At 33.3% G+C, this 115343-nt stretch carries 89 protein-coding genes, 1 tRNA gene and 2 pseudogenes (2 of these 92 cut by a window edge); 51 read left to right on the top strand and 41 right to left on the bottom strand.

Translation table 11 applies throughout. From position 1 onward, the window contains the following. On the bottom strand, positions 1 to 319 hold the 5' portion of the coding sequence (locus tag AC57AW_RS16755; RefSeq protein WP_318845320.1) for a Crp/Fnr family transcriptional regulator. 254 nt of this gene lie to the left of the window's left edge; the window shows 319 of its 573 coding nt (coding positions 1-319); the start codon lies at positions 317 to 319; the stop codon falls past the left edge of the window. Between the two features lie 194 nt (positions 320 to 513). Here AC57AW_RS16755 and AC57AW_RS16750 point away from each other — a divergent pair, with 194 nt between their 5' ends. Beyond that, entirely contained in the window at positions 514 to 1452 is a 939-nt protein-coding gene (locus AC57AW_RS16750) for an SPFH domain-containing protein (protein WP_318845321.1), read from the top strand. A 63-nt stretch (positions 1453 to 1515) separates the two neighbouring features. On the opposite strand, the gene AC57AW_RS16745 is transcribed toward AC57AW_RS16750, so the two are convergent. Then, positions 1516 to 2130, bottom strand: a complete 615-nt coding sequence (locus AC57AW_RS16745; protein ID WP_496352785.1) for a DUF4377 domain-containing protein — start codon at positions 2128 to 2130, stop codon at positions 1516 to 1518. A 149-nt stretch (positions 2131 to 2279) separates the two neighbouring features. Between AC57AW_RS16745 and AC57AW_RS16740 the strand changes: the two genes are divergently transcribed. From AC57AW_RS16740 to AC57AW_RS16730, 3 genes are all read left to right on the top strand, one after another. Then, complete coding sequence (locus AC57AW_RS16740) at positions 2280 to 4301, top strand: hypothetical protein (RefSeq protein ID WP_496352784.1); 2022 nt, start codon at positions 2280 to 2282, stop codon at positions 4299 to 4301. 132 nt (positions 4302 to 4433) lie between these two features. Further along, positions 4434 to 4892: a lipocalin-like domain-containing protein gene (locus AC57AW_RS16735; protein ID WP_496352783.1), complete on the top strand. Its 459-nt coding sequence runs from the start codon at positions 4434 to 4436 to the stop codon at positions 4890 to 4892. Positions 4893 to 4915: 23 nt separating this feature from the next. Beyond that, on the top strand, positions 4916 to 5380 hold the full coding sequence (locus AC57AW_RS16730) for a hypothetical protein (protein WP_496352782.1): 465 nt from the start codon (positions 4916 to 4918) through the stop codon (positions 5378 to 5380). 208 nt (positions 5381 to 5588) lie between these two features. Here the strand turns inward: AC57AW_RS16730 and AC57AW_RS16725 are convergent, their stop codons facing one another. The 3 genes from AC57AW_RS16725 to AC57AW_RS16715 form a co-directional block, all read right to left on the bottom strand. After that, positions 5589 to 5927 carry an Mpo1-like protein gene (locus tag AC57AW_RS16725; RefSeq protein WP_496352781.1) on the bottom strand — a complete coding sequence of 113 codons (339 nt, stop codon included), beginning with the start codon at positions 5925 to 5927 and terminating at the stop codon, positions 5589 to 5591. 154 nt (positions 5928 to 6081) lie between these two features. Next, on the bottom strand, positions 6082 to 7764 hold the full coding sequence (locus tag AC57AW_RS16720) for an APC family permease (protein WP_496352780.1): 1683 nt from the start codon (positions 7762 to 7764) through the stop codon (positions 6082 to 6084). Between the two features lie 105 nt (positions 7765 to 7869). Next, complete coding sequence (locus tag AC57AW_RS16715; protein WP_496352779.1) at positions 7870 to 10110, bottom strand: CocE/NonD family hydrolase; 2241 nt, start codon at positions 10108 to 10110, stop codon at positions 7870 to 7872. 257 nt (positions 10111 to 10367) lie between these two features. Here AC57AW_RS16715 and AC57AW_RS16710 point away from each other — a divergent pair, with 257 nt between their 5' ends. From AC57AW_RS16710 to AC57AW_RS16695, 4 genes are all read left to right on the top strand, one after another. Next, a complete protein-coding gene (locus tag AC57AW_RS16710; protein WP_496352778.1) occupies positions 10368 to 13331 on the top strand; it encodes a tetratricopeptide repeat protein in 2964 nt (987 codons plus the stop codon). Positions 13332 to 13334: 3 nt separating this feature from the next. Then, positions 13335 to 13826: a hypothetical protein gene (locus tag AC57AW_RS16705; RefSeq protein ID WP_496352777.1), complete on the top strand. Its 492-nt coding sequence runs from the start codon at positions 13335 to 13337 to the stop codon at positions 13824 to 13826. Between the two features lie 34 nt (positions 13827 to 13860). Then, positions 13861 to 15624, top strand: a complete 1764-nt coding sequence (locus AC57AW_RS16700) for a TonB-dependent receptor (RefSeq protein WP_496352776.1) — start codon at positions 13861 to 13863, stop codon at positions 15622 to 15624. A 75-nt stretch (positions 15625 to 15699) separates the two neighbouring features. Beyond that, a tRNA-Arg gene (locus tag AC57AW_RS16695) sits at positions 15700 to 15773 on the top strand. A gap of 541 nt (positions 15774 to 16314) precedes the next feature. On the opposite strand, the pseudogene AC57AW_RS16690 reads toward AC57AW_RS16695, so the two are convergent. Next, positions 16315 to 17301 (bottom strand): annotated as a pseudogene (locus tag AC57AW_RS16690) (recombinase family protein); the annotation flags it as partial. Positions 17302 to 17350: 49 nt separating this feature from the next. Beyond that, positions 17351 to 17575 carry a hypothetical protein gene (locus tag AC57AW_RS16685; protein ID WP_490464914.1) on the bottom strand — a complete coding sequence of 75 codons (225 nt, stop codon included), beginning with the start codon at positions 17573 to 17575 and terminating at the stop codon, positions 17351 to 17353. A gap of 553 nt (positions 17576 to 18128) precedes the next feature. Here AC57AW_RS16685 and AC57AW_RS16680 point away from each other — a divergent pair. The 3 genes from AC57AW_RS16680 to AC57AW_RS16670 all read left to right on the top strand — a co-directional run bounded on the left by AC57AW_RS16680 (position 18129) and on the right by AC57AW_RS16670 (position 20160). Continuing rightward, the gene (locus tag AC57AW_RS16680; RefSeq protein ID WP_123277929.1) at positions 18129 to 18539 is read left to right on the top strand and encodes a single-stranded DNA-binding protein; all 411 of its coding nucleotides are present in this window, start codon (positions 18129 to 18131) and stop codon (positions 18537 to 18539) included. A 40-nt stretch (positions 18540 to 18579) separates the two neighbouring features. Continuing rightward, a complete protein-coding gene (locus AC57AW_RS16675; RefSeq protein ID WP_490464913.1) occupies positions 18580 to 19653 on the top strand; it encodes a DUF932 domain-containing protein in 1074 nt (357 codons plus the stop codon). Positions 19654 to 19839: 186 nt separating this feature from the next. Next, on the top strand, positions 19840 to 20160 hold the full coding sequence (locus AC57AW_RS16670) for a JAB domain-containing protein (RefSeq protein ID WP_496353888.1): 321 nt from the start codon (positions 19840 to 19842) through the stop codon (positions 20158 to 20160). A gap of 317 nt (positions 20161 to 20477) precedes the next feature. Here the strand turns inward: AC57AW_RS16670 and AC57AW_RS16665 are convergent, their stop codons facing one another. The 10 genes from AC57AW_RS16665 to AC57AW_RS16620 form a co-directional block, all read right to left on the bottom strand. Next, a complete protein-coding gene (locus tag AC57AW_RS16665) occupies positions 20478 to 20864 on the bottom strand; it encodes a TraQ conjugal transfer family protein (RefSeq protein ID WP_496352775.1) in 387 nt (128 codons plus the stop codon). A 13-nt stretch (positions 20865 to 20877) separates the two neighbouring features. Beyond that, positions 20878 to 21369 (bottom strand): conjugal transfer protein TraO, encoded by a 492-nt coding sequence (locus tag AC57AW_RS16660; RefSeq protein WP_496352774.1) that lies wholly within the window; start codon positions 21367 to 21369, stop codon positions 20878 to 20880. Between the two features lie 64 nt (positions 21370 to 21433). Further along, positions 21434 to 22333, bottom strand: a complete 900-nt coding sequence (gene traN / locus AC57AW_RS16655) for a conjugative transposon protein TraN (RefSeq protein WP_496352773.1) — start codon at positions 22331 to 22333, stop codon at positions 21434 to 21436. A gap of 21 nt (positions 22334 to 22354) precedes the next feature. Continuing rightward, the gene (gene traM / locus AC57AW_RS16650) at positions 22355 to 23647 is read right to left on the bottom strand and encodes a conjugative transposon protein TraM (protein ID WP_496352772.1); all 1293 of its coding nucleotides are present in this window, start codon (positions 23645 to 23647) and stop codon (positions 22355 to 22357) included. A 284-nt stretch (positions 23648 to 23931) separates the two neighbouring features. Next, positions 23932 to 24555, bottom strand: a complete 624-nt coding sequence (gene traK, locus AC57AW_RS16645; RefSeq protein ID WP_115929551.1) for a conjugative transposon protein TraK — start codon at positions 24553 to 24555, stop codon at positions 23932 to 23934. Between the two features lie 15 nt (positions 24556 to 24570). Further along, complete coding sequence (gene traJ / locus AC57AW_RS16640; RefSeq protein ID WP_072960872.1) at positions 24571 to 25563, bottom strand: conjugative transposon protein TraJ; 993 nt, start codon at positions 25561 to 25563, stop codon at positions 24571 to 24573. Between the two features lies 1 nt (position 25564). Continuing rightward, the gene (locus AC57AW_RS16635) at positions 25565 to 26197 is read right to left on the bottom strand and encodes a DUF4141 domain-containing protein (RefSeq protein ID WP_159478898.1); all 633 of its coding nucleotides are present in this window, start codon (positions 26195 to 26197) and stop codon (positions 25565 to 25567) included. 20 nt (positions 26198 to 26217) lie between these two features. Beyond that, entirely contained in the window at positions 26218 to 28728 is a 2511-nt protein-coding gene (locus tag AC57AW_RS16630) for a TraG family conjugative transposon ATPase (protein ID WP_496352771.1), read from the bottom strand. Further along, a complete protein-coding gene (locus tag AC57AW_RS16625; protein ID WP_496352770.1) occupies positions 28725 to 29057 on the bottom strand; it encodes a DUF4133 domain-containing protein in 333 nt (110 codons plus the stop codon). The genes AC57AW_RS16630 and AC57AW_RS16625 overlap by 4 nt, the downstream gene beginning before the upstream one ends. A gap of 11 nt (positions 29058 to 29068) precedes the next feature. Beyond that, on the bottom strand, positions 29069 to 29374 hold the full coding sequence (locus tag AC57AW_RS16620) for a DUF4134 domain-containing protein (protein WP_089696771.1): 306 nt from the start codon (positions 29372 to 29374) through the stop codon (positions 29069 to 29071). A 198-nt stretch (positions 29375 to 29572) separates the two neighbouring features. Between AC57AW_RS16620 and AC57AW_RS16615 the strand changes: the two genes are divergently transcribed. After that, positions 29573 to 31699, top strand: coding sequence for an ATP-dependent nuclease (locus tag AC57AW_RS16615; RefSeq protein WP_496352769.1), 2127 nt, complete (start codon positions 29573 to 29575; stop codon positions 31697 to 31699). Further along, positions 31692 to 33434, top strand: a complete 1743-nt coding sequence (locus AC57AW_RS16610) for a UvrD-helicase domain-containing protein (RefSeq protein WP_496352768.1) — start codon at positions 31692 to 31694, stop codon at positions 33432 to 33434. Before AC57AW_RS16615 ends, AC57AW_RS16610 begins: the two co-directional genes overlap by 8 nt. Here the strand turns inward: AC57AW_RS16610 and AC57AW_RS16605 are convergent. The 3 genes from AC57AW_RS16605 to AC57AW_RS16595 are packed head-to-tail and all read right to left on the bottom strand — an operon-like array spanning position 33431 to position 35240. Beyond that, positions 33431 to 34057 carry a conjugal transfer protein TraD gene (locus tag AC57AW_RS16605; RefSeq protein WP_496352767.1) on the bottom strand — a complete coding sequence of 209 codons (627 nt, stop codon included), beginning with the start codon at positions 34055 to 34057 and terminating at the stop codon, positions 33431 to 33433. The two genes, AC57AW_RS16610 and AC57AW_RS16605, sit on opposite strands and share 4 nt — an antisense overlap. Positions 34058 to 34060: 3 nt before the next feature. Continuing rightward, positions 34061 to 34462 (bottom strand): DUF3408 domain-containing protein, encoded by a 402-nt coding sequence (locus AC57AW_RS16600; RefSeq protein ID WP_496352766.1) that lies wholly within the window; start codon positions 34460 to 34462, stop codon positions 34061 to 34063. Between the two features lie 10 nt (positions 34463 to 34472). Beyond that, positions 34473 to 35240 carry a ParA family protein gene (locus tag AC57AW_RS16595; RefSeq protein WP_496352765.1) on the bottom strand — a complete coding sequence of 256 codons (768 nt, stop codon included), beginning with the start codon at positions 35238 to 35240 and terminating at the stop codon, positions 34473 to 34475. A 592-nt stretch (positions 35241 to 35832) separates the two neighbouring features. Between AC57AW_RS16595 and mobA the strand changes: the two genes are divergently transcribed. Together mobA and mobB are read left to right on the top strand one after the other, a co-directional pair. Then, entirely contained in the window at positions 35833 to 36282 is a 450-nt protein-coding gene (gene mobA / locus AC57AW_RS16590) for a conjugal transfer protein MobA (RefSeq protein WP_496352764.1), read from the top strand. Further along, entirely contained in the window at positions 36272 to 37555 is a 1284-nt protein-coding gene (mobB, locus tag AC57AW_RS16585; RefSeq protein WP_496352763.1) for a conjugal transfer protein MobB, read from the top strand. Before mobA ends, mobB begins: the two co-directional genes overlap by 11 nt. A 14-nt stretch (positions 37556 to 37569) precedes the next feature. Here mobB and AC57AW_RS16580 read toward each other — a convergent pair whose 3' ends face one another. Continuing rightward, positions 37570 to 38577 carry a PDDEXK nuclease domain-containing protein gene (locus AC57AW_RS16580; protein WP_496352762.1) on the bottom strand — a complete coding sequence of 336 codons (1008 nt, stop codon included), beginning with the start codon at positions 38575 to 38577 and terminating at the stop codon, positions 37570 to 37572. A gap of 175 nt (positions 38578 to 38752) precedes the next feature. Here AC57AW_RS16580 and mobC point away from each other — a divergent pair, with 175 nt between their 5' ends. The 3 genes from mobC to AC57AW_RS16565 all read left to right on the top strand — a co-directional run bounded on the left by mobC (position 38753) and on the right by AC57AW_RS16565 (position 44274). Next, complete coding sequence (gene mobC / locus AC57AW_RS16575; protein WP_209784074.1) at positions 38753 to 40747, top strand: conjugal transfer protein MobC; 1995 nt, start codon at positions 38753 to 38755, stop codon at positions 40745 to 40747. 103 nt (positions 40748 to 40850) lie between these two features. Beyond that, positions 40851 to 43055, top strand: coding sequence for a hypothetical protein (locus AC57AW_RS16570; RefSeq protein WP_496352761.1), 2205 nt, complete (start codon positions 40851 to 40853; stop codon positions 43053 to 43055). Beyond that, on the top strand, positions 43033 to 44274 hold the full coding sequence (locus tag AC57AW_RS16565; RefSeq protein WP_496352760.1) for a hypothetical protein: 1242 nt from the start codon (positions 43033 to 43035) through the stop codon (positions 44272 to 44274). Before AC57AW_RS16570 ends, AC57AW_RS16565 begins: the two co-directional genes overlap by 23 nt. A 35-nt stretch (positions 44275 to 44309) precedes the next feature. On the opposite strand, the gene AC57AW_RS16560 is transcribed toward AC57AW_RS16565, so the two are convergent. The 3 genes from AC57AW_RS16560 to AC57AW_RS16550 all read right to left on the bottom strand — a co-directional run bounded on the left by AC57AW_RS16560 (position 44310) and on the right by AC57AW_RS16550 (position 49102). Then, positions 44310 to 46376 carry a type IA DNA topoisomerase gene (locus AC57AW_RS16560; RefSeq protein ID WP_496352759.1) on the bottom strand — a complete coding sequence of 689 codons (2067 nt, stop codon included), beginning with the start codon at positions 46374 to 46376 and terminating at the stop codon, positions 44310 to 44312. A 26-nt stretch (positions 46377 to 46402) separates the two neighbouring features. Beyond that, positions 46403 to 47806 carry a DUF3945 domain-containing protein gene (locus AC57AW_RS16555; RefSeq protein WP_496352758.1) on the bottom strand — a complete coding sequence of 468 codons (1404 nt, stop codon included), beginning with the start codon at positions 47804 to 47806 and terminating at the stop codon, positions 46403 to 46405. A 519-nt stretch (positions 47807 to 48325) separates the two neighbouring features. Next, positions 48326 to 49102 carry a helix-turn-helix domain-containing protein gene (locus tag AC57AW_RS16550; protein ID WP_490465418.1) on the bottom strand — a complete coding sequence of 259 codons (777 nt, stop codon included), beginning with the start codon at positions 49100 to 49102 and terminating at the stop codon, positions 48326 to 48328. Between the two features lie 61 nt (positions 49103 to 49163). Here AC57AW_RS16550 and dinB point away from each other — a divergent pair, with 61 nt between their 5' ends. From dinB to AC57AW_RS16530, 4 genes are all read left to right on the top strand, one after another. After that, positions 49164 to 50312, top strand: coding sequence for a DNA polymerase IV (dinB, locus tag AC57AW_RS16545; protein ID WP_490465417.1), 1149 nt, complete (start codon positions 49164 to 49166; stop codon positions 50310 to 50312). A 23-nt stretch (positions 50313 to 50335) separates the two neighbouring features. Further along, complete coding sequence (locus AC57AW_RS16540) at positions 50336 to 53389, top strand: DNA polymerase III subunit alpha (protein ID WP_496352757.1); 3054 nt, start codon at positions 50336 to 50338, stop codon at positions 53387 to 53389. Positions 53390 to 53412: 23 nt separating this feature from the next. Beyond that, positions 53413 to 54024: an alpha-ketoglutarate-dependent dioxygenase AlkB family protein gene (locus tag AC57AW_RS16535; RefSeq protein ID WP_209784082.1), complete on the top strand. Its 612-nt coding sequence runs from the start codon at positions 53413 to 53415 to the stop codon at positions 54022 to 54024. 143 nt (positions 54025 to 54167) lie between these two features. Further along, positions 54168 to 55307 (top strand): hypothetical protein, encoded by a 1140-nt coding sequence (locus AC57AW_RS16530; RefSeq protein WP_496352756.1) that lies wholly within the window; start codon positions 54168 to 54170, stop codon positions 55305 to 55307. A 459-nt stretch (positions 55308 to 55766) separates the two neighbouring features. On the opposite strand, the gene AC57AW_RS16525 is transcribed toward AC57AW_RS16530, so the two are convergent. Continuing rightward, on the bottom strand, positions 55767 to 56726 hold the full coding sequence (locus AC57AW_RS16525) for a restriction endonuclease (protein WP_209784084.1): 960 nt from the start codon (positions 56724 to 56726) through the stop codon (positions 55767 to 55769). A gap of 515 nt (positions 56727 to 57241) precedes the next feature. On the opposite strand from AC57AW_RS16525, the gene AC57AW_RS16520 reads away from it, so the two are divergent. Genes AC57AW_RS16520 through AC57AW_RS16500 form a run of 5 tightly spaced genes read left to right on the top strand, consistent with a single transcriptional unit; the run spans position 57242 to position 62140 of the window. Next, on the top strand, positions 57242 to 58441 hold the full coding sequence (locus AC57AW_RS16520) for a reverse transcriptase domain-containing protein (RefSeq protein WP_490465414.1): 1200 nt from the start codon (positions 57242 to 57244) through the stop codon (positions 58439 to 58441). Positions 58442 to 58459: 18 nt separating this feature from the next. Next, positions 58460 to 59722 carry a hypothetical protein gene (locus AC57AW_RS16515; protein ID WP_496352755.1) on the top strand — a complete coding sequence of 421 codons (1263 nt, stop codon included), beginning with the start codon at positions 58460 to 58462 and terminating at the stop codon, positions 59720 to 59722. Further along, positions 59719 to 60306: a hypothetical protein gene (locus AC57AW_RS16510; RefSeq protein ID WP_209784088.1), complete on the top strand. Its 588-nt coding sequence runs from the start codon at positions 59719 to 59721 to the stop codon at positions 60304 to 60306. Before AC57AW_RS16515 ends, AC57AW_RS16510 begins: the two co-directional genes overlap by 4 nt. Then, a complete protein-coding gene (locus AC57AW_RS16505; RefSeq protein WP_209784089.1) occupies positions 60303 to 61028 on the top strand; it encodes a hypothetical protein in 726 nt (241 codons plus the stop codon). The genes AC57AW_RS16510 and AC57AW_RS16505 overlap by 4 nt, the downstream gene beginning before the upstream one ends. Beyond that, positions 61025 to 62140 (top strand): response regulator, encoded by a 1116-nt coding sequence (locus AC57AW_RS16500; RefSeq protein WP_209784090.1) that lies wholly within the window; start codon positions 61025 to 61027, stop codon positions 62138 to 62140. The genes AC57AW_RS16505 and AC57AW_RS16500 overlap by 4 nt, the downstream gene beginning before the upstream one ends. A gap of 101 nt (positions 62141 to 62241) precedes the next feature. Here AC57AW_RS16500 and AC57AW_RS16495 read toward each other — a convergent pair whose 3' ends face one another. Further along, entirely contained in the window at positions 62242 to 62538 is a 297-nt protein-coding gene (locus tag AC57AW_RS16495) for a hypothetical protein (RefSeq protein WP_209784092.1), read from the bottom strand. A 651-nt stretch (positions 62539 to 63189) separates the two neighbouring features. On the opposite strand from AC57AW_RS16495, the gene AC57AW_RS16490 reads away from it, so the two are divergent. From AC57AW_RS16490 to AC57AW_RS16480, 3 genes are read left to right on the top strand one after another with little or no spacing between them, the layout of a single operon-like run. Continuing rightward, the gene (locus tag AC57AW_RS16490) at positions 63190 to 66204 is read left to right on the top strand and encodes a SusC/RagA family TonB-linked outer membrane protein (RefSeq protein WP_496352754.1); all 3015 of its coding nucleotides are present in this window, start codon (positions 63190 to 63192) and stop codon (positions 66202 to 66204) included. Between the two features lie 10 nt (positions 66205 to 66214). Then, the gene (locus AC57AW_RS16485) at positions 66215 to 67603 is read left to right on the top strand and encodes a RagB/SusD family nutrient uptake outer membrane protein (RefSeq protein WP_209784094.1); all 1389 of its coding nucleotides are present in this window, start codon (positions 66215 to 66217) and stop codon (positions 67601 to 67603) included. Next, positions 67603 to 70041 (top strand): alpha/beta hydrolase family protein, encoded by a 2439-nt coding sequence (locus AC57AW_RS16480; protein ID WP_496352753.1) that lies wholly within the window; start codon positions 67603 to 67605, stop codon positions 70039 to 70041. The genes AC57AW_RS16485 and AC57AW_RS16480 overlap by 1 nt, the downstream gene beginning before the upstream one ends. A gap of 29 nt (positions 70042 to 70070) precedes the next feature. On the opposite strand, the gene AC57AW_RS16475 is transcribed toward AC57AW_RS16480, so the two are convergent. From AC57AW_RS16475 to AC57AW_RS16465, 3 genes are all read right to left on the bottom strand, one after another. Further along, positions 70071 to 70349 carry a DUF6520 family protein gene (locus AC57AW_RS16475; protein ID WP_496352752.1) on the bottom strand — a complete coding sequence of 93 codons (279 nt, stop codon included), beginning with the start codon at positions 70347 to 70349 and terminating at the stop codon, positions 70071 to 70073. Positions 70350 to 70397: 48 nt separating this feature from the next. Further along, a complete protein-coding gene (locus AC57AW_RS16470; RefSeq protein ID WP_496352751.1) occupies positions 70398 to 71879 on the bottom strand; it encodes a MauE/DoxX family redox-associated membrane protein in 1482 nt (493 codons plus the stop codon). Between the two features lie 179 nt (positions 71880 to 72058). After that, positions 72059 to 72286 carry a hypothetical protein gene (locus AC57AW_RS16465; RefSeq protein WP_496352750.1) on the bottom strand — a complete coding sequence of 76 codons (228 nt, stop codon included), beginning with the start codon at positions 72284 to 72286 and terminating at the stop codon, positions 72059 to 72061. A 295-nt stretch (positions 72287 to 72581) separates the two neighbouring features. On the opposite strand from AC57AW_RS16465, the gene AC57AW_RS16460 reads away from it, so the two are divergent. The 3 genes from AC57AW_RS16460 to AC57AW_RS16450 all read left to right on the top strand — a co-directional run bounded on the left by AC57AW_RS16460 (position 72582) and on the right by AC57AW_RS16450 (position 75604). Next, on the top strand, positions 72582 to 74252 hold the full coding sequence (locus tag AC57AW_RS16460; RefSeq protein WP_496352749.1) for a helix-turn-helix domain-containing protein: 1671 nt from the start codon (positions 72582 to 72584) through the stop codon (positions 74250 to 74252). 38 nt (positions 74253 to 74290) lie between these two features. After that, positions 74291 to 75139, top strand: a complete 849-nt coding sequence (locus AC57AW_RS16455; RefSeq protein WP_496352748.1) for an RteC domain-containing protein — start codon at positions 74291 to 74293, stop codon at positions 75137 to 75139. 162 nt (positions 75140 to 75301) lie between these two features. After that, on the top strand, positions 75302 to 75604 hold the full coding sequence (locus AC57AW_RS16450) for a helix-turn-helix domain-containing protein (RefSeq protein WP_496352747.1): 303 nt from the start codon (positions 75302 to 75304) through the stop codon (positions 75602 to 75604). Between the two features lie 64 nt (positions 75605 to 75668). Here AC57AW_RS16450 and AC57AW_RS16445 read toward each other — a convergent pair. The 3 genes and pseudogenes from AC57AW_RS16445 to AC57AW_RS16435 form a co-directional block, all read right to left on the bottom strand. Beyond that, positions 75669 to 75770 (bottom strand): annotated as a pseudogene (locus AC57AW_RS16445) (hypothetical protein); the annotation flags it as partial. 519 nt (positions 75771 to 76289) lie between these two features. Beyond that, positions 76290 to 76769, bottom strand: a complete 480-nt coding sequence (locus AC57AW_RS16440; RefSeq protein WP_496352746.1) for a hypothetical protein — start codon at positions 76767 to 76769, stop codon at positions 76290 to 76292. A gap of 38 nt (positions 76770 to 76807) precedes the next feature. Further along, on the bottom strand, positions 76808 to 80539 hold the full coding sequence (locus AC57AW_RS16435; protein WP_496352745.1) for an nSTAND3 domain-containing NTPase: 3732 nt from the start codon (positions 80537 to 80539) through the stop codon (positions 76808 to 76810). Positions 80540 to 80880: 341 nt separating this feature from the next. Here AC57AW_RS16435 and AC57AW_RS16430 point away from each other — a divergent pair, with 341 nt between their 5' ends. The 10 genes from AC57AW_RS16430 (at position 80881) to AC57AW_RS16385 (ending at position 97573) form a co-directional block, all read left to right on the top strand. Continuing rightward, positions 80881 to 81699: a hypothetical protein gene (locus AC57AW_RS16430; RefSeq protein ID WP_496352744.1), complete on the top strand. Its 819-nt coding sequence runs from the start codon at positions 80881 to 80883 to the stop codon at positions 81697 to 81699. Positions 81700 to 81729: 30 nt separating this feature from the next. After that, complete coding sequence (locus tag AC57AW_RS16425; protein WP_496352743.1) at positions 81730 to 82434, top strand: hypothetical protein; 705 nt, start codon at positions 81730 to 81732, stop codon at positions 82432 to 82434. 179 nt (positions 82435 to 82613) lie between these two features. Then, the gene (locus tag AC57AW_RS16420; RefSeq protein ID WP_496352742.1) at positions 82614 to 83852 is read left to right on the top strand and encodes an ABC-three component system protein; all 1239 of its coding nucleotides are present in this window, start codon (positions 82614 to 82616) and stop codon (positions 83850 to 83852) included. After that, positions 83845 to 84315, top strand: coding sequence for a three component ABC system middle component (locus AC57AW_RS16415; protein WP_496352741.1), 471 nt, complete (start codon positions 83845 to 83847; stop codon positions 84313 to 84315). The genes AC57AW_RS16420 and AC57AW_RS16415 overlap by 8 nt, the downstream gene beginning before the upstream one ends. After that, positions 84312 to 86237: a DUF3732 domain-containing protein gene (locus tag AC57AW_RS16410; protein WP_496352740.1), complete on the top strand. Its 1926-nt coding sequence runs from the start codon at positions 84312 to 84314 to the stop codon at positions 86235 to 86237. The genes AC57AW_RS16415 and AC57AW_RS16410 overlap by 4 nt, the downstream gene beginning before the upstream one ends. A gap of 483 nt (positions 86238 to 86720) precedes the next feature. Next, positions 86721 to 91055 carry an NACHT domain-containing protein gene (locus AC57AW_RS16405; protein WP_496352739.1) on the top strand — a complete coding sequence of 1445 codons (4335 nt, stop codon included), beginning with the start codon at positions 86721 to 86723 and terminating at the stop codon, positions 91053 to 91055. A gap of 450 nt (positions 91056 to 91505) precedes the next feature. Beyond that, on the top strand, positions 91506 to 94307 hold the full coding sequence (locus AC57AW_RS16400; protein WP_496352738.1) for a PIN domain-containing protein: 2802 nt from the start codon (positions 91506 to 91508) through the stop codon (positions 94305 to 94307). A 149-nt stretch (positions 94308 to 94456) separates the two neighbouring features. Further along, positions 94457 to 95533, top strand: a complete 1077-nt coding sequence (locus tag AC57AW_RS16395) for a DUF262 domain-containing protein (protein WP_496352737.1) — start codon at positions 94457 to 94459, stop codon at positions 95531 to 95533. Further along, complete coding sequence (locus tag AC57AW_RS16390) at positions 95523 to 96623, top strand: AAA family ATPase (RefSeq protein ID WP_496352736.1); 1101 nt, start codon at positions 95523 to 95525, stop codon at positions 96621 to 96623. The genes AC57AW_RS16395 and AC57AW_RS16390 overlap by 11 nt, the downstream gene beginning before the upstream one ends. Before the next feature lie 2 nt (positions 96624 to 96625). After that, a complete protein-coding gene (locus AC57AW_RS16385; protein WP_490465541.1) occupies positions 96626 to 97573 on the top strand; it encodes a hypothetical protein in 948 nt (315 codons plus the stop codon). A 1173-nt stretch (positions 97574 to 98746) separates the two neighbouring features. Here AC57AW_RS16385 and AC57AW_RS16380 read toward each other — a convergent pair. Next, entirely contained in the window at positions 98747 to 99301 is a 555-nt protein-coding gene (locus AC57AW_RS16380; protein WP_490463672.1) for a hypothetical protein, read from the bottom strand. Between the two features lie 124 nt (positions 99302 to 99425). Here AC57AW_RS16380 and AC57AW_RS16375 point away from each other — a divergent pair, with 124 nt between their 5' ends. Continuing rightward, positions 99426 to 100601 carry a HEPN-associated N-terminal domain-containing protein gene (locus tag AC57AW_RS16375; protein ID WP_490463673.1) on the top strand — a complete coding sequence of 392 codons (1176 nt, stop codon included), beginning with the start codon at positions 99426 to 99428 and terminating at the stop codon, positions 100599 to 100601. A gap of 24 nt (positions 100602 to 100625) precedes the next feature. Here the strand turns inward: AC57AW_RS16375 and AC57AW_RS16370 are convergent, their stop codons facing one another. From AC57AW_RS16370 to AC57AW_RS16355, 4 genes are all read right to left on the bottom strand, one after another. Beyond that, entirely contained in the window at positions 100626 to 101057 is a 432-nt protein-coding gene (locus AC57AW_RS16370; RefSeq protein WP_496352735.1) for a hypothetical protein, read from the bottom strand. Then, the gene (locus AC57AW_RS16365; protein WP_336702929.1) at positions 101005 to 101580 is read right to left on the bottom strand and encodes a competence protein CoiA; all 576 of its coding nucleotides are present in this window, start codon (positions 101578 to 101580) and stop codon (positions 101005 to 101007) included. The genes AC57AW_RS16370 and AC57AW_RS16365 overlap by 53 nt, the downstream gene beginning before the upstream one ends. Before the next feature lie 499 nt (positions 101581 to 102079). Then, on the bottom strand, positions 102080 to 102439 hold the full coding sequence (locus tag AC57AW_RS16360) for a hypothetical protein (protein WP_496352734.1): 360 nt from the start codon (positions 102437 to 102439) through the stop codon (positions 102080 to 102082). Between the two features lie 63 nt (positions 102440 to 102502). Then, a complete protein-coding gene (locus AC57AW_RS16355) occupies positions 102503 to 102868 on the bottom strand; it encodes a hypothetical protein (RefSeq protein WP_496352733.1) in 366 nt (121 codons plus the stop codon). Positions 102869 to 103180: 312 nt separating this feature from the next. Between AC57AW_RS16355 and AC57AW_RS16350 the strand changes: the two genes are divergently transcribed. The 3 genes from AC57AW_RS16350 to AC57AW_RS16340 all read left to right on the top strand — a co-directional run bounded on the left by AC57AW_RS16350 (position 103181) and on the right by AC57AW_RS16340 (position 106148). Further along, positions 103181 to 103750, top strand: a complete 570-nt coding sequence (locus tag AC57AW_RS16350; protein ID WP_496352732.1) for a 3'-5' exonuclease — start codon at positions 103181 to 103183, stop codon at positions 103748 to 103750. Positions 103751 to 103891: 141 nt separating this feature from the next. After that, the gene (locus tag AC57AW_RS16345) at positions 103892 to 104920 is read left to right on the top strand and encodes a helix-turn-helix domain-containing protein (RefSeq protein WP_496352731.1); all 1029 of its coding nucleotides are present in this window, start codon (positions 103892 to 103894) and stop codon (positions 104918 to 104920) included. A 112-nt stretch (positions 104921 to 105032) separates the two neighbouring features. Further along, positions 105033 to 106148 carry a nuclear transport factor 2 family protein gene (locus AC57AW_RS16340; protein ID WP_496352730.1) on the top strand — a complete coding sequence of 372 codons (1116 nt, stop codon included), beginning with the start codon at positions 105033 to 105035 and terminating at the stop codon, positions 106146 to 106148. A 225-nt stretch (positions 106149 to 106373) separates the two neighbouring features. Here the strand turns inward: AC57AW_RS16340 and AC57AW_RS16335 are convergent, their stop codons facing one another. Then, positions 106374 to 106550, bottom strand: a complete 177-nt coding sequence (locus AC57AW_RS16335; protein ID WP_413228570.1) for a bacteriocin-like protein — start codon at positions 106548 to 106550, stop codon at positions 106374 to 106376. 312 nt (positions 106551 to 106862) lie between these two features. Here AC57AW_RS16335 and AC57AW_RS16330 point away from each other — a divergent pair, with 312 nt between their 5' ends. Next, positions 106863 to 107339: a DUF5675 family protein gene (locus AC57AW_RS16330; RefSeq protein ID WP_318845337.1), complete on the top strand. Its 477-nt coding sequence runs from the start codon at positions 106863 to 106865 to the stop codon at positions 107337 to 107339. A gap of 7 nt (positions 107340 to 107346) precedes the next feature. After that, positions 107347 to 109056: a hypothetical protein gene (locus AC57AW_RS16325; protein ID WP_496352729.1), complete on the top strand. Its 1710-nt coding sequence runs from the start codon at positions 107347 to 107349 to the stop codon at positions 109054 to 109056. 191 nt (positions 109057 to 109247) lie between these two features. Here the strand turns inward: AC57AW_RS16325 and AC57AW_RS16320 are convergent, their stop codons facing one another. Beyond that, on the bottom strand, positions 109248 to 109733 hold the full coding sequence (locus AC57AW_RS16320) for a hypothetical protein (protein ID WP_496352728.1): 486 nt from the start codon (positions 109731 to 109733) through the stop codon (positions 109248 to 109250). Between the two features lie 425 nt (positions 109734 to 110158). Between AC57AW_RS16320 and AC57AW_RS16315 the strand changes: the two genes are divergently transcribed. Next, on the top strand, positions 110159 to 111397 hold the full coding sequence (locus AC57AW_RS16315; protein ID WP_496352727.1) for a zinc-dependent metalloprotease family protein: 1239 nt from the start codon (positions 110159 to 110161) through the stop codon (positions 111395 to 111397). Positions 111398 to 112194: 797 nt separating this feature from the next. Continuing rightward, positions 112195 to 113994, top strand: a complete 1800-nt coding sequence (locus AC57AW_RS16310; protein ID WP_496352726.1) for a hypothetical protein — start codon at positions 112195 to 112197, stop codon at positions 113992 to 113994. 12 nt (positions 113995 to 114006) lie between these two features. On the opposite strand, the gene AC57AW_RS16305 is transcribed toward AC57AW_RS16310, so the two are convergent. Further along, positions 114007 to 114825, bottom strand: coding sequence for an anti-sigma factor (locus AC57AW_RS16305; RefSeq protein ID WP_496352725.1), 819 nt, complete (start codon positions 114823 to 114825; stop codon positions 114007 to 114009). A gap of 1 nt (position 114826) precedes the next feature. Further along, a protein-coding gene (locus tag AC57AW_RS16300; protein ID WP_496352724.1) for an RNA polymerase sigma factor crosses the window boundary here: on the bottom strand, positions 114827 to 115343 show its 3' portion. It continues 95 nt past the right edge of the window; the window shows 517 of its 612 coding nt (coding positions 96-612); the start codon falls outside the window, past its right edge; its stop codon occupies positions 114827 to 114829.

Here is a 115343-nt window from a genome sequence, read left to right as displayed (position 1 = left end):
GAATAGTAGCATTTGTAATGCAGTCTACATTAATGGTAGCTCTTGTTTTACTGTAAAGTGCATCAAAATCTGTGACCCACCAGGTAGGCATGGCAAACTGGAGAATAAACATTTTCATACTGTCATTCAGATAAAAGGCTTTCAGGCAGCCGTCCAGGACGAAATATTCATGATTTACGAAATCACCTTCCGAAATCAGACTTTGTCCTTTCTTTAAAGTAATGAGGTTAAAATGTCCAAAAACATAATCAAACTGCTCTTCTGTAAGAGTAGTAAATTTTGAGATATGATCCTTTAATATTTCTTTGGAATCAGCCATGGTGTATAATGAATATTCAAAAATAAGTTTTTTTCGGAATAATTTTAATTTAAAAATGATCAATCATTCGTAAGCTTCATTATTAGAAGATGATGTGTCAAATCTTACATTTATTTTTCATATATTTAAACAAATACCAATGAATATGTTTAACAAAACAGAATTTATTACGACCTATTAAAAAATTAAAAACTATGGGAATATATTTAGCGCCCGTTATTTTCTTCGGGCTAATCATTTTATTCGCTTCGTTCTTTGTGGTTAAGCAGGAAACCGCGGCGATCATTGAACGTTTTGGAAAATTCCGTGCTGTAAAACATTCCGGTCTTCATCTTAAGTTGCCTATTATAGATCAGATTGCTAAAAGGCTGAATCTGAGAATTCAGCAGCTGGATGTCATGATTGATACGAAAACATTAGATAATGTTTTCATCAAAATGAAAATTTCCGTTCAGTATCAGGTTATCAGAAATCAGGTGGGAGATGCGTTTTACCGTTTGGAAAATCCTGAGAATCAAATCACTTCATTTGTTTTTGATGTGGTGCGTGCTGAAGTTCCAAAGTTGAAACTGGATGATGTTTTTGTAAGGAAAGATGATGTAGCGATTGCTGTGAAAAGTGAGCTTCAGGAAGCGATGAACAGCTACGGGTATGATATTATCAAAGCTTTGGTCACAGATATTGATCCGGATGAGCAGGTAAAACATGCGATGAACAGAATCAACGCGGCGGAAAGAGAAAAAACAGCTGCAGAATATGAATCTGAAGCACAGAGAATCAGAATTGTAGCGGTTGCTAAAGCTGAAGCAGAATCTAAAAAACTGCAGGGACAGGGGATTGCCGATCAGAGAAGAGAAATTGCAAAAGGACTTGAAGAATCTGTAAGAATGCTGAATAATGTAGAAATCAATTCTCACGAAGCATCAGCACTTATTGTTGTTACACAGCATTATGATACATTACATTCCATAGGAGCGAGTAACAGAAGTAATCTGGTTCTTCTTCCCAATTCACCTACGGCAGCCAGCAGCATGCTGAATGATCTTGTGGTGGCTATGACTACTGCAAATACGGTAGGAGAGGCCAGTAAAGGCAAATATCCGGATCCTCCTCAAAAAGAAGCAGGATTTTAAAAATTAAAGATTAGAACTCATTTCAAAATAAAAAGGCTCCTGAAATTTCGGGAGCCTTTTTTATTATTTTTTCGTTTTAGAAACCTGTTCTATCAAGGTGTATTTGATGGAAGAAGCATCCGCCGGAGGATTCTCTATTTTTTCTGTTTTTACTTTCAAAACATATTCATATCCAGGTTCATAAGTAAATCCTTCAATATTGCTGTAGAAATTCGTCCAGTCTCCGGAAGCATTTTCTTTTACCTGCATACACTTCATACGTCCTGCCCCTGCAGAACAGTCAACGGTCTGCGCTCCTACAATAAGTGTTTTTTCATTGGCAGCCATTTCTTTCTTTTTGGTTTTAGAAACCTGCTTTACCAGGGTGTATTTTATGGATGATCCATCAGCTGGTGGATTGGCAATTTTTTCTGTTTTTACTTTTAAAACATATTCATATCCCGGTTCATAAGTAAATCCTTCAATATTGCTGTAGAAATTGGTCCAGTCTCCGGAAGCGTTTTCTTTTACCTGCAGACATTTCATAGGAGCTACGCCTGTACAGTCTGCGGTTTGTGGTCCTACGATGAAGGTTGTTTCATCTCCTGCCGATGCACTTGCTGCTGTTGTACACTGCGTCATTGCGAATAATGCTAATGCGGGTGCTGCCCCTTTTAGAATTGTTGCGATACTTTTCATAAACTTGATTTTTTCCCCATACCTCGCAATTACCATGCCGAACTGGCTTTCCTGAATTTGTAGTACTTCTGCTATTGCTTTTTACTTTTTTAATCATTTAATTTGAAGTTCTTAAACACTAACCACAAAACATAATTCTTACAATAAATATGGAAAATCAGATGCAAGTTGAAAATTACAGGATTCAAAAACCTGAAATGTGGGCAGGAAATATCGGGGATGAGGAAATAAAAAACAGAATCAAAGACTCCGAATTTGCCAAAAAACAAATTGATGAAGGCCGGGATTATTGCTACTTTTTAGACAAAAAATACTATACCAGCAATACGGAAAACAGTGAATATGTCTGTATGGCTTATACCCTGAACGAGCCGGGGAATCTGGAGAGAGCTTCCGTATCTGATGTCATTGTGGAAGAAAATGAAGTCTATCAGATTCACAGAATCAGTGTTTTAAGAGACGGAGTATTGATAGATAAAATTCCGGATACCAATATTAAAGTTCTTGACAGTGAGAACCAGAGCAGTGGAGGTGTTTTGAGCAGTAATAAAAAGATTAATATTACTATCAAAGATCTCAGGCTGTATGATGTACTGATTTTAGAAGATTCAAGGATTAAAGAATTTACCGACCGTGATTTCCTAAGAAAGGAATTCTCAAAATATGTATGGGTAAGTCCGGATAATTACTGGGCTTATGGCAATTTTAAATTCACTTTTATCAACGAACGTGAACAGACCATAGCCTATAAAAAGACATTCTTCAGAGATGAGCAGGGAAATGTTCTTGAACCGGAAACGAACCATTTGAAAAAAGGAGATCAGTTTGTGATTGAAGAACAGGATTATATCAACCCTGTAGATTCCGGACGGGAGATTTTTCCTTATGTGGATTTTGCTACAGAAAGCAGCTGGAAAGATCTTTCCAATTATATTGTGCCTCTTTATGAGGAGATTTTCAATGCCTCTTCCTTACAGGATTTTGCTCCGAACCTGATTGAAAAACTGGATGCTATTACCGATCAAGGGGAAAAACTTCAGTTTGCGATAGAATATGTTCAGAATCACATCTATTATATCTTCAATGCGGATGAGATGAATGGGCATAAACCACAGGCTCCATCTGTAACCTATGAAAATAAGCAGGGAGATTGTAAAGCAAAATCAGTTTTATTAAAAGTGATCCTTGATTATATCGGTGTAGATGCTTCCGTTGTGTTGGTGAATTTTAATACAGATTATTATATCAAATATTACCTTCCGTCACTGTTAAGCTTCAATCATGTTGTCGTAAAAGTGGATTATAAAGGTCAGGAATACTTTATTGATGCTACAATCCGTGATGAATTCGGATTGATAGAAAACAGAGGATTCATGTATTTTATGCATTATCTGGAGGTGAAGAAAGATCAGGAGCTTCAGGTAAGACAGCCTTATAAATTTCCTTATTTCTGTATTGATGAAAAAGTAGATTTCAATGTGCAGGGAACTGTCGGAAAGTTTACTCTGTCAACTACCTATAAAGGAAGCAGGGCCAATGCGATGAGAAGATATTTCAAAAGTACCAACAAAAGAGAAATTATAGACAGCTGGAATGGTTTCCTTTTCTATGGCTTGAATTATTCGAGTGACAGGAATGGTACAGATGTCCGAAATGTATTCAAAGATGCAGCTATTGACGTGGTAAGCGATGATAAAAGGCTGAATGAAGTGAAAATTCAATATACCGCTGTTGTTGAAAATCCTTATTATGTAGATCCGCAGAACAACCGTTTCCTTATGTATTTTGATAGAAATGTTATAAAGGCAAGTGCAAGAGATTTTATGCATAAAGATTTATCGTTCTGGCATAATTTCGATACCGAGAAGTATGAAATCAACCTTTATACAGATCAGAAAATTGATACGGGAGAAAAATATACAGTTCAGGAATGCACCATTGCCAATCCGTATTTTGACTATAAAAGCCGTAAAAAAGTGAACAAAAACGGAGCAAGTGTATACATCGAATATAATCCTCTGATCAACCTTGAAATTCCTCAAAGTGAGTTTGAAAAGTTCAGAACAGACCATCATACCGTTGCAGACAGCAATTTCGGAATTGGAATTGACATCATAGAACCGGGGCTGATGAACAGGCTTAAATTCAGTTTTAAGAAGAAATTTAAATAGTAGCTGAGTTCAAAATTCAAAGTTTCGAGTTTAGGGTTCATAGTTTCGGCGGGCGGCGAAGCCGCCCGCCGAAACTATTTATTCTAATTATTGTATATTCGTTTAAAATCATATAAAAACACAGATTCATCTATGCAGAAGGTATTGTCTCTTGCTTTTCTTATGGCAGTTTTTTCTTGTATTAATGCACAAAAATTAACGAAAGAAAACGTTACGGGATTCTGGAAACTGAAAGAGTCCGGATTTTATGAAAATAAAAAGAAAGTAGTCAAAGAATTTGATAACTGCCGTCTGATGAGAAATTATGCGATCAGGGAGGACGGATATGCTATTTATAATTATGTAGAAGGGAAAACAGGGGACTGCAGCCCATCTGAACCAAGACTTTCCTTCTGGAGAATCATAGAAAACAGACTTCAGTTCTATGTAGATGACCAGAATATTCTCGAAGAAGTGGAAGTAACCCTGAATAAAGATAACACGATGACTTTTTCAAGCTACATTCCCAACCCAATTAAAGTAAAAGGAGATGCTCTCGCTGAAAAAATGGTAAACACCATCCACTACGATATTCTTGAAAAAAAATACTAACGGTAAATATTAAATTTTGAAGTATGAATTATGTAACGATAATCTATCTCCTGAATATGGTATTGTATGTGATCTATTTCTTTGGAAGGTCTGGAAGTGAGCTTGCTATGTCCGGTTTAGATTATACCGTTTCAGGGATTTTATGCCTTCTTCTGATTTTTGCTGGCTATCTGAATGCAAACAAAGGAATGATTTACAGAACAGTTCTGTGGGTATTTTTTGTAAATGTTTTGCTGTTCCTGATGTCAGGTTTGTTTAATCAGTTTGGAAACGACTTCAATATTCTTTCCACTAACAACAGCGATAGTTTTCTTTTTACACTGGCGCTCATTGTTTATAACGGATATCTATTTCCTTTAACGATTATTCTTGAGGGTTCCGGGCTGTCATTAATATTCCCGGTGGTATTGTCTTTTATTCTGCCTTCACTGGGATATTGGATAGGAAAAAAGCTTCAGCCAAACAAACAAAATTCCACTGATGTATAGTCATTGCGAACCAAAGATGAAGCAATCTCATAGCGAGTAGAATTTTTTTTTGAAAACACAAAGTCGCTAAGATTTTTACAACCATATGTATATAAGACGCATGGATTTTATCTTCGATAAAATTTCAACGGTGCTTTTGTCATTCCGAGCAAAGCAAGGAATCTCAAGTATTCAAATTAAGGGTTTTAAGTCGAAAATAAATTAATTCTTAATCCTGATTCTGAGGCTGATTATTCGATCTAAAGAATTTCTGTTTACCAATCAACAACTCAAAAAACAGTCTGAAATCTGAAATTAAAGACCATAACGGATACTTAAAAGTAGCTGGTTTATTTCTTTCAATCACTGCATGGCTGAACCACGCAAATCCATATCCGAAAATCGGAATATACCAGAGAAACCTTTCCTTTCCGGAACTTATGACATACCATATAACAAGAAAGACGAGCAGTGTTCCGATAAAATGAAAAATCCGGGTTCCTGTTTTACTGTGTTCGGTAAGGTAAAACTGATAAAATTCTCTGTAGGTTTTGATTCTTTCAGTCATGGCGGGTTAGTTTATTGATTCTATTGAAGTTAAAGCAATAATTCGGCCGATTTTTTAGAGGGTAAAAAACAAAAAAGGCAAAATCGCAAATCAGTCTGTTCAATCGTTCGACCTTTTTGCCATTTTGCCTTTTCGCAGTTTTGCTAATTATTCTTTAGCTATTTCTTAATTCTTTTCCAAGTTTACTGTTTTTGTAACCATAGCAGAAGTAGATAACCATACCAATCAGGAACCACATTCCGAACCAGAACCAGTTTTCATGGCTCATTCCTGTAAGAAGATACAGACATGAACTTAAACCAACCAGTGGAATTAATGATAAATTCTTGATAAAAGCTATTCCACATAAGATCAGATTGATGATGATAAAGAAGAAAATAGAAGCTCTGAATTCTCCCTCTTTAGGATCTGACCAGTTCATCAGATTGTCAAAAAACTCCGGCTGCCATTTGTAGAAAACTAATAAGCTGCCAATGAAAACAACAGGGAAAATGATTTTACCATTCACATAAGGAAGGTGAAATCTACCTTTGATCTTCTCTTTAGCCGGAAGCATAAGTACTCCTGCACATACCAATACAAACGCAAAAATAGTTCCGATACTCGTAAAATCAAGGATAAATGTTTTATCTGTGAATAGGATAGGAATCCCTACTACAATTCCGGTAACAATAGTTGCATAAGAAGGCGTTTTATATTTTGGATGCACCTTCTGGAATCTCTGAGGCATCAGTCCGTCACGGCTCATCGCGTACCAGATTCTCGGCTGCCCCATCTGGAAAACCAATAATACGGTGGTAATGGCAACAATAGCAACGAAGGAAACAACAAGTTCCATCCAGGCTACATTAGCATTTGTTTTTTCAAAGATGAATGAAAGCGGATCTCCTACGCCATCAAATTTTTTATAATCAACCATTCCTGTTAGTACAAGCGTTAATGCAATATAAATCACTGTACACAATACAAGGGAGATGATCATTCCTTTGGGTAAGGTTTTCTGTGGATCTTTAGTTTCTTCAGAAAGTACACTTAAAGCATCAAATCCAATATAGGCGAAGAATACTCCGGATACCGCACTCATTACTCCGGCAAAACCGTTTGGCATAAATGACGGTGTTCCGGTAGTTGGGCTTATTGGAGTCCAGTTTTCCGTGTTTACATAAGCGCAGCCTACAAGAATTACCAATATGATGACTGCCAGTTTTAAGATAACCAGAGAGTTGTTGAAGTTTTTACTTTCTTTTACTCCTACATAACAAAGCCATGTAATTAAACCGTTGATTACCAATGCCGGAACGTCTACAATGAATTTCAAGCTTCCAATTAATGGTGCTGTTTTCCAGGCGTTTAACAGTTCTTGGTTTTCTGAACCATATTGAAACGCTTTTCTCGCTTCTGTATAGCTGCAGGTAAGATAATCAGGAATATGCATTCCGATACGTCCCAGAAAGCTTGTGAAGTAATCTGACCAGGAAAAAGCTACATAAATATTTCCGAAAGAATATTCCATGATCAGGGCCCAGCCGATTATCCAGGCAATCAGCTCACCAAAACTGGCGTAGGCATAGGTGTAGGCAGAACCTGCAGTAGGTATTCTGCTGGCAAATTCAGCATAGCATAAAGCGGTAAAGCCACAGGCAAAACCACAAATCAAATATAAAAGAATAACACCGGGACCACCTCTGAAAACGGCTTCTCCCAAACTGCTGAAACTTCCAGCTCCGATAATGGCCGCAATACCAAAAAATACAATGTCCCATACACCTAAGACTCTTAAAAGTCCCGTTGAAGTATCTGTATCTGAATAGATTTTTCTTCTAAAAAGTTGACTCATTCAATAACTTATATTTGATTTGAAAAAAAGCAAATGTAATGATTTTTTATTTTGATGTTAACAGTTGTTAAGAACATTTAGGTAAAAATGCTCAAACAAAAGGCTTTAGTCTTTATAAACAGGTATTTCCACATAGCTGTCGTTATACCATTTTACCTCCAGAGGCTCTCCGGAATCCTTTATCGTTTCATCACTTACATCCTTACCTGTCCCATAATTGATCTGCCAGTTAGGATTTTTATTTACTCCCACCAATAATAACAGTTTACTTCCTTTTTCTATCTTTCTGCTCATGACATAAGAATTGTTAATCGGGATTTGTTCCATTTTATTGGGCTCAAGAAGCTGTCTTACTTCATTGTTTTTTGCATAGCTGGCTCTTACAATATGGGTTGATAATAAAGAAGATTTTCCGTCCGGCTGAATCTGGTACAGATAAGTATCTGTATCAAAATCTTTTTTGTTGATGGAGACATTGAAGAATCCTGAAAGATTTCCGCTGATGATCATATCCTTATCCAGTACTTCACTTTCAAAAGCAATTGAATTGGTCATTTTTATACTGTCTTTTTTGCTGACTTTGTAGTAAGTGTCCTTTTGGTCTCGGTTTTTAAAATCAACCGTTTGCTTCGTGAAGCTTTGAGTTTCAGGTTTATTGAATACTGAAGAGGTGTTTTTCCTGTCCTGAAGGTAGAATTTAACGGTGGAAGTATGCATTTTATCAAGATCAGGAACATGTTTCCATGTATTGGTATTCATCACCTGAAAATTGATTCTGTCTTTTAAAATTTCCGGTTTTTTGCCTCCTTTAAGAATATAATCAAACCAGGAAAAGGCAAGATCGTCAATACTTATTCTGGCCACCGGATCAACAGGACTTCCGTTTACGTAAGTAAAACCGAAACTTTGTGCCCCTCCGTGATTATAAGGACCTATTACCAGATAATGATCTGCACTTTTATTGTATTGATGATGTTGCTTAAAATAATACAACGCTCCGATTTGATCATCATCATAATATCCAGTTGTCGTCAGGATTGGAATGTTGATTTTAGAGAAATCCTCTTTGTAAGGAACCATTTTCTGCCAGTACTCATCATATCCCGGATGATCCAGCCATCGTTGGAAGATTTTGCTGGTTTTTCCGCTTATTGTGTCCAAAGCCCTGAATGATTTTCCACTTTTATACCATTCTGTATTGATTAAATTCCATTTTGCGAAATTGCCAAAGTCTACTTCATCCGTAAGTTTGTTGTTGGTGACATACTGTATCCATTGCAGCATATAGCTCATAAATATATTATTCTGAGCAGGATAATCTATCCCGATTCCTACAGCAACCTGCGGTACAATTGTCTTTAATGCCGGATGCAGTTTTTTTACTGCTGCCCATTGGCTGAAACCTAAATAACTTCCGCCGATCATTCCTACTTTTCCATTACACCATGGCTGCTTGCTTATCCAGTCTATCACTTCATAGATATCTTCTGATTCATGCTCAAAAGGATCATTTATATTATTGCTGTTTCTTTTGCCGCGGGTATTGACTACAACTCCTACATAATTATAAGTAGCAGCTCTTTTTCCAAAGAATTGATCAAATGGACCTGCATAAATATTATTGGTAAGAATAACAGGAAGTAGGGAAGTGTCTCCTTTTTTTCTGACAATAGTAATCGTTAAGGTATTCCCGTTTTTTATCTTGAGATCTTTAGTTTCAATAATGAATTTTTCTTTGTCTTTTGAGGCCAGCAGCTGCATCACCTGAGGTTTGATACTTGAATACGTTTTATAGTTGAGATAACTTTTACATAGCGAGAGAGCGGTTTTGTAGTCTATACTGTCTTTGTTCTTTTGCGCATCCAGTATTGCCTTCATTTGTTTTCTGGATTCTCTTACATTGCCGTCAACCGCAAGAGGCAGTCTGGGAATCAGTTTTTCCGGAAGACTTTCATATTTTTGGTTAAAAGCTTTTTGAAGTGCATCAGAAAAAGTGATATTACTTTCCTTTTGCGCCATTTTAGCCATGCTGTACAATTCAAACCCTATGTATCTATAGTCTCCCATATGATGATCGGCAAAGAGATTGCGGTTTTCTGACAGAGAAGCCAACGAATTTTTATAATCCTGGGCTATCATTTGTAAACGGAAAAGATTGTCCAGAAGGTCGACCTTGTTTTCCGGTTTGTTTTTTGCGGACTGAAGTTGGGGAATCACTTGCAGAGCAAGTCCCGGCATCTGTTTTTCCAGTATAAGAGAGTCAGTTACAGCTGTCTTTGGAAACTGAAATTTTTGTGCCTGCATCAGGTTTACAAAAATTAATGCTAAAAGTATCTTAAATTTCATGTGATGGTGTGTTTATGGTATGTTTTTAGCTGCTGTTGAAAAAGTATCAACTTAAAATATGTTTTTGATAACTTATTATTAAAATTGTTTACATTTTATCAGACGAAAGTAGTAAATTTTATCATTGAATGGTGAGAAAATTTTCATCGTTGTTAATTTGCTATTTAAGCCTAATAAATCAGTTAAAACTTGCTTAAACAATAAGTTTTTAATATTTTCGTTAACTTATTTAGACTAATTTTCTTATATCAAGAAGAATGAAATCAAAAAAAATACTTTTAGCGGCTGCAGTAATTTATTTCGGAATCTCCGATGCTCAACAGTCCCAATATTTTACCCAGAAAGAAAATTACAGATTCAATCTAGCTGAAAATCTTTATCAGACCAAAATATACAATGCTTCTCAATACGAATATGCAAGACAATATTTCTACAACCAGAATTTGTCACGTTCGAAAAAGGAAGCTGCGCAGTTTTTTGATAATGTAATTGGTGTGATTCTTCAGAAAAATCATGCTGAAGAAGGATTGACGGCTTTCATGAAAGAATATCCGAATTCTGCTTATTTTGCTCAGGCTAATCTTCCATTGGCAGATTACTACTTGGCAAAGAAAGATTTTGATAAAGCTTTGGAGACTTTGAAAAAGGTAAACCAGTATCAGCTTTCAAAAGAAGAGAATACGCAGTATATTCTGAAGCTTGGATATGCAAAATTCATGACGGGTGATTCTAAAGGAGCTACCGATGCCCTGGAAGAAGCCTATAAAACTGCGGACGAGTCTCAAAAAGGAGATATCGCTTATATGCTTGGGCATTTATATTACAGCAACAGACAAAATGATAAAGCTTTCCAGTATTTTGATTCTATAAAGGATCAGGGGAAATTCTCAAAGCTGGTACGTCCTTATTATGTACAGATGTATTATAACGATAAGAACTACGACCAGGCCATTACAGAGGGAACAGCTCTATTGAACGAAAATATTTCAGATTCTTATAAAGCGGAAGTTCATAAGATCATCGGGGAGAGTTACTTCATGAAGAATGATTATATTTCTGCCTATCCGCATTTGAAAGATTATCTGAGTGTACAGCAAAATCCATCCGAAAACGATTTGTATGAGATGGGATTTGTGGCTGCACAGTTAAAAAAATATGATGAAGCGGTTTCTTATTATAACCAGCTTCTTAACAGCAATTCTGCTTTAGCACAAAATGCTTACTACCAGTTAGGAAATGCGTATCTGGCGGTAGACAAAAAACAGGAAGCCCTTTCTGCATTCCGTTCTTCTTATCAGATGGATTATGATGCGAAAGTAAAAAAACTGGCTCATGAGCAGTATGCTAAATTAAGTTATGACATCGGAAATCCGTTTGAAAGTCCTTCTGCGGTAATCCAAAGTTATATCAACGACAATCAGAATGGTGCTAATGCCACAGAAATGAGGTCATTATTGGTAAAATCATACCTATATTCCGGAAATTATAAAGAAACGCTTAACGCTATTGACAGATTGCAGAGTTCAACTCCTGATATCAACAAGGTAGATCAGGAAGTTTCTTATTTATTAGGAACGGAAGAGTTCAACAAAGGAAACTATGACGAGGCTGAAAAGTATTTCTTAAGAAGTCTTGGTTTTAATCTTAATAAAGAATTCAACAGCAGGGCTTTATACTGGCTGGCACAGGTGTATTACCAGAAAGGAAATTATCCATCTGCCATCGCCCGTTATGAAAAGCTTCTTACCGAAAGCTTCCCTGAAAAGCAGCAGCTGCCTTACGATTTAGGATACGCTTATTTTAAATCTAAGAAATTTGACCAGGCGGCAACTTATTTCAAACAATATCTTACCAATCCGAAGCCGGAATTTAAAAATGATGCAGAACTTCGTCTTGCAGATATTCATTATGCCAATAATGACCTGAACGAAGCAATTGCCATCTATGATAAAAATGAAGATGCAACGGATTATACTTTGTACCAGAAAGCAATGGCTTTAGGATTCAAAGGAGATACTCAGGCGAAGATAACCAACCTTAAAAATCTTTTATCAAAATATCCGGATTCTGAATATTATGATGATGCTCAATACGAAATAGGAACAGCCTATGCTGCTCAGGATGATTTTGTCAATTCCAATGATTATTTCGGGAAACTGATTAAAACATCATCAGACAAAGACCTTATTGCGAATGCTTCTATTTACAGAGCACAGAATTATATAGACCAGAACCAGAATGATAAAGCAATTTCTGAACTGAAATCTCTGGGTGAGCAGTATAAAAATACCGCTTATGCTCAGAAGATCGTTCAGGCAGCAAAACCTATCTTCACGAAAAACGGAGACGTTTCAGGCTATGAAAGTTTTGCAAGAAATATCGGCGTAAATGTAGATGCTTCTGAAATTGATGAGATCAACTTATCTACCGGAAAACAATACTTCTCTAAGAAAGATTATAAGAACGCAATTTCTTACTACGAAAAGTATCTGACACAGAATCCGACAGGGGAAGGATTGTACCAGGCGAAGTATGAATTGGGAGAGAGTTATTACCAAACCAACAATTCAACTAAAGCTTTACTTGTTCTTCAGGAAGTGGCTGGAATTCAGAATGATTACCAGGATGATGCACAAACTCGTTTAGCTCAAATATTTATTGCGCAAGGGAATACTTCGGAAGCGAAAAAGTATCTTGAAGGCATTAAAAATTCTTCAGATATCAACATTAAAAATTATGCAAATGTTGAACTGATGAAGCTGTATGCAGAAGAAAATAACTTCTCTGAAGCTGAAAAATTAGCCAATGCAGTAATTGCAAACTCTAAAAACTCAGCAGCGGTTATTGAAACCGCGAAAGTGATCAAAGCAAGAAGTCTGATGAATTCAGGAAAAGATAAAGATGCACAGTCTGCGTATGTTTCTCTTGAAAAGTCATCCAACACTTCTGTAGCAGCGGAAGCTTTATACGCAAAAGCATACTATCAGAACAAAGGGAAAGCGTTCAAGTCTTCTAATGAGACGATCTTTAAGCTAGCCAATAACTATGCATCAGAAGAATTCTGGGGAGCAAAAGCGTTGGTGTTGATGGCGAAAAACTATATCGGCCTGAAGGATAACTACCAGGCAAGTTATACCTGTGATCAGATCATTGCGAACTATAAGGATTTCCCTGAAATTGTTGCAGAAGCAAAAGAAGTTAAAAAACAGATTAAGAAATAGTACATGAAGGTTTTTAAAATTGCTGTTTATTCTTTCTTAGTTTCGGTTTCACTCTGGAGCTGCATTCCATCGTACAGTGCATATCCTAAAGAGTACAACCGCACAAAAGCTGACTTTCCAAAGCAAAAGGCTTTTGTAGTGAATAAAGACCTTAAGAAAGAATTTGAGATTTTAAAACACTCTGATATTTATGAAATCGTGGAAGACAGTACCCAAGCAGCTAAAATCACACTGCATCCGATGCTGACCCGTACTCCTCCTTGTGGAAACCCAATGATAGGAAGTATGCTTACAGTGGGGTTATTGCCTTCAGGATTTCCTTATGATATTTCTTACAGTTATGATGTAGCAGAGAACAGTACAACGAAAAATTATCAATACAAATTACAAGTTTATCAAAGCCTTTGGCTGTTTAATATATTCAGACTAGGGAGAACTTTTTCAAAACAGTCAGGGAAAGCTTTATTAGGCAGTTATATTGCTTCCAATAAATAAAACCCGTTATATATTTTTTTCAAATAAAGAAAATATGAACAAGAAGATTCAAATATTATCCATATTATTTTTAGGAATTTCGTCGGTGGCGTTTTCCCAGATCAAGGAGGAAAAACTGGTTCTTAACAAAAAGAGAGAGCCGGAAGTGAAGAAGATCGAGAAGAAGAAAACTTCTGTGGAAACCATTAAAAACTATCCGCCGGAAGAGAAATCGCAGACGCCTGTGAAATATACCATCACGGATGTTCCTGCTGTTTCAGACTTCAAAACTTCAACAATTCAGGGAGAAGATGTTGCTCCAAAATTTGACGGAACCGCTCAGAATAACTATTTCCAGATCGGAATGGGGAATTACGGAAAAGTCTTAGTAGATGGAAACATATCCAAAACCCTTGAAAATAAGTTTGAAGTAGGAGCGGATGTTCATGTACTTTCTACGAATGGTCTTAAAAAAGAGTATGACTGGAAATCAGGGCAGACTTCGGCTAATATTGGTGCTTTCCTGAACTCTTACGGAGAAAAAGGAAAATTCAATATCAACGCTGAATATGGCTTAGACAACCATAATTATTATGGAATCTATGCGATGCAGCCAACCGGAGATCTTGATCTGAAGCAAAAAGTAAATCAGTTTAAAGTAAATGGATACTATGATTTTTATTCTAATGAAATCTTAAATGATGTAAGGGTAAAATCATCATTCCTGAAAGATCATTTCGATGCTTCGGAAAACCAGGTTTCAATTTTGGCTAACTTCTCCAAGCATGCTGTTGAATTAGGAAAATCCGGAATTAACCTTAATGCTGACTTAGGTGTAGGATTGGATGCTGTGAAGACCGATTTTGCGATCAGAGATAAAAACTCTTCCAATTTCTTCAACACCAGCCTGACTCCGAAAGTGACGTTCAGAAAAGGAGAATCTTATTTGACGCTAGGATCTTCATTCTCTTTCCTGAATGCTAAGAATTCTAATGACCAGCTGGAGCAGCAGAAAAATAATAAAACCTATTGGTTCCCGCAGGCAGAATTTCAGTTTGCTGCAGCCAAAGAATTCAAATTCTATGGTGGAGTAGACGGAGGTCTGAAACTGAATACATACGGAGATATGTTACAGACGAATCCATTCATCCTTTCTGACCAGTTTTTAAAGCCTACAGAGACGAAATATCATTTTTATGTAGGATTGAGAGGAGATATCGATGAAACGCTGAAATATGACTTCTCTGCAGGTTATGGAAAGATGAGAGATATTATGTTCTTTAAGGCTAATGGTCTTTTTGATAATACTTCTGTTAACCGTTCTGCCTACAATTTTGCCAATACATTCTCAGCAGTATACGATGATGGAAATGTAAGCGATATTAAAGGTAGCGTACAGTATTTCCCGTTAGCAAACCTGATTTTAGACGGAGAAATAAGGTTCACCAAGTACGATCTTAAGAATTATGACAATATTTATAACGTTCCTTTGTTCAATGCGAGCATCGGGGCAAAATATACAATGCTTGACAAAAAGCTATTGTTAGGATTTAAAGGAATCTTTGCAAGTGACAGAACTACAAACTCTTATGCAATCGAAGGGATGGGAGCTCCGAATGTGATCTTCCAGTCTACGGAGAATACAAATGATAAAGTTGGTGGTTATGCTGATTTAAATCTTTCTGCAGAGTATAAAATTCACAAAAATTTCAGTATTTTCGCACTCGGAAATAATCTTCTGAGCTCAAAGTATCAGACGTACAAAGGATATAAAGTCTTGGGTGCACAGATTCTGGGAGGAGTGAAGATCACTTTCTAGAGTATAAGTAATGGGTAATTAATAATAAACTATATTTGTATACTTGTTATTAATTACTTTATTACTCACCAAAATGGCTTCGTAGTTCAACTGGATAGAATATCGGATTTCGGCTCCGAGGGTTGGGGGTTCGAACCCCTCCGAAGTCACTCTGCGGGAAAGAGCACTTTTAGAAGTGCTCTTTCCTTTTTTTTTACTTTGTAACTGATTGTTAATCAGTGTTATTTGGGTAAGTACGGAATTTAATTTAGGTGTTCGAAAAGCATTTTCTTGAAATTCAAGTTTTTCGGCCAAAATCGAACACAATATAGAATTTTTTGTTTCATTATCACCTTTAATGTACAGTTGAGAAAGGTTTGGCAAAATGTTTAGAACCTTGTCAAGCTTTGCCCTGATATCTATATTTTTACGTGATAGCCTTTGATTCTGAAGTTCCATTTCAAGCTCATCAATTTTTTTCTTACTTTCATTTTTAATAATCTGATAATCTTCAAAATCTAATCTGTCTTCGAGATACTTTTCTCTAGCGCTAGATAGCCTATTGGTTAAATTAACAATCTGTTCAGAAAGTTCCTTTTTCTTACCATCAATATTTTCCTGTATGTATTTAAAATTGCTTAATATTATTTCTTTTAATAAAGTATTTATACTTTCATGATAATCATATTTTAGTAATTCTTTTTCAAAGGCAGAATTAACCTTGTCTGAGCTATGTCTATAGCCGCATTTAGAATTACAGTGATAATAATAATAAACATTTTTTTTGCCCTTCGATCCGCTACCTGAAATATGTCCTCCACATCGCGGACATTTTAAAAAGCCTCTCAATGGAAATTCATTTGCAGTGATAATTTTACCTTTGGGTCTTTCAGCCCAAGTTTTTCCACTTAACACATTCTGCACTTTATAAAATAGGCTTTCTGATATCAGACTTTCATGATTGGCCTCAACAATACAGGCCTCCTCGTCTTTGTATGCTTTAATATATATTTTACCAATATAAACCGGATTTTTTATTGCTCTGTAAAAAGAAGTACTGCTAATTTTTGCGCCTTCCATCTTATTCATTTTAAGTCTTATCTGGTTGGTCGCATATTTACCCTTAGCAATTTCATTAAATGCCCACCGCATATTTGAAGCCTCAGGTTCTTTTAGGGCCACATATTTTCTTCCATCCTCAGTACATTTATTAATATAACCATAAGACGCGGTGCCCATCAGTCTTCCTTCTTTTTGAGCTCTTCTCATCCCATAGAAAGTATTAAGTGCTCTTCGATCATTTTCTACCTCTGGTGCAGCTAAATAGATGGCAAGCATCATTTTGTTTTCCGGTATAGACATATCCAAGGGTTGTTCTATAGCTTGAGGTGAAATATTATTACTCAACAGTAATTTTATCATTTGATAGGCATCACCAGCGTTTCTACTAAAACGATCCCATTTAGTAAATACAACTAAGTTGGATTTCAGATTTCTTTTTTTGATATAATTGATATATTTAGTCCACTCTGGGCGATTGAAGTTCTTAGCTGAATGATCTTCAAAGATTACTTGTCCAATAGTAATTTGGTTTTGATGACAATATCTTTCCAATCTTTCATGCTGATCACGTTGAGAATAGCCTTTGTCAGCCTGTTCATCAGTAGACACTCTTATGTATAAATCTGCTATCTGCATAATCTTTCTGTTTTTATTCAAAGTGGTAGTAACCAGTGCAATATATGAATTATTTAGAAATGAATTCTTTTATTACAAGTTCTGCAATCTTATGCATAATATCGGAGATTTCCTTGACCTCCTCATCTGTTAATTTGAAACCAGAATCTAAAAGTATTTTTTTTGATTTTTCGAATGAAAGCTTTTGAATGCCATTGTACCGATATAAAGATTGTGGTAATTCTTTACTAATAGAAGTACCCTTTCTTGTCTTTATATGGTGATTTCTCTTCATAAATTTATGTGTTTGTAGAGATACCGGCAGTATTCATTTTTATTCTGACTTAAATTATAATTATTGACATTGTAAAACAAAAAATTGCTTTTTATGGATATTAATGTCCATTGTTGGCCGACCTTACAATTAGCAATTTCCAAAAACCTTATGTTAACCGAAAAACGAGCGGCTTTTCTTATAGGTTTAAATTTTCAGTAAAAGGCGTGTAGAATCTAGTAGGATAAATTTCAGTTGTGCTTTTAGCCAATGCTAAATTATTATAGATAAAAATATTTTCTCAATAAACCGGTAAAAAGGCAGCTAAGGTATATAGTTCAGCCCTTGCTTAATCCAGTCAAAAGACTACGGCATAAACGGTTTCCTCCCTAAAGGTACCCTCCAATTATTCCGTTTCCTTTTGACTTTTTCTATTGCCCTATAAAATTATCTGCTTTCTTTTTTCCGGTTTTTCTTTTGAAAAATATTTAGCGAAGCCAACGAGGGCTTTCAGAGAAAGGAAGGAGAAGAGATTCAAAACATATCTAAATCTACAATCTTAAAAAGAACAGTTATGAACATTATCGGAAGACTGACAAGAGATGCTGAAGTCCGCACCCTGTCAAACAAAAAACAAGTAGTCAATTTCTCTATTGCTACCAATGACAATTATCGCAACAAACAAGGCGAGCGAATCGAACAGACAACTTTTTTTGACTGCTCTTATTGGATTTCTTCAAAAGTAGCTGAATTACTTAAGAAAGGGACATTAGTGGAGCTTATTGGAAGAGTTTACACAAGAGCATGGATTGGAAAAGATGGACAAGCGCACGCTGGCCTGAATTTCCATACATCACAAATTAAATTACACAGTAGTCACAAAAGAACTGAGGGTGAGTCTACACCCGTCAACAAGAGAAATGATAAGGAAATCGGTCAACCTAAATCCAACGAAAGTGATAAGGATGATGACCTTCCATTTTAAGTCAATCAAAAACAATTTTATAACATTTAATAACAATATCATGGCACATAATTTAAATTTCAACAACCGAACAGGAAAATATTCATTTTTCAGCGTAAAAGAAAAAGTATGGCACAACTTAGGGCAGATTGTAGAAGTACATCCGACAAGTGAAGAAGCCATCAGATTTGCAGGCCTTGACTACGAGGTAGAAAAATCTCCTCTTTTTACGAAAGGTACAGGGCTAGTAGAATCTCAAGATGGACTAAAAGTGAGTGATTCCGAATTGGAAGTTCCAAACTATTTTGCCAATATCCGCACTGATAATAATACTGTATTAGGTGTAGTTGGTAAAGATTATCATATTGTACAAAACCGTGAAGCATTTTCTTTCTTTGATTCTATTGTAGGCGGAGATAAAGGCACATTATATGAGACCGCAGGAGCGTTGGGAAATGGGGAGCGTATTTTTATTACCGCTAAACTTCCCGATTATATCCGTGTCGGAAACGGGGACGACATTACAGAAAAATACATTTTTTTGACGACCTCACATGACGGAAGCGGAAGCATTACCGCCGCATTTACACCCATTCGTATTGTTTGCCAAAATACTTTAAATGCTTCACTCAAAAATATGAGTAACGTCGTACGAATAAGACATACATCAGGCGCAAAACAACGTTTGGAAGATGCTCACAAAGTAATGGGTTTAGCAAATAAACTAAGCACTCAATTAGAGGAATCTTTTAATTATTGGGCAAAAATTAAAATTGGTGATTCTGAAATGAAAAAATTAATTCAATTGGCACTTTGCCCCAATAAAGAAGCTTTAAACCATCTGCAGAAAGGAAATGCTGAAGAATTGTCTGCGGTTTTTAAAAACACAGTGGATGATGCATTTGCCTATGCGATGATGAGTGATGCCCAACAAATGGAAACCACGAAAGGGACCTTATTCGGTGCTTACAATGCGGTAACAGGTTTCTATCAGAATGTAAAAACTTACAAAGATGACGAAGCCAAATTACAATCCATTGTTATGGGCGGAACAGCTCAAATGAAGTCTCAAAAAGCGTTTGAGCTTTGTGAAAACGTTGCTCATTTTGGAGTAGACATTTTAAAAATGAACTGAAAATAATTTAGTAATTAAAAACATACGGTAAATGCAAGTCTCCACCGTATAGGAGCATATCAAATGAAATTCAATATTGTCAATGAAATAAAATTAAGCTATTCACGAAAAGGTAATTCCGACAAAGTAATCAGTAATTCATATGATGCGTTAGAGGTATTTTGACAACATTTTGATTCTGATGAAATAGATTATAGAGAATCTTTTTTCGCTTTATATTTAAATCAGAGTAGTAAGGTTTTAGGAATAAGAAAGATTTCTGAATCCGGAATTTCTTCAACTATAGTGGATGTTCGGATAATTATGCAAACAGCCCTTCTCTGTAATGCTTCTTCTATAATTGTAGCACATAATCATCCATCTGGAAATTTAAAACCCTCTAATGAAGATTTAAAAATTACAAAGAATATAAAAAATGCATCCGAATTCTTAAATATTAAATTACTAGATCATTGCATTTTAACATCGACAGATTATCTGTCTTTTGCTGATAACGGATATTTGTAAAATTTCTAACTAATAAAATAAACGACAATATTGAATTGTCGTTTATTTAAAATTTTCGGCGAAAAGACAATTCCTTCCTGTGGTCGGAAACGTCTTTTCGCAAGTCATTAAGAGTAACCCTATTGATAAAAATTTTCTCACTTAAATTTTTTCAAAAAGGTTACAGTTATTTCGAGAGGCTACTTCTTATAGCTTGTAATGGGAAGAAAAATTAAAGGTTATTTCTGATGAAATAGCCTAATACATTATACAGTTTCTGCATTTTGAGGACTAAACTGTATGGTCAGCTTTTGCTCATTTCCCATATTGTCTGAAATCTAAATGTCAAAACTTTGAGATACTGTTGATTCAGAAGCATAATATAACCTAAATTCCTTTTCAGTCAGGAGATATGAATCATTGGGTAAAAAATGAGGTTCATTGAATAAACGTAATGTACCCTTTCCCTCAAACTGAAAATACCTGAAGAAATACTCAGTTTCACTATAGTTTCCAACAGGAATAATGCGACATCTGATCTCCACAGTTTCTCCAGTAGCTATATATTTTGAAACAGGCATTATCTGCACTTCAAACGGAAAATTTTTCTGTACCTGTAATTCATCTTCTGAACAAGATGAAAAACAAAGCTCGACTGCAAACAAGGTTGCCATAAGATACATAGCGGCAAAAAAATATTTTTTGATATTGATTACATTTTTCATAATAATCTTTATTTTATAAGTTAAATCTGATCCCAAGACCAACGCCAGGTCTTATTTTTTCAAGTGAAGTATTCCATACTATTTTTGCTTTATAAAAGCCTGTTAAAACGATCCGATCCGACAGATAGGTTTCAACACTAAGTTTTACACTTCCCCCATACACCCACGATGATTCATTCAAGAGTACGGCTCCGTCATAGAGTAGTGTCTCACTTCTATTGATATTCTCATATCCTCCGGTGGCGGAAAATGTGGAATTGATTAAAAAGCTTTTTGTTAGATCCGCAATCAAATTAAAACTATAACCGACTTCAAGACTGTAGTTTTCAACTGGAACATCAATCGTTTTATACGGAATGATCTGTCTGCTGTATTCAAATGAATACATCGAATAGTTCCCTTTTTTTGAATAGATAATAAAATCGGTATTGACGAAATAATTTCCGGATGACTTTTTCAACAGTAATCCTGTATTGATTCCGATAATTTTTTGCTTCGGTAACATTCTTTGTGCTTTGGCTGCGTAAAAACATAAACACACTGTTATTAACGATAATAAACTCTTCATGTTAATTTAGTTTTAATTGAATATCATTGACCACTTTGGCACTGATCAAATCTGAATTTTCTATCTGAATCTTCTGATGTCGTCCGCCATCTTTTTCCATCAATTCAATCTCTACTATCTGATCTTCTAAAAGCGTAAACTGGTCCATGAGATAAAGAAATTCACCGTCGGATTGGTAGTTGACTGTAGAGTCACGAGAATAAGTCCGGATAGGAGATAATACCTTATCCTGAACGACAGTTCTTTTTAGATTCTTTTTGTCGGTAATTTTGAAAGTGACAAAATCAACGTCAAAAGAAACATTGCTTTTGTTTTTAATTTGAAAAATAAAATAAAACTTTCCTTCATGTACATACAGAGATTTTAACAGAAACTGAATTCCAAAACTTTTTGAACCAATGTGCTTTACTGTTCTTTTGGGAAGTTGGTACAAGGTTTTTATCAATAATTCAGTCAATGATGAAGATTCTCCCTTAAGTTCTTCAAACAGGACATCTGTAGAGTATTCTTTTTCCTGATTTCGTTGTAATTTCAGAAGGTCATAATTCAGAGTGTCTGGATAAGAACTGTAAAAAACATCAAAATTGTAAAATTTACCATCCTCAGTAATGACCGAAAAGTTTGTTTCTTCCTCGAAATCTCTTACTGAGGATTTTATTCTGAGAACATTCGCTACATCTTCCGCTTTATTGGCAATCAAATTTTCGCTTCCCAGATCCACGTATCGTATGGGAGATGGAAATAATAAATGTGTTGTTTTATTGTACGTAACTTCCATCTTGTACGGTTCCAGTTTGGCCTGAGAAAGCGATGCGAAACCTGAATTTTCCTGAGCTGCTAATCTGCAGATACCGAAGAGTATCAACAGAACCGAGAAAAATATATTAAGTCGTATTTTCATTAATTTTAATTTAAAGGTTAATTATTTTTTTGAAACTAAAAGCACCTGATGCCCTGCCTTAACAGTAACTTTAGGCTGTCTTACTTTCTTTTGAAAGTATCCTGAAACTCCCTGAACCAAACCTCTGGTGAGATCGGCAGCAACCTGTTGTCCTGCCGATTGGGTCATCATAATATTGGTGCCGGAATTCTGGCTCATGTTGGATGCTATATCCTTAATGGAGGTCTGTTCTGAAGAGTAGGGAATGTAAAGCCCCAACTGCCCATCATTATCATGAATATTAATCTGGACAGGGGTTATAGTGCCTTTATATTCAATGCTTGAAATTGCTAGTAACAGTCTCCCTCCCTGAAACTTTCCTGTTGCTTTTAGTACAGTACCTGAAGGAATGGTTGTCTTTCCAAGGAGCAAACCTTGTGTTAGTCGTAAGGGCACCATACTTTCATTTACCAATGTCATGGTTTCATGTATTACTGCATGGATACTGCTGTTATTTTGGGATACAGTATTTTCCTGTTCATTCTGTAACCCCGCAAATCGATTATGACTGATGGATGCTGAAAACGTACTGTCTGAAGGTTCTCGATACAAACTGGATACGACGTTGCGTTTTTGAAGTTGTACTGCCGTTATTTTAACTTTGTTTTCTTCAGGCTTTGCCTCAGAGGTTTTCTTTGGTTCAGGTTCTTCCTGCTGTTTTGGCGCAGGTAGATATTTTGCAGCCATCTGATAAGACTTTTCCATCAATTCTAACTGATCATTAATTCCTACAGTACTTGGAACTGCATCCTTATGTGAAATTTCATTCTTAAGCCTGTTAATTTCCCTTTTTAATTGGGTAACCTCATGGTCGTCTTTGCTGTAAAATGAGCTTAATGTTTGTTGTGCATTACGGTAGCTGTTTAAAGCATTCTGATCTGCGTTCGCATTGTTATAAGATTCTGGAGATAGAGCGATCAGCTGATTCGAGCCGTTTGATTCACTCCAATAATCTGAGAGGCTTGTCATAGCATTTCTTTTTTCTTCATTTTTCTGCTCCAACAATTCTAGCTCATACGCCTTCTGCTTATCTGCTTGTAATTTGTCATCCGCGGCTTGTGGCACTTCAGCATTTAAACCTACCTCTTGATTAGTTGTTTTATCATCTTTTGGTTTAAAAATCAGATACAAGGATCCCATACAAGCAATGAACATTAAAAAGTAAATGATCGGCTTTTTAAATTTTTCCCACCCTGGCTTACGATCCAAAGGTTCATTTTCGTCTGAGGAATGTATACTTCCTTCAGTGATTCTGATTTGACTTGTCTCTTTCATGGGGATGTTTTATGGGGTGAATAATTAGCTGGGTTTTCAAGCGGCTGATGTTGCATCTTTATCTCCTTTGGAATGTTATTGATATGTCCAACTGAAAGAATGGTTCGACTTTTTGAATCTTTTGACCATAGATGAATAACCGTTAAAATCGTCATTATCGCATACCCTGCAAAAAATATCTTGGTCAAAGAGCGTTGTCGTTTGGTAGATAAGGATTTCCATTTCCGTTCTGCTTTTTTAACGAATTCCTCTATTTTTAATCTTATTTTTTCATATAACTGTTTTTATCGGTTAACAGTTTCAACATCTTTGTTCTCAATGACATTGAATTTTTCAATAGTAAACCCCTGAGGGTTGCTGTCTGACCTGACGGAATTGACCAGTTGACAATTCGTTACAAGATTTCGGATCGTTAAATTACTTGCGCGGATAATGAATTGCTTCCCATAAGTCTTTACAGCATAGGGATAGTTGTTAAAATCTGCTACTACACTGTCAATTTCAACGCGCTGTTGAATATTTCCGCTGATGATCCTGTTGTAATACCCTTTCTCAGAGAGATCCTTATAGTAATTGAATGCAGATTGGTCGGCCATATTAAAAGCTCTTTTTACATTGCTCTCAATAGCACTTTTATCAGGAGCTACTGTAAAAAAGAGTTCGTGAAAACGTCTTACATGTTCTCTGGCTTCTACAGGTCTGTTGATAGACATATCCTGGGATAGGGCAACCATCAGTGATTTACCATTGTCAAGGACATATATCTTTTGTCTTTGTTCTTCTGCAAAACTGTACGATTTGTACACAACAATGCCGACAACTCCAAAACAAAGGATGGCAAAAACAAAGGTGAACAATCTGATTTGCTTAAAACTGTTCTCTATATTTCTTAAGGTTTTAAATTCCATTTTTTTGTTTTTTGATTATTTAAGGAGTTGTCCTGAAATATTACCTGCCGCTGCACCCGCAGTAGCACCCGCAACATTTCCTGACTTTTGTGCCATCTGGGTAACATTACGCATAAAGTTTCCGGCTCCGCCCGCCTGAATGATCCAGCCTGTAACGGTAGGCACAGTGAAATAGCCAATGATTCCAATGATCATGTAGATAATGTAGACCGTATTGGAAGTATCTGGAATAAAGTTGGGATCTGCCAGCATTTCAATATCCCTTTCTATAATAAGGGATTGAATCTTTGCCAGGATAGCACTGAACATATCAGCCACCGGTAACCATAGGTATACACTGATGTATCTGGTCAGCCATTGGGTAAGCGTAGACTGAAAACCATCCCAAACCGATATGGCAAATGCAATAGGACCAAGGATCGAAAGCACAATGAGAAAGAAAGTTCTGATTGTATCAATCACCAATGCCGCTGCCTGAAAGAGTATTTCCAGAAACTCTCTGAAACCGTCTCTGATATCTTTTTTAATAGCAAACATTTCCCGCTCTATATACATTCCAGACATCGTCACCAAATCAGAAGGTGACCAACCCAGTTCTTCCAATTTTTTGTCAAATTCTTCATCAGAAATGAGATATGCCATTTCAGGATTTCGAAGCATAGCCTCCCTTTCCAGCAGATCTTTTTTCTGCTGGAGTTCATTAAGATCTAATACCTGACCCTCCAGCATGGAGTGGCTGCCCTGAACGACCGGACTTAATACTCCGTTGATGCTGCCCAAGACAATTGTTGAAAAGAACATAATGCAGATTCCGATGGCAAATGGTCTGAGCATAGGAAAGAGATCAATCGGTTCGGCACGACTTAATGCCTGCCAAACCTTTACGGCCACATAAAATAATGCTCCCAGCCCTGCAACTCCTTTTGCAACTGCTGCCATGTCAGCACACATCGGCATCATCTCTTCATACACAGAACGAAGCACCTCATGTAAATTAGTAGGTTCCATCTTACCAGTATTTTTGATTAACAGTACCATACAGGTTTAGAACTCTCTGCGCGTTGTTCTGCTTTTTGGCTCTTAGATAACTGACAGAGATATTCTTATTGGTGTAATATCTTACCAGATTGTGATAATCTTTCACCTCTTTATATACTCTGTCAATAATTTCCATTCTTTCCTTATCATTCAATGATAGATCGGTAGAAGTGACAATCTGTTTTAGTTCTTTAAGCAGTTCAGTGCTTTCGTTCAATAGTGTTGAATAACCGTTAGCGATAGCGGTCAACTCCTGAGCATTGAAATTGGGATCATTCAGCATCTTTCCGAAATTATTGACATACATTTCGGAAACATCACCCACCAATAAAACAGTCTGCTGAACTTTACGGGCATCTTTTACTAAATTGTTTACTGCTTTCAGTTTGTCATAATATTCCTTACCCTGCTCATACACCTTTTTAATTTCATTGAAGTTCTTAACTACATTCGAAACAGTCGATGAGGTCTGTACAATTTCATTGGCGGAGTTGAGTATTCCTGAAGCCAGATTAGCCGGATCCGTAACCACAAATTGTGCTTTTGCAAATGATGTTATAGCTAATACAATAACCATAACTGTTGTAATGATTGAATTTTTCATTGTTGTAAAATTTTAATGATTTAAGTTTCTTTTGTATTCGATTTGATTCTCTTAAGAGAAATCCTCTTGATAGCATGCTCTACATTGCCATCAAGTTCAGAGGCCAGCTGCATAACTTCCATTTTCTCCGTTTCTTCTGTGGTATAAGCCAGATATTCTTCTGTGGAAACTTCCGTGGCATATACAGCAGAGTGCGTTCCTCCTAATCCGATCCAGACTTCTTTGTACAGTCTTTTCGGATCATTATTCATATTGATGGAAAGAACCTGTGCTTTTTCTTTGTCTGTAAGACCCAGCATAGACTGAATGTCATCAAACTTGTTCATGTATTTCCGCTGATCCAAAAGGATCTTACAGTCTGAATTGTTGATGATGCTTTCCTTAACAATAGGGGACTGAATGATGTCATCCACCTCCTGTGTAACCACTATGGCTTCTCCAAAGAATTTTCTGACTGTCTTGAAGAGATATTTAATGTACTCAGCCATTCCTTCTTTCGCAATTGCCTTCCAGGCTTCTTCGATCAGGATCAGTTTTCTGATTCCTTTCAGTCTTCGCATTTTGTTAATGAAAACTTCCATGATGATAATGGTTACAATGGGAAAAAGGATTTTATGATCTTTGATCGCATCAATCTCGAAAACAATAAACCTCTTGGACAAAAGATCAAGCTGTTGGTCAGAATTAAGCAGGTAATCATATTCACCATCTTTATAGTAAGGTTCCAGTACATTCAGGAAGTTGGCAATATCAAAGTCTTTTTCCCTGACTTTTTTTTGCTCTAATACTTTTTGGTAATCATTTTTCACATACTCGTAAAAGCCATTAAATGAAGGGAACTGCTCATTATTTTTGATTCGGTCAATATAGCCGCTGACTGCATTTGATAAAGCAACTTCCTCGGAGCGGGTTGGCGGTTCATCATCTCTTTTCCATAGTGTGAGAATAAGTGTTTTGATGCTTTCCCTCTTTTCAATGTCAAAGATGCCGTCGTCGGTGTAGAATGGATTGAAGGCAATCGGATTGTCTTCTGTATAAGTAAAGTAAACTCCATCTTCACCCTTGGTTTTACCTTTGATCAGTTCACATAAACCCTGATAGGAATTTCCGGTATCAACTAACAGAACATGGGCTCCCTGCTCATAATACTGCCTCACCATATGGTTGGTGAAAAAAGACTTCCCACTCCCCGAAGGTCCCAAAATGAACTTGTTTCGATTGGTAATGATTCCCTGTTTCATCGGAAGATCTGAAATATCCAGATGGATAGGTTTTCCCGTCAGCCTGTCAGCCATTTTGATCCCAAACGGAGAGGGTGAATTCTGATAATTGGTTTCCTGAGTGAAAAAACACAATGCAGGTTCAATAAACGTATAGAAGCTTTCCTCACTCGGAAAATCACCGGCATTTCCGGGAATACCAGCCCAGTATAATGTGGCAGTATCTGTTGTATTATGCCGTGGCTTACATTCCATAAGTGCCAAAGCACTTCCTGTGTCATTTTTAAGTTGTTTCAATTCATGGGGATAGTCAGACCACGACATCACATTAAAATGAGCACGGATAGATTGTAATCCAAAAGAGTGAGCTTCGTTGAGGTATTTCTCAATCCATTCCTTATTGATCTGATTGGCTCTGCTGTACCTTGCCAGTGAATGCATATTTCTGGCGGATTTTTCAAACTTGTTCAGATTGTCATCACTGTTATCAATAAACAAATACTGATTGTAGATATGATTACAATTGAGCAAAAGTCCGACAGGAGAAGCAAATGAAAGCAGGCAGTCACTTCGGTCGGTACTCAGTTTCTCATATCGACTGTGGGAGGAAACCGCTCCTGGAAGATCGTCCGTATCTGACAAGGTGTGCATAGTGATACGGTTGTTACCGATGCGCATTTCTTCTGCTCCTAGATTCAAATCCTGAAGAGAAGGATTGATTTCTCTGGATAAGGTCAGATATTGTTCAAGAAGACCTGAATGTTTTTCAGTTCCTGTAATTTCATCAGCGGACATCTTTTCTAAGTAAATAGATCCGCTGTCGTTCATAATTCTTTCAAACTGATCAACTGCTTCCATAAATCGACTCATCAGTTCCTTATCCCTGATTTCTTTTGGAATCAAGACTCCTTTGCAAAGCGATGAAAAATTACTCTGCATCCTCATTCTTTCCTTCGTAGTCTTCGTAATAAAAAGGTAGCAGTAATGATTAAGGAAAGGTCTTTCATTAAAGTGTCTCTCAAAAGACTTTGATAAAAAGCTCTGATCGTCATTGGATAAGTCAGGGCGGTAATTCTCTTTGATAAACCAGTCCTGCTTATGAACAATACAGTAATCAGGTAAAGTCTTTATGGCTTTGAACCAAGCCGAATGGATAGCTTCATACTCAGCTGATGCAACAGTAAATAATTCGCGAAGCCTTACCTTGAAACAAACCGTAACATCAGCATCTTTTGAAATAATGCAATTCTCTTCGACAGCCAGCAGTGGAAATATACTTTCCAGCGTTGCCGCTTTAGATTGATTTCTCATGCTACAGTTTTTTTAGAGTGTATCTTGATATACCTGAAAATAGATTTTCGACTGATGATATACTTTGGATGCTTCTTTTTTGCTCCCAATTTCATTAATCCATGTTCTCCATACTTTCTGTTGAAAGAAAAGGTCTTCCAAATGAGAAGACCAGCAGTAGTTCCTCCAATAAGTAAGCAGATATAGGTATTGACACCAGCCATATACATGATCATGATGAATACGAGTATTCCCAATAATCCTCCTGCAAAAATGAACAGGTACTGTGCTTTCAATCCTTTGAACTCAACCGTTCTTCCTATTCCTTTGTTGATATGATAGGTATTCATCATCAATGATTTTAAAGGAAGAATGAACGTAGGATGGTAGCTGCAACTATTAAAAAAATACAGGCTCCAAACCAGCTGGCTGCGGTTTTGCTGGTATCAGGATCGCCACTGCTGAATTTGTTGTAAACCTTGACCCCGCCAATCAAGCCGACCACCGCACCAATGGCGTAGATCAGTTTCGTTGCCGGATCAAAATACGAAGTTACCATCTGCGTAGCTTCAGTGATTCCTGCAGAACCATTTCCTTGGGCATTAATACCCAAACCAATAAGCATAAGAAATGCTGTGAACATGATTTTTTTTCTTTGTCTTTTCATAATGAATAGATTTTATGATGATGAAACCCATGCTTTATGGGCTTTGAGACAAAGGTGTTTGGAAAAAGGAGTGTTACTTAAAAAAATGAAGTTTTAGGGAAGCATTTGGCATTAAAATTCTCTCAATGTTATATCTTAAAATACATGTTGTAATGTACTTAATGAAACTTTAGTTATTTTTGTTAAAACTAAAAACACATGTACATATCTAGACTTTCTCTTCGAAATTTCAGAAATTTTAATTCCGCATCGCTAAGTTTTACTAAAGGAGTCAATACTATTATCGGTGAAAACGGTGCTGGAAAATCAAATCTTTTCCATGCGTTAAGAATAATGATTGATGATAGTATGCCCAGATCAATCAGATTTTACGAAAATGATTTCAATCGTTCTATCGGAGACTGGGCTGGACACTGGATAGTAATTCAAATAATTTTTGATGATTTAGATAATGGTGAGGAGGCTCAATCAATTGCAATGCATAAAATGGCAGATGCTGAAAACTTTGATAGTACAAAGGGAACATATACTTTATTTTTTCGTCCTAGAATTGACATTAGACGAAGTTTGTTTGAGCTTTCAGAAAAAGAAGGCAAAACGCAAGAAGAATTATCCGAAATTTTGTCACAGATAAGTTTAAATGATTATGAAACTGTCTACACCGGGAGAGGAAATATTGATTTTTCAATAGATGAGAATTATTCATCCTTTGTTGGAGACTTCGAATCGATCACATTTCCAGATCCTGATGAGGAACGAGTGGACGTTTATGGAATTAAAATGTATGGAATATCGATACCTAATGAGTTTGCATGCACTTTTGCTAAAGCTTTAAGAGATGTTGAGGCAGATTTAAGATCATTCAAAGATAATCCCCTTATAAATCTTTTAAGAGATAAAGAAAAGAATATTCCAATTGAGAAAAAAAGCGAATTAGAAAGTCAGGTTGAAGAGTTGAATAGCTCAATTTCATCATTAGAGGAGGTTAAGAATGTATCGTCTGGTATTTCGCAAACAATGAGGGATACAGTTGGAGAAACTTATGCTCCTAATGTAAATATCAAGTCTGAACTTCCTGCCAATATGGAGAGATTGTTACAGTCTCTAAAATTATGGGTTGGAGACCCAGATGAAGAAGATTATGACGGAAGGCTTGGAGAGTTGAGCTTAGGTGGAGCCAATTTAATATATATATCACTTAAATTATTAGAGTTTGAAAGAATTAAAAAAAATGAAAAAATTGCTAATTTTATTCTGATAGAAGAACCTGAAGCACATATTCATAATCATATACAGAAAACACTTTTCCAAAAATTAGATAAGGACAGTACACAAGTCTTTATTTCTACTCACTCTACACACATATCCTCTGTATCAGCTATTAGCTCTATGAATATTCTAGCAAGAGGTTGGAAGAAAGCGGAAGTTTTTAATCCGTCTAATAATCTTCAACCTAACGAAGTAGTTAAGTTAGAAAGATATTTAGACGCAAACAGAACTAATCTATTGTTTGCTAAAGGGGTTATATTAGTTGAAGGTGATGCTGAACATATTTTGATCCCAATATTAGTAAAAAAGGTGTTAGGTGTAAGTTTAGATGAGTTAGGAATATCTATAATAAATATTGGAAGCACAGGGTTTAAAAATATAGCTCAACTTTTTCACCAGGACCGAGTAAAAAGAAAATGTAGTATTATAACGGACAATGATATTTCGATAGTTCCATTACCAGAAGATGACCAAAATGATGATCAATATCAAAGAGACTGTCGTAATTCACAGATTTCTGGTGAAAGTCGAAAGCAAGATCTAGAGAATTTTTGTGAAAATAACGAATATCTAAAAGCATTTTACGCACAGCATACTTTCGAAGTTGATTTTTTATTAGCAGTCAATTCTTTAGAGATAAAAAGTACTGTAGAGAAAGCATTCACAAATAGAGTAACTATAGAAAAGATTTGTTCACGTATTGATAACAGCGATGTCGCAACTTCTGGTAAGGAAATCCTGAGGCTTGCTGAAAAGTTTGGAAAAGGATGGTTTGCTATTATGATTGCTGACAATATCGATCATTGCACCTATATTCCTGATTACATTTTAAATGCACTAGTTTTTGCATGTCCAAACATTAAAAAATCTATTCTTATTTATATTGCAAAATACAGAATTAGTCAACTAATAAAAGTCAATTTTGATGACTTAAATTACACTGATATTTTTGCAAATCTAAGTGCTTTTGATGATGAAACAGAAGCATTAGACTATTATAAAAAAGAATTACAAAATGATGTTTTATCAGAAATAATGGTTTTAATAGATGCTTAAGGGATTAAATAAACAACAAATTACAGCTATTGAAGCTGCAGGGAATGTTTTATTAACAGCTTGTCCAGGAAGTGGTAAAACAAGAACATTAACACATAAGATTGCGTATGAACTTGAAAAAAGTTTTAATTCTAAAAAGATCATTATTGCTGTAACATTTACTAATAGAGCAGCTGATGAAATTCAGCGAAGAATTAGAGATTTCAATATGGATGATAGTACTTTATGGGCGGGTACAATTCATGCCTTTTGCTTGGAATGGATAATACGACCATATAGATGCTATCTGGATGAACTTAAAAATGGATTTTCAATATCTGATGAGTATAATTCAGAAAAAATTATTAATGATCTAAAAACAGAGTACGGATTACGTTTTTTTGACAATATATCTACTAGATATTTGCTTACTGGTGAAAAGGAAGAAGTTGTGTTTAGAGAATTATTAGATAAATATCATGAAATTCTTTCTAATGATAAATTAATTGATTTTGATCAAATCTTGCATTATTCTTATAAGCTTATTTCTACTTATCCAAAAATTGCTTCGATTTTAAAAAAAATGTTTCATTTAATTTGTGTTGATGAATATCAAGATACACAACAATTACAATATTCAATTCTTAGTAGCATAATGAAAGCTGACAGAGGAAGTTGTAAAATGTTCATTGTCGGAGATTCTGATCAGGCAATATATGGATCTTTAGGAGGTGTTGCTAAAAATCATAAGGAAATAGAATATGAGTTCCAAGAAACTTTTCTGAGTAAAGAATTAACTGGAAATTATCGCTCAAATCAGCAAATAATAAATTATAATAAAAACTTTCAAATTACTGATGCCGAAATTCTTGCACTGGGATCAAATGCTCAGGATAGAGCCATCATAAAATATGATACAGAAATAAATAAAGATGATCTGGTAGTAGAAATTGCTCGTATTATTGAAGAGAAAATAGGTGAAGGTGTACCAGAAAATGAAATCTGCGTACTTGCTCCCAATTGGTATTTAGTAATACCAATGGGAAGAAGATTAAAGACTTTATTGCCAAATGTGAAATTTGATGCAGTTGGTCTATCGCCATTACAGAAAAATAGAGAAAATATTTGGTTTAAAATTGCTAGACTTTTTCTTGTTTCTCCTTCACCCACAAGCTTTATTGTAAGAAAACGGTGGAGCAGTGAACTGTTACTAGAACTGGAAAGTTTTGGAATAATACTATTTGAAAATCATAACTTTAGGTCAAAGAAATTATTAAAAGTTATTAATTCTATTTCTTCTACTAATACAGATGGTATAGAGCATCTTGAAGATTGTTTTAGTCAGCTACTTGATAGATTACAAATTAATTTAGCTTTCAATAAATTGCTAAATGATCAACTTACTTCTTTTATTGACGGAGCAAAAAAAAGATTGAGTAATCCTGACTTTGATATGGCTAAAGATATTCATAGTTTTCGTAAAATGTTTAAACACGAAGAAGGTGTTGTCGTAAATACTTGTCATGGTATAAAGGGAGAGGAGTTCGATACTGTAATTGCATTTGGTTTACTACATGGTAAAGTACCTAATTGGAATGAAGATAATGACCTTGCTGCAAAAAAATTATTATATGTAATCTGTTCAAGATCGAAAAGAACTTTGTATTTGTTTTCAGAAACAGGTAGAACCACGCAGTCTGGTAGGCCGTACCGTCCTACAACTCAATTGGCTAATGTTGTTCATCAATATGATTAAATTAAATCATCAATATTAAAATTATTATTCCGCATATTGGAAGAACAGGACTCTCGTTCATTTTCAAAAGAATTATCTAATAGTAAAGCTATTTTATGGGAAGCATTTTCAATAGAATTTTCTAGTAAGGTATATAAATCGGTTCCATATATTTTCTGAACTACAGCGACTGCTGTTTTCTTTTCAGATGTATCACAGACTTCTTGTTGTAAGGTCATCTTCACAGTATCTAGTTCCTCGAAGGTAACCCCTTGTGCAAAACCATTAGCTTCTTCGATAATTCTATATTTTTTCCATTCTTCTTCCTCTTCAATAAAATTAGGTTCATTATTAAAAATTCTGTCCGGTTCTTCCTGTAGATTCTGAACATAGATGTTTTCGTTGACATCGTATTCTATGTCTAAAGTAGATGGATCAATTTCCAATTCCATTTTTTGCCTTTCAATGGAAGGGGGGGGCAGCTCGTGACGTGGAAATGTTTTAGTTTCTCCCATAATGTTATGGGTGTTGTATGAAGCTCTCTTATCCTCTTTCGAAGAGCTTGGGGCTTGCTTAATAATAATTTTATCATGCAGAAGTAACAGGATTATGATGACTAAGCATATAAAAATGATAATTTCCATGATTTACAGTATTGGTTTAAAATGTTGGTTAAAATAATCGGTGATGTCATTTCCATAATCAAGAAAATGTTGTTCCAGAATTTTGTCAATATAAGAGTAAAGCGTTGTGCGGTCTTCTCTTGAAAGCTGAACAATTCTTAAAAGTCTTTCATGGTATTCAGGTCTTATGTAGACCACTTTGCCATTACGACCTGAAGGAAATCGATTGATCAAGAATGTATCTTCATAGGTTGCTTTTTTGTTGGAACTAATTTTTGATTTTTCCTTAGATTGCTGAATAGGTGGTTCTTTTTTTTGATCTGTTGCTTTTAACACTGCAGGTTCTTCACCACTGATGACCTGCATTAAATAATCTTCATCTACATGAGGGTTTTCATGCTGTTTATTTTTTTTATCTGTAGCCATCATTCTCCTTTTATAATTGTATGATTTGTAAAAACTCTTCAATAAACAAATTCATTTTTGTAGCTTTTAAAAGATGTGATTCTGCCGGTAATAAGCTGGATCTGAAAATACTGTTATTCATATCATCAGATTCTTTACGGAATTTTTTGCTGTCCATAATTCTAATATTCATAATGTTAAGCTGGAGTTCTATAATTACCTTTTCATAAATGTCATATAATCCTGTTTTTTCACGTCCATCAGTCTGATTCCAGAACAACCAAATGGATTGTTGTCTGCTATCATTTTCTGTTTGTGGTAATCCTAAAAAGGCTTTAGTAAATCCTAAAGTACTCTCTACAACCAGACGGTCAGCAGTTAAAGGAGCAAAGATAAAGTCCATAGCTTTTAATGTAGTGAGGACACCCTTTGTGTTAGCAGTTCCGGGGAGATCAAAAAATATAATATCAGGAACAATAGTCGTTTGTTGTAAATAATCTGATGCGGATTCCAATGCTGTATCTGCTTTTGATCTAATAATAGGATATGCTTTTTTGTTAAGGTGTTGAAACTGCTTCATGGCTGCCTTTTTGTAATAATCATTCACCATGATTGCCTTTTTATCACGCTCTCTCATATTACTTAAGCTATATTGTGGAAAATCACAATCTATAACCAGTATATTATACCCTAAACGGTAGTGAAGCATACTCGCCAGGAGGGTTGTGATAGTTGATTTTCCAACACCCCCTTTTTGTGTAGAAAAACTTATTTTCAATGTTTTCTTTATTATTTCCATTTTGTGAAATTTGATTGTTATTTTCTTTATTGCTTGTTTTTATACGTTTATTATTTCTTAGTAGGTATGTTTTTTTACCTGTTATAAACTTATTTGTATACTTTGAAATATTGTTAATTGTCTGTATGAACTTAGGTTTTGTAAGTGGTACTGTCGTTTTTAAATATTTAAAAATGCTTTTACAGTTTTACATTTTTAAAACCTTACATTTTTATTTCTTGCTTTTTTTACTACTTGTTTTAAATAATACCGTAAATAAAACACCTTTTGATATCAATGTTTTCAGTAGGCACTCTCTGGTATTTTATGACGTTATTTGGAAACTATGAAAGTTATGAAGGGGGGCAAATAGACCTTAAATTACACTATGGATAAATCGGAGAGAAACCCAGTTTTTTCCGTGACATCTAAAAAATAGTTTATAACTGCTCAAGCAGTTTTATCAGCTGTGTTTATAGTGTTCACCTGAACACGGCAAGTTGTGTTTTGAGTGCCTCATAACTATTTTTTGTGCCTCAAAACAACTTGCCCTGCCGGGTGCTTTAAAACACTCTCCAAAGTCAAGGTTTATAACTGTTAAAATAGAAATCTAATGGATAATCAGAAAAAAAACAATAGAAATAAAGGGGGAAGAAAACCTAAGGTTGATCCCTCTATTCATCGTTATGTTTTTCGTTTGAATGATGATGAGAATAACAAATTTTTGTCCCTTTTTGACGCTTCAGGAATCGATAATAAAGCTCGATTTATTACTTCTGTACTATTTTCCAAAGAGATTAAAACAGTAAAGATTGACAAAGGATCTGTTGATTTTTATATGAGACTTACTTCCTTTTATTCTCAATTCCGAGCAGTCGGTGTTAATTATAATCAGGTTGTCAAATTATTATATACTCATTTTACCGAAAAAAAAGCCGCTGCATTTTTATATCGATTGGAAAAACAAACTGTTGAACTTACTATTTTATGTCGGAAAATCATTGAATTGGCAAATGAATTTAACTCAAGTCATCATAGAAAATTGAAAGAAAATGATCGCTAAAATTGGACGAAGCAGCAAGTTAGATGGTGCATTGGCTTACAATCATCTTAAAGTTAAGCATGGAAATGCAATCATATTATTTACCAATAATATGATTGAAACTCCAGACAATAAATATACAATACCAAAGCTGATTGAATCGTTTGAACCTTATTTAGCAGCCAATAAAAACACAGAAAAACACACTCTGCACATATCACTTAATCCCGATCCGAATGATAGAGTAAGCGATACGGATTTTGTAAAGATGGCAGAAGATTACATGAATGAAATGGGCTATGGAAAACAACCCTATATTGTATTTAAACATACCGATATTGACCGCAGCCACATTCACATAGTTTCAGTAGGTGTGGATGAATATGGTAAAAAAATCTCAGATAAATTTGAGAAAAAAAGATCAATGGAGATATGTAGAAAGCTGGAAAGAAGTTATAATTTGCTATCGGCAACAAAGCAAAAAAAATCTGAAAATAAGCTGATTTTTAGTCCTGTTGATTATCAGGCAGGTAATAGTAAAAATCAAATAGCTTCTGTAATTCGAAATATAGCTGATTATTATTCATTTAAAACGCTGGGAGAGTACAATGCTTTGCTTTCACTTTTTAATATTAATGCTGAAAAAATTGAGGGTGAGTTGCATGGAAAACCACAGCGAGGTTTAGTCTATTTTGCATTAGACAAAAATAAGCAAAAGATTGGGCATCCCTTTAAAGCTTCAATCATGGGTAAAATGGCGGGACTGAACGCCTTGGAATCACACTTTTTGAAAAGTAAAGAACTTGTGCTAAACTCCTCTAATAAATCTGAAATAAAAGCAATTATTGATGATGTTTTGAAATCCAGTAATAATGAAAGGGCTTTTGTTGAGAAAATGAAAGCCAAAGGTATTAATACTGTGATACGAAGAAATGAAACTGGAAGGTTATATGGCATTACATTTATAGACCATAATTCCAGAACCGTCTGGAATGGATCAAGTCTCGGAAAACAGTATTCAGCCAACATATTTAATGATCTTTGGAAGAATCAACAAACCCATAGAAAAAGTTCCGATTTAAAACAGCAGGAATCTCAATCTGTTCCGACAGATAAGTTCTTCTCTGCTGAAATCCATTCTTTATTTGGGTTTTTGAGTAGTGAAAATAATAATAACATCTATAACGATGAAAATTCATTGCCTGGGTTTTTACCAACGGTGCAGGGTGAAGATCACGAAGACGAAATTTTTGCACAACAAATGATGAAGCGGAAAAAGAGAAGAAAACGATAAAATGGTAAATAAATCTATCCTTCTTTTGCTATTAGAGCCTGCACTTTTCGTTGCAATTCTTTTTTGTCTGGTAAGTATAGCTGGTATTTTGAAACAAATATTTTATTGGAAATTCCACCCGTTGCATATTCTACCAAGACTTCATCTTTTTCTGCGGAAAGAATAATTCCTATAGGTTCATTGTCGTCCACTACATTTTCTTCTGATTTGAAGTAGTTAAGGTAAAGGTTCATTTGACCAATATCATGATGCTCGACCTCTTTGATTTTTAAATCAATAAGAATAAAACATTTTAGAATACGGTGATAAAATACCAAATCAATATAAAAATGCCTTTTCCCTAACGATATTTTGTATTGTCTGCCAACAAACGTAAATCCTTTTCCTAATTCAAGAAGGAACAATTGAAGATTATCAATGATTTTCTGTTCCAATGCTTTTTCAGTAACCATATTTTCTTGTGGAATCTTTAAAAAATCAAGAACATAAGGATCTTTTACAGCCTCTTCTGCATCTGTAATAATATGCCCAAGTTCAGAAAGTTTCAGGACTCCTTTTTTATCTTTACTCAAGGCAAGGCGTTCATACAGCGAAGACTTGATCTGACGGTCAAGTTCTCTGTAACCCCAATTCTCAATTATTGCCTGTTTTTCATAAAATTTTCTGGAATTTTCATCTGATATAGCTAACAATGTAATGATATGGGTCCAACTTAATTTGGCAGGCACTGCCTGCCATTTTGGATAAGCCAGATAAAAACGACGCATATCAAGTATATTACGCCTGCCAAATCCTTTGCCATATCGCTGTTTCAGATCTTTGGAAAGTACTGCTAATAAATTACTTCCGTATTCAGCTCGTTCCTCACCATGCTGTTCATACTCCACAATGTGCCTGCCGATTTCCCAATTGGATTTCGCCAATTCACTGTTGATGGCTCGCACAGCATTTTGCCTTGCCGTTTCTATAGTTGAACCAATGCTGTTAAGTAGATTATTATAATTTGATTGTAGCGTATTCATCTTGATTTGTTGTAATGACAAATGTAAATATTTTCAATAAAGAGCAAGTCATCCAAAAGCGTCTAAATTATATTTTAAACAATGCCAATGATAGACAAATGATGCCAATAACATCCTTTGACATTTTCATGAACTGATGACTTCTACATTCATTCCTGAACTTAAAATTTATTATATGCAGGGTGAAGACGACTTAAGAGGGCTTGCTAAAATCATGGGATTTATGAGAGCTGTAAGCATTGTAATGGTACTTATGCATCTATATTGGTACTGTTATCACACTTTTCTAGAGCAAGGTTGGACATTGGAAATTGTCGATACAATACTCACTAATTTTCAAAAAACTACCGGATTGTTTTCTTACCCAATCTATACCAAAGTTTTTGCCTTGGTATTATTGGCTTTAAGCTGTCTTGGAACCAAAGGAGTGAAAGATGAGAAAATTACATGGGCAAAAATTAGTAAAGTATTAATCATTGGCTTTCTGTTGTATTTTTTGAATTTTCCTTTATTGAAACTGAACTTGTTTCCAGGGACAATTCTTTATTTTATTTCAATCTCTGTCGGATACATTTTTCTCATGGTGGGTGGATTATGGATGCACAGACTATTGACCAATAACTTAATGGAAGATGTTTTCAATAATGAGAATGAAAGCTTTGTGCAGGAAACAAAGTTAATGGAAAATGAATATTCCATCAATTTACCCACTAAGTTTTATTACAACGGAAAATGGAATAAGGGGTGGATCAATATTGTTAATCCTTTTAGAGCTACTATTGTTTTAGGAACACCGGGATCCGGAAAATCCTATGCTATTGTAAACAATTTTATTAAGCAGCAGATTGAGAAAGGCTTTTCTATGTACATCTATGATTTTAAGTTTGATGATCTTTCGAATATTGCTTATAATCATTTATTAAAACACTATGATAAGTATAAGGTTAAACCAAAGTTTTATATAATCAATTTTGATGATCCGAGAAAAAGTCATCGTTGTAATCCCTTACATCCTAATTTCATGACAGATATATCTGATGCTTATGAAGCCGCCTATACTATAATGCTGAATCTAAACCGCAGTTGGATACAGAAACAAGGAGACTTTTTTGTAGAGTCACCCATTATTTTGTTGGCAGCGATAATTTGGTTTTTAAAAATTTATGAAGATGGTAAATACTGTACTTTTCCTCATGCCATTGAACTACTGAATAAAAAATATTCAGATGTTTTTACCATTTTAACTTCTTATCCTGATCTTGAAAATTATCTGTCTCCGTTCATGGATGCGTGGCAGGGTGGTGCACAGGATCAACTCCAGGGACAAATTGCCTCAGCTAAAATTCCTTTATCCAGAATGATTTCTCCACAACTGTATTGGGTGATGACCGGTGATGACTTTTCACTAGATATTAATAATCCAAAAGAACCTAAGATTTTATGTGTTGGAAATAATCCGGACAGACAAAATATTTATTCGGCAGCATTGGGGTTATATAATTCCCGTATCGTAAAGCTGATTAATAAAAAAGGACAGCTGAAAAGTTCTGTGATTATTGATGAACTTCCTACTATTTATTTCAGGGGACTGGATAATCTGATTGCAACCGCAAGAAGTAATAAAGTAGCAGTATGTCTTGGATTTCAGGATTTCTCTCAGCTGACAAGAGATTATGGTGACAAAGAAAGTAAGGTGATTCAGAACACCGTGGGAAATATTTTTAGTGGGCAGGTGGTAGGAGAGACAGCGAAAAGCCTTTCAGAGCGTTTTGGAAAGGTTTTACAAAAGAGACAAAGCATGACCATTAACAGAAACGATAAATCTACTTCTATATCTACTCAACTGGACAGTCTGATACCAGCTTCAAAAATTTCAACATTAAGTCAAGGAATGTTTGTAGGAGCAGTATCTGATAATTTTGATGAACGTATTGAACAGAAAATGTTTCACGCTGAAATCGTTGTTGACAACGAAAAAGTTTTAGAAGAAATAAAAGGATATCAGAAAATCCCGGAGATTTTATTTTTTACAGATTTGCAGGGGAATGATAATATGAAAGAGATTATTGATTATAATTATAAACAGATTAAAAGGGATGTTATTTTGATTATTGAAGATGAATTGGAAAGGATTAAAAATGATCCTGATTTGCAGCATTTGGCTTTATGAAAAATTTTAACTTAAAAAAGTTTCATTAAATTTGAGCAAAATAATAACCAAGAAATGAAGAACTTTCTCTAGATAGTTCTTACTAAAAATTTTACTTAATAGAATGTCAAAATTTAAGCTATTAGCTATTCGCCCTTTAATCGGATGTGACAAAAGGTTTTTGAAAAACTTAAGTTCTGGTCAGATTTATCCATTGTATCATAATTACTCTTATTATAATTCTACTAAAAATAAGATAAAGACATCCTCAAATGAGGAAATTCGATATATATCATTTGATGAATCTCCACCTAATATTTACAATACTAAAACAGCAGATGGGCATAAGATCGATATTAATATTTCGGCTATTGCAGGTAAGAACGGAAGTGGGAAAAGCTCAATAGTAGAACTTTTTTTTGCATGTATTTACCTTTACTGTACGAATAAAAATATATTAGAGCCTAATTTTAATAGTTTAGAAAAGAACTCAAAAAAATTAAAGAAACAGCTTTTAAATAAAGAAAAGCAACAGTCAAAAGTTAACAAGCACAGGGATAATTTAATTAAAGAGTTAATAGGGGTAGATGGGAGACTAAATATAAAATCCTTTGATTCTATTAAAAATAAAATCAAAGATTTTTCGAAACTCGAAAATGATTTGAAGGAATTTGATCCGAATATAAATTTTCAATTAAAAGACATTACAAATCAACAAAGTGAAATAGTCGATTTTAATCAAAAATTGAAGGCTGAAATTTATTATCAAATTGATGATCAATTTTATTGTCTTCATCTTAACTATGATAAAAAAAATGATAAGAATACTTGTGAGATTATAACCATTTCTGATTTAAATAATCAAAATTTTAGGTCAAAAAAGATGAATGTTAAAGCTGAAGAATTTGCCAGAAATTTTTTCTATACCATTGCTATCAACTATTCTCATTATGCTCTAAATTCATTTCATATCGGAGGATGGATAAAGTCGTTATTTCATAAAAATGATGGCTACAAGACTCCTATTGTAATAAGTCCAATGAGGACAGATGGAAACTTCGACATAAACTCTGAAATTAGTTTTGCCAAATATAGATTACTTACAAATAAACTTCAAGAATATAATAGCGGTAAAAGAGATAAAATATATATAGCGGAAAACCATTTTATAGATAAGGTAGTTTTCACCTTAAATTGGCGTAAAGTTGATGCTATTCCTAAAAGAGTTCGTTTTAGAATGAATAAAATGTTGGGAACTGCTCGGGATATGAATATGTTAAATACTTTTTTGTCAACTTATTTGAACTCCGAAGAGTTTATTAAATTTGCAAGTGATTTTCCTTTAAAACAAATTATAAGTAATTACCTAATTAACAAAATCAATTCAATTCCGGAAAAATATCCGTGGTTTGGTAAAGGATATCATTTTTCAAGTAATACCAAGCATTTAGAAAATGATGAATTTTTTGATTTACTTAAAAAAGATAAAAGTCATGTCACTTACAAATTAAAGCAAACTATAAATTTTTTAAAAAGATCGTTAAATGATAATAAAAACGGTTTTGTAATTAGTAGAGAGCAACTTGATAGGCGCGCAAATATAAGATTTGAATTTACATTGGAGAGCCTCATTGAGTGGATGGGAAATCAATCGGGAAGGGAAATTATGGCTAATCTTCCACCCTCATTGTTTGATATAGATTTTAAGTTGGCAAATGGAACAGATTCTAATTATTTATTTAGCGCTTTAAGTTCTGGTGAGCAGCAGTTAGTGCATACAATTCAATCTGTAATCTATCATCTTAATAATATTCAATCTGCACATTTAGGAGAAGGGGAAAGATTAAAATATAACAATGTAAACATTATTTATGATGAGATTGAGTTATATTTTCATCCTGATTATCAAAGAAGATTTATTGCAGATTTATTAAAAGAATTTGAACGTTTTTATATTGGAGGTAACACAGGAGTCGAATCAGTAAATATAATACTACTCACACATTCACCTTTTATTCTCTCTGATATACCTAGTAATAATATTTTGTTATTAGATTCTGATAAAAGAAAAAGATCTATTCCTAAAATACCAGAATCTCAAACTTTTGCAGCTAACATTAATGAACTTCTTGCCGATAGTTTTTTTCTTAAAGGAACTTTAATGGGGAAACATGCTGAAAATAAAATTACAGAGTCAGTAGAAAATATCAAAAATAATAATACTGATTATATTGATAATGCCTTATTTGATATGGTAGGAGATTCATTTTTAAAAACTAGTCTGGAAAACTTTAAAAAAAGGCAATATGATCAAAATACAAATAAGTGATATTGATACTTTTAAAAGTGATTATTTGTTAAAGATTAAAGAAGATATTGTTAAACGAATAACAAATTTAAACTATGCAGTTAGTCATTTAAGAGATCCTAATCATATTAATGATAATGAAAGATCTAGTGCCAAACATAGTACTAAACACATTATTGATTTAATTAGAGATAAAGTAATTGATATAAAAGATCTTAAAGTAGCAGAATATAAAAATACATTATTAAATTATAAAAACGGGGGAGAAGTTATGGATACTGATTTGGAACCTCTTTCCGTATTTCTTGATTACTTATTAGATGATACAAATGATTCTTTAAAAGATTTATTAATATGTGCACCGGAAGATTTATTCACTAAAAACACCAAGCTTTTAGATGATTTTAATATTAATGAAGAAATATATATTAAAATCCTTAAACATGCTTTTTTATATGATAGTGATATTGGCGGAAAAGTTAGACAATTTTTTCACGAAAATAATATTACGGAGTTTTGTCCATATTGTAATATTTCTAGAGCATTTTATAGTGTTAATCCTGTCACAGGAAAAATTGCGGATCAGCATCAATTAGATCATTTTTTTGATAAAGCTACATATCCATTGTTATCATTATCATTATTTAATTTAGTTCCTAGTGATTCAGTATGTAATACAGCTAATAAACATGAAATACATTTTTCGGATGAATTACATTTAAATCCTTATATATCTGGGTTTAAAAATGATATGAAGTTTGAACCTCTTATGGATGAATTTGGAAAGGAGGTTTTGGGAATTGATATTAAATTAAAAATTGATAGAAATTCATTACGTTGGAAACAGCTAATTGGAGATCAAGATGAAATACATTTAGCTCCAAAGCACGGGAATATTAATGTTTTTCAAATTCATACAAAATATAATGCAAAGAGTATTTATGCCCAAACGTCAGGCTTAATACAAATGTTTCGTGATTTAGCTACAAATGAAAAATCAATAAGGGATATTTTAAATTCAATTCAAGAAGATGAGCAAGATAACTATGAAAATTTTAAATCTTGGTATGAAAAGTATGCAAGAGGACGATTTCATCAAAAAAATTTTGGAGAATTAGAACATTCTAAACTTTATAGAGATCTATTGGATTTTGTTTTTGAAAACTATCCGCAAAATTTTCACGAAAGTGTAAATAATATTCTTACAAATAGTTATCTTCCGGAATGTGGAGGTGAATGATTTTTTATAACATAATAAAAGGTAGTAATAAATTACTACCTTTTAAATTCAAATGCTATTTTATTGTTGTTATTAAGAGTTATAAAAGCATCAAATTTATTTCCTGACCTACTAGTCATTGCTTTAATTAAATTAGTCCTTCCTTTATTGATGAGATTTAGAATTTCAGAAAGACTTAGATATGCACCACAAATATTTCTGAATTGTAACCAGTTGCAATTTTCATCAGGACATTTTATAATTATACGCTGAATAATCAAATGCTGTGTTTTGCATTGAGGACATAATAGCTTAGGTAGATCACTTATTTCTACATGACTTTCTAATAATTCTTCAGTGACAGATTGGGTATAAACTTCAATTTGTTTTTGAAAAATAGTAGCATTTAACTCTTTGTTTTCAATACGTTGCAAATCCAATTCCCATTCAGCAGTCAATGATACATCTGCAATTTTTTTATCTTTTACCAGTTCATATACTCGAACACCTTTTTCAGTGGGAATGAGGGATTTATGCTCTCTGCGAATGTAACCTCTGTCATGTAATATTTCAATAATTGAAGCTCTCGTTGCTACAGTGCCTATTCCTAAATTTTTCAAGGCTTTTTTCTTCTCTTCATTTTCAATTTCTTTTCCGGCATTTTCCATGGCAGACAATAAACTTGCTTCAGTATAAAGTATAGGAGCCTGAGTTTTTTTATCCAATACATTGGTCGTTTTAATCTTTACCTCCATTCCTTCTTTTAATTCAGGAAATTCTTGTACTTTTTCAAGATCATCTGAAAAACTTCCATAAATACCTCGCCAACCTTTTTGTAATATCTTAGATCCTTTGGTGGCAAAATCGTAATGAAGTATTTTCAAAATAATAGTAGTAATTTCCTTTATACAGGGTTGTGAAATTGATTCAAAAAGACGAAAAGCAATCAATTCATAGATTGCTTTTTCTTGCACTGACAGAGCAGATGGAACCTTTTCAGTAGTCAGTAAGCCATGATGATCTGTCACCTTTAGGTTATTAACTATTTTTTTGTTGAAGTTGCCCCAAGGAAGAATGCTCGTAAATGGCTTGTAGTGTTCGTTCTCGTGTAATGCTCTTATCAGGTCAGGTATTTCTGGCCATAGGTCTTCCGGAATATATCGACTTCCTGTACGTGGATAGGTTATAAATTTTCTTTCATACAGACCTTGAGCAATATTCAACGTCTCTTCTGCAGTAAAGTTGAATCTTTTGTTGGCCTCTTTCTGTAATCCCGTAAGATCAAATAGAAAAGGAGTCTGTTCAGTAACTATTTTTGTATCAATTGCCGTAATAGTAGACTGTATACGGTTTCTTTCGATTAATTTAACAATATCTTCAGCCTGTTTTTTCTCATTAAATTTAGTAACACTTAGACTTTTAAACTCTATAAAATCTTTATGGTGTAAGAATTCAATCTGCCAGTATTTCTGGGATGTGAAATTTTGATTTTCTTGATACCGTTTACAAATGATTGCTAATGTTGGGGTCTGTACTCTTCCCAACGAATATATACCGTCTCCTGCTGCAATACTTAATGCTTGTGTTGAATTGATTCCCAATAGCCAATCGGCTCTGTTTCTGCACTGTGCTGCTAAATATAAACCATCATAGTAATTTCCTGGTTTTAAATTTTTAAACCCTTCTTGAATTGCTTTTTCTGTTAATGAGCTAATCCATAATCTTTGAAAAGGTTTTTTACAGTTAAGATATTCATAGATATAGCGGAATATAAGTTCGCCTTCCCGCCCCGCATCAGTAGCAACAATAATGCTTTCACATTCTTTAAATAGCCTTTGAATAACTCTTAATTGTTGATTTGCTCCTTTATCAATAACCAATTCCTTACCTTTTTTTACTTTTCTTATAGTGAGTAGAAAAGGATTTGGTAAAATAGGTAAAGATGGTCTATCAAAACGAGAAACCCCATAATCTTCAGGCATTCCAAGGGCTATCAGATGCCCAAAAGCCCAAGTAACACAATATCCGTTACCTACCAAATGACCATCTTTTTTCTCTGATGCTCCCAGTAAATTGGCAATTTCTCTCGCTACACTGGGCTTTTCTGCTAATACTACTTTCATTTTGATAATATTTTTTGAAGATATTATTACATTTTACGCCCTTTAGAACGGGGTTGAGGCTTCTCCTGTTGATCTTTTTGTTTTTTATCTTTCGGAGATTGTTGGGCTTTCTGTAAAGGCGTTTTAAGATTTTTAGTGGTCTCGTTGGTTTTTCCTTCCGAGTTTACAGCTATCTGAGTTTTGTGAGCCTCTGTAGGTTTTGCCTGCTCTTTCAATTTATTAGGATTTTGAAAGGAAAAATCAATTTTTCCTGTTTCTGGGTTAAGAGTGATATAACCTTGATAAGGCTGATCTTTTTTATCCAATAGGCCATCAATATAAATTGTTTGACCTGATTTAAATTGGCTGTATTGTTCTTCACTGAGCTCTTTTCCCCTGAAAGTTCTTGGAACCTCACTCTGTGGATTATTTTGGATTTGTTGCTGCTTTTGGTTGTTATCAAAAAGAAATTCTACATATTTTTTATCGGCATTAAATTGAACATGCGCATTAAAAGGTTCACCTTTAGCAGAAATCATGCCTTCCAGATATAAAGGTTTGCCTTCTATCAGCGTTTGCTTTTGTTCTTCATTTAATTTGATACCTTTAATTTCATCGGGAATTTTAATATTCTCAACTTTGTAAGCTACAAGCTCATTGGTTAATCGGTCTCTGCTTATAAGAGATGGTATGATTTCATCAGTCTTTGGGTTAATAAGGTCTACAACTCGTCCCATATTGCCGTTCTCCATTAGATTTTTTTTGTCCTCAGGGCTGAATTCATGTCCAAGAAATTTAAAGTTGAAGTTAGGCTCTTTTCTTATACCATGGATATTGATGACAACGTCTCCGGCATCATTAGTGTTTAGTGAAAGACGTGCATCCATTCTGGTAAGTGCAGTACCAAGATTAATGGTTACAGGAACAAGACTATTGGTTTTAAATCCTTTTAACATAGGATCTAAGGCATTTGCATTCTCTAGTTTTTCCTGGGTTAAGCCAAATTTTGACATCATATTCCAGTCAATTTGATCAGCAGAATACTGATATTCTTTTTCTGATAATGGAGTAGTATTCATAGTGTTGGCATTTGAGGTTAATATTTTGTATGTATTTAGAAATTCTTCCCCTTCAGTACTTGGATTTTTAAGGTGGTGCTGGATCTGTTTTCCAATATCTTCAGACCTTTTAAGTGGAGATTTAAAGAAATTGAAAAGAGACGGGTTTTTGAGCTGACTTAAAAAGTTGGAGAAAAAATTAGAGAATAAATCTCCTTGTTTATCAATTTTTAAAAATTGATTCTGATACTTTTCTGTATTGGGTACAGTCTTTAGATCCCCTTTATTGTCAACAGTCTTGACTGCTTCAATCTTGTTGGTTTTTGGATTTAAAACCAATAGAATATTGATTAAAGAAGGATCTGGATCTTGAGTGTTTCTAATATCTTCCATGGTGCTAAATGTTTATTTAACATCGAAAGTAAAAGATTAGAGTAACATAAATTAAAGATGGAAGTGAGTGGAAAAATTTGGCTTAGATTGTCAGTGATATCATCATCAGGATATTTTAAAAGAGCTTATATGATTTTTTGATAGCTCTTTGTTATCTCTTATTATCTAAAAATAGTTAACTTTATAGTGTCTCTAGTAAGAGATATTTTTTTTCATCATTTGTGTTTTTAATCCTGTTTTATGAGTAATAAAACAGGATTTTTTATCATAAAATCTTTAATGTCCCTTAAAATAAGAAGACTTATTTTCAAAAATGTTCAGACCAATAATTTTATCGTGTACCATGTTATAAATAAGTTCCACTGAAAAATTTGAAACTTCATATAAAACATATTTTGATTGGAAAGTTGTTCTTTCGCTTATTAAACATCCATGAGTAATAACAAAATCATACTGAGCTTGACGATCAGGTAAATTCTGAAAATCATAATAAGATATGGTCATAATAGGTCTAAGTTTTTAATTTTTTTTTGAAATTTTTTCATCAAGGCCCTGAATATCTTTTCGGATTTCAAGAAACATTTCTTTTAGATTATAGTTTTCAAGACAGTCAGGTTCAAAGTCCTCTGGGAAAATTCCTGAAGCATACTGCCATATTTCAACAATTTCTCCTAAAGGAATATCATAAGGTTTATAAAATGAGTTGTCCGCAGAAACAGTTATTGATTTTTTATTTGTGGAGGTAAATCGTTTATAAGAAATACCATCGTTTAACGTAACAAAAACATAGCTTTTACTTGGTTTTAGATCATCAATATTTTCAAGATATTTTCCAATAATATAGGAACCATCTTTAAATGGTGGCATAGAATCTCCTTGAGCCGGGAATGCTCTGTATTTACCATTGGTTAAAAAAGGTAAAGAAATTCTCTGTAAGCTTTCAATATATTCTGGATCACTATACCCCGATAAATAGCCCATAGAAGCCTTTTGTGGAACAATTTCAATACTGTTATTACCTAATTGATCCACTACAACTGGTAAAACAATTCTGTTATCCGGAAGTTTTAATACATCTTCCAACGGATACTTTCTGATATCTACCGTGAGAAGTAAATCAATACTTAAATTAAAATACTTGGAAATTCTAATGAGTAGCTCGTAAGGAGCCTCAGAGCGACCATCCTCATATTTGGAATAGCGAACCCTGCTCATCGAAATTTGATCCGCAAGCTCCTGCTGGGATAAATTTTTTTGAGTTCTTAAAAACCTGATGTTATCTGAAAAAATTGACATTGATACAAATTGTATCTGCAAATATAGTAAAAATGATACAATTAGTATCTAATTTTGTATTGTGAATCGGGCAATTGTACATATGGATCTGGATACATTCTTTGTATCCTGTGAGAGACGTAATAACTCTCAGCTTGACGGGATTCCTCTCATCATCGGAGGTGGAGACCGTGGAGTAGTAGCATCATGTTCCTATGAAGCAAGAAAATTCGGAGTGCGCTCTGCTATGCCAATTAGAATGGCCTTACGTTTATGTCCTGATGCAAAAGTAATTCGGGGAGATCACGAGCTATATTCCAATTTATCACATACCGTCACCCAAATTATTCAGGAAAAAGTTCCTCTAATGGAAAAGGCAAGTATTGATGAATTTTACCTTGATCTTTCAGGAATGGATAAGTTCTTTGGATGTTACCAATGGACAAAAGAAATTGCCACAGCCGTAACCAAAGAAACAGGACTTCCCATAAGTTTTGCTTTATCTACCAATAAAACAGTTTCCAAGATTGGGACAGGAGAAGCAAAACCTGTCGGAAGATTGGAAATTAAAGAGCTGGAAGTTCAGCCGTTTCTAAATCCGTTATCAATTAAAAAAATTCCGATGGTAGGAGATAAGACTTTTCAGTTACTGTCTAGAATCGGAATCCGTACCATTCATACATTGTCTGAAATGCCTGTTCTTGTATTGCAGCAGATGATTGGATTAAATGGAAAGGAACTTTGGAAAAAAGCCAATGGTATTGATGAAAATCCTGTAGTTCCTTATTCCGAACGGAAGTCAATTTCTACAGAAAGAACGTTTACCAACGATACCATGGATATTGTAGAACTAAAAAGACTCATCTCAGGAATGGCCGAACAATTAGCCTATCAGTTAAGAAAAGAGAAATGGCTGACTTCGACTGTAGTGGTAAAGATCCGCTATGCTAATTTCGACACTGAGACTAAACAATCAAAAGTCTCCTATACCTCTGCAGATCATACCCTCTCCAGAGTAGCGTTGGAATTGTTTAATAAAGTGTATACAAGAAGAATGAGGCTTCGTTTGGTAGGCTTACGCTTTACCGGGCTCGTTCATGGTAATCATCAGATGAACCTTTTTGAAGATACCGAAGAGCAGATGAGCCTATATCAAACAATGGATTACCTGAAAAACCGCTTTGGTATTGATGCAGTAGGCAGAGCCTCTGGTTTTGATTTTGAGAAATAAAATAGAATTATAAATTTTCCAGCATGTTTTTAAATTGTCATTCTTTCCACAGCCTTCGTTATGGGACTCTATCCATAAAAGAATTGGTAAAGCAGGTTTCCGATTTAGGAATTAAAGAATTGGTGCTAACGGATATCAATACCGTTACGGGGATTTATGATTTTAAAATGGAGTGTGAGAGGATTGGTATTAAGCCTGTGGCAGGAGTTGAAGTCAGAAAAAAAGGAAAGCTGCTGTACATTGCTGTTGCAAAAGATTTTTCAGGAATTGGGGAAGTTAATAAACTCATTACCGATCATAATTGTGATGACAAAGAACTCTCAGAAACAGCACCGGAATTTAAAAACGTTTTTGTAGTCTATCCTATGAGCAATATCCCTACTGAACTTAAAAAAAATGAATTCATAGGCATAAGAATAGAGGAGCTTAATTTTCTGATCAGACCTGAATATCAGAAACTACTATCAAATATGCTTGTTTTACATCCTGTTACTTTCAACACTGATGAAGAATATGAACTGCACAAAATTCTAAGGGCAATTGATAACAATACCTTACTGTCAAAGCTCACCAAAAGAGAGGTCTGTAGAAAATCTGAATATTTTGTAAGCGAGCAGGCCATTGCAGCAGCATTCGAAAGATATCCTGAAATTGTTCAGAGAACAAAAGATCTGCTGGCACAATGTAGTTTTGAATTTGATTTTAAGCAGGTCAAAAATAAGCAGTTTTATACAAAATCAAAAGCCGATGATGTAAAACTGCTCCGAAGATTGGCATATTCAGGATTGGAAAAGCGATATGGCAACCGGCATGAAGTGGCCCAAAAAAGAGTGGAAAAAGAGCTTAAGGTAATCGATGAGCTTAATTTTTGTTCTTACTTTTTGATTACCTGGGATATTATCCGCTACAGCAACAGCATGGGCTTTATGCATGTAGGACGCGGGAGTGGAGCGAATTCTATTGTAAGCTATTGTTTAGGAATAACCGATATCTGTCCGTTAGAACTGGATCTGTATTTTGAAAGGTTTTTAAACCTTAATCGGAAGTCTCCGCCGGATTTTGATATCGACTGGAGCTGGCAGAACAGGGATACCATACTGGAATATATTTTTGACCGGTACGGGAAAGATCATGTGGCTTTCTGTGGTACCAATGTGGAGTTTAAATACAAATCCATTTTTAGAGAAGTGGGAAAAGTATTTGGACTCCCTAAGGAAGAGCTGGATGAGTTAGCGAAGAGACCGATGATGCAACATGACCAGAATGAGGTAGTACAACTGGTGCATCAATACGGCAAGTTGTTAGAAAAATTTCCCAATCAACGAAGCATGCATTCCTGTGGAATTTTGATCTCTGAAGAACCGATTACTCATTATACTGCTCTAGAAATGCCTCCTAAAGGGTTTCCGATTGTGCAATTTGATATGAATGTCGCCGAAGACATCGGACTCGAAAAATTTGATATTCTTTCCCAAAGAGGATTAGGAACGATCAATGATACCGTAGAGCTGATCAAAAAGACAAGAGGGATAAGTGTCGATATCAGGGATACCACTTTGTCCAAAGATGAAGGGAAAGCCAATGAATATCTGGCTATCGGAAAAACCATAGGCTGTTTTTATATTGAGTCTCCGGCAATGCGAGGGCTTTTAAGAAGATTAAAGTGCGATAATTACAGAATCCTTGTAGCTGCATCTTCTATTATCAGACCCGGGGTGGCACAAAGCGGAATGATGCGCGAGTATATTTTCAGGCATAACCATCCCGATCAATTCGAATATTTCCATTCAGTATTCGAAGAACACCTGAAAGAAACCTACGGCATTATGGTCTATCAGGAAGACGTGATTAAGATTGCTCAATATTTTGGTGGTTTGTCTCTGGCTGATGGAGATATTCTCCGCAGAGCCATGAGTGGTAAAGGTCGTTCAATCGAAAAGCTCAGAGAAGTAAAAAACAATTTTTTTGAATCCTGCAAAAAGCTAGGACATTCAGAAACATTAACGGCTGAAGCATACCGACAGATAGAATCCTTCGCAGGATATTCTTTCTGTAAGGCACACTCCGCTTCCTATGCCGTAGAAAGCTATCAGAGTTTGTATCTCAAAGTATATTACCCCTTAGAGTTTATGGTTTCGGTCATCAATAATCAGGGAGGGTTTTACCGGACAGAAGTCTATATTCATGAAGCAAAAATTTCGGGCGGAAATATTCAGGTTCCCTGCGTGAATACCAGTGAGTTTCAAACTATACTCAAAGGAAAAGATATTTATTTAGGTCTGATGGTATTAGAAGGTCTCGAAACAAGGATTGCCCACGGAATTGTAGAAGAACGGGAAAGGAATGGTGACTATAGATCATTAGAAGACTTTATAAAACGTATTCCTATAGGTATTGAAACCGTACAGATTCTGATTTTTATAGGAGCTTTTAGATTCACAGGAAAACCTAAAAATGAGCTCCTCGTAGAAGCAAGAGTTTTACTGGTCAACTTTAAACCCGAAAATAGAGGGCTTATGCTCATTGAAGAACCGGTTCAGGAATTTAAGTTACCCCAGTTAAAAAGAGAAGCCTTTGAAGACGCTTTTGATGAAATAGAACTCATCGGATTTCCGGTTTCATGCACGCCTTTTGATTTGCTGCAGACTAAATACAGAGGTTCAGTTTTTGTAAAAGATCTATTGAAGTTGCACAAACAGCAGGTGAAAATGTTGGCCTACCTTATTTCCAGAAAGCATGTTCCCACAAAGAAAGGAACCATGTATTTCGGAACCTGGATCGATGTCAATGGAGAGTATTTTGATACGGCACATTTTCCTGATAGTCTGAAGCAATACGATTTTCAGGGGGGAGGATGCTATTTACTCTTGGGGACTATAGAAGTAGATTTCCATTTTCCTACCATCACCATTCACAAAATGGCAAAAATGCCCATGATTCCCGATCCTCGGTATGCTTATGACAAAGAAAAGCAATATGATATCCATCGTCAGATTAAGGAAGATGTCAGTATGACCCATAGAAAGCCTTATCCTCAGGCTCATGAAATTGGATTGATAAGACACAAGATACAATAATCATTACTATTAAAAATTGAAAAATGAATCAGTTGAGTTTATTTAATACAGAAGAATTCTATGAATTTCCGAAAGATCTTTTAGATTACAGAGAGAGTTTCCTCAGCAGGGAAGAAGCAGATCTGCTTAAAGATATATTGTTACATACAGCTCCATGGGAACAGAGTACTCAGAAGATGTATGATAAAACAGTGCTGACTCCACGATTAACAGCCTGGTATGGTGATTCAAAATATACTACATTAAAAGAAAATAAAAAGCCTACTCATCCGTGGACTCCCGAATTGTTTTCTTTAAAGCAAAAAATTGAGAAAGAGTTTGGTTACCAGTTTAATGGGGTTTTACTCAATCTCTACAGAGACCACAACGATTCTGTTGCTTGGCACAGAGATAAAGAAAGCCGTTATGGGAAACGGCCTGTAATCGCATCAATCAGCCTTGGACAAACCAGAAACTTTGATTTTAGAAAAAAGGAGCATTATCAGAGTAAATATAGTCTTCCGCTTCCGCACGGTTCACTACTCATCATGAAAGGTGATTTGCAGGAACATTGGGAACATCGGATTGCTAAATCTACATTGTCGATGAAGGAGCGGATTAACCTAACTTTTCGTTTTGTGAAAGAGTCTGTTTAATCAAAAAAATGTTATTGAATTATAAATAACTATATATAAATGTATCAGGAAACCATTGATAAATATTATTTAATAATGATGTATTATTTTAAAATTATTGATGGTTTTTATTAAATTTTGTATATTTAATAAAACTATTTACCATGCGAAACTATATATTTATTTTAGGAATTTTCCTTTTGTGGGGGTGTTCACCCATTAATAAATTGTATAATAATTTCAGTGGTTTTAAAGAAGTAAAGCATTACAGTGATTCATACAACCCACCGCTACGGTTATTTTTTGACAGACATGGTGATCTTTATCCGAAACAGTCACTCAATTCTACCGAGTTTTTAGAAGCACAATCTATTTTACAGAAATATTTTATAGAGAATAAAGCTTACCTGAAAAAAGCTTTTGAGGAGGAAAGTTTACAATATGTCGAAAATAACGATGTAAAATTAAATTTTCAGATTCTCCAAGACCACATTCGTGATCAATATATACAACAGATCAATAATTTAAGTAATAATAAAAAACTGGTTTTTCTGATCCACGGTTATAACAATACTGGTGAATCAGCTTCACTTGCTTTAGAAAAGTTACGAGTTGAGGTAATTAAAAAGTTTCCCCATGAAAAATTTCAATTTGTAGAGGTATACTGGGATGGTCTTACAAAGCGAGACAACCCTTTAAACAGTACAACAATTTGGAATAATGCCCAGTATAGCTCTTCAATGGCAGGGTTGGGTCTCCGCAAAATATTAATTAACATAAAAAACAAAGAAAATTACGTGATAACCCACAGTCACGGTGCAAGTGTTATTACAGAAGCTTTATTTAATGTAAGAAGATTTGATGATAAATATTACATTACAAATTACAATGGTAAAGAAATAGCAAATCTACAAGCTATCTATAATACCTCAACATCAAAATTTTCTGTAGGAATGCTTGCTCCGGCTATCCCTGGATATAATGTATTCCATGAATATTATGATAGAACAGTTGAAGGGAGTTCCGTCGTTACAACAATGACTAATTATCGTTTTGTAAATGGGTTTAATAAATATGATGTTGCAACAACAAAAGGATTTTTAGCAGGTTCTTTTGGTGCAACAACGCTTGCTTGCAGAGAAGATGATCATCTTGCAGTACAAGCATTTTTTAAAAATGATTCGAAGATCTATTCAAGAATTAATTTCTCTGAGGACAAGAATAATAAGCAAAGAAGTCATGCTGTTGTTGCATATATAGAAAATCCCAACTTTAATACGTTTCTAATCTCGGTTATTGAATAGTATGTGAGGATATTTACTGAATTTTTTATAAGCTCTTTAATCATTGGTGATATAGACTGCAAAAAAAGTAATTAGGTCTCTAATAAATAACTAGACCAATATTTCTAAATTTGCTACTTTTTAAACCATAATCATCATAGAAATTAATGTCAATAAAAAGAATAATTGGGGCTAGAGCTAATGCTGCTACAATGAGGCTTGATGTTTATATAATTCCCATAAATAAAGCAGTCCAATTACTATCAAAATACAAGCAATCCATATTCCTAAACGTTCTAAAAAATTGAATCCAATTGCTTTTTCGTAATTTGAATATTCTTCGATGCCTCCAATACCACGCCGATTGAATTTGCTACGATTAACACAATAACGTAATGAGAAACCAAATGAAAAACTTATTATCGAAATTATTAGTAAATACAATTTAGCTCTTTATTTTGAAAATTTCTTCAGCAGATTTTAATGAGTTTGTTCAAAAAGCACTTCTTGCAAATCCTGTAGAGGTGTCCAAATTCCCGATTTAACTTTTAAGTAAGTTTTGCATAACGAAACGATCTTTTCTTCATTTCCAAACTTGATCTTTTTTCTGTCTAACTCTGTTAAACCTTCGAAGGCATTTGAAGTAAAGCCATATGTTGACAAAAACAAACCGCTTTCTCTCTTTTCGTTGCAAATTACTTTTAAAAATTCTTTTACAGATTTCTGACCTACCAGTTGTTTGGATTTCCAGTGTTTAACCTCAACAATATACTTCCGAGGTATTCCTTCTTTGATGATCTCCAGAATAATATCCTTACCTCCATCTTTGCTTGGTGGTGTAAGTGTAACATTAAATGCCAACCCTTCAAACAACTCAGCTATTGTTTTCTCGAATTCTCTCCATTCTATTTTTAACAAGAAGTTTGGATCTTCCGCTATTTTTTCGATGAAAGTTTTACTTACAATTTTGATGATGTCTTCATATTCATGGGTATTTAGCTCAGACTCTATTTCTATTTTAGATGCCCAGGATTTCAAGTCATCTAAGGTTAATAGTTCAACTTTTAAAGGTTCGGTGATATTTAGAAAATTATAACATGCTGTAGTAAATCCCTGAGGCGCAAATAAAATAAGACGGTCATAAGGAAAGTTGAAAGCAAACGAAACTCTCTCATGTACACGGTCTTGATTAACGCTTTTAGCAGTATTTTGAAGAGAAATACATATTCTATCTCGAGAATCTTGCTTTGTGCACATGAAATCAAATTTACTTGTGTCAGGGCTAGGATTAAGTATGGTTGTAAAACCATCATTTGATAGAAGTTTTGAAATAACTTGGTGAAATGTAAAGCAAATTTCTCGATCGTCTTTAGGGCTTATTGTAGAGTTTTCTAAAACAAGAATGTCTCGGATTAATTCATCTTTTTTGGTGGGGCTCATGGTATATAAGTTAATTATCAAAATTACGCAATAGATTAAATAAATTAACTTATATTATCTTTTAAAGTAAACTCTTCTTATTAGTTTTTTTCGAAGTATTTTTATCAGCTGCAAGTAACAAGTAGCTTTCTAAAAATTTCGCTACATCATAATCTTCTATATTGAATTTATTATTTTTCTAGTAAATTTGTGCTAATATTTTTATTATCCAAAATTCATTATTATTTTGGTATAGAAATTAAGTTAATTGAAGCCCGTTTAAATTTTGACTACGCCTACTGTTTTTTGTAGGTATTCCAATTTATTGGAATAAATTAATGGATTAGTTAGCAGCACATATATATATACGATAATATTTTTATATTAATTTAACTTTTACTATTTATAAATTATCTTAAATTTTATATGAATTTTGTTAACTAACATTTATATGATGATTATCAATTATGCTTTTTGGCTATCTTAAATAAAATAAAGAAAAACAAACGGGTTTCAATAACTTTTAAGTTTATGATATGAACAAGTATATTAGTTCTGAAGATAAAGTAAAAATTAAAGAAAAATTTGAAAAAATGAGTGATTTAAAAGAATTTTGCAATCTTTTAAATCATTGCTATAGTATACTATTTTCTGACGAGTCAAATTTTATAGATGAAGAAAAATTAAAAAGATTTGCAAATCAAAATTCACAAAATCGTTATCATTATTTTGAAATAAAAAAAAAGGATGGAAGTACTAGAATAATTCATGCACCTAGTTCGGAACTTAAAGTTTTACTGAAATGTTTAAATCTTATTTTTCATAGTATTTTTATACCACACCATGCATCATATGGATTTATCTATGGAAGATCAATTTTAGATAATGCTAAAATACATTGCAAAAATAATTATGTATTTAACCTTGACCTCCAAGATTTTTTTTCAAGTATTGAAATTGGAAGGATATTAAAGAGATTCAATTATCCTCCATTTAACTTGAACAAGGATAATGGTAGAGAGATTATAGGTAATTATATAGGATGGATAGCATGCGAAGAAATTGATTTAGAGGAAGAGGTTAACGGTAAATTGCTTAAAATTAAAAAAAAAGTATTACCCCAAGGATCTCCATTATCTCCAATATTGACTAATATAATTTGTGAAAGATTAGACTATAAATTAACGGGTGTAGCAAAAAGATTTAATGTTACTTATAGTCGTTATGCTGATGATATAACTTTTAGTTCGATGCATAATGTATATCAAGAAAAAAGTATCTTTCGTAATGAAGTGGAGAAAATTATTGGAGAACAATATTTTCGCATAAAAGAAAAAAAAACAAGACTGCAAAAAAGAAATGTTAGGCAAAAAGTTACTGGGATCGTAGTAAATGAAAAAGTAAATGTAACAAAGAATTATATAAAATTAATACGTCTATGGTTAAGCATGTGGGAAAAATATGGAGCAGAAAAAGCTTATCACCTGTTTATAAATAGCTATATAAAAGAAAAAGGTTTTACAAAATACATTGGTTCCACTCCAGTTTTTATGGAAAATGTTATTGATGGCAAATTAAATTATTTGAAGATGATAAAAGGAGAAAGTAATTCTACATATCAAAGTTTGCGGGAACGCTTTAATAGGCTATCAATAAGAAATGCTAAAATGAATAAAATCTTAGATTTGTGGGAATTCGAAAGTATTGAGAAAGCAATAGAATATTATTATAGATAGTAATTCAAATTTTGTCGAATGCAGAATAAATATAATTTTATTAGAGACATGCTTTTAAATAAAAAACTCACTTTTCAACAGAAAGAGCGTATTTTAATATTAGCAGAAAAGGAATTTAAAAAAGAGGTTGGTGTGTTAAAAGATATAGATTTTCGATTGAAAATAATTGAAGATATTATACAAAAAGGCAAAACTGTTACAAATATTATAAGTAATAAGAAAGAAAATTCTAATATTACTTCTTACGCTGAAAAAGAAGAAATTAGAGAAGAAACTATTTATTACATTGACCTAAAGAATATTCCTCGATTTCTAAGATTATTGAATAATAATAATTATACTAAATTTTTAACTCATGATATTGATTCATCAGATCTTTCAGATCTAGAGAATAGCCTTCAGGCAAATTACAGTTTTGAAAAGCATCTTACAAAAATAAAAGAAGTCTTCGATGTTTTAACAGTTAAGGATAGCAAATATAAAACTAAATACAGTGGAATTTCAAAAATCACAATTTCCAAAGATTTACATGCAAAAATAAAAAGTTATATAAATGGAGGAAATAAATGGGGCGAACATGGAAATAGTATGAATTGGTCGGACAGAAAACTATTAAAATGGTGTCAAGACAATCCAAATAAAGTTCCTACCCCAGCAGTTGATTTAGGATATGAAGGTTATAGGTTTAAAGATTTAATATTTAAAGATATAGTCTACACTTTTAAAAATGAGATTCATATCAGAGAATCTAATTCTTTAGTTGGAATTATAAAGGCAATTTTATTTGAACCCATTAACAAGTTTTATGAGAAAATAGAAACGAATTTTGATAATGTTAATGACACAATAGAACTCTTTACAGACGTTGAAAAAGTTAAACAGATTATTAGAAAAATTCTTTTTTTAATTATTGACAAACATTCTTTACAAAATATACCAAATGTTGAATTTACTTTTACAGTAAATGATGGATATGCAGAATTTTTTATTTTTAATAAATCGAGTAAAATGAATTCTGATAATTATACATTTAGATTTGGTAAACATACCAAAAGCTTAATGAAACTTTGCAATGGCTTATGTGATCTAGAAATTTTCACTGATCTTAAAGATGGAAGTAGTTATAAAATCCCTATTTGGACGAAAGGAATTGTAATACAAAATGACATTATTCTTCGCGAAAATAAAGAAATTACCGGTTTTGAAGTATTTGAAAAATTGCCAAACCCAGTTGATGGGATTTTATATAAACTTAAGTTTGATTTAGGGCTAAAATTATGATTTATTTACTTGACGAAAAAAAAAATAGACAAGAAAAATATGGATGGTTAGATGAAAAGTTTAATCAATATTCAAGTGAAATAATTCTTGTAAACAATTTTAAAAATTTGAAAGAAATTAGTTCTGATGTTTTGCTAGGCGATTCTAGTAATATAATTTTACTTCATGATTCTTTTTTTAAAAACCTTGATCTGACTGATAAGTCTTTATTTGAGTTTAAGGAAAGAGTTAAGAAACGGGGCATTCGATTAGTAACGTTTGGTGGATCATTTAGTGTAACAGAATATTCAGAAAAATCATTGCAAATACCTGTTAGCAAGTTATATCAAAATCTTGAAGTTTATATTAAAACTGATAGTGAAAATCTTCGAATACTTGCATACGGTATAAATTATGAAATCGAAGAATGGCTAAATATTAAAAATATAATTGATAATTATTTGTTTAAATTTGATGACGGATATGATTTAAATGAGAACGAAATTTATGAATTACAGAAAAAAACATTTTTTAATGAAGAAATTATGTCTATGTTAAGAGAGGTTCAAAATGTAGGAAAATTAAAATTCATGTTAATAAAATGAAGAATCTTATTCTGTATTCTGATCGATACCAAGCCGTGAGATTGATTGATGACCATTCAGTTAAATTTGAAATTTTAATATATTCTCAATCTAGTGATCTTGATTTTTATATTGTAAATGAGATTGTTAGGAAGTTTTTTTTTGACGAGAAGTATGATAATATTTTTATTCCCTTAGCTCCATTCGGCTCTTATACGGATCAAGTTGGTTTAAGAATAGCAATGTATTTGAAATTTTGCCAGTCAGAATCAAAATTATCGAACATTTTTATTTATGGGGTATCGAATTTATCAGAATTGCTAAACAATGAATGTTTTGATATTATTAAATTTTCCGAGGTTAATTTGATGGCTTATTCAAATAAAGAGTTTGAAATTAATCTTAAAAATAATTCTATAATTAATGAAGAAGAATGGTTTCATCAAATAAATAATTTAAGTTTAAAAATTCCGGACGATTATTTTGACGATCATAGTATTGCAAACGAATGGGGAATTTTTCAGATAGCTAGAAATGCGGGCATAGAGATAAATGATATAGAAGGTTTTAATCAAAGTAAATTTAATAAATTATATTTTAAATGGTTAATTGCTAAAAATAGTCTCTTTGATTCAGTCTCAGCTGAACAGATAGAGAAGCAGAAAAGCTATGCAGATAAACTGCCAAAAATTAAAGTTTTAGGCAAAATTGAATTACCACCAACAAAAAGAAGGAGAGGATGAGATATTTACTTATTGATGATCTAGCAGAAAGGGGATGGAAAAGTATAATTGAAAAAGCCATTATTAAAAATGTTGGAAATTTAGACTTTTCAGTTACTTATGATGAAGCACTAAATAAACTTAATGATAAATATGATTTGATTTTTTTAGATGTAAGACTTACAGAAGATGATCATAAGAGTACTGAAATAAAAAATTATTCAGGCTTTATGTTATTAAATGAAATAAGAAAAGATTTTCTCAATAAAAATTTTTCAACTCCCATAATATTGATTACTGCCTCAAATAAGATATGGAATATAGACTCATTTAGACAATATGGAATAGATGAATATTACATCAAAGAACATCCAAATTTTATTTTTAATAAAGAGTTTTCCAAACAAAATTTAGAAAATTTACAGAAAAACTTTTTGATATTAAACGAAGAGGGAAAAAAAAGAAAAGAAATTTGGGAATTATGCACTTCCATTATTATTATCCTAGAAAATCATCAGTACTTTAATACAAATTCCAAGGATCAAAATATTAAACAACGAATTATTGATAAATTAAAATTAGGCTATGCTCAGTTGTTTTCAAAACAAACAAAGGTTGAAAAAAATATTTTGCTTTCCAATAATGATTCATTATCATTTATTATTTTTTGGTCTATTTTAGAAGAAGTGTCCAAAGCCTTCACTGATTCAAATATGACATGGTATTATAATAGAACCAATAGGAGTTATGAATTTTTAGGCAATTGGATTTTTAAAAATGGAGAAAAATTTATAGAAAATCTTTCAGAAGTAGAATGCAAAATAAATTATGTCCATAATAACAAAATACAAATGATATCATATGAGAGTCAATATCTAACTGGAAAGGTTAATTTGAGTGATCAAATTTATTCACTAATTTATGCTTACTTTTTAGTAAATAGTAATTTAAGAAATAGGCATTTAATTAGCTTCAGCAGTCTTAATAATTTTCGAAATAATATCGATTATATACATAGTTCATTAGATAATATTTTCAGTAAGAAATTAATAATTCAGGACTCTAATGATACCTACAAAATGAATGTCAAAATATTGACATTTGTTACAGATATTTTATCAAATGAAATTTAAATTAAAGTTTCAAGCTTTTATCTTGGCTTTATTCATTTTCCAGGAAGTAATAAAGTCAAAAAAACAGTAATTTTAAAAGACTAAAAATATCTTCGAATAGTCTAATCGGGTATATTAATACCTTTATCATTTTCAAATTCTTTAAAAAAAATTTCTAATGTATAGCGCTCATGTCGAAGTATATTGTATATCGTTGACATTGGAACATCATAACCTTCAGATTGTTTTAGCTTCGAAATTGTCGAAGATGTTATTCCACAGAGCTTTGCATATTTATTTTGTGAAATAATTTTGCCGTCTTGGTCATGGTACTCACGTAGAAATTTACCCTCAATAAAATTGCATAAATGCTTATTTACTAATGTATTTTTTTTATTTAAAACTTCTTTACTCTGCATTTTGATAATAATCTTTATCAAAAAAAATGATTAAAATGAAATTTACTGTTCGCTATAGCGAATGATTTGTTTTTTTTTATTATATTTGTAAAATAAGTTACAATAAATGTAACTTTGCGATACTTCAAAATAAATAATAGAAGCTATTGCTTTGAATCTCGCCCGAAAACTGGTAATTTTTAACATACGAGAGGATAAGTAAAAGGCTCACGACCTAGGCGTGGGCTCTCTTATCTGTATGTAGGGTATACCAGTACCTCAGGGCGGATAATGTAGAGTACCATGCCGTTTTATTTTCTGATGCTGTTCTGCTTTTCTACATTATTCTATTTCTAAGCTGCTTACCAACATAGAGTATCTACGACACGTTACAATGGGGTGTACAACCCATTGAGGCTTTGCAGCTTTCAGAGAACACAAATTTCATTCATATTAATTTTTATGATATGCTTTGGGTAGGGAGTGTTTTTATTACTAGAATGCTTCCTCCCAGGCATAAATTTACGATCAGGAACCTAAAAAAACATACAAGAAACAGAAAGTGTAGAGTAACCATAGAAAAAAGAAAGCCCTTTCCGCATGATAGTTTATTGGCATTAGACTGTGCAGGAAAGAGCCGTGAGCTTAATTTAATTAAACGTATTCAAAAGTATGAAAAAAAACTTTTGCGGCCTGAGTCATCTTCAAATGGCTTTTGGCTTCACATTGCTCGCTTCCAGCGTAGCAATAGGGCAGGTGCGTACCATATCAGGTACTGTCACAGAGAATAATAAGCCGTTACAGGGGGTATCGGTATTTCAACAAGGTAGTGAGTCCGTCGCAATTACAAATGACAAAGGGTACTACCAAATTCAAATCGCAGGAGCCAAAGCAGTTCTTGTGTTCAGACATCCGGATTATCCTGATCGTAAAGTGGTGTCGGGAAATCGTAATGTAATGAATATTACGTTGGGAGGGCAGGAAAAGGAGATTGAAGAAGTTACTATTAATGCAGGATATTATAAGGTAAAGGAAAAGGAGAGTACAGGAAGTATTGCCAAAGTAACCGCAAAAGACCTCGGAAATCAACCTGTCAATAATGCACTATCTGCAGCACAAGGAAGAATGGCAGGAGTAAGTATTACCCAAAATTCGGGTATTGCAGGCGGAGGCTATGATGTACAAATCAGAGGAAGGAACAGTTTAAGAACATTATCCAATAGTGCTGTAGATGGAAATCAACCGCTATATGTTCTGGATGGTGTTCCAATGTCTACGTCAATGACCTCTACCTTTTCTTCTCAAATACTTCCTTTCAGAAATATTAATCCATTAAATAGCCTAAATCCCAATGATATTGAAAGTCTTGAAATTTTAAAGGATGCAGATGCAACGGCAATTTATGGGAGCAGAGGAGCTAATGGAGTAATCTTAATTACTACAAAAAAAGGAAGTAAAAATAAGTCTACTATTAGCATCAATTCAAGTTTGGCTTTCAGTAATGTCGCATCTCATCTGAAAATGATGAATACTTCAGAATATAGTGCCATGCGTAAATCAGCATTTGCAAATGATAACATTTCTGTATATCCAACAACGGCATATGATGTAAATGGAGCTTGGGACGAAAATCGTCACACTGATTGGCAAAAAACACTTATTGGTAAAACTGCCACAACTTCTAATACCAGTGTAGGTTTATCAGGAGGCTCAGACGGTTGGACATATCGTGTTAATGTCACACATAATGAGCAAACAACTGTCTATCCTGCAGACTATCAATATAAAAATAATACCTTATCAATGGGGTTCACTCATAGGTCAAAGGATAAAAAATTAAATATTGCGCTGTCAAACAATTTTTCACAGCAATTTAATAATGTGATCAATGAAGATTTAACAACTACAAGCATCTTTTTAAGTCCTAATGCTCCAGCATTATATAATGCAGACGGTTCATTAAACTGGCAAAACAATACTTTTACCAATCCGATGGCTTCCTCGGTTGTTACGTATCAGAATGATACAAAACAGATTAATAACAGTCTGAATATTTCTTATCAGATTTTTCCTAATATAAGTTTCAGTATTAATTCTGGGTTTAATTATCAGAATTTTGAGGAATTTAACTTAAGACCTCATACAAGGTATAATCCTGCTTTTAATTTTACAAGTGCCAACGGGTCAAGTACCTTTACAAGTAGTTTTTCTTCATTTTCATATAATGTAGAACCTCAATTGACAGCAGATTATAAATGGGGAAGAAACAAATTAAATGTATTAGTTGGAACTACGATCAATTCATCTGAATCTAAACAATCTTCTATTCAAGGTTCCGGATTCGAAAGTAATGCACTTATGATGAATGTCAATGCAGCAAAAACAAAGATATTTTCTGATATTATTTCAACAGACTACAAATATGTTGCTGTTTTTGGAAGGGTAAATTATCAGCTGGATAATAAGTATATTATTAATTTCACAGCAAGAAGAGACGGTTCCAGCCGCTTTGGACCGAATAATAGATTTGCAAATTTTGGAGCCGTGGGAGCAGCATGGCTATTTTCAAAAGAAAATTTTTTGAATAGTAAAAAATGGCTGAGCTTTGGTAAAATAAGAGGGAGCTATGGAATAGCTGGCAGTGATAATATTGGAGATGCTCAATATCGTGATACATATTCTGTAGCGTCATCAAGCATTTATAATGGAGTAGTGGGGCTTGTTCCAACCAGATTGTTCAATGGAAATTTTAGCTGGGAAAAAACAAAAAAGCTTGAATTTGCTCTTGAAACCTCATTTTTTAAAGATATAATAGGGCTTAACATCTCTTGGTTTAGAAATAGATCAGATAACCAGCTAGTAGGATTGCCTTTGCCTGCAACAACTGGATTTACTTCCGTTCAGGCAAATTTAGCTGCAACCGTTGAAAACACAGGTTGGGAGTTTGAATTCAGAACCTTACTAGTGAAGATAAAAACGTTTTCATGGCAATCAGATTTCAATCTGACCATACCTCGAAACCGCTTATTGGCATTTCCGGGACTTGAAGGCTCTACCTATGCCAATCAATATGTCATAGGTTCTAGTACATCTATTGTTAAACTCTATAATTTTATAGGAATCAATCCTAATACAGGGCTTTATTCATTTGCCGATGTCAATGGAGACGGCAAAATTTCATCTCCTGACGATAATAAAAGCATCGAAGATTTAGCGGTTAAGTTTTATGGTGGATGGTCAAACAGGTTGAGATATAAGAATTGGGATTTATCGTTTTTATTTCAATTTACAAAACAAAGAAATTACAATTATCATAGTTATATGCCTGTTGCAGGAACGATGAATAATCAGGCTCAGGTAGTTTCGAACGTATGGTCTGAAGCTAATCCAACGGGGTACTATATGCCTTTTTCCACCGGAGTTAATGCGGGAAAGAATGCCGCTCATGCCAATTTCATGCGAAGTACCGCAACAGTAGGTGATGCATCATTTATTAGACTGAAGAACGTTCAGCTTAATTATAGAATCCCTTTCAATAATGCTGCTACCACAGAGGTTATTCTATATGTTCAAGGGCAGAATGTTTTAACGTGGACAAAATATTTTGGACTAGATCCGGAATTTGTAACAACAGGCTTCTTGCCACCCTTAAGAACATGGTCTATTGGAACTCAAATTAACTTTTAAATCTTACAAAATGAAAAAGACTATTATAAATATAATTAAGTGTCTGTCATTGGGTATTGGGATGACTTGCTTTTTTTCATGTGAAAAATTTATTGACACAGACCTACCCACAAATCAAATAGGAACGTCTGAAGTATTCTCAGATGTATCGTCTGCAAATGCAGCTTTAGCAGGTTTATATGCCGAATTATGGAGCTCTTCAATGATTTCAGGTGATGTTACTGGTTCTGCAGCTATTCTTGGAACATATACAGACGATCTTACCTGCTACGCCCCTTATATTCAAAATGGGTTAGTCGATGTATATAACAACGTACAAATTCCAAGCAACACCATTGTTTATAATTTGTGGTCGAAAGCTTATAAACACATCTATTACGCAAATTCAATTATCAAAGGGGTTAAAGAATCTTCTTCAATTTCTCAAGTAAATAAAGACCGTTTAATAGGTGAGGCAACTGTCATACGGTCTCTGCTATATTATAACCTATCACAAATTTTTGATGAAGTGCCATATACGGACACTACGGATTACCAATACAATAGCCAGCTAAAGAAAATAAGCAAGATTCAACTCATGTCAAATCTTGAAAGTGATCTTCAAACAGTATTAAATGGTTTGAACGATCAATATGCGAATCAGGAAAGAATTTATGTCAATCGAAAGGTGGCAGAACTTCTATTAGCAAAGGTATTTTTAAGTCAGGAAAAATGGAATCAAGCAGAAAATCTGCTTTTTCAAATTACGCAGTCTCCTTTATATGTCTGGGAGACAGATTTGAGTAAAGTTTTCACGAAAACAGGGAAACATATTTTATGGCAGCTAAAACCTGCAAATTCAACAGATGCTACCAAAGAATATCTTCTCTATAATTTTACGACAAGCATACCAACATCTTTTTCATTATCGGATGCTTTAGTGAATTCCTTTGAACTAGGTGATCTACGAAAAACAGCTTGGATGCTTCCAATTGTAATCAATCAAAAAACCTATTTCCGTCCCATGAAGTATAGAAATCCCGCAAATTCTAATACCACTGAAAATTCAGTAATATTTAGAATCGAAGAAGTGTATTTATTATATGCTGAGAGTTTAGTGAATCAAAATAAAATATTGGAAGCTAAAATAATAGTAGATAAAATTAGGCAAAGAGCAGGATTGAATCCTTTACCAATAGGTCTTTCAAAACAGGAAATGATTAACAAAATTTTGGATGAGTCCAGATATGAGTTTTTTGCTGAAATGGGACATCGTTTTTTTGATCTTAAGCGTTTAAAAAAAATCGATATTCTTGCTTTATCTAAACCAAACTGGAAAAGTTTTCATAGTGCATTTCCAATTCCTGAAAAAGAAATGGTCATTAACCCTAATCTTAATCCGCAAAATCCGGGGTACTGATGGAAAAGTTGATGATATTCCTATTAATGTGTATATATCAATGGGCATATACACAAACGGAAAAAGATTCTATTCCCTATACAGAACAAAATAAAGCCTATGATATTCATTTGAAAAGTACATCAAAAGAAGGGAAATGGATAGCGTTTTTTAAAATGTATGATAACAACAGTGACAGTCTTTTCATAATAAATCGATCAAATCCAGACAGACAATACTGTAAAATAAAGGTTTTGGATCATAAATGGAGCGAAGATAAGCTGATTTTAAAATATGATAATCAAACAGAAATTTTTGATTATCTCAGTGGCAAGAATAAGATTTTACCCGCTTGCGAAAGCATTGGTACAATAGAACATGAAAATTTAGTTGTTCTAAAAACCTCAGACAACCTACTGATATATGATCTAAGCAGAGAAGAAATGATAGATCGTATTCATAATGTTATCAATGTCTTCTACGTAAACAACCGTATTTATCTGCAGATTAAAGAGAATAATAAATTTCACCTAATACAATGGAGTCAAAGGAAAAAAAATAAACTGTATTCCTCAAGAGATCAGATTTCAAACCTTGTGGGGGCACAGGTTAATTCATTTTTAATATTAAAAAAACAGAAGAATCAGTTGAATGATATTATATATTATAATACGAACCATCAATTGGAATATAAGTTTTCAGAGATTCAGCCACTACAGTTTAATTCGGCAACAGCGTATCAGAGAGCCGACGGAAGAATTGTGATTAATGCCGAAAAAGCTAAAGATAAAAAATCAACTGAAACACCGGAAATCTGGTTAACATCTGACAATAACCTTATTGAGAAATTTAAAAAGTCCGAAACAACAAAGTTTCTCTGGTCACCAGTAGAACAAAACGTCAAGGTAATGGGAACGGACAAGTTAAACAGGGTAGTGGATATTGGCAATAAGACTTATTTTTTAGCTTTTAGTTTTTCTGAATTACAGGACTATAGAGCTAAAAAAGTACCTGCAATAGTGTATCGTTATAATGCATCAAGTGATCAATATGATTATATTGATACAATAAGATCAAACGTCAATTATTCTCCTGATGGTAACTATCTTATTTATAGGGATGGACGAAAATGGAAATTGCTGGATGTGAATACAATGAAATATAAATATGTAGAAAATCTGAACTTTGAGAACGCTTATTTTACAGACGAGAATAATGTTTACTTTGATGGCCCTACAGGTATATGGAAATATAATAGTAAAGTAAGTAAAATTAAGCAAGTGTTCACAAATAATAAAGGCAGTTGTAAAATTTTAGATTTTAAGAATAAATCAAACTTTGCCAATTATCCTTTTGAGCTTTCATTTTATTCTAAAGTTATTAACGAACTTAACTATATATTCGAAGTGAATGACGAAGCGAGTTTTACAAAATCTATATTTGAAAAATATGCTGACAAGTATTATCAAATAACTGATTTTACCACATCTAAAATGATTTATCAGAAGACAGATAAGGCAAAAAATGCTTATTTATTTAGTGAAGAAAATTATAATATACCCAAACGGATTATTGATTTAAGTAGAGCATCCCCTAAAAAAGTACTTTTTCAATCTAATGCTAACGATAAGGATCAATCAAAAATGAAAGTGGAAACTATTAAATACAAAAATAGGGAAGGGGTAGAGCTCAAAGGTATTTTATATTATCCTTTAGAGGTTGAAGCAGGAAAGAAGTACCCTATGGTAGTACATGTTTATCAAATTCAGAGCGATAAAATTAATGAATATCCTCTTTTTTTAGAAAACAGTGTAGATGTGGGGTTCAGCATCAGGAGGCTTATTGAAAAAGGATATTTTGTCTATATGCCGGATATTGTTTTTGATAAAAAAGGAACTGGAATTGCAGCATTGGATTGTGTTAATAAATCAATAGATGCTTTGAAAAATAATCAGTTGATTGACTTTAGTAAGATGGGCTTAACTGGACATTCGCATGGGGGATATATTACCAATTTTATTGCGACGCATTCAAATCGATTCGCAACGTATGTGTCAGGGGCTGGTAATAGCGATATTGTTAGATCTTATTTCTCACTAAATGAATATTTTGTTAGCCCTTTTTACTGGCAGTTTGAAAATGGACAATATGAAATGAATACTCCGTTTGTAAAAAACAAAGATCTATATTTCAAAAATAATCCAATATATTATGTTGAAAACGTGTCAAAACCAATTCTATTATGGACAGGAAAAAAGGATTTAAATATAGAATGGGGACAAATCATGGAATTTTATATAGGACTAAAAAGAAATAATAAAAATGCAACAGTCTTGGTTTATCCAGACGAAGGACATACCATTGTTTCTAAAAGTGCGGCTAAAGATCTTCATGATAAAGTTTTACAATGGTTCGGTTATTATTTGAAAGGAGAAAGAAAAGCAGAATGGATTAATTAAAAAAGGATGCCCACAGGCATCCTTCTTTTTTAATTTCTGTGCAGTGTTACTCCGCATTCAGTTTCACTTAAGAACTGCTGCATAACTTTGGGTGAACCACCAATCAACTCGGTACAAACGGGTCCGCTGGTAGGGTTGCAATCAACTTCTCCTACAAAGATACATTTCTCATTAGGAGCTGATGCATCAAAGTAATAGGCTGTTTCACTTACTTTTTTTTCTGTTTTTGCCTTATTAGTAGCAAAAGCACTTCCGACACCAAATACTAAAATGGCTACGGGAACTAGAATGGTTTTAAGATTTTTCATAATAATAAAGTATTAAGATGTGCCTACAATTAATTCAGGTTTTCGGCATTACCTGTGAAGCTGTTCAAGTATCGGTTGCGCAAAATGATACTTGACAATTTCATTTCCAATTAAAATGTATAAGTACTTACCATCAATAAACATATCCTTCAGTTTTTCACCATGGCGATTCGGTACCAAAAAACTTCCGGAATAATACTGCTGATCCGTCTTATAAATATCAATGATGTTTGCTTTGTTCCATTGCAAAATTCCGTCATGAATTGCTTTGGAATTTGAATTAATAAACAAAAGCTTATCTGAAATGATTGCATTTTTTACGGACTGCTGTAAAGGATTTTTGATTTTCGTAGTTCCATCAGAAAGCTTAAAAGTTTCCATACTTTGCTCCTTTTTGAAGCTGATTAATCTAAATTTGTTATGCTTACCTAATGTATTGCTAAATGAAATAAATTCATTTTTATAATAATATACATAAACAAAAGATTTGTTTTCTAAATCGGATATAAGTAATCCATCATTTTCTATGTAACCTTTATTTTCTGTTCCAAGAAGATCATAATGAAGATTCATTAGATGATTGTTGTAATCTCCAATGATAAAGGTTTTGTATTTTGAACTCTGTGATCTAAATAAAAAAGAATTATTTGAAGTTGCATGCAGTTGATCAAAATACATTTCATCAAAACTTACAATACGCAATGAATCGGTTTTCTCTAAGCTTCCTCTATAAATAATTGGTACAGTCCCATCATAGATATAATAATTTGGAGATTGCCAAATCACTTTAAGGCTTTTAAAAGGATGAGTCTTTGTGTTTAAAGGAATTCTAAATTTTGAAAAACCCTTAAGGTCTTTTCTTACAATCGTAATGTTTAAAGGAGCTGTGCTATTTCCTAAATAAACATTACTATCATCCTGCCCGGCAAAGTAAAAAGAGTTATATTTGAGATCAAGTGATACTTCATTTTCTATCGCATGGGGGATATATCTACGTGTAAAATTATTATTTATTCTTAGCTGCTTTTCTGATTGAAGGTATAACATAAATACACTGAAAGAGCTTAAGATGATGATTGTAAAAATTAAAAAAGTATAATATAATAGCTTTATTTTTCTACTAGTCTCAACAAGAATAACGGTAATAATTAAGACCAATACACAAACTATATTAAAATACAAATGCTGTCTCCAATTCATATTTTCAAGAATTCCTCCACAGGAACAGGGTACAAATTCACTGTATTCAAGAATTAAATAAATATAAACGGTAAAAGCAGACATAATACCTAATGAAGCATATAGTCCGATTAATCTGCTTTTTTGAAAAATAAGTGCTGCAACAATAATCAGTTCTAATATAATGACCAGATATGATATTGTTCCTGCATATGTACTAAGCAAAGGTGATTGAGCAATTTGAATCTGAAAATTTTCAAAATCCAATATTTTGCTTACACTAGCGTATATAAAAAGCAAAATAAAAAAATATACAGCTGCATTGATTATTAGTTTTGTTATGTTTTTCATATCAATATTAACATTTATATAATAATATCCATGATACTTTCATTCCGCCATAATAGGGCATCTTGTTTTTTTGAAGTATAAGCATGGTTGTAGTGTATTTACCAATTACTTTCCACATACCGCTAATAGGACATTCTGTACCTGACTGAATAATTGTTTCTTTATTATCCATAAGTAAACTAATTAGATACTTTCCAATTGTCCCGATCTTTAGGTGGATCGGTTTCTGTAATCTCTATTTCTTTCTCTTGACTGGTGCTGTCTGATTTCGAAGAAATTGTATAATGATTTTCCTCTGTTGCAAGTTTTGGGATTTCATTGTGATCTAGAATTTCTTCTGATTGACATGACTGTGCAGTAATGACTAATAAAATAGTTGCGAGAATATAGATTGTTTTAATGTTCATGATTTGGGATTTAAAAGTTGATTAATCCCGGCCGGTGTTAGGTGTTACTGTTAGAATTCTGAAGCGAAATTAGAGAGCTAAACCTTCGAAAAAAAAAGTTTAAAGACCTGATTTATAAACTGAAAATGCTTTTTTTATAAATCAGGTCAGACTGTTTTTATATAGCAATGTTCTGATATTCAGCTATTAAATATCTTTTATAAGGTTTTTTAATTCCCTGCTTTTGGAAATTACTTTAAGCTCTGTTCATTTTGCTTAATTTTATGTCAGAATTACCAGATAATAATAATTTACTATGAAAACTATTTTTGGCTTGAATAGAATGTCAATCATTCTGCTTTTTTTTTGTGTTTTTTTCAAGGCAACTGATTTCGAGAAATTAAGAGCGGCTTACGATAATTTTGCAGAGAATGATGAGAGAGGATTGGAATTTGTTGATTTATATATTAAGCAAGCTAAAGCTGAAAATAATTTCAAAGAATTATCTCAGGCTTATCGAGATGCAACAAGCTTTTCAGAAAATAAAAAACTTCTATATGCAGACAGTATAATATGGGCAGCTCAGCAATCAAAAAATCTTGATGTTATTGGAAATGCATATTTGACAAAAGGAAGTGTTTATTATTTTACTTACAGAAAATATCAAAAAGCCCTTGATGAATATCTTAGAGCATGGGGATATCTGAAAAATTCCAATAATTCATATTTACATTATAAGAATTTATATCATATTGGATTGGTAAAGAGTTACTTAGGGTATTATGAAGAAGCATTTCAAATTTTTTCAAAATGTAGATCATATTATCTGGTATATAAACTTAATGATAATTTACCCAATTTAAAATATAATACTAAAAAAGGCTATTTAAACAGTGTTAATCAAATGGCTATTTGCTTATTCCATCAAAATAAATTAACAGAGGTATCAGAACTTATTGAAGAAGGGATGAGAGAATCTGCAAATGACTTGAATTTTGATATAGAAAGAAGCTATTTTTATAAATTAAGAGGAGTCTTAAATTTTATTAAAAAAAATGATAAAACGGCATTGTCCGATTTTAATATTGCCTTAATAGGAATAGAGAAAAAACGGGACTTTACAAATACTTCACTAATTTACTTTCTGAAAGGGAAAATTTTTCTGAGAAATAATCAAGTAGGAGAAGGATATGTCAATTTGAAGAAAATAGATTCTATATTTGTAGAACACAGATTTGTTTTACCGGGAGTCAGGGAAGCTTATGAATTACTTATAGATTATTGTAGAGATACAAAAAATGCCGAAGATGAACTCTATTACACTAAGCAACTTTTAAGTTTTGATAAAATACTATCTACAGATTTCAAATATTTATCAGGAAAAATTTATAAGGGGTATGACACAGAGGATTTAATTCGTTCAAAAGAAAAATTAGAGTCATCATCATTGTTTGGTTATATTTTAGCCGGAGCTACAATAACGACATGTATTTTATTTTCAGGTGCTAAATATTACCAACTCAAACGAAAAAAAACAAATACTGAAAATAAAAAAGCTTCATCAATTGATCCACTATACCTTTATGAGAAAGATAAATTACCACAGAAGCTATCTAAGCTCACGGATAAAGTTGTAAATGATATATTGAATAAATTAGAAATCATGGAGGGAAATAAATTCTATTTAGAAAAGGGGTTAACACAAAATCAACTTGCTAAAAGATTAAAAACGAATACGACTTACTTATCTGGTATTATTAATGAATACAAAGGTTCAAATTTCAATACATATATTAATCTTTTAAGAGTGGAGTATGCTAAACAAATGCTCACATCAAACAACGAATGGAGGAAGTATTCAATAGAAACCATAGCAAAAGAATGTGGATTTACGAATAGATCTAATTTTTCTAAAATATTTATAGAAGTTGTAGGTGTTAATCCAGTTGAATTTGTGGAAAAAATCCAGATGAATCGTAGTGAGTAGCCAGCTTCCTATTTAATTCGTATTTTTTAATAAAAAATATGGATAACAACTTATTTATTAAACAATGTAAAATAAAATTAAGTGCTTTAGAAAAAAAACTGAATCTCATTGAATCAAAGTTTGAAAATGAGAAAATTGATTTGTGCGAAACAGCATTAATGGAAATTGATATTCCTGTTAGGGAAATTAAAACTTTATTAGCTGGGTACAAATTTGAAGCCCTTGCCGAAGAAATTTATTTCTTTAAAATAATTAAGCCTCAATTTATTTCTAAGTTCATTTATTATTCTAAATTACTTTCAATAGAAGTGGCAATTCCTAATGCAGGAAAAACCGTACTTAAAGAATATTTTGAATGTGAACTTCTGACCCTTAAAACTTTTTATGATCAATACACTGATTTTTATGAATATTATCGTCGCAAAGCAACTTTTCTTGACAACAAATACTTTGTGAGGAATCAGTTTGATCTTAAAACAAAGCTTGAAACTGGGCTTTATGACTACGATGAAAAGTTTGCAACTTCTCATGATCATATAGTATCACAGATCATAGCCAACGATTTACTTGAAAAATATCTACTGAAAGCAATCACTAATATTGATGGATATACTTTTAAAACAACGGAAGACAAGCTAATTCTATCATGGTCTTCTTCAAAGTCCTCATTGGTTGAACTTCTTTATGCTTTATACAGTTCACATGCTTTTAATGGTGGAAACATTGAGTTTTCTGAAATTGTTAGGTATACCGAGAAAACCCTAAATATTGATCTTGGAAATTTCTACAAAACATTGCATGAAATCAGAAATCGGAAAACTAATAAAAACAAATTTTTACAACTTTTAAACGAAAATTTAAGTAATAAGCTATTAGAAGACGATTAAAAAAAGCTATAAAAATGATACTTATTTTTTATAGTAAATTTTTTTAGAAAGACAATCTCTCTATTTATTATCTTTCAGAGAAAATCTTTCGGTAGTACGAAGAACTACCGAGAGATTCTTATATTTTTTTTAAAACTTTGTCGTAACCATAAAACAAAAATCATGAATATTGATAAAGCAGAATTTCTTTCATGGATGGACAGAATTATGACAAGATTCGATATCTTAAGTGAAAAAGTAAAAGAAAATCAAAATGGATTACGGAGTATTGATGGAGAACAATTATTAGATAATCAAGATGTTCTACAGTTACTAAAAATCAGTTCCAGGACTCTCCAGCGATATCGTTCAGAAGAAAGGTTATCATACTACACTATCAGCGGTAAGCTTTACTATAAGCTTTCAGATGTTCATCAATTAATTAGAAACAGCTTTAAATCTTCAAGGAAAGGCAATGACTTATGAGTTTTTAAATTTTACGATTATTTTTTAGATTTTCAATTTTTGACAAAAGCTCTTCATAGTGTATCTAAGAATGACATTCTGGACATACCGACAGTAAATCTTCTAATTTTTCCTTAAAAATATTGTCATAAGTTAAATGATGAACATGTAAAGCAGGTTCTTTCCTACATCGTTGACAAAGATTATTATCTCGGTCAAAAACTTGTTTTCTTTTTAATTTTCATTCTTGTGATTCTAAATATTCATGATACTTTCCTCGCGGAGATGATAAGTAATTTGAATATGACACTGATTCATAGGCAAGATTCTTATCATTACTTATATTATTTCTCCATTGATCATAATAATCCAAGTAAAATTCTCCACGGATTTCAATGTCTTTTGTATATTTTAAAGGGAAATTTCTCTTGGTTCCTCCACAATTTTTACATTGATCATAAAGCCTGAAATTTGGAGAAAATGAACTGTCATTTACAACAATTTGTACGGATCACGACAACATTCATCAAACCTAACAATTTTTTGATATTGGCATTCTTTACATAGAACAATATTATGAAACTCTGTTTCATAATATTGTTCTAGCAGTCCATTTTTACATCTCCTACAATTCATTCTAAATATACTGATCTATTACCATTCCTTCTATAATCTCTTTAATACTTTTGAGACTTGACCTATTCTCTTATATACCCTGTTTGAGAACAGCATTGTCGAATAGTTTAATTAGATTTCCAACAGCGGCAACATCTTCGAAATGTATCGCAACAGGAATTATTTTATATCCTAAAAAATAAGCAGTTTTAGCTCGATGACGACCATCTTCGAATTCAATTTTTTTCTCAAATGCGTTGAAATGTATTTTTGGTGGATCAAGATATTCTCTATTGACCCAATGTTGTATGATTCTATATACTCTATGATTATTATTACTTTTAATATTTTCAGGGAGGAATAACGATGTCATATTTACCTCTTTAAAATCTGAATTTTTAATCAATTCGTCGGTTCTGGTAAAATGTATTTTAAAAATACCCTCTTCCGGATGTAAATCGGAAGCTTGTATAGAAGAAATGTTTTCATTGACTGCCCAGTAAGGCTTAGGTGCTAATAATATTACTTCTTCAACCGTTTTTAGTAAGAATGGTCTGATTGGATCTGTCATAATCAAAGGTAATAATTCTATCTAGAATAATTTTACCACTAATGTCTTCCCAAAAAACTTCTTTTTCTTTCCCACTCTGCATATTCAAGATGATGATCGATTTTATCATTTATATGACGTTTAATAGGAAGCAGAGGGATACTTAAAGATGACCTTCCCACGATGGATAATATATTTCTCCATTCGGCAGCGTTGATGTCCCCAAATATTACATCACCTCTTACTACGGACCCTCCATTACCTATCCAGTATATCTTTTCAAATAACTTTACATCTTGTGTAAAGGTTAGGAATAACAAGATTATTTGCTCAAATAATTCTTGGAATGAATGTCTGACAATATTAATCAACAGATTCATACAATCGGGATTTTCATAATTATCAATACAATACTTTCTCAAAAAAGTAGCAGCTCTTTCACGATGTAGGATATCTATATTCTCAAAAAATACATTGCAATCATGTTTTCCAATTGCAATAAGATAGCTTTCTTTAGAAGCGAAATGGTCTAAGGTCTTAGATAATGAGTACTCAATATCTTTAATTTGCCATATAAGCTTTAGTTTTTTATTATTTCCTGAATTCTTGTTATTATCATCTTTATAAAAGTAGTCAGTGAAATCGGTGAGAAAGCGTGTATCATGTTGCAGAATGTTCAAAAATATTTTACCATTATAATCATAAAGCCTATGAATTTTACTTTGCTGAATAAATAGCTTTTTGACTAATTCTAAATCATTATTTATTAACTCCAGACTTTCTTCAAGAAAGTCTGTGTCAAGTATAATTTCCACGTTTTCTGACTCGTTTTTCACTGTAATAATATTTAAAAGCTTGTGGAAAATTGTAGAGTCTATTCTCAAAAACTTGTGCAAGTATTCAAAGTAGATGTTGGTTCTCTCATTTATCTTTCTAATACTATTAATAAGTTTTTTAACGTAGAAATTGTTAATCAATGAATCATCTAAATAATAGAAGTAAGATAATTCCCAAGATGCTTGATGTAGATATTTCTCTTTGGTTATTACATTCCAAAGAGAAACGCTCTCTTTTTCATTTTTAAGATTATTTTGAAAAATCTTTATTGGTATGTAACCTTCTGAGTTATCATCTTTAATAACTTCCACTAAAAGAGCAAGGCCGAGCTCTTTACTATGTTTGTAGTTTTCATCGACCACAAAATCCAAAGATTTATCATATTCGTAGTCATTTGCTGCTTGATCTTTTAAATATTTGAAAGTATTATAAAACTTAGTTACTTCTGATACATTACAAAATACAAATGAAGATCGAATTTCTTTTTCTTTTAATCGATCATATTCGCGATAATCTTCGTAATCATATCTTTCCTTGTCTCTAATTCTGTCCCAGTCTAATTTTAGATATGCTTTGTAAATATCATTAGTGTATTTATTCAATAGTTTACTGAATGCATCATTCTTGATTTTATGTTTTTTCCATAATCTGACTTGATTTTGAACATACCTACAATCTACAAATGACTCTGATCGCAAATGTTGTTCAATAATTTGAATAACAAAGGGCATATCAAACGTCATCAAATCTTTTGATATACCAGGATAAGGCTCTTCAAAATTTAGTAGTAAGCTTAAGGCTGGTTTAGGATAACGACTGAAATACTGATTAAATGTACTCCATATACTTTCTCTAAGGTCTTGTATTTTCTTATCATTTGGTGTACGGTAGATATGACTGGTAACAATATTCTTATGAAATCCATGAGATGTAAATTCAATTTTTAAAAATGTTTTTGACAACTCAAAAAACGCTGCAGCAAAAATGGTTTTATTTTTTTGTACGTTTTCAATCAGGAGTTCAAAAAGGATACTCTGTCTTAAAAAATCAATTGATTCATCCTCTCTATCAAAACCAATTACCTCTACTATTTTGTGAATAAGCTCAGAAAGGTGTTGTGGTTTCTTTTTAGCATACTCGAAACCTAATTCTAAAGATTCTTTAAGATAATGTGTATTACGAAAAAAATGACCAAGAAGCTTTATTATTTTATTTTGATTGTATACAAAATCATTTGGTTCATAGCTTACATTATATTGATCTAGTTCAAGATTTTGCAGTGGTTGAAGTGTTAGGTAGATATATTCAAGGGTTTGATTTTGAAGATAAAACCAAAAAGAGGACAAAAAATTTATCGCTTTTTCCTCTTCAGTGTTTTTAACTTTATTCCAGTATTTAACTAGTGAATCATATAATTTCTGCTTTACTTGATTATGATTAAACATATTGTTAGCAGATATTACATTTTCATCAAACCTTTTTTGATGAGATTCAAAGTAGTTGTCAACCAAAATTTCAAAAGATAATAACTTGTCTTTTACAAATGTTCTATAAAAAAAATAAATCGCAAGATTTTGTTCAGCTATTTTGACATGATTATGTTGGATCTCGACGAGTTCTAATCTGTCAAGTTTTTCTATAGCATGAAAAAAATCTGAATAATCGATATTAAAATGATTGAGGATTGATTCTGTTATTTCTCTATCATGAAAAGGAATTGTGTGAAAGAAGGCTATTATGCCTAAGCATTTAATGTTAAAATCATTCGAGAACTCTCTATTGTCTTTTATAAATGTGCCAAAATACATTTCAAACAACCCAGAAATATCATTTAACACATTAATATCTTTATTAGCAACTGCCAACTGTGTTGCCATTATTGCGATTCTTGGGTTTCCATTAGCAATGTTAACGATAGTGTATAGATAATCGTGGTTCGTAATATTAAAAGGTTCAGTTTTAATAATATCTGTGATTTGTTCATCACTTAATTTTTGTAGATGTAATATGTGAGGTAAAAAGTCAGTACATAGAAGTTTAAGATTTTCATAAGCGTAGTCGCGGACTGTGCAAATAATTTTTAAATTCCCCTTTCTTATGACTCTATTAAAACCTAAGATTTGGTTAAAAGCATCAATTCGATTTGCATCATCTACAAAAAGTATATAGTCTTTGTCACCATTAAAATACTGATTTAAATCGTCTAATAATGAATGATGCTTATAAGAAATACAGAAAGATTGGTATGAGGGATTTTCCTTAACAAAGTTTTTGATGCTTTCTAATACTAATTTTGTTTTACCAACACCCGGAGCTCCAGTTAAAATAATAAAGTCATGCCTTAATAAATCGGTTTTCAGTGAGTGCAGCTCTGATTCTCGATGTAAGAATGGGTTATCTAGAGGAGTTGCTATACTTTTAGAAGCTTTATTGTATTCATTTATGAATACATCCATTGATACAATCTGTCCAGTATCTAACATAATACCAAGGTAGCGGCTAGCCAGATCTCTATGCTGCAAGTGGAGTTCCATAGCTAACGAATCTAAAGTGTTAACCGTGAGGTTGATATTTGTGTGCTCAAGAACTTTGCTTAACTTTTCAATTTCATTCGTCTTCAGTTTAAAGTTTACACATAAAATAATTTCTTCTATTTTTTCAGGACTAATTGTAGTTTTGGAATGATCGATACAATTCGAAATATCTTTTATCAATTTATTGACCCCTTCTGAAATGTTTGTTGAATATTCTACAAAAAGATATTTTCCATTTGGAAGAAGCAATAAAGTGTCAGGGGTTCCTTTGATTGTTTTTTGTTTACCCAGCTGGCTTCCCGTTCTTGAAAAGGCTCTATATTTTTGATTTTTTCTCAGAAGAAAACTGTCACAAAGTTCTTGAAATACAGTTTCGTTGATTTCTTTTAACGCATTTTCGATCGACTGTAGCCTGCTCATTAGGTTTAAATTTGATAATTGCTAGGGAATTTAGCAAATTTAGAAATCAAATGTAAAAATTTTGATAATAATATACTTTAGTTTGGCTTGCAGAGAAATATTTTTGTGAGGCCACCTAAGAAAGATCATTAAAGTATATTTTAATATCAATAAAGAAAATCTGAAGATTACGGTAAACCGTATTTTTTAAATTTGTAATAATTGTATCTTTAAAAGATTTACAAAAATTAATTATTATTTGGGATTTGAGACCTATGAGAAAATGGGTGAAAGTATAGCTTTTTAGAAGTTATCGATTTTAACTCAAGTATAAATGTGCTAAAATAAAAGGATGATTTATTATGTTCACAACCATACCCCGACAAGAAATTGAAGACAGGATAAAGGAGATCGAAAATGATGAAGGTGCTCCAATAAAGTTTTTAAAAAGACTATCGAACACTCACGAAATTACATTAAATACTAAAGATTGGTTTGAGTCGGCTGAGAACTATTGGGAGAAAAAAGCAAAGAAAAAATTAATTATTCCCATAGCAATTGACAAGAAATATTTGTCACGAACATTACTTATAGTTGATTTTCTGGCCAAACTTATTGAATTTAGAGGCCATCATTTTGATTTTGACATTAATGATCAAAACATTATTAATATTTTAGATCGAGAAATTCATTTAAGCATTCGAAATGTAGGAAAGTATGTTAATAATGATGATAGTAAGTACGCTTCAAGAGATTTTGTGAGGACAGAATTATTGTGTGTGCAAATGTATGAAGATACATGGAATCGTAAAGAATGGAAAGACACACCATATTCTGCCATTGAAGAAAAATTAATTCGTGTTGTGGCATATATTGAACTTTATGCGAAGTATTCTAATGAATATCATTTAGAGCTAAAAGAAAGCTGGAGGAGACAGGCAATTATCAGAGAGCAGGAGAAAGAGAAACAAAAGAAGATTGAAGAGGAAAAAAGGGAGATTGAAAAATTGATCATCGATGCACAGAACTTTGATAAATCACAACAAATATTAAATTATCTAAATGAAAGGAAAAGATACCTTCTTGAAAACAATTTGTACACAGAAAATCAAGAGAAATATTATGAATGGGGAGTAAGTCAATGTAATTTGTTAAACCCATTGTTTAAAATTGAAAAGTAGGTTGGATTAATATGCATTATTGAATTAAATATGACTGATAAAGAATATTTGGACTCTACCTCAACGGTGGGTATCTATTTAGAAGTACTTTTAGGAATTTTAAGATATGTACCGGTTAAAAATTTTTCTGGTGAGGATGAATATCAAAGTAAATTAACAAAAGTGCTAAAATTTGAAAAGAATTATGATCCGGACTTATTCAGAGCTTGTATAGATTTATTAGAGGATTCACAATATGCTATCGACGAAGTTTTTAAAAATGGATTAATTACTGAATCTAATTCCCACGGGGAACAATATTTAAGACTTTACGGAGTATTGAATGCGTACTACCTTCAATTGGGAGCTATTACTGATCTACTAAGATTGTTTAATATTGCTGGACAAAAACAAATTAGAGCTGATCTGAAATCTGCAAAAATTATTGAACTTAGAAATAAACTAGGGTCCCATACAACCAGCTATCTACAAGCTGGCGAAGATGAAGAACCTAATTTTTATAGATTAGCAATGACAAGCATTGATAAATGGGGTAGTAATTTAAGTCTAATAGGAAGAAAAAAAGAAATTGAAGAGGTAGATCTTATAGCTACTATGAAACAGTTTACGAGACGAGTTGAAGGTATTCTTGATAAAATTGTGCATAAGGAATTGTCTAGAAGACAATTTAAGAAAGGGCACTTCGAATGGCTGAAATTAAGATATGATTATCTTCAGCAGGAAAGGATAAAATGAAATATTCGGAATATACGGTTTTCCGTATTTTCAAGAAGCTATTTTAATCTAGATTTGATTATGAAGAAATAGAATTTTTGTATAAAATTTTTTCAAAAACTTAGTATATTAGAAGTCTAATAAGAAATTATTAACCATGATTTTTAGCTTAATTTTAGACCATTTTAATTTTAATAAAAATGGATGAGACTCCACATAGTGCCGTTGGGTCTGCATTGGGATATTACTATCAGGCGATTTATGCACTGATTTTTTTATTTGATGCAGATGAAAACGCAAGTGTCGGAATAGAGACACTTGATGATGTTACAATTACTAATGGCGAAAAAAAAGAATTACATCAGCTGAAGCATTCTATTCAAGAAAATCCCAAAATATCATTAAAAAGTGATAGTCTTTGGCGTACTCTGCGAATTTGGAGCGATTATGCAGCCTCCGAATCTATCGATGAAGTTGTATTCACGTTGTCAACGGTTGCTCAATTCGAAGATGGTAATCCTCTTTCAGTATTAACTACTGTAGGAAGTGACCGCAGTTTCTTAATCACGTTGCTCATTGAGGAAGCAAATCGTGTGCTGAAAGCGAGAGAAAATGCAGTAATTTACAATAGCACTCTTTCGTTAGGAAGTAAGAGTAGGGTATTACCATTTGAAATACGTTTTAAAGGATGTGAGGCTTTTATGAAATTGCCACCTATGAAACAACAGAGATTGCTTTCGAAAATTATTCTTAATCCAGGCTGTTTTACAATAGATCAAGCTAAAAAAGAAGTTGCTGGAAGGCTGAAGTATACTGTTATGTCAGAGAATATAGATGTGATTGCAAAATATACTCTCGCGTGGTGGGATCGTGAAGCTGTTGAATCTTTAACAGGAGAAAGAAGTAGACAAATATCAAAATCAGAGTTGTTGGAATTTATTAGTAAGAAGAATGCTGAGCTTTATAAGACCCCTTTTACTAATGATTTAGAAGATATGGAACTTCCTGCTGTTATTAATCCAGACCCCATTCATTGTAAACAGTTGGAGATCATCGAGGCTACAGAGTCGCAAAAGCGAAGATCTTACAAGACAGAAATGAAAGCGAGAATTCAACGGGATATTTGGATGAATAATACAATTTCAACAGTTCGAAAATTAGATGTTTACGACCAGACTTTGATAGAAGAATGGTCATATATTTTTGATGAACACTGTTCTGATTCAATGAACTTAACGGAGGAAGAGATTAAGAAAAAAGGGAGAGAATTATTGGAGTGGTCTCATAAAGAAGCACATTTACAAATTACCCCAATTGTTAATACTTATATTAATCCAGATCTTATTAGAGGAAGTTATCAAATGTTATCTAGTGTTCTAAAAATAGGTTGGCATGTAAATTATAAAAAATTGATAACAAAGAAAGATGAAGATGAATAGTATTGATATTTTTGCAAATACGAATCCCGCATTTTGTTCAGTCATTCTGTATAACTTTTGCAAAGGATATTTTGCTGTAAAAGAAAAACCTATACCTTTTCCATTGATAATTCTGCCACTACCCATAATATTATCTGGTGATTTACAAACGACCTTTGAATCTACAAATATAAAGACCGGATTTTTAACCTGGGTTAAAAATAATCCAAATTTGGTGATAGGATTAACGAGAAGAATAGAAGATACTTATGAAATCACTAAACCTGCCTTAGAATATGGTGTCTCCAGAAAGATTTTAGCAGTAAATGATAATGGGGAGTTACTTCCTACGAATAATTTGATAAAGAGTCCAAATAATGATTTGATAGAAAATTATTTTAAGTTTTCAGCTCGTCTAGGGGCATGGACTGGAGAAGTTCAATCAGTAAAAACAATTTTTAATCATTTAGGTATTAGATTATGAGTAGATGGAATATTACGCATTTAGTTTTCTACAGTAAGCACGGTGAAATTCGCAGTATCGAATTTAATAAAGGAGTAACCATTATTACAGGTGGATCTGCCACGGGTAAATCTGCAATTATTGATTCAATTGATTATTGCCTTGGTTCTAGCTCTTCGCGCATCGCCAGTTTTATAACCGAACGAATAACTCATGTAGGTTGTAAATGGAAAAACAGAGAAAGTGAATTTTATGTAGCAAGAGAAGTTACGAAAACGGGTAAATCTTCTTCTAGAATGTTTATTGATTATGGAACAGAAATAGAGATTCCTAATCGCTGGCAAGATTTAAAGGGAGCAGGTAATAAAGATAGTATAAAAATTGTTCTAGAACATTTATTTGGAATTACTGAAGAAATATCTCCGGACGTCACTTCAAGCAAAATTTCAGTACGTTATATAACTCCTTTTATATTTCTAGATAAAGAGGTAATTGATAGTCGAAATACATTAATGCATCACTTGGATGACAGAATATTTACAAAAAGTTTTACTGAAGCATTACCTTATTTTTTAGGAGCAATGGATGAAGAAGAGCTAGATGCGATGAAACGGCAGTCTTTGCTCATTAAAGCAATAGATTCTGAGGAAAAAAGAAAACTTCAATTTGAGAATAATCAAAGTAAGATATATGAAGATGGTTTTTTACTGCTGAACGAAGCTCGACAATTTAAGATAGTTCCTGAAAATGAAATCCCTATCACAAGAGAGGAATTATTTAATGTTTTGAAAAAGGTAACATTGGATGACAACACAATGTTTGTATACGAGGATGCTGCAATATTAGAGAACCAGCTAGCTAAAAAGGGAGAAATTTTATCTAGATTAAATGAGCTAAAAAGAATGAAAAGGTTGGCGAAGGCCACTGAAGAAGTGACCAGTGACTTTTCACTGGTACTAGATAATCAACTAGCAAAACTGGATGTTCAGAAATTTTTTAATCACTCTGAAAGCAACTGTCCGATCTGTAATTCTGAAATGCTCAGTCCAACCCAGCAGTCAAAGAGAATCTATGAGTCTATATCTATTTTGGAGAATGAACGTGCTATCGTAAGCAAACATAAACCTAATGTATCAAAGTATTTAAAAGAACTTGACCAAAAAATTTATTTGGAGAATAATGAATTAAAAAAAGTAGAAACTTCTATAACTAGTTTAATTAAAGAGTCTGAAGTTATTACGTCTAGATTACATGAATTCCAACAAGCTGCTAGAGTAGTGGGTCGTATCTCTTATTATTTAGAAAATCAATCTGGAGTTCAGTACTATAATATGGAAAAATATGAAAATTATAAAGCAGAACTTGATAATATTGGATTGTTTTATGGTAAAAGTGAGAGAGCTGAAAAAATAGAGATAGCACAGCGAAAAATTTCGGACTATGCAACTAAAAATTTGGAAGATTTACCTAAGGGACCCCCTTGTGATGATGCCCGTATTGACTTCTTTTTAAAAGGACCTAAAATTATAATTACTGATAAAGATCAAAAGTCACTTGATTTTGCTAGTGTTGGGTCTGATGAAAATTATTTAAGTATACACTTAGCCTTAGCCTTTGCTTTTCAGAAGTTCTTGGGTAAACGTAAAGCTTCAGTGCCTGCGGTTTTGATATTGGATCAAGTAAGCCGCCCATATTATTCTAATAGTGATGAAGAAAGAGATGTTAGAGATGAGAATACTTATAGAGACGATGATAGGTTGGCTCTCGCTAAACACTTTGATTTTATTTTTAATCAGGTTGAAAATGATGAAGATTTACAAGTAATTGTGTTAGAGCATGCATATCTTGGAAGTAATAAAAAGTTTAGGGATGCTACGAAATATAAATGGCCAAAAAGTGGTACTGAAAAATTAATTCCTTCTTCCTGGCCAAAAATAGTATAAAAGCTATCTATTAGATTTCATTTAAAAACTTTATGAAATATAATAAAATACAATAAATTATTTCAACTCAATCTAAATTTAGTATTCGACTTGATATTAGCTAAAATTATGAATATGATTATTTGAAATGATCAAAATACTGATTTAACATTAAGTTTTGTATAGCGGTTAACATATTTCTTTTGCAAGGTATAATTCTGAAATTTTACATAGCGCTTCTACAAAAGTGCTCGTAAAATGAACCTTTGTTCCTTAAGGAGATAATTGTTAAAGCTTGTCTAGTATTTTGTGTTTGCATTCTGTCGTTTTTCAGCTTATTTATGCCAGAGTGTTTACGGTTGGATCATTAAGGTTTATTCCTTAGAGTGGTATAAGGAAAGATATTATTTTTATCTTGTTGAATTGAAAAAATTAAAATTCGCTCATAGGTTATCATACAAAAGGAGCCATACTGATACTGGTATTTAGTGGTTAACAATTTAGATGAAGAAATTTTTGAAACGAATAATAACTAATAATGACCTAGCTAACATGTTAAGCATAAATAAAATAGACTTTACAAAATTTAAATCATATGACGGAAAAACAACCAAGTGTTTTGAGCATTTTTGCTATCAATTAGCCCAAAAAGAATATGGGCATCTTGGAACATTTACACCAATTGATGGTAGTGGTGGTGACGGCGGAGTAGAGTTTTACTTAAAACTTCACAACGGTGAAAAGTGGGGTTGGCAGTGTAAATTTTTCGGCGATACGGGAAGGTTAAACACCGCAAACAGGAAAACGCAAGTTGGTAATTCCTTGGAAACCGCCTGTAGAAACCATTCCGATTTGACAAAATGGATTCTGTGTCTTAAGACAGATTTGACCGAGGATAGCACGTCGAAGACAGGCGTCGTTACCAAAGGTGAATTAGACTGGTTTCGAAATACGTTGCCATCCAAAATACCTGCGGAACAAAACGTAGAACTGGTATATTGGGGAGAATCAACATTTATAAACTTCCTAATGTCCCCGAAGAACATTGGTATCCGAAGTTTCTTTTTTGGGGAACTGGAATTTAACCAGGATTGGTTCGACCAGAAATTCAGGGAAAACTTTGAAAAAGTAAAAGGTAAATATGACCCGGAGCTGCATTCAATAGACAGGTTTACACAATCAATAATTGACTTCTTTTTATTTGATTCAAATTATAAAAAGCAAACAAATATTCTTAAAGAAGAATTGCTTGGAAAATCAAATGAAATTGACATCGCATTGCACGATTTTCGAAATAAAAGAATGATTGGCTCCATAGAAGAAATGCAGAGAGAAAGTTATTTTCTGGCATGCCAAGAGTTTAAAAGCCATGTGGATTTTATTTTTGAGAGAATTGATTTTATTGCATCTTGTTTTGTTAATGGCACAAGAGAACTCTTGTCAACTTTCAAATTAAATGAATTAGAGGAGCATTTTGTTGCATTTTTTGGAAAAATCGACGATTGGGATTTTAAAGAAGAGTCTAGGATTTCCAAGGATGTCTCTGATATTTTGTACTTAATCTCTGGCTTTAAAGAAACTTACAATCGCTTTTTCAGAAACTATTTCCACAAAAAGCAAAGAGAACTTCATTTTATTGCGGATGCGGCAAAGGGGAAAACCCATGTTTCTTGTGATATTGCCTACAGGAAAATAGCCGGTTCAATGCCAGCTATTTTCATTACCGGAGATAAATTTATCAACGAAACAAGCATAACAGAAGCATTGATGAAAATTCTCGATATACCAAAAGAATTTACATTTGACGATTTTTTGCAAGCCCTTGATGTTTATGCTATGATGCTGAACGTCCAAATTCCGCTGGTTATTGACGGTTTGAACGAAACCACTGCAAACCGCTTGTTTTCGCCTATATGGGAAGCCCATTTGCCAGGGTTTGTTTCAAGTGTTTTACAGACAAAAAATCTGGTGGTTGTTACCACGTGTAGGAATTCTTATGTGAACAGGATCTGGAGCGACTCTACAAAAGAAACATTTCACTATTTGCATGGATTTGAGGACTATGAAACAATACGTGAGGCGGTACATAAATACTTTACCAAATATAGATTGAAAGCGGATTTGTTTTTTGCGTCCCTTGAAAAATTCAATGATCCCATATTTCTGAAAATATTCTGTGAGATCAAAAATCCCAACTGGGAAACTTCTGGTGAAGTTGCAGTCAATATAGAGGAAGAATCACACTATGACGTATTCAATACTTATTTAAGCCAAGTCAACAAAAGAGTAACGAGCAACAATCCCATTTTAAGAGCCAATGAACAATTCATAGCTGACGCGCTTAAAAAAATATCAACCTATCTATGGAACAATGACCTGAGAGAAATACCTGCCGGAGATTTTTACAGTTTGATTGACGGGACATCCCAATACGAAAAAGACAGATCAAGGGCGGATATATTAATCAGTGAAGGCTTGGTTATGACCCGTGACATGCGTGACAGCAGTGAATACATAAGTTTTACTTATGATATTCTTGCAGGATATATGATTGGAGAGGGTTTGATAAACAAATACGATGACCTTTCTTATTTTACAAGTGAAGCATTTATTCAAAAAATATTGGATGGAGAGAGGCAGCATCCCTTTTTTGAGGATATAGTCTCTGCATTGTGTCTGCTCTTGCCACAACTAAAGCAAACCAGGTTTTATGAATTAATTAAGGACAGTGGGCTGCAGCAGTCCACATCTCCCAATCATGCAAGGTTTGCCGACGACATTTTTAGTGAATCTGTTTCATCGCTTTTTGTCCTGCCAGGAAAAGTTGTAAAGGAAAACGACATCACTCTGGTTACTGATCTTTTTTGTAATGCAAATGAAAACAAGCCAATATTCTTTAGCCTTTCTCTTAAAACGATTGGTGATGTAGACCATCCGTTGAATGCTGTTTTCTTTTCGGAATTATTGGCTGGTCTAAAAATGAACGAAAGGGATATTACTTGGTCAGAGTATGTTAGAGAGAGAGGTTATGAGCTTGAAAAGTTTATTTCAGCATTTGAAACACAGTGCAGGTCTACAGTAGACGAATCAGAAATTGTTTCCCAAAAGCAGCATACAATATCAAAGATGGTTGTGTGGTTTCTCACCAGCACAGATAGGAGTTTAAGAGACCAAGCTACAAAAGCGCTTTACTTTTATGGACGGAAGTTTCCAGAGAAATTCGCAGCCTTAGTGTTTGATTCAATGCAATATAATGACCCTTACGTATGGGAAAGGATGCTGGCTGCCTTATATGGAGTTACTATGGCAGAACATAATTCGCATAAATCAGGTAGTTTCAGAAACGAGGTCTTAGCAGGATTGGCAAAAACGATTTACAATCTTGTTTTTAAGGAAGATGCACCTCACGGAACCACACATATTTTGGCAAGAGATTATGCCAGGCGGACTATTGAAATTGGATTGATACATTTTCCAGATTTATTATCTGAACAGGAAATCGAAAATATAAGGCCTCCCTATTTTTTCGGCGGGATTAGGAATCTCGGTGAGTTTGATTATGAAACACATGATTTTGGCTACTTCGGGCCAATCAGAATGGATTTCAGTAACTATACAATCGGAAGAATTGTAGTAAATGGCCATTCCTACGGTAATCCGCCGGAAAAAATTAAAGTTAGAAAACAGATCTACTGGCGTATTTATGACTTGGGGTGGAACGAAGATTTGTTCAAGGATGCCGAAAAAGCACTAGGCGAGGGCTATTCATACGATAGGGGCAGAACCGGACAGGCCTCTGTTGAGCGTTATGGTAAAAAATATTCATGGATTGCATTTTATGAAAATGCAGGATTAAGAAGCGACTTGGGTTTGCTCGAAAAGGACGAGGATAGACCTCGGATGTCTGATGTGGATATTGACCCAAGTTTTCCGGAAAAACTGGAAGACAGTTTGTTTTTTACCCATGACCTTTTGGGCGATAGGGAAATGTCACTCGTTGACTGGTATGAAAATGGAGATAACCCTTTCATACAAGAATATTTGACCATAAAAGATTTGAAAGGAAATGCGGGAGACTGGATCTGTTTAGATGCCAATATAAGCCAAGAAGATATGTCTGCCGAAAGAAGCCGTTCCTCATTTATTCGCGGACTTATAGTTAAAGAAGAAGATTTTTCAGATGTACTGGAGTATTTTCAAAATGAAAGTTCTACAAACGAGTTACTGGGAAAAAGAGAAAATTACTATACTTTTGCTGGAGAGTTATACTATTGCTCTGATGCTACGGGCGATAACACAACAATATTAAGTTTTGAAACTGAAAGGAAAAAAATAAAAATAAAAAAAGACGAGGAAGGTTATTATCCATCAGTATTCTTTGAAAACAAAAACTTTAGGACTGAATTTCCGAATGAAATTGAAAGGGAAGTTATTGAGTATATAGAATTTGAGGTCTTAGTTCCGACAATGGAATACAATTGGGAAAATAACCACAGCGTTGTTAACAAGGCAGGGCATACCACGATAGTAGGAAAAGAAATTGCTAATCATTTGGGCTTAATAAATCAACCGCAAACATTTGACCTGGTTGACAGTGACGGGAAGCTTGCTTCAATAAATATAGAGTTTCATAAAGATTATAACGACCGTCATAATTTTGTCTATATACGGAAAGAACTGTTAGATAAGTATCTTTTAGAGACGAATTCCAAATTTATCTCCGTTATTTGGAGTGAGCGGGACGTTAGTTTCAAAACGGAGGGAAGAAGACAACAGTTCTTTAAAGAGCATCCGTATAAAAAACGACAGATTATTCAGAATGTCATAGAATATTTATAGATCCGATAAAGGACATATAGTTATTTTATTTGTAAAATAGCTATGAACTTCTAAAAATAAAGTGTTCAAAAGCTGAAAAAGCAATAGGGATTCGAAGATGGATGTTGAGAGATGCATCATGATTTTGGAAGATAATGTAAAAAACGGAAGATTTCTTTCTCTCCTCAAACTAAAGAACATGCCAGCGACCATTTAAAGTTAAGTTACGCCCCAAACCGGCGGATTGATCTAGATGCGGTGAATGAGGTTGTCAGATCATTGGCAATGTCATCCAGTTTTAAATAAGCATGTACAAAAAACGATACAAATGGGAAGTAAAAAATACGGGGTCCTATATAATGGAATGGATAAAGTATAGGTAATAACCTTCTAAAATGACTGTCTTGTAGCATTGAGATTAAAACAACCGTGTCCTGAGATTTAGGACCTTTAACAATCAAGAATAAATCAATGGCCAAAAATATTTTAATTGATACCAATATACTTAAGAATTTAGTTTCAAGAACAACATTCAATCCATATCTGCGTCAGATCCATTCATGGCAGGAGCAGGGGGATATTACAGTGTACTATCCAGAGACCCTGAAAACTGAATGGAATAAACATAGGGAGGAAGAGCTTAAAAAGATCAGTGATATTATTAGGAAGCACAAAAATGTGATGAAGGTTTCTGAACTCTTTGACAAAGCACCGGATATAGGTGAACCCGAACTGGAGCTGGCCGATAAACGGCTGCAGGCACAGGTATTAACCATTGATCAGCTATTGGAACGCGCGGTGCTGATTACCGATGAGGGTAAGGCTGCCAGTTTGATGTGGGAACACCGAAAGCAGAAGAAGGCTCCTTTCCGTAAAAAAAAGGACAGTGAGAATGATGCGGTGATCCTATTTGCTACATTGGAGGAGCTATCAGTACGAGAGGAAAGAGAACTGTTTTTTTTCTCTTCAAACCATACGGATTTTGCGGCTCCAGGAAACGAGGAAGTTATCCATGCCGATATTAGTGCCAAATATCCCGATATAAAAGTTATTTATTTTTGCGATCTTGCTGCAGGAGTGCAGGCGCTGATAGGAGCAGGACTTTCCACCACAAAAAAATCAGCAGGTGCGGGAAAGCTTTTGATTTCAAGGGTATTTCCGGACGATACGAGCAAGCCCATAGCTGAAAGGCTAGTAAGCTATATCAATAACCGTTTTTCCGATATAAGTTTTCTGCCCAAGAGATTATTCTCATTTCATCCACCATTTGTTGTCGGGGAAGAGTTCACCGAAAAGAAGATCCCGTTTGTTCTGAATACTGATAATAAAGATGTTTATAATCTTTTTAGCGATCAGGGCATGTTAGCAACTTTAGCTGATAAAAGTACCGTAAGAGAAGAGGGTGTTTCAGAAGCTGAATTAACGGATTTTCTATGCAGCAACCTCGTGCATAAAATTTCATATCAGGGAGAAAAACCCATCGGTTTAGTCCATAAGCAAAGGGATGAATGCACCTGTGCAGTATGCGTTTTTAGAAGACTGCAGTTCCGAAAGTCCTTTACAATGCTCAAAGAGATTGATCTTGAACCTGCAAGTTTAAAAAAGGCTTATACCTTTTATCTGCACGGTGACTATAAAAAGTCAGTTTCCGTTCTGGAAAATGTTGCTAAAAAAGCCGAAAACGAAAGCAGATGGATAACATACTACATTACAAAATATAACCTTTTATTGCTGGGACGTTCACTGAGGCACCGGAAGACAAGTGGGGATCTTCCAGAGGCATTGCTTTCGGAGTACCGGAATTTAAATCTTGACGAAATCCTGATGGTTTGCAGGAAAACATCTATAAATGATATTCTTGATCACCTGCATTATGGGAATTTTATGGATTATGCAAGTGACAGGATGAAGGAACTGACTGCAAAGCTGAAGGATTACAATACTGATCAGATGCAGGGATATATCAATGATACAGAGTCATTATTGGAGCTTTATTATGAAACCGTACTGTTTGCGGAGCATAATTTTCTGATGATGGATAATTTTAGCGACGTTCATTCTATTACGGGTATTCTATTGGATGGGTTGTTCGCATCGTATTCATGCAGCCCGAGTCTAGAGGGAAAGTTCCTGCACTTTACAGACTTTATTGTATCCAAGGTGATTGCATATGGTAAGAGCGATGATATCATTAAGTACAAAAAGCGTTATAAGATAAAAAAGATTAAGTATGTAAGTGATGGGAACAGTTCTTTTCTTGCGGACCAAATTACGCAGCTGGTAGAGTCCTATCAGTTTCTGGAGGATTGGACGGCACAGAACAAAACCGATGGAGAGGAGGAAATCTGGGTACGCTATAAAAGAATGTTCAGTAATGCACTAGCCTTAGCATCTATTATAGAGTTGTCCGCCTCAGATATTGATGGAATAGCGGTAGACATTCTTAGGTTTTCAAAATTTCAGAAACGACTGCACGAATATGAACTAGCTCTACTGTTATCTTTTTTCCTGACTAATACCTCAGCATTTCTTTCTGACGACATCCTGCAGAAGTTTCTTGATACGATATATTCGATGGAAAACCAAGAATCAAGACTGGTACTCCGCACTCTCGCAAATGCTACAAAAAAAAGAAATATAAAACTGGATTTTTCAGCCCGTGAATGGGAGGAGTTTAGAAGGAAATACATAACGGACGCTGAACATTTTATTGGTGAGGAAAAGGTTGGTGATCTCCTTGATCTTCACCATTTTATTGTTGATGAAAACTATAGAATGGAGATCATAGATTTTCTAGACACAAAGATAAAAAACCGCTTCGACGGAAACATTTATTATTCCTTAGTGATTAAAGGACATATAAGTCCGCAAGAACAGCTGACCATACAGTATGAAGCAGATATGCTGCGTCTTGCTGAAGGAGGCAGAAAGGCGAGAATGTTCGATAAGGGGTTTTACGCAGATATTTACTTGGATGAATTCATCAATTTATCCTTTAGCTTGGGTCGTCCGGTTTCCGGAGCGTTAAAAGAGGCTCTTGTAGCCCTTGACGACTATTACTGCTGGGTGCTGGATATGGATAATTTTGATTACAAAATGTTCAATTCAGATTGGCTTTTTAACCACCTGACAATATATTATAAGAGCCAATTCCGTAAAAGCAAAAGACTTCAGGCTATACTAAGGACGATGGTAATGGAGTCAAGAGATCATAGTTTGGGGCAATTATATATTGACCTATATGACCCAGAGCAACATTCTTTTCAATCATGAATGGGAATGCCAAACAAGTCGGTTTAGAATTAAAAACAATATCTTTGTACTATCGACTTTACTTGGTTTTAGTACAATGCATGGTATTCGATGTTTTTTACGTCTAAAAATAGAATGATTTGAACCAACTTTTATAAATGTTTAATTAAATGAACGACTGGAACGGTGCTGACAATTTGCTACCTTATGATCCTACTGATGTAGATATAAGAAAACATACACTTGCTCTTGGTGATGTCATTGCCATGATAGAAATTCATGACATTGAATTGTGGCTCGAAGAAAGTTATCAGCGCCGCAGCAAAGCCTGGAGTATAAAACAGAAAAGCAGATTGGTGGAATCGATCATTATGAGGATTCCCTTACCAATATTTTATTTTGACGGCAGTGAAATCCCGTGGAAGGTCATCGACGGACTCCACAGGCTTACAACATTGTTTTCATATATTTTTTTAGAGGATTGGGAATTAAGGGAACTGGAGTTTCTAACGGAATTTGAAGGAAGGAGGTTTTCAGAGCTTCCCTTTAAATATCAAAGGGCAATCCGTCAATCAACGATCGAGGCTTATGTAATTAATCCTGGCACTCCTAATCACGTCAAACTAAACATATTTCAAAGAATAAATACTGGTGGTTCTTTACTTACCCGACAGGAAATCCGCAATTCGTACTACTCAGGTACTGGTACAGAATTCATTAATTATTTATCCAACTCACAAGAATTTTTGAGCGCGACAAACGGGAGAATTTCAAAAAACAGAATGAAAGATAAAGAGGCTATTTTGCGCTTTATCGCTTTTTATAAGTTCTTGAACGACTATAGTACCCCATTGGAGAAGTTTCTTGACCGTACAATGGAAAATTTAGCTGATTTCCCGGGGGATTTAAATGAGATAAAAAATAGATTTTTCAATAGCATGAGTCTGTGCAAGGAAATTTTTGATGAAAAAGCTTTCTATATTATAGACAAGAAACTTAATAAGGTTGGAACAAATATAAATATTGCCCTCTTTGAGACATGGTCAGTCAATTTGGCAAAATTAACCGAAGACGAGTCCAAAATAATACGAAAGAAAAAATCAAAGGTACTTCTTGGCTTTGTACGATTACTACAGGATATTGACTTTCATAAGTCGATCTCAAATAGCACTTCGAGTAGGAAAGCTGTTAAGACAAGATTTATATACGTAGAAAATTTACTAAAAAAACTAATTGATGCTAACTGATATAAAATTATTCCAATTTAAGAAATTCAAAGACGAACCGGTAGAACTTTATCCTTTAACGCTTCTAACTGGAATTAACGGAATGGGTAAATCCTCAGTGATCCAAGCTTTGATTTTGTTACGGCAAAGTTTTGATAGGGGTGATTTACAAAATAATAACAAATTGGTAATAGAGGATCCTACACTTGTAAACCTTATCAGTCCTGACGATATGCTCAACTCGGATGCAGATAATGTTGAAGTTGCGATTTCAATTGTAGATGAGCAAAATGGAGAAGCGGAATGGAAAGTAAAGGCCGAAGGAAAAAGCAATACACTGGAATTAGTTAAAGCTGTTGACCCAAAGATCTATAATTCATCATTGTTTTCATCAAAATTTCAATACCTGAGTGCAGAAAGGATAGGTCCAAGGCCTAACTATGCGAGGTTATCTGTAAGCAGACCCCACAGTCCTATTGGATATGCTGGTGAATTTGTTGCAAGTAGAATTCTGGAGGCGGTTACAAAAGTAGAAGAAGTGAGATTATCGAAATTGCTGTTGGAAAAGCAAAGTAAGAAAGTCTACGACCTTTTGTCATTTTGGGTGAGTGAAATAATTTATCCCGGTTCAAAGGTTTCAATAGACGATAGCAACGATTCTACTATTGATGTCACATATACTTTTAAAGATCAGCCAACAAAAACCTTTAACCCGATGAATATAGGTTTTGGCTTTTCATATGCTCTTCCCGTGATCTTAGCTGTTTTGACCGCTGAACCAGGTTCGCTGCTAATTGTTGAAAATCCAGAAGCCCACCTTCACCCCAGAGGACAGTCTAGGATGGGACATTTACTTGCTCTGGCAGCTGAGAGTGGTCTTCAAGTTATTGTTGAAACACATAGTGATCACCTGCTCAATGGAATTAGAGTAGCTGTTAAACAAGAAAAGTTGTCGGCGATCAAAACCCAGATCCACTTCTTCACCAATGATTTTGGAGATTCAATCAAACAGTCCTTTCAGATTGAAGAAGGTGGTGGAATGGAACGTTGGCCTAAGGGTTTTTTTGATGAATGGGATAATATGCTTACGAAGCTGCTAAAAGATTTTTAATAATGGATCTTCATGTTAACGACCTTTCTTTTGTATCAACCTATAATGCTGCAGATAATTATGCAGTAATGTTGGATTTTGTCGACGTCTGTGAAAAAACAGAGAAGTATTTTGTCGAAAAAATCTTTGTGCCAGAAGGTTATGAGCAGATGGAAATCGCAAATGGTATATCCTTTGCAAACAGTTTTCACCATATTGTACGTAGGGACGAAGAAGAAAAAAAGATTCACTCGAGGATCAAAAGTATTTTGGTCAACAAGTTTAAAGTTTTTCCTCAAGAAAGTGATGAAGATATCCTTCATTGGATTGAATGGAAAAATGAGGTTTCCGCTTTTTTAAGGTTCGCCCATGACCGTGGTTTTCCAACTATTAGTTTTAAGACCCACACTGACTTTAACCTTTCTGAATTTGACATTGAAAAAGTAGTTTTAGATAGTCAAGCAGAGGAGCAGAGGTCAAAAGAGTCTATGTTTAACATAAGTGACCTCAGTCATTTTGAGATACACAGAACTTTCTTTACATCTTTACAGGCAGAACAGATTAAACTCAAAGGTAAATGGAATGCGCTAAATGAGCCATTTCGTTTTAAAGACAATATTGTTAAATATCTGGAGGAAATAAAGTATGATGAAAAGTTCAAAAAAAAAGAGGTCTTAAAAACTGATGATAAAAAACCTAAAAAAATTGATGCTAATGAACAGGTTAGTCTTGCAAGAGAGATTGGCAGTGAAATTGCAAAAATGAGCGGTTATACATTCAGCAGCCATCTTTCAAAGATTAATGATAGGTATGTGTTCAAGGCATTAAATCAAAGTGTATACCTAGCTATAGATACGGAAACTGTTTCCTTTGAACTTCATGACAGATCTGGTAAACATCGTGGTGAATATAATTTCAAGGGAGATAAAATTGAGGAGCCTAAGGGGCATGTTCTTAAATTCAGTTACTAACAACTAATCGTCTATTATTTAATTTTAAAATAGCAGTCTGTTGCAAAGCCGGAAATATAAGCTGTGAGTCTTGATTATTTGATTTGAAAGGTAATTTATTGATTAAATTATCTAAATTCGATGTCAGTACAGAAAATACAATATCTGAATTTGAATGAAGAAATTTCAATTTTATGGAAACTGAAAAATTTTGGATAAATTTTTCATGTAGTTTGTAGATTGGGTCTTTTGACTTTCCAACCATTATTTCAGAGTGATTATTTTCCTCTATCTCCTCAAAAAAAATCTAATATTATACTTTTATTTTTGTAGAATATTTCTGTATTTTCTCCTCGGTTAAATTGTTTTGATGATCAAACCAGTCTTTGAGTAGCTCAGCATCATTGTTTTTATATTTAGCTCCTATTGCGGAATTTGTTTCAAAAACATATTCTTTATTATATTCATCATCGGATTGAATATGAAGAGAAAAAAATGCAGAATAATTGTTTTTATTTCTATACTGCTAAAGAAAAATTTGTAGTATATAATTTTAGGTAATAATATAATTGAATGTACCAAAAAAATATTAGTTATCAACCAATGAACTGGATGACTAAGCAAGTAATTTTTTTTTTGATGCTGTCCATTCAAATATGTAATTGGCATTTTTTAACAAAGTAATCATTAATAAAGTAACCCGAAATGGAATTATATATCTTAGATAATGAATGATGAGAGTTTAGCAAGTTTATCTAAATCTTCTATAATAGTGTTCGGGAAATGCACCGCTGAGTTTAAGGAGACAACTAAAAAATAGTTGTCTCTTTTTTTTATCCATAAATGACTATTTATCAAATCTTTAAATTTGATATTTTGTGTTCGATATTTTAAACGTATAATATTTAGTCTGTTTGAAATAAACAGTCTGAAAGTATCACAATAGGCTTGTAAGCTACAATCATTAAGTGTTCGAAATCTCCTTAAGGTTAGAGCTTTTTCTCTCTATTGACTTATTGTAGGTTTTTTATTACTAAATAAATTAATTCAATTTAGCTTCATTATTATTTACAATCTAAAAGACTACTAAGATGGCCTTAAAGAAAGCCAGTTTTATGATGTTGATAACCTCAATAACATAACAGATTACTGATACTGTAAAAAATTGTTCCAACAATAAAGCTGGAGCAATTTTTATGATCTTTGATTTGTAATTTGAATCAATCTTTTTCTGATTTCTATTGCTTTATATTCACTTTCTAAGGCTCTAACAAAAATGAGTAAAAAAGAACTAATGATGAAATATGATGTACCGAGTATGAGAGAGTATTTTTGAAAAATATGAAATATATCAGAAATCATAATAAATAAAAATCCAGTCGTGATAAATCCAACGGTTAATCCTAAAATAGTCTTAGCATAGTACCGTTGAAGCTTACTTATTTCAACGCTAAAGATGGTATCACTATTTGGCACAAGATAATGTAAAATTTGCTTATAGTAGTTCCATCCATATTTACCACCGATTTTGTTTTTGAACCTAATCAGTCTTTTTATTTCTTTCAGTGGTAAATCAATTCCTGTCTGAGATTTGAAGACTTTTTCGATAGCAATTTCGGCAAGATATGGCGCTTTGTTTCCATTACCAATCGAAATCATTAATTCAATTTCTTTAAAGTCTACTTTGTTACTTTTGTTCTTAAACAATTCTTGTAATACTACTGATGCTAAAGGAATAAATTGTTTCATGTTTTGTTGGTTTTATATTCTTATTATTACTAATTTACAAAATGAAATACATTTGAGTACGAATAATATATAAAGTTTCTTTTTTTATATAAACAACTAATCTGATTTTAACAAAGCAATAGAAATGAGTGGTATAGATCAATGGGCAGAAGAGCTAAGAAGCTATGGACTGAATAATGGTCCTGATAAAAATGTGTGTTCATTACATTTTAAGGATAAAGCTATTAAGACGAAAATTAGCAGAAGTGGTTTTAAAGAGTCTTGCGACTACTGCGGAGAAATAAGACAGGTCCTTGAGTTGGAAGATTTAGCAAAATTTTTGATGGAAACCGTGATGTTTTATTTCAGGGATCCAGGAGGTTTTGCATCTTATAACTCTAGGGAAGGAGGATATTTAATAGATAATAGTCCTAGTAGTGAAATACTTGCAAATGATTTTGAGTTAGAAATTGATGATTCTGATTTACATGAGGATATCTTAGAATGGCTTGACGATGGTTGCGCCTGGTCTGATGCAAACTCTTTGTATGGAGAAGGACAGTTTGCAAGACCAGATTCTTGGAGCCATTTCTGTTATTTGCTTAAGCATGAAGTCCGCTATCTTTTTCATTTATATAAAGATAATGACAATTATTATTCCTATCAGTCTGTCGAAATATTAAAGGAAATAGGAAGAATGATAAATAAATATAAGTTAATCGGAACGATTAGCCCAAAAGAAAAAATATATAGGTGCAGACAGCATACAAAAGATGTAACTATAAGTTGTGCTAAAGAAATATGTGCTCCAAAGGTTCAATATACAATGAATCCTAACCGATTCAGTCCTGCAGGAATTTCTATGTTTTATTGTGCATTCGACAAAGAAACAACCCACTTAGAAACGATTGATACCAGTTGGAAAAGATCAAAATACACTACTGCAGAATTTGAGATTAATGAGGATGTTAACATCGTTGATCTAACAAAAATTCCTTCTCTCCCAAGCGTCTTTGATCAAAGCAAAAGAAAAAAATACTCAGATTTATTCTTTTTAAATAGCTTTGTAAGTGATTTAACAAAACCGATTGCTAGAGATGGGAAAGTACATATTGATTATGTCCCAACTCAAGTGGTCACAGAGTACTTTAGGCATATGTTTAATAAAAAAATTCATGGCATTGCTTATCCATCATCACGTAATAAAGGAGGAAAAGCAATGGTCTTGTTCTATGACCACTACGAGAGTTTAAAGAATCTTACTTTTATTAAATCTAGTTTAGAAACTAAGACTTTAAATAGTTATTTGAAAAACAGGTGATAACATTATTAAGTTCTTTTTTTATCATTTTTTATTAAATTGTTTTGCTCGCAGTTTGCATTTTTCTATCGCTTCAAGACTCAAAGGAACATAAAACTTTTCATTTTTATGTTCCTTTTCTTTAATGTATACCCAATTGTTTTTGTGGTCTTTCATGAAATATATATTGTTGGCATTTCCCAGTTTTCCACTTAAACTTCTTTTGCCTATAACTGTTAGAGTTCCAATACTAGCCTCAATTTTTTCTGCTGGTATTTTTTTCCATATTTCCATACTTCTATAAATGGCCATATCCCATATTTTTTGTCTCCAGAAAATGTTTATTTCATTTTTAACTATGGGAATTGGAAAGTTTGAAATAGGTTCAGCTTCAATATTATCAAAATATTTTTCATCAACAAGATTAAATCTTTTGACCTTTTTGTATATTTTTAATCTGGGCGTCAAGTAATTCATATTCAACGGATAGTGAATGTCCATATCTTTCAATTGCCCACTGACGGTTTGCTTGGGTGTCAGCACTTTTACCAAACCACCAAAATGTATCAATTCCGAGCTCTCTATAATCATTTGTTCTTTTTTCTAAATGTTCGGTAGTAATTCCAGCAAGCTGTAATTCGTGGGCTACAACCCATCCACTTGGGAAGACCATTGCTATATCGATAATCCTATTTATTTCAGGAACAACAAATTCAAACTTGATTTCTGCATCAGCGTATTCGGACCAATATTCTTTTAGATGTTGAGCTATAATCTCTTTACCTAAATTATGTTGTGGACTTTCAGGATGTCTTTCAAAATTTGAGTTACAGCTATTAATATGAAAAAAGTGTTTAGCTCTCAACATTCCATGTTTAAGTGACACTTTTCCATTACAAAGCTTACAGTGTAATCGATTTTTGTCAATATTTAATCTGGGATTATCAAACTTTGTAATATCAATTTCTTCACCTGTATCAATATATTTTGCTGTTAACATGATTTAATCTGTAGGTTACTTTATAAATGAATATTTTTTTCAATTTAAAAAAAATATTAAATACTTAAATTTTTTTATTACGTAAGGAACTTAAATTTCATTGCTTTTTTTGTTAAAAATATATGATTTTTGGAAGACCTTAAATCATATTTTGTATTTAAATATTTTGAAAAATGAAAGTGCAATTTAATGTATTTGCAAATTTATTTTTTTTTAATAGTACTTCTTTAAATTATATTTTCTGATATTACTTGAGAAATATTGATTGACGCTAGTTTAGCAATTTCATCTAAATCTTCCACAAAAGTGTTCGGAAAATGTACCTTCGCGGTCACAAGGCTCCTTTTTAAGGAGCTTTTTTCGTATGTATTATCCTTGTTTCCCAATACTATTTTTGAAGAATTGTCTATAGAATGGTTTACAGAGATATAGCTGGGATATTTCATAAGAGTTTAATAGAATGGAGAAATAATAACGGATTCGCTTAATTAATTGGGGCTTAATTTTGTATATAAGGATTGAAATAATCGTTTCTATGTGCTGTAATTCTATTAATTGATAGGTTTATACTATCAATTGTCTTTTGTTCTAGGGTATAATTGACAGGTTTATCGTTTTTCAATAAAGTTCCCGAAAGGAATTGAGACCTAATATCTGGAGAAACATTATTATAAATAGTTGCCCGAGTAACAAACTGAATTTTTGCCTGCCTATCATTCGTAGCATCTATATCCACGTCTATTTTTGTGATTTTGCTAATCATATAAGAAGGAACTGTTATCTTGTAAACAATTTCACCCTTATATTTATCTCCACATGAATAACAAGCAAATCCTAGTAGAATGATAATCTTTTTCATTTCTTAGATTTTACTCAAAGAAAGTAAGATATTGAATAAAATAATTATGAGATTCCGTAAAAACTAATTGTTTATAGTTAACTCTTTCCCTTTAAGTGCGAAGAAAAGGTTTTGTAATTGATGTACGGACCTAATTTCAATTGAATCTTGATTGTTTAAATATACAATTTCTGAAAAATCGCCTTCCTTATTCCATAATTGGAACTCTTCTCGTTCAAAAGTATTTATAATATATTCACTTTCCGGAATGGGTTTAAATCCAAAGTGATTGATCCAGCTTTCAGTTATAGGAATAGGGATGTAGTAGTCAGCATCTATGTTGTTAATCAATATCATATCTCCTAGATCATAAAGCTGATATACATATTCAATGTTTTCATCCTTTTTATCCATGATATAATTTCCTATCCGTAATTCGTTTGTTTCCATAATTCGTCATATTTTGCAATTTAAATCAAATTTAGAACATTTTTATTTTTTTAAGAACTTCAGATTCCTCTTTTTTAGTAGGCTTAGGCTGCTACTGATATTCAAATTCATTCTTAAGTGATGCACTGGTAGTGATTGTCTTATTCTTGTGAACCATATGAGTGTTTCATCTGTATTGGAGTATTAATATGCGCCAATAGATTGCGTAGTTAGAATATATCTTTGAAGAATCATTAATAAGTATTATGAAACAATAGATAAAATATTTATAATAACTTAATAATCAAATTATAAAATATCTGAAACTATATTATGAAATTTTCAAGTGATTTAGTAATTTATGATTTAGAAGGAAGTTGCAAGACTTTTGGAAAAAATGAAATAAATGAAACTAATATAATAGAGATTGGGGCTGTAAAATTAGACAGAAAAACTTTTGAAATAAAGAGTGAATTCTCAATTTTAATAAAACCGAAACATTTTCCAATTCTACCTGAAATAACAGACATTACAAACATTACCAATGAAATGGTTGAACATGAAAAGTATTTTGATGAAGCAATTCTCCTGTTTTTAGATTGGTATGGAGAAAAAAACAAATCAACTTTAGCGGGTTGGGGATTGTACTATGACTTACCACTTTTGAGGAAAGAATTTACAGAATTTGGATTTGATTATAATCAATATTTTGTTGGTGGAGGTTTTGACATCAGAGCATTGGGTGTCTATTGGCTGGCCAAAAAAAACATCTCTACCTCTGGAATTTCATTAGAAAGAGTTTTAGAAAAAATGAATATAAAAGAAGATTTTACATTTCATAGGGCATTACATGATGCAAAAGCAACGGCATTAATATTACAACAAATTCTTAATGAAAAATAGTTGTCAAGAGCTTTATAAAAAGTTTTCGCAAAATTTGGTATATTGGCTTTCGCAAAGAAATTTTGTGGTAAAAGTCAAATTACATCCAAAAGCTTGAAACGATCACTGTAAACAACTCGAAAAAGAAACATATTTTAAATAATGAATATTGACAATCAGATATTATTTTTCTTAAGTGCTTTAGGTGTTTTTAACAGTGTTGTATTGGGGATTTATTTCTTATTCTTCAAGAAAAATAAAGTGGTATCCGATTTATTTTTAGGGCTTTTATTATTATCTTTAAGTACAAGAATCGGAAAATCGGTATTTTATAATTTCAATCCGCAATTGTCAAAAACGTATTTACAAATAGGCTTGTCGGCTTGTTTTTTTATTGGTCCTTTATTGTATTTTTTTGTTAAATCAATGCTGCAAAAGCTTAATTATTCTTTTGCAAAATACAGTCTCATGGTTATCATGATAGCGATAAGTGTTTTTGGTTTTCTTTTTCCATACAAGGAAAATCCTGTGCTATGGAGGGGAATCATTTATTATACGATCAATATTCAGTGGTTTATTTTTATTGTGCTATCTATTTATGAGGCTAGACAAATTTTCAGGAAGTTAGTAACCAGCCGCAATCAGATTAGCTATCAGGAAACCTGGATATTGTCAGTTATTTGCGGTGTTTTTGCTATTTGGCTTTCCTATTCTTTAGCCAGATATACTTCATATATTTCCGGGGCTTTGGCTTTTTCCTTCAGCTTTTACATTTCTTTTCTTCTCATTTATTATGCAAAAAACAAAACGTCGGTTTCTGTTATTAGTAAGGAAAAATACATCAACAAAATAGATGGAAAGCTGGTAAAAGAAATTCAGGAAAAAATTAATATACTTTTTGAGACAAGAAAAATCTATACGAATCCTGATCTCACCTTATCTATTTTAGCAAAGGAATTAAATGTTCGTCCTCAATTACTATCCCAATTTATTAATGATAATCTGAATAAAAGCTTTACACAATTCATCAATGAATATAGAATAGATGAAGCAAAGCGACTATTAAAAGAAAGTACTCAGTTGAAAATAGATGCGGTGGGTTTTGAATCAGGATTTAATTCGAGCAGTACATTTTATAGTTCATTTAAAAAAATCACAGGAACTACGCCTTCAAATTACCAAAAAACATAATTTTTACTCCTAAAATATACATCCGTACTTCATGATGATAAACCTGGAATGATTTTAAACGTAAGCAATATATTTTTGTGAAATATTTTTAAATCATTGAAATCCAACGTTTATGAGAAAAATCTTTTTCACAATTTTATTGATACTCCTGTCAAATGGGAGTTTTGCACAATCGGAACAATCTCTCATTGAGAATTGTATTCAAAACTATATCAATGGTACCTCTTATAATAAGCCCGAAAGCATTAGTAAGGCTTTTTATACTGAAGCCAATCTTTTTCTAAGCCACAAAGAAAAGCCTTTATGGATTGTTCCCATTTCAGAATATGTCACCTGGTTTCAAAAAGGAAATAAAGGAGAATTTAATGGTCGTATAGGGAAAATCATCTCTGTAGAATATTTTAATGACATTGCTATTGCAAAAGCTGAAATCCTTATTCCTGAAAAAAAACAAGAATTTTTGGATATGTTCTTGCTCAAAAAGTTGGAAGGCGAATGGAAAATAATCAGCAAATCTGCAAGCAGTAAAGCCAGTAATAAATCCGGAAAAAAAATATTATTCATTGTTTCCAATGCGCATTATTACGGAAATTCTACCATTTCAACGGGAAATAGCTTTGCCGAAATTGTAAACGCTTATGATACTTTTGTCAATTCTGGTTATACCGTTGATTTTGTAAGCCCAAAAGGCGGTAGTATCCCTTTAGCCTACATTGATACCTCGGATAGTTTGCAAAAACAATATGTATATAATCAAAACTTCATGTATGCTATAGGACATACTTTGAATCCTAAAGAAATTGATTATAAAACGTATAAAGCGGTTCATTATATTGGTGGGGGAAGTGCGATGTATGGTGTTCCTGAAGATTCAGACATTCAACATATTGCGATGCAGGTTTATGAAGATAATCATGGCATTATTTCTTCGGTGTGTCACGGAACAGCGGGTATTGTCAACTTGAAAACTAAAAATGGCAAATTCTTAGTTCAGGGAAAGACAATAAGCGGCTATCCTGATTCTTTTGAAAAACAGGATGGTGAATATTTTAAACAGTTTCCATTCTTAATTCAGAAGACCATAGAAGAAAGAGGAGGAACTTTTAAATTTTCAAAAGGAAATGTATCTCACGTTGAACAAGACGGTCGAATTATTACCGGACAAAATTTTCAATCATCAAATGGTGTTGCTCTGAAAATTATTGAATGGATTGAGAAAAATAAATAGGATAAAACTTCAGTTAACAGAGGTCTAGGCTATTGTTTTTTTGTGAAATTTAAAGTTTAGTATTCAGAAACTTTGCGTTTGCGGTCACAACTTGCGAAAATGAAAATTTCACAAAAAATAGATAAATCCTGCAAAATCATTGATTTGCAGGATTGTTTGTTTAGATCTATTATCATAATTTTCAAAAGCACTCCAAGAGTATTCGGTAAATTGGTTTGCTTTTTTTTAAATGGGATCGGGTATCACTAGTTGACTACAGTCTATTGTTTTTGGGATGCATTTCTTTACTTTTTCACACCATTGATGAGTGTATATGCATACTGACGGAAATGGGCCGCCAATTGGTCCTGCTCCGCTTACTGTTTTCAATTCATTTCTTGAAAGTTTTTTTAGATTTTTCATATTGCAAAATGTTTTTATTTTCCTACTCTTTTAGGTAAAGCTTTTCGGATACCGCTTATTTTATAGTTCAAAAATGGGATATCAGGTATTCAAAACAAAGCAGGATTTAATAAGTGACAGTACTTTTTATATAAGTGAAGCAATTTAAAAGCTTACTGTATAGATGGCCATAGAAAATCTGATACTCTGGCAGCTGAAATATTACACAAAAGTGCCATAGACAAGGATCTGATTTACATGTAATTTTACCATAAAATCAATCAATATCTCTGTAACCGTAGGTTTACCCCTCAACCCTTAAAATATAAAATCATGAAAACAACTTTACTCGTAATTGTATTGACCGCTATTTTTTCAGGCAGTCTTTTTGGGCAAAGAAATTTTGAAATAGTTATTGAAAGAAAACTGTCATCAGCGACCTGTACCTTAGGATATCTCATTGCAGATAAAAAAGTCATCTGCCATACATTGGAACTGCCATGGGAAAATAATACAAAAAATATCAGTTGTATTCCTCCCGGATCCTATAACGGTATTTTGAGATACGATAAAAATGACGGATGGAGAATCCAGCTTGAAAACGTTCCGGACAGAGATGGAGTGCAAATTCATATGGGAAACTATACAAAACAGATCAAAGGATGTGTTTTGGTGGGGATGGAAACCGATATTAAAAACTGTACTGTGGCAAATAGTAAACTGGCATACAGTAAATTGAAAGATGCATTTTACGGGACCTCAAATCCTAACAGTACTCCTGATAAAAACATTATAGTAACCTTTAAATAAACTAATCATGAAAAATCTTTATGTAACCATTGTATTGCTGCTTGCCAATACCGGAATTATCTGGTCGCAAGTGACGCCGAATTCGAACAAATTTTCAGTTGAGAATTATGTAGCCATTGATAGTAAAGGGAAATATGCGCTTTATAACACCCACGGCTTTTATGAAAATGTTGCTAAGGGTACTGTTGCTAAGGTGTTTATATTGCCTATTCTTAAGTTTGATATCAATAATATTAAATATATAGACAGTAAAGGAAATGAAACGTATAAGAGTTCAGATCAGATCCGGACCTTAATTATTCCGGTAACACAGGAGCTGGCATTACCCAATGAAAGCCAGAAAGCATCGATTTGTGCCGCAATAAAAAGCACAACCATAGCAGCTTTTTATCCTCCGATTCTAAAAAACACAAACGGTCAGCCTGCTTTAACGCCTTACCTGGTGACCAATCCTGCATTAACCAACCATTTCTTTTCCCTGGCCCAACAGTATGAAACTACGATGCTGGCTCCGCAGGAACAGTTGATTAAAAATTATAATACAGATTTTCAAAGTCAGATCATCTCACCTACCGAGGTAGAATTCATTGTGGAAGCAGGAGGGGAGACCGTTTACAGCAAACGTATCTCAGGAACTTTGGTTGGAAATAAAAGTTTTAAAAATATAAGTATTGAAAATCCTACGGAATATGTTAAAAATCTTCTGGCCAACGGAAATGGTGAGATATCGGTCAGCTATAAATTTAAGAATTCTAAAACCAGTTATATTAATGCACATTTAGACGGAAGTACTATTGTTAACCAATTTTTAAGTGATGCTCAACAGAGCAGTGTCAGCCAGAAATCAAGCGGCTGGGCATTTCTTGGTTTAGGAAGCAGCCGGAAATCTATGAAGTCCTCATTCAATCAGCAGGTTGAGAATCAGTATACCGCTGAAAAAATTAATACTACGAGAATCGAAATGTATGATGCAGATGACGAAATGATTCATCAGTTTGAAGAAAAATTCTTTCCTGATATCTCTCAGGAGGAAGCCCTTAAAAATCACCTTCAGGCAGCCGAAAAAGCAAAAGCGGAAGGAAACGATAAATTACAGAATTTACATTTGCAGTTTGCAGAATCACTACAAAAAAATGATCCTAACCTAACTCCTAATATTGAGGCTGCTGTAGCGGCTCTTGGTAAAAAAGATTATATCGGATTTATAGCCAATGGAGTAAGATGGGGGAATAATGGAGCGAAAGGTAATACTTCCTTTAAAAAGGTGCTGAACAGTACTGAAATGACAAAGATGGTGGAAGATTACAGCCATACGAAAACAATATCGGTGCAGCATGCGGTTACTCAACCTGTCATTGCCAAAGAAGATGTGAAGTTTAGAGCTTCTGTAGGCGTTATCGATGTTATTCCATGGGATGTACAACTGAATATTTTTAATGGATATAATACCGTTTTTCAGAATGTAAAAGGGGTATTAATAGGCCCAACAACTGTAGGCGGAGCTTTACATCTCAATAATATTCTGGCTGGTACTCTGGTTAAAAAAGTGGGTGCTTATTCTGTATATGATGCTCAAACTTTTACAGATGCTTTAAAAAACTATGAGCCTGGCGAAAGAACCAATTTGACTTTAGTTGTGCCTAATGCAATGAATCCCAATATTTATCAGGAAAAAACCGTACAATTTACTTTAGGGTCTTTTCCGGTTATTGATTAAAATTCACGATGGGTATATAATTACAATAATTAAAAGACTCCTGTAGATTTTTTCAACAGGAGTCTTTTGTTCATATGAATCTTTATCCTGCCTATTTTAAGTTATTAATACTTAACGTCTGAAGATTTTGTAGAGCGGGAACAAAAATTAAAAGAAATAATTATATAAAAAATATAATTGGTAAGTAAGACTTATTTCTTTGGAGTTAAAGATAAATTATCCATATAAACGGCTTGATGTACGCCATTCAGTAAAACTTTCAGACTCAGATGTGCATCTTTTTTCAAAGAAATGGTATATGTTTTTTTCTCTCCTGTTATTTTTGAAGGTTTAGTGATTGAAACATAAGATTTTGCATCAGAAGGGTTATTTACTGAGAAAAGCTCTAATGTTGTTTCGCCTCCGTTATCCGAAAGATCAAGAGAAAGGGTATAGGTTCCCGCTTTGATTTCCGGAGTTACCAGATACATATTTTCTCCGGGGTTGCTCATTGAATAAAAAACAATTCTTTTGTCACTCGCATACAGCATAGCTTTTCCTGGCTGAGCAGTCCAGCATTTATTGATGTCTTTCCAGGTGTCAAAATTTTCTGCAAGGGTAGATACCGGTTTACACTGTGCATTTGCTGTTAGAAATCCTCCTATAACAGCTATTCCCGAGAGTACGATTTTTCTCATATCTTATTTTTATTTATAATGAGTAAAAATAACAAAAAAAGATGATATTGAAATGTTCTTGTTTTATGATTTAATTTAGCTTTTCAGCTGGCCTGCTGAACACAAATAAGAATTCTAAATAAAATAGATTCAACCTAAGGATAGAATTATAAATGAGGATAATTGATTAAATCATACGTATTAGATACATGATATATTGAAACCGTAATCATATTCGATTTAAATTGCGAATTATTATATATTTTTGATCCGGATAACTAACATGTCATTCCTTACAATATAGTAAAAAACTTGTATTTCAAAATTCCAATCGTGGAATGAAATCTCAATCCAATCTCCGTTTAAATCAAAAATCTAGATCAAATTAAATAAACTATGTAATTAAACACGTACAAACAATTTATCACACTTTAAAGAATTAAAATATGAAAAAACAACTCATCTTATCGGCTCTTTTGTGTAGCCTGTTCTTTGTTTCCTGTAATTCTGAAAACCAGGAAAATGATTTGCCGGAAAATACTGTTAATGCAGCAGTTAATGGCAGTGTTTACAAAATTTCAGAACTGCCGGTTCTTCCGGAATTTGCAAAATCTATTGAAAAAGCCGGAGAGCTCAGAAGGTTCACACTCATCAAGAATGATGGCACAAAATTAAATTTTGAAATGACGAGTGCCAAAGCCACTCTGTTTGGGAAAATGAGAACCCTGGCAGGAACTGTCAGTACGGATCTGGGAAAGGATGAAAAGGCTGTTATGTTAGTCAGTGAAAATGGATTTGAACTGCTCTACACAGATCATGATCAGAACTTTTTACTTAAAGGTAATGAGGAGCTGAATATAGGCTATAAAAAGCATGATTTTACTATGAGTGCTTCAGTAAGACAATCATTTTTAGCCTTTACCAAAAAAAATGGAGTTGATGGGAATCAGATTTTAAGTAACCTGAACAGAAAAAGCATAAATAATGACTCCCGTTACGAAGTAGCAGTTGAAAAATCCAATCATTATACGCTAATTAATGAAACCGCTACCATGAGAAAAAGGGAGAGTATGGAAGGAAAAAGCGAATGCCCTACAGTTCAGCTTCCGTTTGATGTATCTAACCCATCTTTTAATAAAACTGTAGAGGCAGATCCGGGCAATTATAATATAGAAATAATGCATATGGATGATACTTATGATTTTGACCAGGCCTACCTTAATCTTGGTCTTTCTTTATATTCTGTGGACAACGATACTGCAAACCTTTCCCATATGCCTACTATTTATCAATATCAAATACCTGATGAGGTGACTGAGCCTGATCAATATTTCGATTATATACTTGCTGTGGAGAAACAATCAAATTCAGGAACTCAATTGGGTAACCTAAAAAATTATTGCAACAAATATCCAACTCAGATAAAAGCAGCTAAATGTGCTTTATATGAAAATAAATGGGATAGTGGCGTTTTGGGATCAGCCTGGGTTGGAACTTATTCATCAGGCTCTTACTCTACATTAATTGCCTGTGACAACTCAGGTAATGTTCTTGCCCATGAATGCGGACATAACCTTGGTGCTACTCATGTGAACAGTTCAAGTGATGTTATGTATAAATATGCTTCTTCAAATCTCTCCCATTTTGATGCAGCTAATATTGCTAAAATTAAAGCTAAATTGTAATATAAAAGGGGCTGTTAATAGTAAATCTTTTTATTAAAGCAGGAAGAAATTAATAACCACCACAAATGAGTATAGTGCCTCAAGATGGTGTATGGAAGTAAATTTGAAAATTTACTCTAAAAACATTCAATGATCTAGATTTTTAGCCTTCTCTTTGAGAGGGCTTTTTGTTATATTTTATATTCTGGAGCTCATTAGTAATTATGTTATTTCAAACTTAATTTTTTTCCTTTAAAAGAGATTTTTAACTTAGATTTAAAAAGAATGAGCTACAGTGGTTTATTTCTCTTTAAGCTATAGAAGAAAATTTTTTATAATTTTAGCTTCTTATTTTATAATCTGAATGGAGTACACCAATAAAACAAATACTTTTTTTCTTTTAAAAACTGTAATTTATACAATTGGATTTCTATGCTTAGCAGGGATTTCAAGAGTTTGGATAGGATCAAATGAAAATTGGAATCAGATGACAGAAAATAATTTTATTCCGGCATTAATATTCAGAAGTGTTTTTTTGACGTTGGTGGGATTAATCTTTTTAGGATTATCATCAATAGTAAGCAGGATCTACAAGAAAGAGAGTTGTTTTTCGAAAGAATTGGTTGTTTTACTATTGCTTTCTTTCATACTGAATGTAATAACGATGCTAGGCCTCATCTGAGATGAAATGATAATAAAAAATAAGACTATTAAATACAAGTGAGTTGTACATAGAAAAATTTCCTAAATGTGGTAGGTATTTAAGCCTTGTTGGCGTATAAATTGATACAACAAACTGAACTGAATTTTGATGACTAATGACTAGAACAGCTGTAACTCTGATTTTCTTTTTAACTGGTTTTTTCTTTTTACATGCACAGGAGAAGAAAGATTCGCTGTATTATAAAATAGAAGAATTTTCGGATAAGAGAAAAGTTACCAAATTCATTCACCGCTTTATATTTCGTAGAGAACCGGATTCTACTTCCGTGAAGTCCAGGACAGAAAAGCTGTCGCAGGAGGCTTACAACAAAAAATACATCAGAAAAATCAGGATCGAAACCATTGACCCCTTTGGATATGGCTCTAACGATGCTAAAGAAAAAGCCAGATGGTATGATTGGGTAGCAGATCACCTTCATGCTAATACAAGAAATTCTACGGTTAATAATTATTTGCTTTTTGAAGAAGGTGAGGAATATAACGCCCAGAAACTTTATGAATCCGAGCGTTTGCTTAGAGCAATGCCATTTGTCAACAGAGTAAATATCAGTGTTTCCGACAGTACTTCCAGCAAAGATTCTATTGATGTTGTGGTAAAAGTTCTTGATTCCTGGAGTCTGAAACCGAGAATTAGTTATTCCGGGAGTAAAATCGGTCTCGGAGCTACTGAAGAAAATGTATTGGGATTAGGCCATACTCTTGATTTCCTTTACAGAAACGATTCCAAAGAAAAGCAGGATTATCTTTTAGGAAGCTATACAACCTACAACCTTTTAGGAACTTATATCAATGCCCAGCTTCTTGGGGAAAGAGATTTTTCAAAAAATGAAAGAATTAATTTCAGCTTAAGAAGAGACTTTTTCTCACCTTTGACGAAATGGGCGGGTGGTTTTACATTTGAATATTTTAAACGGAAGGTTTTACTTCCTACAGAAACCGATACTGCTTTTCCGGAAGTTCAGATCAAAGTGTACAGTCAGGATTTATGGGGTGGTTATCAGATTCCGGTTTCATCAGACCCCAACGAAAAAGTATCCAGCAATATTGCGATAATAGGAAGATTTCAGAATTATCAGTATAAAGACAGTCCGGGAATAGACCAGTATAAATATTTTAGCTCATACAACAGTTTTCTGATGTCTGTCGGGTTTATCCATAGAAACTTTTCGGTTCAGAGAAATATTTTTCAATATGACTTGCCGGAAGATGTTGCGTACGGTAATTCGGTGAACATTATTGCGGGAGGTTTATCAAGAAATAAAGAAGTGAACCCTTATGTGGGAATTTCTGCTTCTTATGGTACTTTTACAAAATTGGGGTACTTTACTGTGAAAGGGCAGTTTGGAAGGTTTTTTAATGAAGATAGTCAAAATCGCGAGTCTTTCCGTGTGGATGGAACATATTTTACAAATCTTATGGATTGGAAATTTGCCAGAGCAAGGCATTTCTTTTCTCCTACGATAGCCTTAGGAAATCCACAGCATAACTATTCTTATAAAGACAGAATCAATCTTTCTTCCACAGATGAGTTTCCCGTTTACAATTCCGACTATATTGGGACTAAAAAACTGGTTTTAAGATATCAGCTTCAACTGTTCATTAATAAAACGTGGAAGAATTTCCACTTCAGTCCTTATCTAACTACAGCAGTTGGATGGCTGGGAATGCCTGATGATAAACTATTAAAAACAAAGGCAAATACAAAAATTGGTATTGGGGTATTAATCAATAATCCATATCTGGTTTTCAACAGAATTCAGATTTCTTTCATGTACTATCCACGGGTTCCGTTTGATAATAACTCGGTTTTTGATTTTAACAGCAATAGGAATAATCTGTTACCAATGAATAATTTTGCAACGGATGTTCCTCATTTTGTGAACTTTGGAAATTGATAAATACGTGTTTTAAATTTCACCCATTACAAACATATTCTCCATGGTAGGTACTTTGCTTCCGCCTTCTTTTTCAAGAGTAATGGCAAAAGCCTGAGCATTGGAAATATTGGCCAGCGCAGTGTTGCTGTCTTTATCTTCAGTGTACATTCCTGCACTTACAGGTTTCCCGTCTTCGATAGCCCAAAGCTGGTATTGCATTCCTGTAGGAGCTTTAGGAAGTTTTTCCGCGTTCAGATAGACTTCTTTTGTTTTTTTATCCCAGAAAACCATTGCTTTGGAATCCGTATGCTTTTCCACACCCTTCAGCATTACCATCTGCATATCAGGATTGGAGAACATATCAATCTTGCGGTTCATTTTTTTCATTGCCTGATCCTGAGCTTGTTTTTCTGCAGACAATAAAGCCATTTCCTTTTCATTGGACGATTGGCTGTTCATCCAGAATAAATTGCCCGCAACACTGATCAGGAATAGTGCAGAAGCTGCTACTGCATAGGTTTTCCAGTGGGTATTTCTCTGAATGCTTACTCTTTCTGGAGTTTCTTTATTGTCTTTTATTACTGGAATGTCTGTTAAAACAGCAGGTGTTATTTCTTCAGCCTGTTCCTGCTGAATTTTATTCCAGATCTTAGATTTCAAATCACTTGGAGGTGTTACAGCCTGAACGGTAGCAAGATGTTCCAAAGTTTTTTGTGCTTCTTCAAAAGCTGCTTTTACTTCAGCATTATTCTTCATCACACACTCCAAAATCCCTGCTTCCTCAGGAGAAGCATGGCCAAGAATATAAGATTCTATAATTCCGGATGATATGTATTCTTTAGTGTTCAATTTATTGATAATCTTTTAGCAAATCTTTTAATTTCATCAGTGCATTACGCATTTTCGTTTTCACCGTTCCCAGCGGTATCTTCAGTTTTTCGGATATTTCATGTTGGGTATATCCCTGATAATAAGCAAGATTTATAAGTTCCTGCTTGTCTGTTTCCAGTCCTTCAAGCACATTGTTGAATCCGATATAGTCGGATGAATTATTGACCGTTGAAAGTTCTGCAGTATTATATACGAAATCAGGAAGTGATTGGTTTTTAAGCTCATTCTGGAATCCTTTAGACTTTAAATAATCAATAGCCGTATTTCTTGCAATATTGATCATCCAGGTGTAAAACCTTCCTTTGGAAGTGTCGTACTGATGGATAGAGTTCCATATTTTAACAAAAACATCCTGAATCACTTCTTCAGTGTATTCTTTAGACTGAACGATCCGGAGAATGATTCCGTACAGCGCACCGGAATAGTGGTCATACAGATAATGAAAACCGGCTTCGTTTTTTTCTTTTAATAAAACG

The organism is Chryseobacterium sp. BGA-UO-ETr-SB22, from assembly GCF_059567885.1.
The sequence above is the reverse complement of the archived record's forward strand: the minus strand, read 5'-3'. Positions and strand labels throughout refer to the sequence as shown.

Coding starts and splice junctions, on each gene's coding strand:
- AC57AW_RS16440 (WP_496352746.1), bottom strand. CDS start 76,769: ATGACAGATCCAATCAGACCATTCTTACTAAAAACGGTTGAAGAAGTA.
- AC57AW_RS16675 (WP_490464913.1), top strand. CDS start 18,580: ATGGCACATAATTTAAATTTCAACAACCGAACAGGAAAATATTCATTT.
- AC57AW_RS16635 (WP_159478898.1), bottom strand. CDS start 26,197: ATGAAAAATTCAATCATTACAACAGTTATGGTTATTGTATTAGCTATA.
- AC57AW_RS16725 (WP_496352781.1), bottom strand. CDS start 5,927: ATGACTGAAAGAATCAAAACCTACAGAGAATTTTATCAGTTTTACCTT.
- AC57AW_RS16480 (WP_496352753.1), top strand. CDS start 67,603: ATGGAAAAGTTGATGATATTCCTATTAATGTGTATATATCAATGGGCA.
- AC57AW_RS16495 (WP_209784092.1), bottom strand. CDS start 62,538: ATGCAGAGTAAAGAAGTTTTAAATAAAAAAAATACATTAGTAAATAAG.
- AC57AW_RS16615 (WP_496352769.1), top strand. CDS start 29,573: ATGTACATATCTAGACTTTCTCTTCGAAATTTCAGAAATTTTAATTCC.
- AC57AW_RS16720 (WP_496352780.1), bottom strand. CDS start 7,764: ATGAGTCAACTTTTTAGAAGAAAAATCTATTCAGATACAGATACTTCA.
- AC57AW_RS16600 (WP_496352766.1), bottom strand. CDS start 34,462: ATGGCTACAGATAAAAAAAATAAACAGCATGAAAACCCTCATGTAGAT.
- AC57AW_RS16325 (WP_496352729.1), top strand. CDS start 107,347: ATGAAAAATCTTTATGTAACCATTGTATTGCTGCTTGCCAATACCGGA.
- AC57AW_RS16685 (WP_490464914.1), bottom strand. CDS start 17,575: ATGAAGAGAAATCACCATATAAAGACAAGAAAGGGTACTTCTATTAGT.
- AC57AW_RS16385 (WP_490465541.1), top strand. CDS start 96,626: ATGGATCTTCATGTTAACGACCTTTCTTTTGTATCAACCTATAATGCT.
- AC57AW_RS16610 (WP_496352768.1), top strand. CDS start 31,692: ATGCTTAAGGGATTAAATAAACAACAAATTACAGCTATTGAAGCTGCA.
- AC57AW_RS16370 (WP_496352735.1), bottom strand. CDS start 101,057: ATGAATTACTTGACGCCCAGATTAAAAATATACAAAAAGGTCAAAAGA.
- AC57AW_RS16395 (WP_496352737.1), top strand. CDS start 94,457: ATGAACGACTGGAACGGTGCTGACAATTTGCTACCTTATGATCCTACT.
- AC57AW_RS16745 (WP_496352785.1), bottom strand. CDS start 2,130: ATGAAAAGTATCGCAACAATTCTAAAAGGGGCAGCACCCGCATTAGCA.
- AC57AW_RS16335 (WP_413228570.1), bottom strand. CDS start 106,550: ATGAAAAATCTAAAAAAACTTTCAAGAAATGAATTGAAAACAGTAAGC.
- AC57AW_RS16555 (WP_496352758.1), bottom strand. CDS start 47,806: ATGGAAGATATTAGAAACACTCAAGATCCAGATCCTTCTTTAATCAAT.
- AC57AW_RS16405 (WP_496352739.1), top strand. CDS start 86,721: ATGAAGAAATTTTTGAAACGAATAATAACTAATAATGACCTAGCTAAC.
- AC57AW_RS16530 (WP_496352756.1), top strand. CDS start 54,168: ATGCGAAACTATATATTTATTTTAGGAATTTTCCTTTTGTGGGGGTGT.
- AC57AW_RS16470 (WP_496352751.1), bottom strand. CDS start 71,879: ATGAAAAACATAACAAAACTAATAATCAATGCAGCTGTATATTTTTTT.
- AC57AW_RS16505 (WP_209784089.1), top strand. CDS start 60,303: ATGAAGAATCTTATTCTGTATTCTGATCGATACCAAGCCGTGAGATTG.
- AC57AW_RS16455 (WP_496352748.1), top strand. CDS start 74,291: ATGGATAACAACTTATTTATTAAACAATGTAAAATAAAATTAAGTGCT.
- AC57AW_RS16715 (WP_496352779.1), bottom strand. CDS start 10,110: ATGAAATTTAAGATACTTTTAGCATTAATTTTTGTAAACCTGATGCAG.
- AC57AW_RS16330 (WP_318845337.1), top strand. CDS start 106,863: ATGAAAACAACTTTACTCGTAATTGTATTGACCGCTATTTTTTCAGGC.
- AC57AW_RS16700 (WP_496352776.1), top strand. CDS start 13,861: ATGAACAAGAAGATTCAAATATTATCCATATTATTTTTAGGAATTTCG.
- AC57AW_RS16375 (WP_490463673.1), top strand. CDS start 99,426: ATGAGTGGTATAGATCAATGGGCAGAAGAGCTAAGAAGCTATGGACTG.
- AC57AW_RS16660 (WP_496352774.1), bottom strand. CDS start 21,369: ATGTTACCGAAGCAAAAAATTATCGGAATCAATACAGGATTACTGTTG.
- AC57AW_RS16565 (WP_496352760.1), top strand. CDS start 43,033: ATGATCAAAATACAAATAAGTGATATTGATACTTTTAAAAGTGATTAT.
- AC57AW_RS16485 (WP_209784094.1), top strand. CDS start 66,215: ATGAAAAAGACTATTATAAATATAATTAAGTGTCTGTCATTGGGTATT.
- traJ (WP_072960872.1), bottom strand. CDS start 25,563: ATGGAACCTACTAATTTACATGAGGTGCTTCGTTCTGTGTATGAAGAG.
- AC57AW_RS16435 (WP_496352745.1), bottom strand. CDS start 80,539: ATGAGCAGGCTACAGTCGATCGAAAATGCGTTAAAAGAAATCAACGAA.
- AC57AW_RS16580 (WP_496352762.1), bottom strand. CDS start 38,577: ATGAATACGCTACAATCAAATTATAATAATCTACTTAACAGCATTGGT.
- AC57AW_RS16310 (WP_496352726.1), top strand. CDS start 112,195: ATGACTAGAACAGCTGTAACTCTGATTTTCTTTTTAACTGGTTTTTTC.
- AC57AW_RS16500 (WP_209784090.1), top strand. CDS start 61,025: ATGAGATATTTACTTATTGATGATCTAGCAGAAAGGGGATGGAAAAGT.
- AC57AW_RS16540 (WP_496352757.1), top strand. CDS start 50,336: ATGTTTTTAAATTGTCATTCTTTCCACAGCCTTCGTTATGGGACTCTA.
- AC57AW_RS16450 (WP_496352747.1), top strand. CDS start 75,302: ATGAATATTGATAAAGCAGAATTTCTTTCATGGATGGACAGAATTATG.
- AC57AW_RS16460 (WP_496352749.1), top strand. CDS start 72,582: ATGAAAACTATTTTTGGCTTGAATAGAATGTCAATCATTCTGCTTTTT.
- AC57AW_RS16490 (WP_496352754.1), top strand. CDS start 63,190: ATGAAAAAAAACTTTTGCGGCCTGAGTCATCTTCAAATGGCTTTTGGC.
- traN (WP_496352773.1), bottom strand. CDS start 22,333: ATGAAAATACGACTTAATATATTTTTCTCGGTTCTGTTGATACTCTTC.
- traK (WP_115929551.1), bottom strand. CDS start 24,555: ATGGAATTTAAAACCTTAAGAAATATAGAGAACAGTTTTAAGCAAATC.
- AC57AW_RS16525 (WP_209784084.1), bottom strand. CDS start 56,726: ATGAGCCCCACCAAAAAAGATGAATTAATCCGAGACATTCTTGTTTTA.
- AC57AW_RS16710 (WP_496352778.1), top strand. CDS start 10,368: ATGAAATCAAAAAAAATACTTTTAGCGGCTGCAGTAATTTATTTCGGA.
- AC57AW_RS16705 (WP_496352777.1), top strand. CDS start 13,335: ATGAAGGTTTTTAAAATTGCTGTTTATTCTTTCTTAGTTTCGGTTTCA.
- AC57AW_RS16680 (WP_123277929.1), top strand. CDS start 18,129: ATGAACATTATCGGAAGACTGACAAGAGATGCTGAAGTCCGCACCCTG.
- traM (WP_496352772.1), bottom strand. CDS start 23,647: ATGAAAGAGACAAGTCAAATCAGAATCACTGAAGGAAGTATACATTCC.
- AC57AW_RS16355 (WP_496352733.1), bottom strand. CDS start 102,868: ATGGAAACAAACGAATTACGGATAGGAAATTATATCATGGATAAAAAG.
- AC57AW_RS16350 (WP_496352732.1), top strand. CDS start 103,181: ATGAAATTTTCAAGTGATTTAGTAATTTATGATTTAGAAGGAAGTTGC.
- AC57AW_RS16340 (WP_496352730.1), top strand. CDS start 105,033: ATGAGAAAAATCTTTTTCACAATTTTATTGATACTCCTGTCAAATGGG.
- AC57AW_RS16380 (WP_490463672.1), bottom strand. CDS start 99,301: ATGAAACAATTTATTCCTTTAGCATCAGTAGTATTACAAGAATTGTTT.
- AC57AW_RS16630 (WP_496352771.1), bottom strand. CDS start 28,728: ATGAGAAATCAATCTAAAGCGGCAACGCTGGAAAGTATATTTCCACTG.
- AC57AW_RS16365 (WP_336702929.1), bottom strand. CDS start 101,580: ATGTTAACAGCAAAATATATTGATACAGGTGAAGAAATTGATATTACA.
- AC57AW_RS16730 (WP_496352782.1), top strand. CDS start 4,916: ATGAATTATGTAACGATAATCTATCTCCTGAATATGGTATTGTATGTG.
- AC57AW_RS16520 (WP_490465414.1), top strand. CDS start 57,242: ATGAACAAGTATATTAGTTCTGAAGATAAAGTAAAAATTAAAGAAAAA.
- AC57AW_RS16620 (WP_089696771.1), bottom strand. CDS start 29,374: ATGAAAAGACAAAGAAAAAAAATCATGTTCACAGCATTTCTTATGCTT.
- AC57AW_RS16320 (WP_496352728.1), bottom strand. CDS start 109,733: ATGAGAAAAATCGTACTCTCGGGAATAGCTGTTATAGGAGGATTTCTA.
- mobC (WP_209784074.1), top strand. CDS start 38,753: ATGCAGGGTGAAGACGACTTAAGAGGGCTTGCTAAAATCATGGGATTT.
- AC57AW_RS16430 (WP_496352744.1), top strand. CDS start 80,881: ATGTTCACAACCATACCCCGACAAGAAATTGAAGACAGGATAAAGGAG.
- AC57AW_RS16625 (WP_496352770.1), bottom strand. CDS start 29,057: ATGAATACCTATCATATCAACAAAGGAATAGGAAGAACGGTTGAGTTC.
- AC57AW_RS16535 (WP_209784082.1), top strand. CDS start 53,413: ATGAATCAGTTGAGTTTATTTAATACAGAAGAATTCTATGAATTTCCG.
- AC57AW_RS16390 (WP_496352736.1), top strand. CDS start 95,523: ATGCTAACTGATATAAAATTATTCCAATTTAAGAAATTCAAAGACGAA.
- AC57AW_RS16595 (WP_496352765.1), bottom strand. CDS start 35,240: ATGGAAATAATAAAGAAAACATTGAAAATAAGTTTTTCTACACAAAAA.
- AC57AW_RS16315 (WP_496352727.1), top strand. CDS start 110,159: ATGAAAAAACAACTCATCTTATCGGCTCTTTTGTGTAGCCTGTTCTTT.
- AC57AW_RS16605 (WP_496352767.1), bottom strand. CDS start 34,057: ATGGAAATTATCATTTTTATATGCTTAGTCATCATAATCCTGTTACTT.
- AC57AW_RS16550 (WP_490465418.1), bottom strand. CDS start 49,102: ATGTCAATTTTTTCAGATAACATCAGGTTTTTAAGAACTCAAAAAAAT.
- mobB (WP_496352763.1), top strand. CDS start 36,272: ATGATCGCTAAAATTGGACGAAGCAGCAAGTTAGATGGTGCATTGGCT.
- AC57AW_RS16475 (WP_496352752.1), bottom strand. CDS start 70,349: ATGAAAAATCTTAAAACCATTCTAGTTCCCGTAGCCATTTTAGTATTT.
- AC57AW_RS16410 (WP_496352740.1), top strand. CDS start 84,312: ATGAGTAGATGGAATATTACGCATTTAGTTTTCTACAGTAAGCACGGT.
- AC57AW_RS16420 (WP_496352742.1), top strand. CDS start 82,614: ATGGATGAGACTCCACATAGTGCCGTTGGGTCTGCATTGGGATATTAC.
- AC57AW_RS16735 (WP_496352783.1), top strand. CDS start 4,434: ATGCAGAAGGTATTGTCTCTTGCTTTTCTTATGGCAGTTTTTTCTTGT.
- AC57AW_RS16465 (WP_496352750.1), bottom strand. CDS start 72,286: ATGAACATTAAAACAATCTATATTCTCGCAACTATTTTATTAGTCATT.
- AC57AW_RS16360 (WP_496352734.1), bottom strand. CDS start 102,439: ATGAAAAAGATTATCATTCTACTAGGATTTGCTTGTTATTCATGTGGA.
- AC57AW_RS16750 (WP_318845321.1), top strand. CDS start 514: ATGGGAATATATTTAGCGCCCGTTATTTTCTTCGGGCTAATCATTTTA.
- AC57AW_RS16400 (WP_496352738.1), top strand. CDS start 91,506: ATGGCCAAAAATATTTTAATTGATACCAATATACTTAAGAATTTAGTT.
- AC57AW_RS16570 (WP_496352761.1), top strand. CDS start 40,851: ATGTCAAAATTTAAGCTATTAGCTATTCGCCCTTTAATCGGATGTGAC.
- AC57AW_RS16345 (WP_496352731.1), top strand. CDS start 103,892: ATGAATATTGACAATCAGATATTATTTTTCTTAAGTGCTTTAGGTGTT.
- mobA (WP_496352764.1), top strand. CDS start 35,833: ATGGATAATCAGAAAAAAAACAATAGAAATAAAGGGGGAAGAAAACCT.
- AC57AW_RS16510 (WP_209784088.1), top strand. CDS start 59,719: ATGATTTATTTACTTGACGAAAAAAAAAATAGACAAGAAAAATATGGA.
- AC57AW_RS16425 (WP_496352743.1), top strand. CDS start 81,730: ATGACTGATAAAGAATATTTGGACTCTACCTCAACGGTGGGTATCTAT.
- AC57AW_RS16515 (WP_496352755.1), top strand. CDS start 58,460: ATGCAGAATAAATATAATTTTATTAGAGACATGCTTTTAAATAAAAAA.
- AC57AW_RS16560 (WP_496352759.1), bottom strand. CDS start 46,376: ATGAAAGTAGTATTAGCAGAAAAGCCCAGTGTAGCGAGAGAAATTGCC.
- AC57AW_RS16665 (WP_496352775.1), bottom strand. CDS start 20,864: ATGAAAAATGTAATCAATATCAAAAAATATTTTTTTGCCGCTATGTAT.
- AC57AW_RS16415 (WP_496352741.1), top strand. CDS start 83,845: ATGAATAGTATTGATATTTTTGCAAATACGAATCCCGCATTTTGTTCA.
- AC57AW_RS16740 (WP_496352784.1), top strand. CDS start 2,280: ATGGAAAATCAGATGCAAGTTGAAAATTACAGGATTCAAAAACCTGAA.